A 109,822-nucleotide genomic window follows, 5' to 3' on the forward strand; every position below is an offset into this window, starting at 1 on the left:
GCGTCGTTTCCGCCGACCATCTTGCCCAGACCGAGGGCTGGCTGATCTATGACTTCCCCACCGACTTCGCCTCGTCGAAGAAGGCGCGCGGGTTCAAGGGTCAGAAGCAGGTGTGGTTCGCCTTCCGCTTCACGGGCGAGGAGTCGGAGATCGACTTGGAGGCCGACGCCCACGTCGAGTTCGACGCCTGGCGATGGGCCACGCTCGACGAAACGCCCGAATTGATCGTACCCTTCAAACGCGCGGTGTACGAACAGGTCGTCGCCGCCTTCGGTGGGTACGCGCGCGGCGGCTGACGCCAGGCCGCGCTAGAGGTAGGGCGGCATGAGCAAGACCATTCTGATGATCCACGGCTTCGGCGCCGCCGGCGAAAGCTGGGCCCCGGTGGCAGCGCGCTTCAAGGCCGCCGGCTATGGCGTCGAAACCCCCACCATCCATGCCACCCTGCGCACCGTGGGTCCGCCGCCGGCCGGCCTGATCGGCAAGACCCTCGCCAACTATGTCACCGAGATGAGCGACCTGGCCCAGTCGATCGCCAAGCGCGACGGCGAAAAGCCGTTGGTGTTCGGGCACTCGATGGGCGGGCTGATCGCCCAGAAGCTGGCCGAGGCGGGGCTGGTGTCGGGAATCGTGCTGTTCGCCCCGGCCTCGCCGGCCGACGCGCGCAGCGGCCCGAAACTCGCGCCGATGTTCACCTTCCTCAACATCGCCATGACCTCCAGTCCCGAGACCAAGGCAGTCAAGATCTGGAAGATGGGCTTCAACTGGGGTGTGCTGAACCGGACGCCGCCCGAGCGCCACGAGGCGATCTTCGCCACCACGGTGCATGACAGCGGCCGGGCTCTTTCGGACCTGGCCTATCCCGATCGTGATCCGAACAAGACCGTGTCGATCGACTCCGCCAAGATCACCGCGCCGGTGTTGATCCTGGCCGGCGCCCGCGACCGCACCACGCCGATCGGGGACCTTCGCCTGGTCGGCAAGAAGTATGGCGGCGCCACCTTCAAGGAATATCCCGACAACGCCCACTGGCTGATCGACGAGCCCGGCAGCGACAAGATCCTGGCCGATGTGGACGCCTGGCTCGACGCCCGGGGCCTGGGCGCCCAAGCCCCGGTGACCAAGGCCCCGGTGACCAAGGCCGCCCCCGCGGCGAAGCTGGCCAAGGCTGAACCCGCCGTGACCCCGGCGCCCGCCGCCAAGCCCCTCGAGCCCCTCGAGCCCGCCCCGAGAGCCAAGGCGGCGCCCCAGGCCAAGCCCGTTTCCGCGCCCGCGCCCGCGCCCGCGACCGCGCCAGCGCCAGCGCCGCCCGCCCCCGCGCCGGCGGCCAAGGCGAGCCTAAAGGCTCCGGCCAAAGCCAAGTCGGTCGCCAAGCCCGCTCCAGCCCCGGCGTCCCCACCCGTCGCCAAGACTCCGCCCCCCGCCAAGCCGGCGCCCAAGGCTCCCGCAAAGCTCGCCGCGTCGCCTGTCCCCACGCCCGATATGACGGCCAAGCCCACGCCCGCCGCCAAGCCCAAGGCCGGGGCCAAGCCCGCCGCCGCCCCCGCTGTGACCAAGGCTCCAGCCAGGGCCGGCGCGCCGAAACCAGTCGCCAAGCCGAAGGCCGCCGCCCTCGCCAAGGCGCCGGCTCCGGTCAAGGCCGCCGCCAAGCCCAAGGTTCCCGCGACAAAGGCGACCGCCAAATCTTCACCCGCGCCGAAGAAGAGCGTGTAGGCTGAGCGTTCGGCGCTTTGGCCGAACGAGTGGGCGAGGCGCGCGTGGCGACTCCGGTGATCATGGTGCACGGCGCCTTCTGCGGCGGCTGGACGTTTGACACGTTCCGTCAACCGTTCGAGGCGGCGGGCCACGTCGTCCAGACCCCCGACCTGATCGGCCATGGCGACGGCGCCTCGGTCGCCGGCCGCTCGATGGTCGACTACGCCAAGCAAATCGCCGCCCTGTGCGAGTCCTGCGATGAGCCGCCCATCCTGATCGGCCACTCGATGGGCGGGCTGGTCGCCCAAATGGCGGCGGCCCGCGCCCCGGTGTCGCGCCTGATCCTGCTGGCCCCCTCGCCGCCCTGGGGCGTGACGGGCTCGTCGCTGGAGGAGGCCGCCTCGGCCGTCAGCCTCTATGCCCTGGGTCCGTACTGGCTACAGGCCGTGGCGCCCGATTTCGGCGTGGTTGAAAGCTACACGCTGGACCGCCTGCCGCGTGACGAGCGCAAGGCGCTGTACGCCAAGATGACCGCCGAGAGCGGCCGGGCGCTGTGGGAAACCCTGAACTGGTTCATGGACCCGTTCATGACCACCGGCGCCAGCCCCGTGGGCGTGCCGACTCTGGCGATCGCCGGCGGCAAGGACGTGATCCATCCGCCCGCCACCGTTCGCCAGACCGCCGCGCGGCTGGGCGGGTCCTGCGAGGTCTTCCCGACGATGAGCCACTGGCTGCCGGGCGAACCGGGCTGGGAAGCCGTCGCCGAAGCCTGCCTGGACTTCATTGGGCATGAAGGTCGCGTCGCGGCCTGACCTTCGGGGGATGTGGGCTTCGGCCTCAGTGGGCCGGCGTGAACAGCTTCAGCCCCAGTATGCCCGAGACGATGAGCCCCAGGCAGACCAGCCGGGCCGCCGTGGCTGGCTCCTTGAACACCACGATGCCGACGATGGCCGTACCGACAGCGCCGACCCCGGTCCACACCGCGTAGGCCGTGCCCAGCGGCAGGGACTTCAGCGCCCAGCCCAGCAGGCCCAGGCTGGCGACGAAACATGCGGCTGTCAACGCCATCGGGACCGGCCGGGTGAAGCCCTCGGTATATTTTAGGCCCACGGCCCAGCCGATCTCGAACAGACCCGCGATGAAGAGAATGATCCAGGCCATGACCGGCTCCTGAGTTCAGAGCGGGGTCGTCCCCGGAGACGCGAAAAAGGCGCGGGGTCGTCCCCGCGCCTTTCCTAGATAGTCTTGTCGCACTGGAGGGCAAGCCTCCGATCGGCGAAGGTCCTAGGGCATTTTTCGAGCGAAGTGGTTGCGGTTCGCGTGAAGAAAAATGCCTCAAAACAAAAGATGAGAGCTCACGGCCTGACGCAGTCAGGTCGGGAAATGCTCTAGCGGCTGGTGGTGCTGTAGAGCACCTGGGCCTGCTCGTAGTTCTTGCCCACCGAGCTGTCGTCCAGCTTCTTCAGGCGCATATAGACCAGGCCCGCGTGGCCGTCGGCCCAGGCGTCGTCCCACGAGACGGTGAAGCGCTTGAAGTCCGTGCCGATCGTCTGGTCGTTGCGGATCAGGCGCAGCTGCGGCTTGTTCTCCCAGGTCGCCCAGTCGTGCAGGGCGGTGGCGAGGGACTGGGCCTGCTCGACGGTCTGGGCGTACTGGATGGTGACGGTGCAGACGTTCTTGTTGGAGCCTGGATTGTCGATGGCGATCTGGTAGGGCTTGCCGATGTCGAGGACGAACTTCTCTTTCTTCTTCTTCATGCCCGCGGCCTTGGCCAGGCTCGGGAAGTCGCCGCCAACCACGAGGGGCTTGCAGACCCGGTCCAGGATGCTCAGCAGTTGCAGCGACACCGGATCGGTCGAGGGCGGCGGACGCACCGGCTCGACATAGGCCGGCTCGGCGCCGGCGACCGGGGCGGCGACCGGCGGGATGGCTTGGTCGGCCGGAGCGGGCGCGGCGGGGCTGGTGGCGGCCGGGGCCATCGGCATGGGCATGGGCATGGGCATGGGCGCAGCGGCCGGAGCCGGAGCCGGAACCGGGGTGGTCGCCGGCGCGGCGGTCGGAGCGGGCTGCTGGGCGACGGCGGTGGAGACCGCGCCCCCAACCAGGAAAATGGGTGCGATCAGGCTGGCGAGCGCGAGGCGCATGGTCGAGATATCCCCAATAGGCAAGAGGTCGGCATTAAAGCCGACAGGCGTTCCCTCGCAACCCTTATGGTGACCGATTAAGGCCGAGATTGGGTCACAGGTGTAATTTACTCGCCCAAGAGTGCGGCGTGACGCCTCAGGCGTGCAAACCAGGCGTCATTCCGATCGGAGGTCCTGGCCCTTGAGCGTGACCACGACGATCTCCGGTGGTGCGCGGAAACGTACAGGTAGGATCGACACACCCACGCCGCCCGTCACGAACAGGTTGCGCCCCCGATCAACATAGGCCCCGCAACCCCACTGGCGCGACGCCTGAGAGGCGTGGACCAGCCGCCCCATCACCGGCAGGTTGACCTGTCCGCAATGGGTATGGCCCGCGACGGTCAGGGCCACCCGGTCGGGCGCCTGGGCGAAGGGGTCGGGCCAGTGGCTCATAACCACCACCGGCTCGGATGTCGGCACGTTGGCCATGGCCACGGGATAGGACGGCGTCGCCCGCTTCGAATCCAGGTCGGCCAGACCTGCCACCCAGAACGGACCCTTGGTCCTGGCAACTCGCAAGGCGCGGTTCTCCAGCACATGAGCACCGGCCCGGACTAAGGCCTGCTCGGTCGCGCCGCCATCATACCACCAGTCGTGATTGCCCAGCACGGCGTAGACCCCCAGGCGGGGGTTGAGGCCCTGGAACGCGGAAATCCCGCGCAGGATTTCCGAACGCTGTGGCGCGGCCCGAGTGGCTGCGGACTCGTGACTGCCCGCATAGTCGCCCAGAAGCAGGACGACGTCGGGATGCTGCGCGTTCATCCGCGCCACCACCCGCGCAACGCGGGCCGGATCGACGTGGGGCGCGGCGACATGGGTGTCACTGATCAAGCCCAGGCGCACCGGCGGGCCGGTCCAGGTGCGCGACTCGATCGTCACCCTCCGCACGACCAGCAGATTAGGCTCGACCAGGAAGGCCCAGACCCCCAGCCCGTAGGCGACCAGCAACAGGCCAGCCACCGCCCAAGCCAGACGCAAACGGCCTGAGCGCCGCATGAACGCCCAGGCCGTGAAAACAATAGGTAATCCCGTCACCGCGCCAATCCAGGCCAGCAACATGATGCTGTGCCCGGTCATGCGTGAAACGCCTAGGCCGCCTCGACCGCGTGTTCGGCCAGGATGGTGAAGCCGTCCGGGCCCACGTCGGCGAAACCGCCCTGGATGTCGAACACTCGCACGGTGGAGCCGTCGCGAACCGTGACCTTGCCTTCGCGCAGGGTGGTCATGAACGGGGCGTGGCCCGGCAGGACGCCGAAATCGCCTTCCGCGCCGGGCGCATCGACCTGATCGACTTCGGCGGAGAACAGTTCGCGCTCGGGCGCGACGAGGGAGAAGTGCAGCTTGGCCATTATTCCACGATCTCCACGGCGCCCAGGGCGGCTTCGATGTCTTCGTCGGTCTGGATCTCGGTCCCGCAGAACGGGCAGAAGCGGATGGTGGCCAGCACGACGCCGCTCTCACCTTCCTCTTCGCGATGACCCAGGTTGAGCAGGATCAAACCGCTGTCATGCTCGATCAGCGAGGCCTCGGGGTCGGAAGACACCGCCTCCTCAAGCTCTTCGCAGCAGAAGTTCACGGTTTCGAATTCGGTGTCGGTCATGGGGTGGTCCATAGCATGAAGTCGGGATGTTTTCTTCTCCCGCGAGGGGAGAAGGAAGATCAGGCCGCTTCGACCGTGTGCTCGGCCAGTATGGTCAGGCCGCCCTCACCGACATCGGCGAAACCGCCTTGGATGTCGAACAGCTTGGTGCCGGCGCCGTTCTTCACGGTGATGCGGCCTTCGCGCAGCGTGGTCATGAACGGGGCGTGGCCCGGCAGGACGCCGAAGTCGCCTTCGGCGCCCGGCGCATCGACCTGATCGACCTCGCCGGAGAACAGTTCGCGCTCGGGGGCGACGAGTGAGAAGTGGAGCTTGGCCATGACGCTCAGCCGTAAGACATTATGGCGATCGTCACGGGGGCAGCGTCGCCCTCCGTCAAATCGCGCTTGAAGATCCGAATATTGATGTCCGAACCTGGACCAACCGATCGAGAATACATCCAGACCTCATTGCCAGCGCTCGGGCGCATATCCAGTTTCCAGCCCGAAGCGCCATCGCCTAAATGATCCAACAGCTTTTGTTCGATCCCTGGCGCATCATAGGCAGTCACCCGGCAAAAAGCCCGAGCGCCGCCCTGCACCGTCAAGAAACTGCTGCCGTAGACCTTGGCTTCCGTCGCTTCAAAAGTCTGAGAAAGAACCGAGCCCGAAAGAGCACGGGCGATCTCGGGATTTTTCTTGCCTGCCTTGGACTTGCTGAAGCCAGCCTTCTCGAACTGATCGCGAGCCTGCTCCGTGAACGGCGTGGGGCGTAGACCATCTGGGAAGGCCGCGAACGTCGCCTCGCACGCCGCGGCGCCCGAGATGAACGCATCCGCGCCTGAAGCCAGGTCCGCCGCGGATGCCGAACCGCCAGCCGCGAGAACCGCGACGACAGTCAGTATCCGGGCGAGGGCTCTCATCAGGCTTCGCCGGCCAGCTTTTCAGCCTTGGCCACCGCTTCCTCGATGGCGCCGACCATGTAGAAGGCGGCTTCCGGCAGGTGGTCGTATTCGCCGTCCACGATGCCCTTGAACGAGCGGATGGTGTCCTTCAGCGCGACGAAGGCGCCGGGGGTGTTGGTGAACTGCTCGGCCACGTGGAATGGCTGGCTCAGGAAGCGCGAGATCTTGCGGGCCCGGGCGACGGTCAGCTTGTCCTCTTCCGACAGCTCGTCCATGCCCAGGATGGCGATGATGTCCTTCAGCGACTTGTACTGCTGAAGCACTTCCTGGACCGAACGGGCCACGTTGTAGTGCTCTTCGCCAATGACCAACGGGTCCATGATCCGCGAGGTCGAGTCCAGCGGATCGACGGCGGGGAAGATGGCCTGGGCGGCGATGTCGCGCGACAGAACGGTGGTGGCGTCCAGGTGGGCGAACGAGGCGGCGGGCGCCGGGTCGGTCAAGTCGTCGGCGGGCACGTAGATGGCCTGGACCGAGGTGATCGAACCCTTGTTGGTCGAGGTGATGCGCTCCTGCAGGTTGCCCATCTCGGTGGCCAGGGTGGGCTGATAGCCCACGGCCGAGGGGATGCGGCCCAGCAGAGCCGACACTTCGGCGCCGGCCTGGGTGAAGCGGAAGATGTTGTCGACGAACAGCAGCACGTCCTTGCCTTCTTCATCGCGGAAATATTCAGCGATGGAGAGGCCGGTCAGGGCCACGCGGGCGCGGGCGCCGGGGGGCTCGTTCATCTGGCCATAGACCAGGGCGCAGCGGCTGCCTTCGGTGGTGCCGTTGATCTTTGGGTCCACATTGACGTTGGACTCGATCATCTCGTGATAGAGGTCGTTGCCTTCGCGGGTGCGTTCGCCCACGCCGGCCAGGACCGAATAACCGCCGTAAGCCTTGGCGATGTTGTTGATCAATTCCTGCATGGTCACGGTCTTGCCGACGCCGGCCCCGCCGAACAAGCCGATCTTGCCGCCCTTGGTGTAGGGGCACATCAGGTCGATGACCTTGATGCCGGTGACCAGCACTTCAGCGGTGTTGGTCTGCTCGGCGAAGGACGGGGCCTCGCGGTGGATCGAGCGGTACATGTCCGACTTGATCGGGCCCTGCTCGTCGATCGGCTCGCCGATGACGTTCATGATCCGGCCCAGGGTGCCGGGGCCGACCGGGACGCGGATCGAGTCTCCGGTGTCGCGCACGGCCTGACCGCGGACCAGGCCCTCGGTGGCGTCCATGGCGATGGCGCGGACGGTGTTCTGGCCCAGGTGCTGGGCGACTTCGAACACCAGGCGCTGGCCCGAGGCGATGTTGATGGTTTCCAGGGCGTTGAGGATGGCCGGCAGTTCGCCGGTGAATTCCACATCGACGACGGCGCCGATGACCTGGACCAGCTTGCCGGTGGCCGCGCCGATCGTGGCGGGCGCCTCACGGGTGCCGGCGACGGCGGGGGCGGCGGCCGGAGCGACGGGCTTGGCGGCCTTGGGGGCGGCCGGCTTGCGGGCCGGCTTGACGGTGGCGGCGACGGGGGCGCCCACGGTCACCGGGGTTTCGGCGGCGGCGGGAGCCTTAGCGGGGATCTTGGCCATGGCGTTCAGGGTCTTTCGTGCGGGCTCGTGCGGGCGTTTTTATGGTTGGAAGTCAGGATTAGACGGCTTCGGCGCCGGAGATGATCTCGATCAGCTCCTTGGTGATCTGAGCCTGACGGGAGCGGTTATATTCCAGGGTGTAGCGCTTGATCATGTCGCCCGCATTGCGCGTGGCGTTGTCCATCGCCGTCATCTGGCTAGCGTAGAAGCCGGCCATGTTGTCGAGCAGGGCCGACAGGATCTGGACCGTCAGGTTGCGCGGCAGCAGGGTCTCGAGGATTTCCTCTTCCGAGGGTTCGTACTCGTAGACCGCGCTGGCGCCGGTTTGAGCGGCGGCCCCGCCCTCGACGACGGCGGGGATCAGCTGCAGGGCGGTCGGGGTCTGGATGACTACTGACTTGAAGCGGCTGTAGAACAGGGTGACCACGTCCACGTCGCCGGCTTCATACAGGCGGGTGACGTGGTCGGCGATCGGCTGGGCGACCGCCAGGGTGAACTGGCGATAGGCCGACAGGTCGAAGTTCTCGACGATGCGGTCGGCATAGACGCGGCGAAGCTGGCCGGTCGCCTTCTTGCCGACGCAGACGATCTTCACGTCCTTGCCCTGGCGGATCAGGGTGTCGATCCGCTCGCGCGCGGCGCGGACGATCGACGAGGTGAAGCCCCCGGCCAGGCCGCGGTCGGCGGCGGCGACGACGATCAGGTGACGATCGTCGCGACCCGTGCCAGCCAGCAGCGGCGGCGCGCCGTCACCGGTCACGCTCGCCGCCAGATTGGCGATGACGTTCGACAGCCGTCGCGCATAGGGGCGCGCGGCTTCCGCAGCATCCTGGCTGCGGCGGAGCTTGGCCGCCGCGACCATCTGCATCGCTTTCGTGATCTTTTGCGTCGCCTTGACGCTTGAGATCCGATTGCGCATCTCCTTTAGGCTTGCCATCCGCCTATCAGACCTTCCTAAACAACCACCAGGTGCTGTCGTCCATCACGGTCGTTCTTCTCCAGAAGAACCCGTAATCGACCAACTGCAGATCTGGGAACATATCCATGTAGAGCGAGCCAAAATCGTTCTTGAACAGAAGATCTTGTTCGCCGCGGTAGGGTATCGTCTCGGCCTTCGGCGCGAAATACTCCGAGCAGAAGACGTACTTGGCGGCCACGCGATGCACTTCGCGCATCGTCGCTTCCAACTGGCTGGGATCGACGTGGATCAGGACGCCGGCCGTGAAGGCCATGTCCACCGCGCCGTCGGCCAACGGGATGCTGTGCCCGAAACCCTCGAAGAGCCGCTCGGCCGGCAGAACGCCGTTCTCGACCAGTTCCTTGCGGGCCGAAGCATTGGGCTCGATCGCCCACTGCTCCATGTCCGACACCGCCGCAAGGCCCAGGAGGTTGAGACCCACATTGGGCCCCACTTCCAAGACGCTCTTCGGCGGCGCGCCGACGATGCGCCGCATCACTTCACCCCAGACCCGCGCACGGCCGCGAACGGCCTCGGCGTTGGCGGCGCTACGTTGCGTGTAGCGGTCGCCAAATTCGCCGGACCATGCGTCCATGGATTTGGGGTGAGCGGCCATCGATCGCCTTTAGGCGAAGGTCGCCGAGAAGGTGTCGAGCACGCTTTTCAGAGTGCCTTCCAGATCCTTGTCGAGGGCCTTCTTGGTGCGGATGCCGTCCAGCAGATCCTTGTGCTGGCTGTGCAGGCGGGCCAGCAGTTCGCTTTCGAAGCGACGAACGCTGCTTGTCGGGATGGCGTCCAGATAGCCGCGGGTGCCGGCATAGATCACGCAGACCTGCTCTTCGACGGCCTGCGGGGAATATTGCGGCTGCTTCAGCAGCTCGGTCAGACGCTCGCCACGGGCCAGCATCTTCTGGGTCGAGGCGTCGAGGTCCGAGCCGAACTTGGCGAAGGCGGCCATTTCGCGATACTGGGCCAGCTCGCCCTTGATCGCGCCGGCCACCTGCTTCATCGCCTTGATCTGGGCCGACGAGCCGACGCGCGACACCGAGATGCCGACGTTCACGGCCGGGCGGATGCCCTGGTAGAACAGGTCGGTTTCCAGGAAGATCTGGCCGTCGGTGATCGAGATCACGTTGGTCGGGATATAGGCCGAAACGTCGTTGGCCTGGGTTTCGATGATCGGCAGGGCCGTCAACGAGCCCGAACCATTATCTTCGTTCAGCTTGGCGGCGCGTTCCAGCAGGCGGGAATGCAGGTAGAACACATCCCCGGGATAGGCTTCGCGGCCCGGCGGACGGCGCAGCAGCAGGCTCATCTGGCGATAGGCGACGGCTTGCTTGGAAAGGTCATCATAGATGATCAGGGCGTGCAGGCCGTTGTCGCGGAACCACTCGCCCATGGCGCAGCCCGAGAACGGCGCCAGGTACTGCAAGGGCGCCGGCTCGGAGGCCGAGGCCACGACGACGATGGTGTAGTCCAGGGCGCCGCGCTCTTCGAGCGTCTTGACGATCTGGGCGACGGTCGAGCGCTTTTGGCCGATGGCGACATAGACGCAATAGAGCTTGGCGCTCTCGTCGGTGCCGGCGTTGGCGATCTTCTGGTTCAGGATGGTGTCGATGGCGACGGCGGTCTTGCCGGTCTGACGGTCACCGATGATCAGCTCGCGCTGGCCGCGGCCGACCGGGATCAGGGTGTCGATCGACTTCAGGCCGGTCTGCACGGGCTCGTGCACCGACTTGCGGGGTATGATGCCGGGCGCCTTGACGTCGACGCGGCGGCGTTCGGTGGAGACGATCGGGCCCTTGCCGTCGATCGGCTCGCCCAGCGGGTTGACGACGCGGCCCAGCAGGCCACGGCCGACCGGAACGTCGACGATCTCGCCGAGACGACGGACTTCGTCGCCTTCCTTGATGGCCTGGTCCTGGCCGAAGATCACGCAACCGACGTTGTCGCGCTCGAGGTTCAGGGCCATGCCCTTCACGCCGGCCTTCGGGAACTCGACCATCTCGCCGGCCTGGACGTTGTCCAGACCGTAGATGCGCGCGATGCCGTCACCGACGGACAAAACCTGGCCGACGTCCGAAACGGCGGCTTCTTCGCCGAAATTGGCGATCTGCGACTTGAGGATGGCCGAGATTTCGGCGGCGCGGATGTCCATGGCTGTCTTGGGCTCTCTGCGATTTTATATTTTGACGGCGCTTATAGAGGTTTAGGCGCGCTTCAGGGCGAATTTCAGGGAATCGAGCTTGCTGCGAAGCGAAGCGTCGAACAGGCGGGAGCCGACGCGCACCTTGATGCCGCCCAGGATGGACGGATCGACGAGCGTCGAGATTTCGGGAACCTTGCCCAGCGAGGCGCTGACGGCGGCCGAGACGCCCTGCAGCTGGGCGGGGGTCAGGGCCTTGGCGGTGACGACCTCGGCGGTGACGACGCCGCGATGCTTGGCCGACAGTTCGATGAAGGCGGTGACGGCGCCCATCAGGTCGCCAGCCCGGCCGTTGAGGGCCACCAGGCCCAGGAACTTGGCGGTGAGGATCTGGAAGCCAGCCTTGGCGGCGACGGCGCGGAAGCCCTTGGCCTTGTCCTCGGCGGTGAAGGCCGGGCTATCGATCAGACGGCGCAGGTCGGCGCTATCGGCCACCATCACGCGCAGCGATTTCAGGTCGGCCTCGACCTGGGTCAGCTGGTTGTTGTCGATCGTCAGTTCGAACAGGGACTGCGCATAGCGCTGACCCGCATCCGTCGCCTTGGTTTCGTCCGCCACTTGTTCCGCCCGGTGCGTTGCAAATCGCCGCGGACAAGAAGTTTAACCCTCATCCCGGCTTAAAGGCTTGAACGCGCTTTAGAAAAGCGCATTGAGGGCCGGCGCTGATGCACCACCCCGTCCGAAGCCGCGAGCCTGATAACACGCGTCCTTCGCACTCGCAACCAAGGCCGATGCGTAAGGTTTGCGCATCCCTGGCAAAAGCGGCGAGGCTAGGTCTGGATGACCCTGCGGAACACCGCCGAGGCCGCGGCGACCAGGGCGCCGTCGGCGGCGCGGACCTCGGCTTGGGCGAAAATCAGGCTGCGGGTCGAGCGCTCGATCCAGGCCTTGCTCGACGGCAGGCCCAACGCGTCCACTTGGGGCAGCCCGGCGTAGTCGATGGTGATCGAGGTGGGCAAGGTCGCGGGGCCAGCGATCTCCCGCAGGGCGTCTTCAAGCAAAGCAGCGGTTGATACTGTCATGTAGCGTCCATGGCCCCGCTCCCTTTTAACCAAAAGGGGCACGCGAAGAAAAAGGGCGGCGGAACAGGCCCGCCGCCCCATCAGGCGAATGTTCGAGGAAATAGCCAGACAGGGCGAGCAAGCGCCCGTACGCGTCCAGGTACTGGGAAAAGCTTACTTGGCCGCCAGGGCGGAGCCGCCCTTGGCCGCGACATTGCAGCGGGTCAGGTCGTCGGCGTCCAGCGACTTGGTCTCGCCACCGAAGGCGGCGACGCGGCCGACTTCCTTGGCCAAGACCTTGCACGACCCGGCGGTCAGGGCCCGCGACGGGGCGGCGGTCGAAACGCATTCAGCGCCTTCGCAGACGAAGACCGCGCCGCCGGCGACGACCTTGGTCTTGGCGGCCAACGGGTTTTCCAGGGCGACGGCGATGCGGCCATCGGCCAAGGCGGCGCCGGCGAACATGGAAACGGACAGGGCGGCGCAAGCCGCCAGGGTGCGGAGCTTCATGATGAGCCCTCCAGACATGCGGGGAGTAGGAATGATCGATGATCGGCGAAAAGCGAGTTACTGGTCGTTCGATCCGGGGATGGTCAGCATCGGTATCCCCACCGGTGCTTCGGATCAGAACTAAGCACTGCTTAGATATCAGTGTTCAGGGATTGCGCAAGCGTATTTGTTTCGCATGAGCATTTTTTAATGAAACGGGCGTTTCAGTCCGGCGCCACTCGGCCAGCTGCCGCCAAGCCGGATGTTCCGCCACGTCAGGGTTGGCGGGGGAGCGTCGCGGGCGCACGTTCCGAAAAACAGCTTCTAAGGGAGGCGCCGCCATGGACTTCAACCTGCCGCCGGAACTGACGGCCTATCTGGCGACGCTCGACGCTTTCATCGAAGCCGAGATCGCGCCGCTGCAAGCCGAGCACGACAATGAGCGCTTTTTCGACCACCGCCGCGAATGGGCCCGCACCGATTGGGACGGCGGCGGCCTGCCGCGCCGCGATTGGGAGGAGCTTCTCGCCAAGGCGCGAGGCCTCGCCGACGCCGCCGGCCACTACCGCTTCGCCCTGCCCCGCGAATACGGCGGCCAGGACGGCTCCAGCCTGTGGATGGCGGTGATCCGCGAGCACCTGGCGGCCAAAGGCCTGGGTTTGTTCAACGACCTGCAAAACGAGCACTCGATCGTCGGCAACAATCCGTTCGTGCTGATGATCCGCGACTTCGGCCGGCCCGACCAGCAGCACCTGATCCCCGACATGCTGGATCGCCACGCCTTCCGCCCGACTTTCGGCCTCACCGAGCCCAACCACGGCTCGGACGCCACCTTCATGGAGACCCGCGCCGTCCGCGAGGATCACAACGGCGTCGCTGGCTGGCGGATCGACGGCGAGAAGATGTGGACCACCGGCATGCACGCCGCCACCCACTGCGCCCTGTTCGCCCGCACCAGCGGCGAGGACGGCTCGGCGCGGGGCATCACATGCTTCCTGGTGCCGGCCCATGCGCCCGGCGTGAAGATCGAGGAATATCTCTGGACTTTCAACATGCCGACCGACCATCCCAGGGTCAGCTTCACCAGGGTCTGGGTTGCGGACGACGCGATGTTCGGCGCCGAGGGCGGCGGCCTGGCCCTGGCCCAGCACTTCGTGCACGAGAACCGCATCCGCCAGGCCGCCTCCAGCCTGGGCGCGGCCAGCTTCTGCATAGAAGAAAGCATCAAGTACGCCCGCGCCCGCAAGCCGTTCGGCAAGCCGTTGGCCGAGAACCAGGCGATCCAGTTCCCGCTGGTCGAGCTGTCCACCCAGGTCGAGATGCTGCGCCTGCTGATCCGCAAGACCGCCTGGGAAATGGACCAGATGTCCAAGCCCGAGGTGGAAAAGCGCCTCTCCGACAAGGTGTCGATGTGCAACTACTGGTCCAACCGCCTGGTCTGCGAGGCCGCTGACCAGGCCATGCAGGTTCACGGGGGCCTGGGCTATTCGCGTCACAAGCCGTTCGAGCACATCTATCGCCACCACCGCCGCTACCGGATCACCGAGGGGTCCGAGGAGATCCAGATGCGCAAGGTGGCCGCCTGGCTGTTCGGCTACATGGGACCGAGAAAAGCGGCGTTCGCGGACCTGTAGAGATGGGGACATGCCCTTGGGCGTGTCCCCATGCCGGGCGCGGAGCTTACGGGCGGGGACATGCCACAACGGCATGTCCCCGGCCGCAGGTCGTCATCCTGTTTGCATCCACGCGCGCCCCGTTCTTAAGTGCGCTTCGACAAAGCGGCGCAATCGCCGCATCCAAACAGGCCTCGAGGGACTTCCATGCGGATGCTGAAAACGATCGCCCGTCTCGCCCCCGTCATTGCAACCGTTTTCGTGGGGGCCGCCCTGCTGGCCGGCTGCGGCGTCAACAAGATCCCCACCCAGGACGAGGCGACCAAGACCGCCTGGGCCGAGGTGCAGAACCAGTACCAGCGCCGGGCGGACCTGATCCCCAATCTGGTCGCCACTGTGAAAGGCTACGCCGCCCAGGAAAAGAGCGTGCTGGTCGAGGTCACCGAGGCCCGCGCCAGCGCCACCCAGGTCAAGGTTGACGCCTCGACGATCACCGATCCGGCCAAGTTCCAGGAATATTCCGCCGCCCAGGACAAGCTGTCGGGCGTGCTGGGCCGGCTGATGATGATCCAGGAAAGCTATCCGGACCTGAAGTCCAACCAGAACTTCCTGGCCCTGCAGAGCCAGCTGGAAGGCACGGAGAACCGCATCGCCATCGCCCGCCGCGACTACAATCAGACCGCCCAGGTCTACAACACCACCCTGCGCACCTTCCCCAGCGTGCTGTGGGCCAAGACCCTCTATAGCGGCCAGAAGCCGGCCCAGCTGTTCCAGGCCACGGCCACGGCCCAGTCCGCGCCCAATGTCGACTTCAGCGCCCCGCCGGCCCCGACGGTGAACACCGGGCCCGCGCCGGCCCCGGCCCAGTAAATTGCTTTCTTATTTCCACTCATCCCGGCGAAGGCCGGGACCCAAGCCGAGTCTCCGATCGGAGCGCCGCGTCACAACTGCCCGCTCGGCTTGGGTCCCGGCCTTCGCCGGGATGAAGGGATTTATGGGCGCGCTTTTGGCGGCGCTCGCCCTGCTGGCCGGACCGGCGCTGGCCGCCCCTACCTTCCCGGCCCTGAGTGGCCGTGTCGTCGATGGCGCCAATGTCCTGTCGCCCCAGGTCGAGACCGAGCTGACCACCAAGCTGCAGGCCCTCGAACAGACAACCGGCCGCCAGTTGGTGGTGGTCACTCTGCCCAGCCTCCAGGGCTACGACATCGAGGACTATGGCTACCAGTTGGGCCGGACCTGGGGCATCGGCGAGAAGGGCAAGAACAGCGGCGTCATCCTTCTGGTCGCCCCCACCGAGCGCAAGGTGCGCATCGAGGTCGGCTACGGCCTGGAGCCAATCCTCACCGACGCCCTGTCCAGCGTCATCATCCAGAGCGCGGTCCTGCCGAAGTTCAAGGCCGGCGACATGCAGGGCGGGATCGTCGACGGGACCGACGCCGTCATCCAGCAACTGGCCCTGCCCGAGGACGAAGCCAAGGCGAAAGCCCAGCAGGCCTTCGACGTGCCGGCCACCGAGCGGTCGAGCGGCGGCGGGTCGATCTGGCCGCTGATCATCGGCCTGTTCCTCGTCGTCTTCATCGTTAGCCGCCTGTTCCGAGGCCAGCGCGGTGGCCGGTCGTCCGGCCTAGGCGGCGCCCTGCCGTGGATCATTCTCAACGGCCTGCTGAGCGGCGGCGGAGGCCGAGGCGGCGGCGGCGGCGGCGGCGGCGGCGGCTTCTCAGGCGGCGGCGGATCGTTCGGCGGCGGCGGATCGTCGGGGAACTGGTGATGAAGACCCTTTCAGAAGCCGACCAGGCCCGCATCGCCCAGGCCGTGGCCGAGGCCGAGAAGACCACGGCCGGCGAAATCTTTTGTGTGCTGGCTCCCGAGGTCGGCGACGACCGCCAGCCGCCGCTGATCTGGGCATTTGGAGCGGCCCTGCTGCTGCCGGCCATCGCCCTGGTGGCCGGCTTCCGGCCCGAAATGCTGACCCGGCTGTTCGGCGGCTGGACCGTGGGACACGCCGCCGCCCATGACGCGGCGATCCTGTCGGCCCTGCTGACCTATGCCGCCCTGCAGGCGGCGACCTTCGTCGTGGCGGCCCTGATCCTGGCCATACCGCCGGTTCGCCGCGCCTTGAGCCCCGCCTCGGCCAAGGCGGCCCGCGTGCGCCAGGCGGCCATGGACTATTTCCTGGCCAAGGACCTGCACCTGACCCGCGACCGCACCGGCGTGCTGATCTTCGCCGCCTTGGCCGAGCATCGCGTGGAAGTGATCGCCGACGAGGGCATCTATGCGCTCGCGCCGAACGCCGTCTGGGACGCGGTGGTCGCCGACCTGACAGCCGGCCTCAAGCGCGGGGCGATCGCCGATGGCTTCGTGGCCGCCGTGGCGCGCACTGGCGCGATCCTGGCCGCTCACGTCCCGCCGCGTCCTGGCGACAGTAATGAGCTGCCAGACAGCTTGACGGTTCTGCCGCGCTAAACGCCAAAGCACGCCTTCCCCAAGCGTCATCTTTCCCCCGCCCAAATCCGAGTCTAGGGTGGCCACAAATTCAAACTAACGTTTAAAGGGGAGTGCGCCCAATGCGCGAAGCGGTCATCGTCTCTTACGCTCGTACCGGTCTGGCCAAGTCGGCCCGCGGCGGCTTCAACAACACCCACGGCGCGGCCATGGCCGGCCACGCCATCCAGCACGCGGTGTCGCGCGCCGGCCTCGAAGGGGCCGAGGTCGAGGACGTGGCCCTGGGCTGCGGCGGTCCCGAGGGCGCCACCGGCATGAACGTCGCCCGCAACGCCGCCATCTGGGCCGGCCTGCCGGTCACCACCTCGGGCCAGACCATCAACCGCTTCTGCTCGTCGGGCCTGCAGGCCATCGCCACGGCCGCCAACTATGTCCGCAACGACGGGGCCAATGTCGCGATCGGCGGCGGCGTCGAGTCGATCTCGCTGGTGCAGGGCGGCGGTCACATGAACCGCTTCCACATCACCGAAGAAAAGCTGATGCGCGAGAAGCCGGCCCTGTGGATGGCGATGATCGACACCGCCGACATCGTCGCCAAGCGCTACAATATCAGCCGCGAGTACCAGGACGAATACGCCCTGCGCAGCCAGCAGCGGATCGCCGCCGCCCAGGCCAGCGGCCTGTTCGACAACGAGATCGTGCCGATGGCCACCAAGATGAAGGTGGTCGACAAGGTCACCAAGGAAGAGAGCCTCGTCGACTACGTGGTCACCAAGGACGAGTGCAATCGTCCCGAAACCACCCTGGAAGGCCTGGCCAGCCTGAAGCCGGTGATGGGCGATGGCAATTTCGTCACCGCCGGCAACGCGTCGCAACTGTCGGACGGCGCCGCCGCCGTGGTGATCATGGACGCCAAGGAAGCCGCCCGTCGCGGCCTGGAGCCGCTGGGCCTGTTCAAGGGCTTCGCCGTCGCCGGCTGCGAGCCTGACGAGATGGGCATCGGCCCGGTGTTCGCCGTGCCCCGTCTGCTGGAGCGCCATGGCCTGAAGGTCGACGACATCGACCTGTGGGAGTTGAACGAGGCCTTCGCATCGCAGTGCCTCTACAGTCGCGACCGCCTGGGCATCGATCCCGAGAAGTACAACGTCAATGGCGGCTCCATCGCCATCGGCCACCCCTTCGGCATGACCGGCGCCCGCTGCGCCGGCCACCTGCTGCTGGAGGGCAAGCGTCGCGGCGCCAAGCTGGGCGTGGTGACCATGTGCATCGGCGGCGGCATGGGCGCGGCGGGGCTGTTCGAGATCTTCTGAGGACAAGGATTGGGGGCATGTGCATGCGCATGTCCCCAGCCGCACCCCAGGTGCGCGCCCTTGAACGCCGGATATCCGCAACCATCTGTGTTGCCGATCACCGCTCATCGGAGCGGGATCCAGGACTCGCCGCCATGGCCGCCATCAAGTCGCTGTTCGCCCTGCTCGCCGTCGCCGCCGTGTCGATCGGCTTGCTGCTGCCGGTCCCCGGCGTCCACAAGGACGTCAACATGCAGGGCCGGCACGAGCTGATGGAGGTGGCGAACTAGGCTCGCCGGCGCCTAGGGCTGCTGGGCCGCCAGCGCCGCCGGCCGATCCGCGCAGCCTTTCAGCACCTCGCCATTCAGCGTCGCCTCGGCGCGATAGGCGTATTTTCGATCCGACATGCCGTCCGAACAGGCCTCGGGCGTCAGCTTGATGACCATGTGGCCCACGCCCCACGCGCCGACCTCGCCCTCGACCTTCACGCCGGTGTTGGCCGCGGTGACTTCCGACTGATCGGGACGCGACAGGCTCACGCCGTCGGCCCTGATCTTTCCGCCCCAGAACGGCTCGGTCCCCACCAGGTTGAAGTCGCCGGAGAAGTCCGGGCCGGGCGGGGCTGTGGCCGGCGCATCGGCCGGGGCCGAGGACGCGCCCTCGGACGCCCCCATCGGGGCCTCACCGCACGCCGCAAGCAACAGGATCGAGCAAACGGCGACGGTGGGACGAAGCATGGCGGCGCTATCCTCATTGGGCCAGCTCACGCTAGACTCCTCCGCGATGAATCGGAACGGCTCTCCTACCTTCTACGAATTCTTCGCCGGCGGCGGCATGGCGCGCCTGGGCCTGGGCGAGGCCTGGACCTGCGCCTTCGCCAACGATTTCGACCCCGTGAAGGCGAAGACGTATCGCGAGAATCACGCAGACGCCGGCTCTTCCAATGGCGAGGGGCACTTCCATGAAGGCGACGTCTGGAAGATTGCGCCGGACGACCTGCCCGGACAAGCCGACCTCGCCTGGGCCTCCAGCCCCTGCCAGGACTTCAGCCTGGCCGGGGCCCGCGCGGGCCTGCAGGGCGGCCGCTCCTCGGCCTTCTTCGGGTTCTGGAGGCTGATGGAGGCGCTGAGCGCTGAAGGTCGCTGCCCCGACACCGTGGTGGTCGAAAACGTGGTGGGCCTGCTGACCTCGCATGGCGGCGCCGACTTCACCGCCCTGTGCCGGGCGCTGTCCGAGCAAGGCTACCGCTTTGGTGCGCTGGAGATCGACGCGGCGCGGTTCACACCCCAGTCACGGCCCCGGGTGTTCGTGATCGCCACGCGGCTGCCGGTCGAGGGCCTGTCCGGCGAGAGCGCCTTCCACACCCGCGCCGTGCGCGAAGCCCATGCCCGCCTGCCCGCCGATTTGCAGGGCGCCTGGACCTGGTGGGGCCTGGCTGCGCCGCCGGCCCGCAATACCGACCTGGCCGCCGTGCTTGAGACCGACGACCACATGGCCTGGCGAACCGACGTGGCCACCCGGACCCTCCTCGACCTGATGGCCCCAGCCCATCGCGCGGCCGTCGAGGCTCGCAGGGCCTCGGGCGAACGCGCGGTCGGCGCGGTGTTCAAGCGCATGCGCGGCGGCGAGCAGCGGGCCGAGGTGCGGTTCGACGGCCTGGCCGGCTGCCTGCGCACCCCGCGCGGCGGCTCCTCGCGCCAGACCCTGCTGGTGATCGACCGGGGACAGGTCCGTTCGCGTCTTATCAGCCCCCGGGAGGGCGCCCGGCTGATGGGTCTGCCCGACAGCTATCGTCTGCCCAGGAGCCAGACCGCCGGCCTGCATGTGATCGGCGACGGGGTGGCGGCCCCGGTGGTGCGTTGGCTGGCGGAACAGCTTCTGACCCCGCTCGTCCTCAGGAAATCTGCGCGCCTCGCCGCCGAATGACCCGCTGACACGCCAAATCCCACGGCCTAAGGTGGGTTAAACCCAGGGCCGGCCCCAAACCTCCGACAGCGAGACTTCCCATGGACGACGCCTCCTCGACCTACGACGCAGCGCGGTTCAAGCGCAGCGGCCGCGGCAAGATCTACGACTCGATCCTCGACACGGTGGGCGACACGCCGCTGGTGCGCCTGCCCAACCTGACCGCCGAGCTGAAGCCCCAGGGCACGGTCGTGGCCAAGCTGGAATTCTTCAACCCGCTGGCCTCGGTCAAGGACCGGATCGGCGTGGCCATGGTCGAATATCTGGAGGCCAAGGGCCTGCTGCAGCCGGGCGGCGTCATCGTCGAGCCGACCAGCGGCAATACCGGCATCGCCCTGGCCTTCGTGGCCGCCGCCAAGGGCTATAAGCTGACCCTGGTCATGCCCGAGAGCATGTCGATCGAGCGCCGCAAGATGCTGCTGCTGCTGGGCGCCAAGCTGGAGCTGACCCCGGCCGAGAAGGGCATGCGCGGCGCCGTCGCTCGCGCCCAGGAGATCATCGACGCTACCCCAGGCGCGGTGATGCCCCAGCAGTTTGAAAACACCGCCAACCCGCTGATCCACCGCGTCTCGACGGCGGAAGAGATCTGGAACGACACCGCCGGCGCCGTGGACGCCGTGGTCTCGGGAGTGGGCACCGGCGGCACCATCAGCGGCATCGGCCAGGTGCTGAAGGCCCGCAAGCCGGGCCTGAAAATGGTGGCGGTCGAACCGGAAGCCTCGGCCGTGCTGTCGGGCGGCGCGCCCGGTCCGCACAAGATCCAAGGCATCGGCGCAGGCTTCGTGCCGGGCATCCTGGATCGCGGGGTGATCGACGAGATCATCCAGGTCAGCAACGACGACAGCTTCGCCATGGCCCGCCGCGCCGCCGCCACCGAGGGCCTGCCGGTCGGCATCAGCTCGGGCGCGGCCCTGACAGCGGCTTTCGACCTGGCGATGCGCGACGAGTACGCCGGCAAGCTGGTGGTGGCGATCATCCCGAGCTTCGCCGAGCGCTACCTCTCGACCGCGCTGTTCGAAGGACTCTGATCTGACCCCGGGGGCGACGGTCGTCTGTCGCCTCCGCGCGTTACGAGGCCATGACCGCCACGACCACCGACGTTTATGACGCCGCCAAGCGCTCGGCGGTGATGGCGCGGGTGAAGAGCACCGGCACCAAGCCCGAGCTGCTGATCCGCCGGATCCTCACCGACCTGGGCGCGCGGTACCGCCTGCACCGAAAGGACCTGCCGGGCTCGCCCGACGTGGTGATGCCAGGACGCCGGCTGGCGATCTTCGTGAATGGCTGTTTCTGGCACGGGCACGACTGCGCGCGCGGGTCGCGAGTCCCCAAGGCCAATCGCGACTACTGGGTCGCCAAGGTGGCGCGCAACGTGGCGCGCGACCAGCGGAACCTCACTGACCTGACGGCGGATGGCTGGCGGGTGGAGACGGTGTGGGAGTGTCAGATGAAGGATCGGGAGGCGTTGGAGGGCAGGCTAGCGGAGGTGCTCAAGAAATCCTCCTCCTGTGGGGGAGGATTTGATTAAGCCGCCGCCGCGCTTATCACCCCCGCCGACAGCACTTCACTGAGCGCCGTATAGAGCTGGCTGGGGTCGATCGGCTTGGCGACGTGGGCGTTCATGCCAGCGGCGTGGCAGGCTTCCCAGTCTTTCGGCGTGGCGGAGGCGGTGACGGCGATCACCGGGATGTCGCGGTTGGGACCTTCGCTCGCCCGCAGTTGCCGGGTGGCGTCGCGGCCGCCCATGCCGGGCATGTAGATGTCCATCAAGATGACGTCGAACATTTCGGACTGCAGCAGCTCCAGGGCCCGCTCGCCGGATTCGGCCAGGGTGGGCTGGATGTCGAAGGATTGCAAAACCAGCTCGATGGCCCGGCGGTTGACCACGTGGTCGTCGACCACCAGCACCCGGGCGCCAGCGATCGAAGCGCCGGCGACGCGGTCGTCCGCGCGCTCGGCCGCTTCGACGCGGATTTCCAGCCGGAACTTTGAACCCTTGCCGGGCTTGCTGGTCACCGTCAGGTCGCCGCCCATCAGGCGCGCCAGCTCGCGGCTGATCACTAGGCCAAGGCCCGAGCCGCCATGCTCGCGCACCACGGCCGAGGCCAGTTGGTCGAACGGCGTGAACAGCCGGTCCAGTTGCTCTTCGCTCAGGCCAGGCCCGGTGTCGGCGACCACGACCTCGAAGATCAGCGCCTCGCCGTCTTCGCGCGCGGCCAGGCGCACGGTGACCGCGCCGCGCGGCGTGAACTTGATGGCGTTGGACAGCAGGTTGTTGAGTACCTGGCGCAGGCGCATGGGATCGCCGGCCACCCAACGCGGCAGATGCGCCGCGCCCTCGACCCGCAGACGCAGGCCCTTCTTTTGGGCGTCGGGGCGCCAAAGGCGCAGGGTGTCGGCCATCGATTGGCGCAGGTCGAACGGGACCTTTTCGACACCCATCCGTCCCGCGTCGAGACGCGACAGGTCCAGCAGGTCATTGAGCAGGGTGCGCATCATGGCGCCGGCGTCACCGATCAACTGGGCGTGGGTCTTGGAGGCCGCGTCGGGCACGTCGCTGTGCAGGCGCGCGGCGCCGGCCAGGATGGCGCTGATCGGGGTGCGCAGCTCATGGCTGATCATCGCCACGAAGGCCGACTTGGCCGCCACGGCTTCCTCGGCCTCGTGCCGCCGACGCTCGGCCTCGTCCTTGGCGGCGGCCTCGGCATTCATGGCCTTCTCCAGGGTGCGGCCCGCCACCGCGACCGAGATGATCAGCAGGATGACGCCGAACCACAGGGCGTTGGCCAGGGGGGCGCCGGGATTGGCGGCCCTGGCCACGAACGGCACGATCATCAGATAGATCAGGTGGGGCGCGGCGGCCGAGATCGTCGCCGACCTCAGGCTGCTGTTGACGACGATGACATTGAGCAGGGCCCCGGCCAGCAGCAGGCCGCCCAGGGTGGGGGCGAAGCGCTCGTGCGAGGCGAACAGCGGCAAAGCGAGAAAACCGAAGATCGCCGAGGTGACGACCGGCATGATTCCCACCGCGATCCGCCGCCAGCCCTGGAAGCCGACCCCGGGATGCTTGATCGCCGCCTGGATCAGAAAAAGCTCCACCAGTTGGGCGCTCGCATAGACGCCGGCCCAGACCCAGGTCCAGGCGGCGCCGATGAAGACGTGCAACATCAGGGCGATCATCACGGTGGCGAGCACGCGCAGATAAACGTTGCCCCGCCGCGCGATCGCCGCCCGCACCTCACCCGACTGATGTTCGTTGATGCTCACGCCGCCCCCGGGTGATCCCGCGACCCCCGTCGCGCGATGGACCTAGCTCATAGCATAGAACGCTTTGACTAAGAGGGGATGAAAGCCGGCGTCTCATCGGCGCGACTCTTGGCGCGTGGCGACCGAAACCAACCTGCTACGTTGCCCAACAGGGGCTTTTTGACCGCGAGCGCGACATAAGGTGAGATTCGCGACCGTTCCTTGTCCCGCGGTTCCAGGCGGCGTGGCCGGGCGGACGCCGAACTTTCTCTGCAGCGACAACGGGTCGCAGCCTTAGATCTGCATCAGCTTAAGCCGCGCCCCGGCGCCGGAGACAAGGGTGAGGGCCGATCCGGGCAGGTCCAGGGTCTTGGCGAGGAAGACCAGCAGGCCAGCGTTAGCGGCGCCCTCGACGGGCGGGGCGGCGACCCGCACCTTCAGATAGGGTCGTCCGCCGGCCTCGACCACTCAGCTGTCGACGCCGCTCTATCGCCGCGCGGGGTATGTCCGCACGGCGATGTGTGGCTAGCCCAGGACGAGGAGCGGCGGGGCCAGATAGACGTTGAACAGGATGCGGATCACCGTCAGGGCCAACCAGGCGACGACCGGGCTGAAGTCGATGCCCCCGAGCGGCGGGACCACGCGCTGGATCGGACGCAGCACCGGGTCGGTGACTCGCTCCAACATGGTCAGCACCTGGAAGACAAAGTGGTTGCGGGTGTTGATGATGTCGAACTGCACTAGCCAGCCGACGATCGCCCTGGCGAAGATGAAGAAGATGGCCATGCCGATAACGGTGTTGACCAACCAGACGATAGCCGAGCCCATGGGCGTTCCCTACGTGACGTTATGGAGACGCATGTAGCCCTTCGGCCGTATCGCGCCAAGGACGCAACACCGTGCTTGACGCATAAGCCGCCCCGCCGTATTCCCCCGCTTCCTTGGGGCCGTAGCTCAGATGGTAGAGCGCCTCGTTCGCAATGAGGAGGTCAGGGGTTCGATTCCCCTCGGCTCCACCAAGGACTGCTCTTAAGATACGAATTCTACTCAGCAACTCCATGCCAGGCGCTGCGCGATCCCACAGACTTCCCCTCATTTTTATCGCGCTAGAGTGACACCTCATGCGGCGGTTTGGAGCGGATAGGGGCCGGCGCCGTTCATCCATTGAGCTTGGCCGCGCAGCTTGGATTTAGTACCTTATAGACGAGCAGACACCTTTTCCTGATGCGCGGTCCCTCCAGGTCCGGGACGCTATCTCTGGCGCGCGCGCCACCATGGGCGGAACGGCCGTCACGAATTGTCGCGGGCGTCGATGCCATGCAGCCATTGAAGCCAAGGCGCGAGGACAGGGGCCGGCACGGTGACCACCGATCTTCTCTGGACGTTCGTCGCCTTGGCGCTGGCCCCCTGCATCGGGAGCTTCGCCGGCTACGGCGCCCTGGCCGCGATCGCGGTCGCCTACGAGAAGCTGCGCGGCCGGCAGGCATGGGGGACCGCGATCCGCGCCTCCTGGGCGCGATCGGCGCGTGGGTCGGATGGGGCGGACTGCCCTCGGTCTTGGTCTGGGCCTGCGGCGCCGGACTGGGCTTGGCGGCGTCGACATGACGCATCGTGGACAGAGGAGGCCTCGAACGGCCGATCCGCACACCTGTGGATTTCCACAGGCGCGTTGCCACTTCCTTCGGATGGCAGTCGCCCTTACTCGACGCTGCGGCGCGCCTGTTACGCAGCGACAACCGAAACAAAGAGGCTGCGCTGCTCCATTTCAAGCCTGTTCTCCAATGAAGCTGTATTGGTAACGGATTCGACGGGTCTGGATCGCGCCGAGGATGCGCTCGATCTCGACGAAGGTTAGTTCGAACTCAGCGTGCCGTTGGCGACGCAAGTGTCCGCACAGGGGATCGTACTTGGCCATCCATTCAGCATGACGGAACGCGCCATGCTCCCTAAGAGCGCCACTCGGCCGCAATGGTGGGCGAACGTGACTGACTCCGACATGACCCATTTTCAGCGCAAGGCCTGGCGCGAGGCGGGCTACGACGCCTTCCCTCGTCGGCGGGGATCGCGTGAGGTTTAGGCGATCGGGTCAGCGAGGCCCGGCAGTTCAGCATTTGCCCTCCTAGCTTCTCGCCCGCCGGTCGGCCGAACGCATCGCTGTCTGTTCGGTCTGGACAAGGCCCGCGCGGCGCCCGACCGTCCCTCGCCGGGGGCAGGGCCCAGGCTTGAGGGGTCTGTCGTGCATATCCATAAATTCCTGCTGATGACGACCGCCTGCCTGGCCCTGGCTGGCTCGGCCCTGGCGGCGCCCGGGACCGACCTGGCCCGCCAGCGCGCCATCGCCGCCCGGGTCGAGATCGTCCGCGACGACTGGGGGATCGCCCATGTCCACGGCAAGAGCGACAGCGATGCGGTGTTCGGCATGGTCTATGCCCAGGCCGAGGACGACTTCAACCGCGTCGAGACCAACTACCTGACCGCCCTGGGCCGCACGGCCGAGGCGCCCGTGGCGTTGGGGGGCGGCGAGAAGGCGGTCTGGCAGGACCTGCGGATGAAGCTGTTCGTCGATCCGGCCGACCTTCAGGCCCGCTACGCCACCAGCCCGCCCTGGCTGAAGGCGCTGATGGACGCTTGGGCCGACGGGCTGAACTTCTACCTGGCCACCCATCCGGCCACCAAGCCCAAGGTCATCACCCATTTCGAGCCGTGGATGGCGCTGAGCTTTACCGAAGGCAGCATCGGCGGCGATGTCGAGCGGATCTCGCTGGGCGAGCTGGAGGCGTTCTATGGCAAGCCCGTCGCCTTGGCCGAGACGCGGGCCCGAGAGGTCGCAGACGCCATGGCCTTCAAGGAGCCGACCGGCTCCAATGGGATCGCCATCGCGCCGTCGATCACGCAGGACGGCCACGCCCTTCTGCTGATCAACCCGCACACCTCGTTCTTCTTCCGCTCCGAACTCCAGATGACCAGCGACGCGGGGCTGAACGCCTATGGCGCGGCGACCTGGGGGCAGTTCTTCATCTATCAGGGCTTCAACGCCCATGCCGGCTGGATGCACACCTCCAGCACCGTCGATGTGGTGGATGAGTTTGCCGAGACGATTCAGAAGAAGGACGGCAAGCTGGTCTACCGCTATGGGACCGAGGAACGCCCAGTGACGGCAGCGACCGTCGAGGTCCCCTACAGGACCGCCAATGGTTTGCTGGCCAAGAAGACCTTCACCACCTACCGCACCCATCACGGTCCGATCGTCCGCGCCCAGGACGGCAAGTGGATCGCCTTCGCCATGATGTACCGTCCGGTCGAGGCGCTGCAGCAGTCCTATCTGCGCACCAAGACCAGCGACTATGCCAGCTTTCTCAAGGTGGCCGAGCTCAAGGGCAATTCGTCGAACAACACCCTGTTCGCCGACGACAAGGGCGAGATCGCCTATCTGCACCCGCAGTTCATTCCTCAGCGCGACGACCGCTTCGATTACACCAAGCCGGTCGATGGCGCCGACCCGGCCACGGACTGGAACGGCCTGCACACGCTGTCCGAAGCGCCGCATATGAAGACCCCACCCAATGGCTGGCTGATGAACACCAATAACTGGCCCTATTCGATGGCCGGCCCCTACAGCCCCAAGCAAGCCGACTTCCCGCGCTACATGGACACCGTGGGCGAGACACCGCGGGGCGTCCACGCCACCCTGGTGCTGAGCGGCCGCAAGGACTTCACCCTGCCCGGCCTGATCGCCGCAGCCTATGACCCCTATCTGACCGCCTTCGCCGAACTGATCCCGACGCTGGCCAAGGCCTATGACGCCACGCCCGACGGCGATCCGACCAAGGCCCGCCTGGCCGCGCAGATGGCGGCGCTGAAGGGCTGGGATTACCGGTGGTCGGCCACCTCGACCGAGACCTCACTGGCGGTCTTCTGGGGCGAGGCCCTGTGGGCGAAGTCGGCGGCCGAGGCCAAAAAGCAGGGCATATCGGCCTACAAGGCCATGGCCGAGGCGATGCCCGCCCAGAAGCTGGCGGCCCTGGCGGAGGCCTCGGATAGCTTGACCGCCGACTTCGGCGACTGGCGCACGCCCTGGGGCCAGATCAACCGCTTCCAGCGCAACGATGGGGCCATCGTCCAGACCTTCGACGACGCCAAGCCCTCGATCCCTGTGCCCTTCGCCTCGGCCCAATGGGGCTCGCTGGCCTCGTTCGGGGCCAAGCGCTATCCGGGGACCAAAAGGTACTACGGGACCAGCGGCAACAGCTTCGTGGCGGCGGTGGAGTTCGGCCCCCGCGTCAAGGCCATGGCCGTTTCGGCGGGTGGCGAGAGCAGCGATCCGGCCTCGCCCCACTTCGCCGACCAGGTCCCGCGCTATGCCGGCGGCGACCTGCGGGAGGTCTATTTCTATCCCGACCAGCTGGCGGGTCACACTGAGCGCCGCTACCGGCCAGGCGAAACGCGTTGACAACTTAGACTTGAGTTTGCCGCCTTAACATCTCATGATGGCAACTTCACAGGGGTTGCTCATGCTCGGCGCTCATGGATTCCGGATGGCCCTGGTCGGCTGCGCGGCGTTGGTCCTGGCCAGTTGCGCCGTGTTCGCCCCGCCTTATGACGCCACGCTCGACCAGAAGACCACCACCGCCTACGAGGGCGTGGCCAGGCTGGCGGCCGAGGCCGAGATGGGCCTCTATCAGGACAAGGCCACCTATACCGGCAAGATCGGAACCTATGCCGACATCCAAGCCGCCCTGGCTGTGGCGGCTATCCGCGCCGGCTCCGCGCCGGTCGGCGGCAAGCCGGCGGGGGAGGCACGCGACCTGACGGTGAGCTTTCTGAAGGGCTGCAGCGGCCAGGTCTCGGGCCTGGCGACCCTTCACAAGACCTTCGGTATCGTCACCGGCACGGGGGCGACGACGGCGATGATGGTCAGCTGCGACCAGGCGGCCAAGGCCGTCGGCGCGATGAAGAACTAAGGCGGGCTCCGATGACCGACTTCGCGTCCCTCGACATCGACAGCGTCGATCAGCTGGTCTCCGTGCTCGAAGATGAGCTGGGCGGCGTCTCGACCCAGTGGTGGAACACCAACAAGGGCGTGGTCGCCGGCTATCTGCGCAGCCTGGCCGAGGCGACGATGCAGACCCGGACCGCCCTGTTCAATCAGCAGATCCCGCCCGAAGCGGCCGACATGATCATCCACAACCAGGAACTGGCCTTCAACCAGACCCTGCAGTTCACGAAGTTCACGACCCTGGTGTTGGCGCAGCAGCTCCTGAACGCGGCGTTCAAGGTGATCGGCTGGGTGATCTTCAACAAGACGGGGATTAACCTGGCGCCCAACCTGGTGCAGCCGACGGATGGCGCCAGCGGCTGAGGCGCGCATGCTCCCTCTCCCAGAGGGAGAGGGAGAGGGCCCAGACGTTCGATCTATGCCCGAACCCGGCCTAGCCTTCGCGCTGGTCGCGCTTGGCCAGCACCCGCAGGCGCAGGGCGTTGAGCTTGATGAAGCCGCCGGCGTCGCGGTGGTCGTAGGCGACCTTGCCCTCTTCGAAGGTGACCAGGTCCTGATCATAGAGACTGTAAGGGCTTGTCCGGCCGATGATCGAGACATTGCCCTTGTAGAGCTTGACCCGCACCTGGCCGGTGACCTTGGCCTGGCTGTAGTCGATGGCCGCCTGCAGCATCTCGCGTTCGGGGGCGAACCAGAAGCCGTTGTAGACGAGCGATGCGTACTTCGGCATCAGCTCGTCCTTCAGGTGCATCGAGCCGCGGTCGAGGGTGATGCTCTCGATGCCACGGTGAGCCGCCAGCAATATCGTGCCGCCTGGGGTCTCGTAGACGCCGCGCGACTTCATGCCGACGAAGCGGTTCTCGACCAGATCCAGCCGACCCACGCCGTTGTCGCGGCCCAGTTCATTGAGCTTGGTCAGCAGGCTGGCTGGTGAAAGCGCCACGCCGTCGATGGCGACCGGGTCGCCCTTCTCGAAATTGATGGTGAAGACGTGCGGCTTATCGGGCGCGTCTTCTGGCGCAATGGTGCGCATGTGCACGAATTCGGGAGCCTCGACGGCCGGATCTTCCAGCACCTTACCTTCCGACGAGGAGTGCAGCAGGTTGGCGTCGACGCTGAACGGCGCCTCGCCGCGCTTGTCCTTGGTGATCTGGATCTGGTGCTTCTCGGCGAAGTCCAGCAGGGCCTCGCGCGACTTGAAGTCCCACTCGCGCCACGGGGCGATCACGTGGATGTCGGGCTCGAGCGCGTAATAGCCGAGCTCGAAACGGACCTGGTCATTACCCTTGCCGGTGGCGCCATGGCTGACCGCGTCGGCGCCGACCTTGCGGGCGATCTCGATCTGCTTCTTGGCGATCAGCGGCCGGGCGATCGAGGTGCCCAGCAGATACTGGCCCTCATAGACCGTGTTGGCGCGGAACATCGGGAAGACGTAGTCGCGCACGAACTCCTCGCGCACGTCCTCGATGAAGATGTTCTCCGGCTTGACGCCTGCGGCCAGGGCCTTGGCCCGCGCCGGCTCGATTTCCTCGCCCTGGCCCAGGTCGGCGGTGAAGGTCACGACCTCCGCGCCATATTCGGTCTGCAGCCACTTGAGAATGATCGAGGTGTCGAGACCGCCCGAATAGGCAAGCACGACCTTCTTCACGGGCTTGGCGGCCATGGGCGGGAGTCCTTTTAGAAAAACACAAAAGTCGGAGAAACAAGGCTCGCGGGGGCGTTTAGCGCGGTTTCGCGACGATTGAAACGCTAGCGTTGGCGCCAGACGCTCAGAGCTTGATCTGGCCTTCCTCGGCCAGCTGGTTGAGCGCGCGGCGGACCTGGGTCAGGTGGACCACCGCGAAGATCGCCGCCAGGATCGCCCGCACGCACAGCAGGATGATCGCCACGTCCAGCCCCGCCGGCTTGCGGCTCTCGGCCATCAGCCACAGGCTGAGCAGGAAGGTCGCGGCCGGCAGGGCGATCAGCGCCGCCCCGCGCGAGGCCCGCCACACCGTGGCCCCCGCCGGCGACCACAGCACCGGAAGCTTGACGTCCTTGCCGATCTTGCCCCAGGCCATCCGCGAGGCCCCGGCCATGATCGACAGCGACAGGATCCAAAGCACGTCGCCGATGACGCCCAGGAGGTTCACGAGCGTGTCTCAGCACGACGGGCTCTTTGACGTTTGACCGCCGCAAGCCATCCCGCTTGCATGAAGACTGTCCCAAACAGCCAAAAAATCACAAAGCCTGACGCGAGATCGAACGCCCCATCCTCACGGACGAAAGCAGGGATCAGGCCTCCACCCAGAACAGCCATCGAGAGCGGCCCCCAGATGTGAAGCCGGGAATTCTTTCGCGTGCACGATCCCCACTGGCGTGTCTGAATTTCCTCGAAGGGCTTGGTCAGACGCCACGCCTTGCCCGCCAGCATGGCGCACACCGCAACGACCGCGACCCAAACGCCTAGCAGGATCGCGCCTGCGGTCATCTAGACCGTCACCTGCGCGCCCAGCTCGACCACCCGGCCCGGCGGGATCTTGAAGAAGTCGGTCGGATTAGCGGCGTTCTTCATCAGGAAGATGAAGATCCGGTCCTGCCAGAGCGGCATGCCGCTATTGGCCGACGGCACGATCGAGCGGCGGCCCAGGAAGAAGCTGGTGGCCATGATGTCGAACTTCAGCCCCTGCTGCTTGCGCAACAAGGCCAGGGCCTTGGGCACATTGGGGCTTTCCATGAAGCCGTAGAAGATCTCGACCTTCTTGAAATCGGCGTTGATCGCCTGGGTGCGGATGCGGTCGTCCTCGGCCACCCGGGGGGTCTCGGCGGTACGGACGGTCAGCACCACATTGCGCTCATGCAGCACCTTGTTGTGCTTGAGATTGTGCATCAGCGCGACCGGGGTCATGTCAGGATCTGAGGTCAGGAAGATCGCCGTGCCGGGGCAGCGGTGCGGCGCGCGGGCCCGCAGGATCTCCATCAGGTCGACCAGGGGGACGGAGTCCCGGCGGGTCTTGTCGGTGAGGATCTGGCTGCCGCGCACCCAGGTGGCCATGATCGTGAACAGCGCCGCGCCGATCAACACGGGCAGCCAGCCGCCGGTGAAGAACCGCAAGGCGTTGGCTGACAGGAAGGTCAGGTCCAGCAGCATGAAAGGGATCAGGAAGGCCAGGGCGGCGGGGGTCTTCCAGTTCCACAGCCGGCGCATGACGATATAGGCCATGCAGGTGGTGACCACCATGGTGCCGGTCACCGCCAGGCCATAGGCGTGAGCCAGGGCCGACGAGGTCTGGAAGGTGAACATGATCGCCAACACTCCCAACAGCAGCATGGTGTTTAGCTGCGGCACGAAGATCTGGCCTGACTGGGTCTCCGACGTGCGCTTGATATCCTGGCGCGGCATCAAGCCCAGCTGGATCGCCTGCTGGGTCAGGGAAAAGGCTCCGGTGATCACCGCCTGGCTGGCGATGACGGTGGCCGCGCCGGCCAGCAACACCAGCGGCAGCCGCAGGAACTCGGGAGCCATCTCGAAGAACCAGTTCAGCTCCGGCATCGGCCGGCCTGCCGCTTCGGCGACGTCGAGGGTGTGGAGGGCGAAGGCGCCTTGGCCCAGATAGTTCACCGCCAGGCAGGGCAGGACGAAGAATAGCCAGGCGGCCTGGATCGGCCAACGCCCGAAGTGGCCCATGTCGGCCGACAGGGCCTCGGCCCCGGTGACGGTCAGGAACACCGCGCCCAGCACGATGAAGCCGGCCATGCCATGGTCGAACAGGAAGGCGACGGCGTAGTAGGGGTTGATCGCGGCCACGATGCCGGGATTGTCGGCCAGGTGATAGGCGCCCAGGACCAGCATCACCGCAAACCACACGGCGCAGACCGGGCCAAACAGCTTGCCGACCGTGGCCGTGCCCCGGCTCTGGATGAAGAACAGGCCCAGAAGCATCACGGTGGCGATGACCAGCACCACCTGGGTGGTGACGTGGGCCTCAAGCGCCGGAATGGTCCTCAAGCCCTCGACCGCCGAAAGCACGGAAATGGCCGGGGTGATCACCGCGTCGCCATAGAACAGCGCCGCGCCGGTGACGCCCAGCACGAAGACCAGCGTCGTGCGCCGCCCGATGGCCCGTTGCGCCAGGGCCATCAGCGACAACACCCCGCCTTCGCCCTTGTTGTCGGCGCGCATGATGAACAGCACGTATTTGACGGTCACGACGAGGATCAGCGCCCACAGGGCCAGCGACACCACGCCGAGAATCTCGGATCGGGTGATGCCGTCCTTGGCGGCGGCGTGCAGCGCTTCCTTGAAGGCGTAAAGCGGACTCGTGCCGATGTCGCCGAACACGACACCGACAGAGCCGACGGCCAGGGCCAGGAAACTATGACCTTTTACGGCATGGCCTGCTTGCGGAGGGACGTCACATGGGGCGGCGCTATTGGGAGCGGGTGCGCCAGAGGCTTCGGAAGCCATTCAATCCCTCCGGGGTCGCCCTCGCAAAACGCGGTGCGGAGCCCCATATCGGTCAAGCGGGGCGCGATACACCCAATCCTGCTCCGGTTCAATCGCGACCTGATCCGGTATAACAACGATAGTTTTCGCCCTAGGCGGTTTTTCGCCGCCGATAATTTTTGATTGAACGCGCGAGCGACGCCCTTAGGGTCCTGCCACAGAAAAATGTCCGACAGTCAGAAATTCCCCGTGGCGGCCCACGCCCTCGCCTATCTGGCGCACAAGAACGCCTTTTCGGCGGATCGCGCCGTGGCGAGCGCCGAACTGGCCGCCTCCGTCCCGACCAACCCCGTGGTGGTTCGCCGGGTCACCGCCATGCTTGGCAAGGCGGGACTGATCGGCGCGCGGGCCGGGGCCAATGGCGGCGCCTGGCTGCTGAAGCCGCCGGAACAGATCACTCTGGACGTGGTGTTGCGAGCCGTGAACGGCTGCGCCCACCTCGGCGTCGCGCCCAAGGGCGTCAAGGGCTGCCCGGTCGGCGAGAAGATTCCCGACGCCGTGCGCGGCGCCATGGCCGCCGCCGACACTGCCGTAGCCGAACGTCTGGCCCAGATCTCGGTGGCCGACCTGCTGTCGGGCGCGGCGAACGCGTCGTCGGTTGCGGCCTAGTCTAGAAGACGTCGGCCGCATTGGCGGTCGGCTTCGCGCCGGGCAGCGCGCGACGCACCAGGATCCAGACGCCTGAGCCGATCGCCGATATGCCAGCGTTCATGAACAGGCCGATCACGAGAAGAAAGGCCAGAACGCCCAAGGCCTGAGCGGGGTTGGTGGCCGCCTGGCCGTTCATGTTGAACATCCCCGGCGCCGTCGCCACCATCAGCAGCCCGAGGCCGGAGAACGCCAACTGACAGGTCGCCGCAATGGTGAAGGTCACCACGAACAACGCCCCAAACGACGCCGATCTCAGGTAGGACATTCAGATTTTTCCCTGGGTCAGCGATCCACCTCGTCACCCTGGCGGGTCACATCGGAATTGTCGAGCTTGGCGCTGTCACGCCGCCTGAAGCGGCCCTCAGAATAACTGCACCATTAACTGTTACTGATCTCCTGCCGTCGCCGGGACCGTGATTATGTAATCGCTACCGTTTCAGTTTCGAAACGGCCACCGGTATCACGGGCATCCGCCATGAGCAAAGTCGCCATCGTTTATCGCTCGGGTTACGGCCACACCGCCGTCCTGGCCGAAAGGGTCGCCGAAGGCGTCCGTGACGCCGGCCAGACCCCGGTCCTGCTGAAGATCGAAAACGCCGCCCAGGACTTCGCGCCGCTGATCGACAAGATCAGCCAGGCCGACGCCGTCGTCTTCGGCGCCCCCACCTATATGGGCGACGTCTCCGGCGTGTTCAAAGTCTTCGCCGACGCCACCGCCGCCCGAGATCACCCCGCCGGCCGGCGACCGCGAGACCGCCCGCCTGCTGGGCGTCCGCGTCGCCGAAGCGGCCGTGCGCTGGACGCGCGGCGCCCAGCCGGCGCTGAGCGAAGCCGCCTAGCCGACACCACCGTCCATCCTTCCTGATCCCCCAGTCCGAAGGACGGGCCTGGGGCGCTGAGCCCGAGCGCCCACTCGCTTCTTTCGTGCGTCAGGGACGCGCTTGCACCAAATCGGCCGCCGTGCTTCGTCTTGGCGACCCTTGACCTCGCTTGGACATAACCCCGCATGGCCCGCCGTCTCGCCCTGATCACCGGCGCCTCCGCCGGCATCGGGGCCGCCTTCGCCCGCATCTATGCCAGCCACGGCTATGACGTGGCCCTGACCGCCCGGCGGCTGGACCGGCTGGAGGCCCTGGCCGCCGAGATCCGCCTGCGGTTCGGCGTCGAGGCCTATCCGATCGCAGCCGACCTGGCCGACCCCGCCGGCGTTGACACGGTGCTGGCCGGGATCGAGGCCCAGGGCCGGGTCGTAGACGCCCTGGTCAACAACGCCGGCTACGGCCTGCCCGGGACCTATGCCGCCACCCGCTGGGAGGACCAGGCCGCCTTCCTGCAGGTGCTGCTGGTCTCGGTCTGCGGCCTGACCCACAAGGTGCTGCCAGGCATGGTCGAGCGCGGCTACGGCCGGATCGTCAATGTCGCCTCGCTAGCCGGCCTAACCCCCGGCGCGGCCGGCCACACGCTCTACGCGGCGACCAAGAGCTTCCTGGTGAAGTTTTCCCAGAGCCTGCACCTGGAAAACCAGGCAACGGGCGTGCATGTCTCGGCCCTGTGCCCCGGCTTCACCTGGTCGGAATTCCACGACGTCAACGGCACCCGCGCCCAGGTCAGCCAGTCGCTGCCGACCTGGCTGTGGCTGGGCGCTGACGAAGTCGCCGCCACCGGCTACGAGGCCGCCGAGGCCAACCGTGTCGTCTGCGTGCCCGGCGCGCCGAACAAGGCCATCGCCGTGCTGGCCAAGTTGATCCCGGACGACTGGGCCCTGGCGCTGATGGCCAGCCAGGGCGGGCGGTTTCGGAAGCTTTAGAGCATTTCCCGACCTGACTGCGTCAGGCCGTGAGCTCTAATCTTCTGTTTTGACGCATTTTTCTTCACGCGAACCGGAACCACTTCGCCCGAAAAATGCTCTAGGTTTGCGTTCTGCTCCCCTTTTCGGCCCCACAAGGGGAGGCGATCGCGCAACGATCGGTGCGGAGATTTGGGATTGTCGATCCGGGTTGTGGCGCCTGCGGACCAGACCTCACCCAAAACCTAGCCACCACCGACACTTCCCCCTATACCGCCCGCATGTTTGAAGGCTTCTCCCCCCTCGCCCGCGACGCTCGCGCCTGGCCGTTCGAGCAGGCGCGCGCCCTGCTGGCCCGCGTGCTGCGCCTGCGGCTGTCCGACGCCGAGCGCGATCTCGCCTCGGTCTTGATCAACAGCGGCAAGGCCAACGAAGCCGTCAAAATCTTCCCGGCCCTGGGCCGGGCGGTGATCCTGGAGACTGGTTATGGGCCCTCGGGCCTGCCGCATCTGGGCACCTTTGGCGAGGTGTCGCGCACGACCATGGTGCGCATGGCCTTCCGCGCCCTGACCGACGACGCCATCCCCACGCGCCTGATCGCCTTCAGCGACGACATGGACGGCCTGCGCAAGGTGCCGGACAATATCGAGAACAAGCAGCCGCTGATCGAGGACCTGGGCAAGCCGCTGACGGTTGTCCGCGACCCGTTCGGCACGCACGAGAGCTTCGGCGCCCACAACAACGCCCGCCTAAGCGCCTTCCTCGACGGCTTCGGCTTCGAGTACGAGTTCGTCTCCTCGACCGAGTGCTACAAGGGCGGCAGGTTCGACGAGACCCTGCTGACCGCCCTGGCTCGCTTCGACGCCATCCAGAAGGTCATGCTGCCAACCTTGGGCGAGGAGCGCCGCGCCAGCTATTCGCCGTTCCTGCCCATCAGCCCCTCGACCGGCCGCGTGCTGCAGGTCCCGACGCTCGAGCGCGACGTCGAGAAGGGCACGATCGTCTTCGAGGACGAGGACGGTTCCAAGGTCGAGGTCCCCGTCACCGGCGGCCACGTCAAGATGCAGTGGAAGCCCGATTGGGCCATGCGCTGGACGGCGCTGGACATCGACTACGAGATGAGCGGCAAGGACCTGATCGACTCGGTCAAGGCCTCAGCTCAGATCTGCAAGGCCCTGGGCGGCGTGCCGCCGGAGGGCTTCAATTACGAGCTGTTCCTCGACGAGAACTCGCAGAAGATCAGCAAGTCCAAGGGCAACGGCCTGTCGATGGAAGACTGGCTGCGCTACGGCGCGCCGGAAAGCCTGTCCTACTACATGTTCCAGAGCCCGAAATCGGCCAAGAAGCTGTTCTTCGACGTCATCCCCAAGGCGACGGACGAATATCTCCAGCAGCTCGACGCCTACCAAAAGCAGGAGCCGGCCAAGCAGTTGGATAACCCCGTGTGGCACGTCCATTCGGGCCGGCCGCCGCAATATGGCTCGCCGGTGTCGTTCAGCCTGATGCTGAACCTGGTGTCGGCCGCCAACGCCTCGGACAAGGCGATCCTCTGGGGCTTCCTGTCGCGCTATATTCCTGGCGCGACGCCGGAGGGCCAACCGCTGCTGGACCGCCTGGCCGACTACGCGATCAACTATTACGAGGACTTCGTGAAGCCCACGAAGGCCTTCCGCGCGCCGAGCGATCAGGAACGCGCCGCGATCCTCGACCTGGCGACGCGGCTGAAGGCCCTGCCTATCGGCTGCCAGGACGCCGAGCTGATCCAGAACGAAGTGTTCGCTGTCGGCAAGGACCACGCCTTCGACCCGCTGCGCGGCTGGTTCCAGGCGCTGTACGAAGTGCTGCTTGGCCAGAGCCAGGGCCCGCGCTTTGGCTCCTTCGCCGCGATCTTCGGCCTGGACCGCACCGTGGCGCTGATCGAAGAAAAGCTGGCCTAGGCAGGCACGGTGTTCGCGACTGCGACACCGTGCCTCAACAGATGAACGAAGTCTGAACCCGCGGTTAAGGGTCTGTCCGCAATTGTGTGTCTAGTCTGTGGTTATCAGAACCAAGGTTAGACCGATGGCTTCCTTTACCCTTCGCCCTTCAGATCGTACCGAATTCGACTCGTTGCTCGGCGAACTGGCGTCTCAGTTTCCAGCGGCGCATGTCGAGGCGGCGCATAACGACAACTTCGCGTCCTACCGGGTCGATGTCTCTTGTGACGCGCCGTGGGAAGGCGACCTGACCGCCTGGTTGCAGACCAAGCACGGCGACTGCCCCCGTACTTAACGGTCGCGCCGCGATCCTACTGGCTTGCCCAGAGGATGCGGGCGATCCACACCACCTCGGCCAGGTCCAGCGTGAGATCCTGGCCCTCTCGCGTCAGCGAAGCCAATTCCACGCTGCGGGCCGTGACCCGCGCCAGCTCCTTGACCAGCAGTTCGCCGCTCGCGGTCTTGACCACCACCCGGTCGCCACGGCGGGGCTCGACCGATGGCGAAACCAGAATGCGGTCGCCGTCGCGAAATAGCGGGGCAAGGGCGTCGCCGGTGATCTCCAGGGCATAGACCCCGTCCTCACCTAGTCCCGGAAAATCGATCTGGTCCCAGCGGGTCCCGACCGGCGCGCCCGCTTCGTCGAACACGCCGTCGGACCCCGCCTGGGCGAAACCGATCAAGGGCACAGCGCGCGGATTAGGCGGCCGGACCCGCTCTGTCAGGGCCGCGAATTCGGAAAATCCGACACCGGTGGCTTCCAGAACCTTGGCCAAGCTTTCGGTCGAAGGCCAGCGCGGCCGGGTGTCGCCCTCGCCGCGCTTGGAGCGGTTGAAGCTGGTGGGGTCGAGGCCCGCCATCTTGGCCATGGCCGAGGGGCTCATGTCGAAGCGCCTAGCCAAGGCGTCGATCGCGGTCCAGATTTCGGTGTGCGACAGCGACGACATAGGGCGTTCCTGAGCCTGGAAAGGCGTCCTGAAAATATGCCTACGCCCTAGGAATGTAAACCTAACCTCGGCGGGGTTAGTTGACGTTTACGTAAACGTTGACGTTGGATTGTCGCGGGCATATGGTGATCGTCGATAACCAACCGGCCCGTCCCCAGAAGTCGGGCCTGCCCAGGGAGGGTTTTGATGTTGGCCGACCTTCGACGTCCAGAACGCACTTTCACCATCCGACAGCTCTGCAACGAGTTCAAAGCCACGCCGCGGGCGCTGCGCTTCTATGAAGACAAGGGTCTGCTGACCCCGGCCCGCGAGGGCCTCAACCGCGTCTATTCCCACAAGGACCGCGTCCGCCTGCAGCTGATCCTGCGTGGCAAGCGCGTCGGCCTGTCGCTGTCGGAAATCCGCGAACTGCTCGACCTCTATGACGAGAACGATGACGGCGCGGCCCAGATGGCCCGCTCGCTGAAGAAGTTCCGGGAGCGCGCCAATGCGCTGGAACAGCAGCGCGAGGACATCGACGGCGCCCTGATCGAACTGCGCGAAGCTTGCGCCCGCCTTGAGCGGCGGCTTTCCGAAATTCGGCCCGACCTGCTGCCCCGCGCCGCCGACTATGACCAGGTGCTCCGCGCCCGGCTCGACGGTCACGGCGACGTCGCCCTCGGCAAATAGACTGCGTTTCCGCTCGCTTTGCACACGACCGCGATCGCGAGCGGATCCACATCCCTTGTCTTCGACCCGCCCTCTCCCGACCTGCCTGACCAGGACTGATTCATGACCTACCAGCCGCCCGTTCGCGAATACGCCTTCCTTCTGCGCGACGTGCTCAACATTGATCAGCATGGCGACCTGCCCAGTTTCGCCGACGCGTCGTTCGAGACGGTCGAGCAAATCCTCGAAGCCGCCGGCCAGTTCACCGGCGAGGTCCTGGCCCCGCTGAACCACATCGGCGACCAGCAGGGCTGCGTCTGGAACAGCGACTTCACGGTCAAGACCCCCGACGGCTTCGCCGCCGCCTACAAGCAACTGTGCGAAGGCGGCTGGACGGGCCTGGGGTCAGACCCGGCCTATGGCGGTCAAGGCCTGCCCCATGTCGTCAACCTGGCCTTCAGTGAGATGTCGAGCTCGGCCAACATGGCGTTCTCGATGTATCCTGGCCTGGCCCACGGCGCCTATTCGGCCATCCACACCGGCGGCAGCGACGTTCAGAAAGACCTCTACCTGCCCAAGATGGTCTCGGGCGAGTGGACCGGCACCATGAACCTGACCGAGCCGCACTGCGGCACGGACCTGGGTTTGCTGCGCACGAAGGCGGTTCCGGAAGCCGACGGCGCCTACCGCATCACCGGCCAGAAGATCTGGATCTCGGCCGGCGAGCACGACATGGCCGACAACATCGTCCACCTGGTGCTGGCCCGCATCGAAGGCGCCCCGGCCGGCGTCAAGGGCATCAGCCTGTTCATCGTGCCAAAATTCCTGCCGAAGGAAGACGGCTCGGTTGGCGAGCGCAACGACGGCGTCAAGTGCGTCGGCCTCGAAGAGAAGATGGGCATCCACGGCAACGCCACCTGCGTCATGCAGTACGAGGACGCCAAGGGCTGGCTGATTGGCGAGGAGAACAGCGGCCTGAAGCTGATGTTCGTGATGATGAACGAGGCCCGGCTCGGCGTCGGCCTGCAGGGCATCGCCCAGGCCGAGGCGGCCTATCAGGCCGCCGCCGCCTTCGCCAAGGACCGCCTGCAAGGCCGCTCGCTGACCGGCCCGAAGAACCCCGATGGCCCGGCCGACCCGATCATCGTCCACCCGGACGTGCGTCGCATGCTGTTGGAGAGCAAGGCCCTGATCGAAGGCGGCCGCGCCTTCCTGTTCTGGACGGCCCTGCACGGCGACCTGGCCCACCAGCACCCCGACGAGACCGTCCGCACCAAGGCCGAGGACTATATGGGCCTGATGACACCGGTGCTGAAAGGCTACCTGACCGACAAGGGCTTCAAGATCTGTTCGGACGCCATGCAGGTTCACGGCGGCAGCGGCTTTACCGAGCACTTCCCGGCCAGCCAATATCTGCGCGATGTGCGCATTTCGCTGATCTATGAGGGCACCAATGGCATCCAGGCCCTGGACCTGGTGGGACGCAAGCTGGCCTCCAAGGGCGGCCGCGCCGTGATGACCTTCTTCCAGGAAGTCGACCAGTTCATTGGCGAAAACGACACCGACGAGGCCCTGAAACCGTTCGTGACCGCCCTGGCCGGCGTGAAGGCCCAGCTGCAGGACGGCACGATGTGGCTGATGCAAAACGGACTGCAGAACCCCGACAACGCCGGCGCCGCCTCCACCGACTACATGCACCTCTTTGGCCTGACCGGGCTGGCCTACATGTGGACGTTGATGGTCAAGGCCGCCAACGCCAAGATCGCCGCCGGCTCGACCGACCCGTTCTTCACCACCAAGATCGTCACGGCCAAATATTTCATCGAGCGCGTCTTGCCTGACGCTGGGGCGCATCTGGCCAAGCTGAAGACCGGCTCGGCCACCCTGATGGCCCTGCCTGCGGAGGCTTTCTGATCATGGGCGTGCTCCAAGTCGAAAAGCCGGCCTTCATGGCTGAAGAAGACATCTCGATCTTCGAGGACGCGGTCGGCAAGTTCTTCGACGAACACGCCCCAGAGGCCGTGGTGGCGACCTGGCGCAAGAACCACGTCGTCGACCGCGAGATGTGGAACAAGGCCGGCCGAGCCGGACTGCTGGGCCTGACCGTTCCGGAAGCCTACGGCGGGGCTGGCGGCGACTATCGCCATGAGGCCGTGCTGATGGAACAGCTGGGCCTGAAGGGCGTCGATGGCTTCGGCATCAGCCTGCACAACGCTATCGTCGCTCCGTACATTCTCGTTTACGGCACCGAGGAGCAAAAGCAGCGCTGGCTGCCGCGCCTGTGCACCGGCGAACTGGTCGGCGCCATCGCCATGACCGAGCCCGGCGCGGGCTCGGACCTGCAGGGGATCACGACCACCGCCAAGCAGGTCGGCAACCAGTATGTGATCAATGGGTCCAAGACCTTCATCACCAACGGCCAGACCGCCAACCTGATCATCGTCGTCGCCAAGACCGACGCCGCGGCCGGGGCGCGCGGCACCAGCTTGCTGATCGTCGAGACCGACGGCGCTGAGGGCTTCGAGCGCGGCCGCAATCTCGACAAACTGGGCCACGATGCCCAGGACACCTCCGAGCTGTTCTTCAACGACGTCAAGATCCCGACCGAGAACCTGTTGGGCAGCGACGAGGGCCAGGGCTTCTTCCAGCTGATGGGCCAGCTGCCCCAAGAGCGGCTGAACATCGCCGTCCAGGGCATGGCCACGATCGAGCGGGCGCTGGAGCTGACGATCGACTACGTCAAGCAGCGCAAGGCGTTCGGCAAGGTGATCCTCGACTTCCAGAACACCCAGTTCGTGCTGGCCGAATGTAAGACCGAGGCGACCGTCGCCAAGGTGTTCGTCAACCACTGCACCGAGCGCCACCTGAAAGGCGAGCTCGACGCCGCCACCGCCTCGATGGCCAAGTACTGGGTCAGCGACCTGGAGAACAAGATCGTCGATCGATGCCTGCAGCTGTTCGGCGGCTATGGCTTCATGAACGAATATCCGATTGCCCGGATGTACCGCGACAGCCGCGTGCAGCGCATCTACGGCGGCACCAACGAGATCATGAAGCTGCTGATTGCTAGGACGCTGTGATGCTGTTCGCCGCCGCTCCCCCTGCCCCCGCCGTCGCGCCAGACGCTCGCTCGGCCATGGTCTGTGTGATCGCGGCCGGCCGCCGGCCGCTGAACTTCTCAGGCCAGCTGGTCGCGACCAAGCCCGGCTACAAGCCGCCGGCCGGCACGGCCTTCGATCTGCCGCTGACGGCGGGCAAGCCGCAGTGCAACCACCTGCTGCGTTCCAAGGTGGCGCAGTGGTCGCTGAGCGTGAACACGCCCGGCTTCACGGCCTGCAAGCTGCCGGTCCCGGAATTTGGCTACACCGTGACCTATTCGGCCCAGGCCGGCGCCCGGGGCTTGGCCTGCGCGCCGAAGTCTCGCGCCCCGATCGGGACGTGGAAATAGTGACCCGCGCCTCAGGCCTCGTTGACGCTGTTGGCCTTGATCTTGGCGGCCCCGCGGGCGTCCAGGTCCTGGCGCGTGGCCTCGAGGCTGAGCGGACCCAAGAGCGTGGCGTTCACCGCGTCCATGCCGGGCGCCGCCACGCCCGGCCTTCGGGCGATCAGGTAGCGCAGGCTCAGCCGCTCGTTGTCGGCGGCGTCGGGTTGGGTGCCGTGCAGGGTGCAGGCGTGCCACATGGCGGCATAGCCGGTCGTGCCGGTCAGCAGGTGCTGGCGGGTCTGGACCTCGTGGCCGCGACCGTCGCGATAGAGCCAGCCGTCACCCTTCTTCGTCAGGGCGTGCGGAAACAGCGTCCCGCCCAGCCTGTGGCTGTCCTCCAGCAGGAACAGCGGGGCGTCGTGCGTCCCGACGTCGTGCAGATAGATGTACAGGGTGATGAAGTCGGCTTCCCGGTCCTTGTAGTCGATCAAGTCCTGGTGGAAGTCGATGCCGTAGAAATAGGTGATGTCCCGGAACGGAGCCTTCACATAGGCGCCCAGGTTGTTGACCGGGTTGCCAGCGATGCGGGCCTTCAGCCAGTCGGGCACGACGCTGGACGGCACGCCGCAGATCAGCTTTTTGAGCAGGATTTCGTAGCCCTCGCCGAGCAGGGCTTCGAGCGCCGCGACGATCGCCGGGTCGTTCTCGACGAACGCCAGGTCGGCCTCGAACCGCTCCAGCAGGTTCCTGCCGGGCGCGGGATTGACCCCTATATATTGCGGATCGGCGTCGAACTGCGCTTCCGACAGGAAGAGGTCCGCATCGAAGGTCCGAAGGTCGCGAATCTTGGCCAGCAGTTCGCCGGCGCCCGCCGGGTCCACCCCGGCCTCGAACACATGATAACCGCGCGCGATGAAGTCGCTCACCACCGGGTGGGCTTCGTTCGTCGAACGCTCCGCTACCGTCATCGTCCTGGTCTCCAGATCACCGGAATCAGACGCTTTTTTGGTTAACGAACCATCCAAGACTACGCAGGAAGGAGCCATCAAATGGCCGACGCTTACATCTTTGACGCCGTGCGCACGCCGCGCGGCAAGGGTAAGAAGGACGGATCTCTGCACGAGATCACCGCCCTCTCCCTGGCCACCCAGGTTCTCGAGAACCTCCGCGATCGAAACGGCCTCGACACGTCCTATGTCGACGACGTCGTGCTGGGCTGCGTCGCTCCGGTCGGCGAACAGGGCAGCGACATCGCCCGCACCGCAGTGCTGACCGCCGACTATGCCGAGAGCGTGGCCGGCGTGCAGATCAACCGGTTCTGCGCCTCGGGCCTGGAAGCGGTGAACATGGCCGCGGCCAAGGTCGCCTCGGGCGAGGCCCAACTGACCATCGGCGGCGGCGTCGAAAGCATGAGCCGCGTGCCCATGGGCAGCGACGGCGGCGCCTGGCCCACCGACCCGTCCTCGGCCTTCAAGACCTATTTCGCCCCCCAAGGCGTCAGCGCCGACCTGATCGCCACCCTCTACGGCTTTAGCCGCGACGACGTCGACGCCTATGCGGTGGAAAGCCAGAAGCGCGCGGCGGCCTCCTGGGCCGACGGCCGCTTCAGGAAATCAGTGATCTCGGTCAAGGACCAGCTGGGCCTGACCATCCTGGATCACGACGAAACCGTGCGCGGCAATACGACCATGCAGACTCTGGCCGCGCTGAACGCCTCGTTCCAGGGCATGGGCGACATGGCCTTCGACGCGGTGGTGCAGCAGCGCTACCCGCAGGTCGAAAAGGTAAATCACGTCCACCACGCCGGCAACAGCTCTGGCATCGTCGACGGCGCCGCTGGCGTGCTGATCGGCACCAAGGAAATGGGTGAGGCCTTGGGCCTCAAGGCACGCGCCCGCATCAAGGGCGCGGCCTCAATCGGCAGCGAGCCCTCGATCATGCTGACCGGCCCTTCGCTGGTCACCGAGAAGTTGCTGAAGAGGCTGAAGATGGAGGTCAGCGACATCGACCTCTATGAACTGAACGAAGCCTTCGCCGCCGTCGTTCTGCGCATGATGCAGGCGCTGAACATCCCGCACGACAAGATGAACGTGAACGGCGGCGCCATTGCCATGGGTCACCCCCTGGGCGCCACCGGCGCGATGATCCTGGGCACCATGCTCGACGAGTTGGAGCGCTCCGACAAGGAAACCGCCCTGATCACCCTGTGCGTCGGCGCCGGCATGGGCACCGCCACCGTCATCGAACGCGTCTAGGATCTAGGATTTAGCATCATGGAAAACTTCAAGATCGAGGTCGACAGCGACGGGATCGCCCTCGTCACCTTCGACGTGCCCGGCCGGACGATGAACACCCTGACCGCCTCGGTGATCCGCGAGATCGGCGAAGTGGTCGAGGCCATCAAGACCGACGACGCCATCAAGGGCGCCGTGCTGACCTCGGGCAAGACCACCGGCTTCTGCGCCGGGGCCGACCTGGGCGAACTCGGCGGCGCCGAGGGCGGCATCGGTGGGGGTGATTTGAAGGCGGCCTTTGACGCCGGCTTCGCGCTGAACAAGGCCTTCCGCGCCCTGGAGACCGGCGGCAAGCCGATCGCGGCGGCGATCAATGGCCTGGCCCTGGGCGGCGGCCTGGAAATGACCCTGGCCTGCCACTATCGGGTGGTGGCCGACAATCCCAAGATCCAGCTGGGTCTGCCGGAAGCCAAGGTCGGCCTGCTGCCTGGCGGCGGCGGCACCCAACGGCTGGTGCGCCTGATGGGCGTGATGGCCGCGGCGCCGTATCTGCTGGAAGGCAAGTCGATGAAGCCGGACGAGGCCCTGGCCCTGAAGGTCGTCCACGAAGTGGTCCCCGCCGACCAGGTGATCGAGGCGGCCAAGACCTGGATCAAGACCAAGGGCGACGCCGTCGCCCCGTGGGACAAGAAGGACTTCAAGCTGCCCGGCGGCGGTCCCTACACCCCCACCGGAAGCCAGGTGTTCGTGATGGGCAACGCCATGCTGCGCAAGCAATCCTATGGCAACTATCCCGCCCAACTGAACATCATGAAGGCCGTCTATGAGGGCACCCAGGTGCCGTTCGACGCGGCCATCCGCATCGAGACCCGCTACTTCCTCAAGACCCTGATGTCGCCCCAGGCCAAGGGCATGATCCGCACCCTGTTCCTCTCGCTTCAAGAGCTGGGCAAGGGCTCGGGCCGCCCGGCCGGCGTGCCGCACTACGACGTCAAGAAGGTGGCCGTGCTCGGCGCCGGCATGATGGGCGCGGGCATCGCCTATGTGCAGGCCATGGCCGGCATCGAGACCGTGCTGATCGACCAGACGCAAGAAGCCGCCGACAAGGGCAAGGGCTATGCGCAGGCCCTGGTCACCAAGGCCGTGTCGCGCGGCAAGATGACCAAGGAGAAGGGCGAGGGCATTCTCGCCTTGATCCACCCGACCTCGGACTACGCCCACGTCAAGGGTTCGGACCTGGTGGTGGAAGCGGTTTTCGAGAACCGCGACGTCAAGGCCTCGGTGACCAAGCTGGCCGAAGTCCAGCTGGCCGACACCGCGATCTTTGGCTCCAACACCTCGACCCTGCCGATCACCGGCCTGGCCAAGGCGTCGGTGCGACCTGCCTCGTTCATCGGCATCCACTTCTTCTCGCCGGTCGACAAGATGGGCTTGGTCGAGCTGATCATGGGCGAGGAAACCTCGCAGGAGGCCCTGGCCAAGTCGATCGACTATGTCCTGAAGATCAAGAAGACCCCGATCGTCGTCAATGACAGCCGCGGCTTCTACACCTCGCGATGCTTCGGCACCTTCGTGCAGGAGGGCATGGAGCTGCTGTCCGACGGCTACGCCCCGGCCATCATCGACAATGTCGGTCGGGCCACCGGCATGCCGCGCGGTCCGCTGGAGATGCACGACGACGTCGCGCTGGACCTCTCCTACAAGATCGCCCAACAGACCAAGAAGGACCTCGGCGACAAGTACGAGGAGCGTCCCTTCACAGCGATCATCGAGAAGATGGTCGATGGCGAGGGCCGCTATGGCCGCAAGAATGGCAAGGGCTTCTACGACTATCCAGAGAACGGCCCCAAGACCCTGTGGAAAGGCCTGGCCGATCTCGCCCCGGTGAAGATCGCCGAGGTCGATAAGGCCGGCATCGAGGAAATCCGCACCCGTCTGCTCTACCGCCAGGCCGTCGAAGCCGCTCGCTGCTTCGAGGAGGGCGTCATCACCGACCCGCGTGAAGCCGATGTCGGGGCCATTCTGGGCTGGGGCTTCGCGCCCTGGACCGGCGGTCCGATCAGCCTGATCGACGGGCTTGGCGTCGCCAAGTTCGTCGAGGCCTGCGACGCCCTGGCCCAGAAGTACGGCGCGCGGTTCGCCCCGCCCCAGCTGCTGCGCGACATGGCCGCCAAGGGCGAGACCTTCTACAGCCGCTTCGGCGTCAAGGAGAAGGCCGCCGCCTAAACCCGGTAGGTTGCTGAAACACGGAAAGGCCCGGCGGCGACGCCGGGCCTTTTTCGTTGGAGCCGGGCGTCCATGTCAGGGTGGTCTCACGGCGGACATTGTCTCGCCGCACGGTGACGCTAGCTGGAACGACGACGCGGGGGCGTGAAGGAGCTGCCGATGCGCCCATGCGAGCGCCGTTTTGAGCGCTCATGCGCGTGAAACCCAGGACGCGTCGATGGCTGGGCGTCGGGGCCGCATCCCTGGCGCTGCACGGCCTGTTGGGCTGGGCTCTGTTGGCGGCGATCCCGCCCGGTCCCGTGCCGATCGAACCCCGCAGCGTCGTCGTCGAGCTGACCGCCGCCGCGCCCGCCAAACCACCCGAACCTCGCCACGAGCAATCCAAAAGCGACGACGCACCAGCCGTGGCGCCCGTCGCGGTTCCGGGCCTCGCCGCCCTACCCCCGCCCGTTGCTGCGTCGCCGTCCCCGCCGGCCCCACCCGCCCGCCAGATCGTCGCCCCGCCCGGCTTTACCGCGCGCGGGACCTTGACTGGCGGTGGTGAAGCCCTGCGCCAGGCGGCGCGTAGAAGCAGCTGCACTGAAGCCGATATCGTCAAGCTGACCACGGCCGAGCGCCAAGCCTGCGCCGAGGCCTTGGGCGCCCGGAACAAGAACGGCCCCGCCCTCTACGCCGCCATCGACCCGGAAAAGAAGGCGGGCTTCGACGGCGGTTGCAGGAAGGACGACGACTGGTGCCTCTACCGCGCCGGTAAAGGTCCCTATCCGGGCCTGTTTGCCGTTGGGAAGAAGAAGAAACGCCCTGGTTGGGACGACTGAACGAAAAAGGCCCCGTCTCTCGACGGGGCCCTTCTGCGCTTCGGAAGGTTGAGCTTACCAGCTCTTGCTGAGCGACAGGAAAATCCGGCGCTCGACTTCCAGGCCGGACGTCTGGCGCTGATGGCCTTCGGTCAGGTTCTGACCGCTGAGCGCAAGAGTCAGGCCTTGGTCGAAGGAACGGGCCACGCGGCCGCCCAGGGTGACATAGCCGTCGATCGGAACCAGCGCGCCTGCCGAAGCATAGCCGTCGTGGTCGCCGGTGTAGTGGGCGAAGGCGTCGGCCGACCATTGGGCGTTGGCCCAACCGAAGGCGACATTCCCGCGCACTTCCGGCGTGGTCGCTGAATAGGCGACCAAGCGGACCTGCGGCGTGAAGCCGGCGGCCGGCTGGTCGTCGACATCAGTGAAGGTCCAGTCACCGCTCCAGTGGTAGCCGCCGGCGATCTTGCCCGAGGCGGTCAGCTCGACACCCCACATCTTGCTGGCGCCGACATTGCGATAGCTGAGCAGCGGCATCACGCCCGGCACGGTCGGCATGACATCGATCTGGCCGGAGCTGGGCTGGCCCTTCACGTCCTCGGTCTTCTGGGTGAAGACGCTGACGCCGGCCCTGGCGTCCAGCAGACCCGGCAGGGTGCGCTCGTAGCCAATCTCGTAATTGGTGACGATCGACGGCTTCAGGGTCGGATTGCCGACGACGCCGATGGTGTAGGGACCGACCTTGACCCGCAATTGCACCGCGCCCAGGTCGACAAGGGTCGGAACCTGCACGCCGCGCGCAGCGGTCAGCTTGATGCTGTCGGCGTCGGTCGGACGATAGACGAGGCCGGCATTGTAGCTGGCTTCTTTGATCGAGCGGTCCCAATAGGCGTTGGTCACGGGCGGATAGCCGGCCGGGAACGTGCCTTCCCGCGACAGGTCCAGGCTGTCGTAGCGACCGGCCAGGGTCAGGGCCAGCTTGTCGCTGACGGCCCAGTTCCACATGCCCGAAACCGCCGCGACCTTGTAGCTGACCTTGCCGCCCGCCAGCGGGGCGGTGTTGACCTCGTTCTCGCGATATTCACCACCAATGCGGAAGGTGTGCTGAGCGCCGATCTTAAACAGGTCCTGGACGCTAGCCACGGTGATCTTGTTCTCGAAGCGGGCCTTTTGGCCGGCGACGGTCTGCTTGGCGGTCAGGTTGGTCTGATAGACCGAGCCCTGCAGCAAGCCGAGCTTGGTGTCCGAGGCCAGGGTCGCCTTGGCCGAGGTCGTGACGTACTTGCTGGGCGAATAGGCGTTGTTCGAGACCGCCTCGCTGATCTGGACGTTCGACCACGAGCCTTCGATGCGTAGTTCGGTCTTTTCGGTCAGCTGGGTGATGGTGTCGATGTTGGCCGAAACGCGGGCCGGGTTGGTCAGCAGGTTGGACGCCGTGGCGATGGTGTTCTTGTACTCGTCCATCTGGGCCGCGCCGGCCGACAGACGGGCGAAGAAGCGCTCGCCCAGCTTGACCGACTTGACCACCGACAGTTCGCCATAGCCGTTCGTGCCGCCGGTGATCGAGACCGAGCCGTCGTTGTCGAACTTCGGGTTCTGGGTAATGATGTTGACCACGCCGCCCACGGCGTTGAACCCGAACAGGGCGCTGTTGGGGCCTTTGACGACTTCGATCTGGCGGATCTCCGACAGCTGCACCGGCAGGGTCGCCCAGGCGGTGTAGCCATAGTGGTCCAGATAGACTTGGCGGCCGTTGATCAGCACCAGCAGGCGCGGCGACATCGCCTGGTCATAGCCGCGGACGCTGACGTCCGAGGCGCCAGCGCCCCAGTTCAGCACGTCCAGGCCGGCGACGCGGCTGAGGATGGTCGGCAGGTCGACGGCGCCCGAGCGCTTGATGTCGGCGGCGGTAATGATCTCCATGGCCACCGGAACCTCGGTCGAACGCTGCGGCGAGCCGGTGGCGCTGGTCGTCACCGGTTCGTTGAACAGCTGCTCCATCGCGCCGTAGTCGATCGACTGGGCATGAGCGGCCGTGGCGGCCATGGATAGGGCGAAGGTGGCCGAAACGCCGGCCAGAAGAGTCTTTTTCATGATTTTATCTCTGGGCTCGAGCTGGATCAGACTTCGCGGATCATCATGCGGAAGGCGGCCTTGAAGACCGCGCCCACGGCGGCGGCGGCCGCGCGGTTGACGACGATCTCGACCTTGGGGTCGGCCGAGACGCTCATCACGCAGTTGCCGCTGGTGGCGCACGAGGTGTCCGAGCCGATGGTGATCAGCTTCTTGGCCTTGGCGGCCGCGCCGACATTGACGCCGGTGGTCACATAGAGGGCGGCGACGCCGGACACGCCGGAGACGGCGCTGGCTTCAACCGGCTTGGCGGTCAGGGTCACGGCCCCGGCGCTCATGCCGCCGCCGATGGCGGCCATTACGGCGTTCTTTTCGGCGACCGAGGCAGGCTTGGACGGATCGAAGACAATACCCAGCACGGCCTTGCCGGTAGGACCGTTCTCCAGGAAGGTCAGGGCGCGACCGGCGACCTGGATGTCCTTGGTGGCGTCGGCGTGGGCGCTCAACGGCGCGACGCTCAGCGCCAAGGCACAGAGCGTGACAACGCTCCGAGTGTTTCTTTTCGACATTTCTTGCATCCCCTGCCCGAGCTTCTTCCGGGCTTCAAGGAGCGTCTAATGCCGCCAGACTTGTAAACAAGGCCGTAACAGTCTTCACATAACGCTGGTATCTTCTACGTCCTTCCGGGCCAATCCGGATATTTGCTACTAACCAATAGAAGTATATCGTCAGATCTATTCTCAATTTTTACAAGCAATACGTCGTGTATGGGCCGTTTTTGCGATGCAGCACGGTTTGTCTGGCTCAACAAAGGAAGATCCGGCTCCCCAACAACTTGCTATTCCTGGCCAAGGCCACGCTTGAACAGGGTCAGAACTTCCAGATGCGGAGATTCTAGTTGGGCAATGTCCGTCGACGGACATTTTGTCGCAACGTGCCGAAACTGCCTCGCTGCGGCTTCGGGACGCAGGTCGGACGCCGAAAATCCACCTGATCCGCGGCGCGGCCCAAGACAAATCCACAGGGAGCAAGAGAAGGTGGTGCCGCTTACAGGACTCGAACCTGTGACCCCCTCATTACGAATGAGGTGCTCTACCAGCTGAGCTAAAGCGGCGCGCTTCGTTCCAGGACGGGCCTGGGACCTGGTGTTCCCACCGCCCAAATCACTGGGCGGCGCGAAGAGGGGCCTATTTAGCGGCGCGCGGGCCACTTGCCAAGCGTCGGCGTGAACCAGCGTTGCGACGGGGCGCCGGACCGTCGGGTCCGCCGTCCGATCCGCCATCCAAAGAGACCCTGGTGTCGAAGACTCCGGGGTCGTCGGGGATCGGCATCAGGGCGCCACCAGTCTCGGCGGCGCGAACGAAAGGCGTGGATTCGGCATAGGCCGAGGGCAGCTGGGGCCGTTCGCTCATCGTGCGCTCGCGGCGCTCGAACCGCGGGTGGATCAGCTCGCCGGTCTCGGCGTAGCTGACGGTCAGCCGAGCCCAGTCCTCGCGGGCATAGGCGAAGGCCCGGCCCTCGGGGTCGAGGTCCGACCAGTCGGCTTCCTGCGGAGCGGCCGCGCCGCGGACGATCCAGGCGCGAGCCTCGTCGGCCTCGCCGTTGGCGTAGGCGACGCGCGACATCAGGCCGGCGATCCGCGCCGTCAGCGCTTCTTGCGGCAGCAGGCGCGCGGCGGCGCGGGCCGCCACCGGATCGCCGCCGACCAGGGCGCTCTCCACCTTCAGCAACTGGCTCTCTCGCGCCTCGGGCTTGAGGTTGGCCAGGGTCGCCAGGCGGGCGGACCGGACCTTGGGCGTCTCATTGGTCTTCAGGTCGCGATAGGCCAACCACAGGGCCGGATGGGGTGACAGCTTCCAGGCCGCTTCCAGCAGGCTGCAGGCCTTTGCGGCCTTGCCGTCGTCAGCCAGCAGGCGGGCGGCCATGACCACGCCGGGGGCGAAGTCGGGCTTCAGCCGGGCCGACTGAACGGCGAAGTCGAGCGCCTGGGTCAGACCCCTGGGATCGTCGGACTCTTCCAGGGCGGCGGCCGAGGCGGCCAGCAAGGCGGCGCGAGCCCGCTCGGCGACCAAGGGCGGCACGATCTTGCGCTCCAGCGCGCCTTGGACGAGATCAAGAGCGGCCTTCCAGTCTCCGACCTCCAGCCGCGCCTCCAGCAGGGCCCGCCAGGCCCAACGGGCGGTCTTGGCCAGACCATAGGCGGTCTCGGCATGGCGCAGGGCCAGGGTCTTGTCGCCTTCGGCCAAGGCGGTCTGCATCAGGCCGCGCAGGCCGGCCAGCCGCATCTCGGGAAAGCCGAGCATGGCGTTGTAGGCTTGGCGGGCGGCGACATGATCGCCCGCGGCCTCGGCGGCCTGGGCGGCCAGCACCCGGATCAGCGCGGGGGCGTCTTCGGCCAGTTCGGCGGCCTTTTGAGCTAGGCGGCGAGCCTCGGAGCCGTCGCCGGCGGCCACGGCCAGAAAGCCACGCGACAGGGCCTCGATCCCCTGCTTGCGCCTGGACTCGGCCTGGGCGCGGGCGGCGCGCCGCGGCGCCTCGACCACCCATAGCAGGCCGCGCCACAGGATGGTCGCGAGCAGGGCGGTGAACAGGGTCAGCAGGGCGGCGGCCACGGCGGTCATCTCGACCCGCCAGCCCATCCAGTCCAGGCTGGCCGCGCCCGGTTCGCCGGTCAGGGCGACCACCGCCACGGCGATGGCCGCGACGACGAAGAAGACGAACGCCGCGCGGATCATGGCGTCCCCACCGGGGCGGCCGCTGGGGACCGGGTCACCTGAACCAGGCCGGCCAGGGCGTCGGCGCGGAGGGCGGCGATGTGGCGATCGATCTCGACCCGGCGCTCCGCAGTGGCGCGCCAAGGCGCCAGGATGGTCTGAGCGCCTGCGGGCAGCGGCTCGATCGCCGCCAGCGCGCCTTCGATGTCGCCCTCGTTCAGCAGCTTCTGGGCCCGGCCGAGCAGGGCGTCCGGGGTCGAGCCCTGGGTCGCGCCGACCTGGCGGATCGAGACGATCCTCGACAAGGCGTGGCGCAGCTTGGCGAGGAAATCGCCCGCGCGTCCCGGATCGCGGGCGGCGACGTCCGCACGGCCGGCCAGGGCCTCGAACTCGGCGGCGAGGCCCGAGCGGGTGGGGGCGCCGGTCTGGGCCAGGCGGTTCAGGGCGCGCAGGTCGGACGACAGAGGCAACATGCGCTCCAGCCCGGCCAGTTTCTGGCTGAAGGGCCGCGCCGTGCCGGCGGTGTCGGCCAGAGTGGCGGCGGCCAGGGCGGCGGCGGCGGCGTCGATCGCGCGCTGCTGGCCGTTTTCCAGGACGGCGAGACGCGCCTCCAGGCGCCCGATCTCGATATCGGGCGCGGGCGCGGCGGCTGCGACAGACGGAGGCAGGACGGGGTAGGTTGGGGGGGCCGATGCGATATCCGACACGGGGGCCGCCGGGGCCGGCGGCTTGGCATGGGGGAACGCCGTCGGGCCGAATCGCGACAGCCCCGCGCCCAGCGCCAGGCAGACCAGGCCGAAGACGACGACCGCCCAGACGCCCAGGCCCAGCCGGCGCCGGGGCGCATAGAGCGCCGGGTCGCGCGGCGCGACGATTTCAGCGGGGTCGGAAGCAGTGGTCATGAGTCCATTCGTGCCCCACGCCGCCGCGCCGCGCAATCGCTCAGCTACAGCGTGAGTAAGCTCAACAGCGCGGTTTCGGTCGGGCGCGGCGCGCACGTCACAGACCTTAGGCCTCCCGTAAGGCCCAACGCTCCAAGCGGCGCGGCGACCGCGGGCGACAGGCACAGGATCCTCAGACGCGGAGCGGGACAGTGAGCGAGCAGAGCCGCCAAGGTCCGCGCGGCTCGGGGCGAATACACCAGCGCCGCCGCGAGGGTGTCGATCGCCGCCAAGGTGGTCGGGGCGGGATCGCGCGCGACGGTCTCGTAAAGCGCCAGGCGGATCGCGGTGACTCCCGCCTCGGCGAGCGGCGCCACCAGATCTCCGGCCGGTTCCAGGGCGCCGGGATGGAGCACGACGCCGTCCAACTCGGCGGCCTCGCCCGCGATCAGCCACGCCAAGGCCTCGACGTCGCCTTCAGCGGACTCCACCCGGGCAAAGCCCGCCTCGCGGGCGGCGGCGGCGGTGCGGTCACCAACCGCGAACGCACGACGCGAGCGGTCAGGGCTGGCGCGGGCGAAAGCCGAGACGCCGTTGACGCTGGTGAAGGCCAGAGCCGCCACGCCCGTCAGGTCGATCACCGGCGACAGGTCGCGCACGGTCAGCAACGGATCGACCAGCGGTGTGAAGCCCATGGCCTCAAGACGAGCGGCGGTGGCCTCCGCGCCCGGCGAGGCCCGGGTGACCCAAATCCGCCGCGACTCGCCGGTCATGGCCCTACTCGGTGAGGATCAGGGCCGGACCGCCCTCGACCCGCACGGCGCCGCCCAGCTCCAACCCCAGGGCTCGGGCCTGGTCGGTGGCGTCGAGGCTGGACAGGGTGACCGAGCCCTCGCGGCGGAAACGGTGGGCGCCGTCCGGAGTCAGGGCCTCGACGATCATCGTCAGGGTCAGGCCCTCCAGCCGGGCATAGGCGCCGACCGCCGTGCGGCACGAGCCTTCCAGGGCGTAGAGCGCTCCGCGCTCGGCGGCCACGGCGAGGGTGGTGGCCTGGCAACGCACGGCCTGCAGCCAGGGAAGGTCGACATCCTCGGCGCGGGTCTCGATGACCAGGGCGCCCTGGCCCGGGGCCGGCGGGGCGGCGATCGGATCAAGCCAACTGCGCGGCAGATGGCCCAGGCCCAGGCGGTTCAGGCCAGACTGGGCCAGCAGGATGGCGTCGGCCTCGCCACGCTCCAGCTTGGCCAGGCGGGTGTCGACATTGCCGCGCAGCATGACGATCTCGAGGTCCGGCCGCACGTGCAGGGCCTGGGCTTGCCTGCGTAGCGAGGCGGTGCCCAGGCGCGCGCCCTTGGGCAGGTCTTCCAGCCGCTCGGCGAAGTGGCTGATGAAGGCGTCACGCGGGTCCTCGCGCTCGGGCACGGCCGCCAGCACCAGGCCTGGCGGCAGCTCGGCGGGCATGTCCTTCAGCGAATGGATGGCGCAGTCGATGCGACCCTCGATCAGGGCCTCCTCGATCTCCTTGGTGAACAGCCCCTTGCCGCCGATCTCCATCAGCCGGCGGTCCTGGATGCGGTCGCCGCTGGTGACGATCGGGATCAGCTGGGCGAACGACTCGATGTCGTCGGGTCCCGCGCCGAGGGCGGCCGCGATGCGGGCCTGCATCAAGCCAGACTGGGCCAGCGACAGCTTGGAGCCGCGCGCGCCGATGCGGATGGGTTGCCGGGACACGGTGGGGGCGTTACCTGCAGAGCGATAAGAAGCCTTCGCTGCTACAGGAGCGGCGGGAACCCCGCAACCGAATGACCACCCTTAAGCAACCTGGCCCCACGCAATCGACCCTGACCGTCCTCGGGCTGGAGACCAGCTGCGACGAGACAGCCGCGTCCGTGGTGCGGCGCAGCGCGGACGGCCGCGTCGAGGTGCTGTCGTCGATCGTAGGCACTCAGTTCGAGCAGCATGCCCCGTTCGGCGGCGTGGTGCCCGAGATCGCCGCGCGCGCCCATGTCGAGGCCATCGACGGCGTGGTGGCCCAGGCGATGCGCGCGGCGGGGCTCGGTTTCGCGGACCTGGACGGCGTCGCCGCCACCGCCGGGCCGGGCCTGGTGGGCGGGGTGATGGTCGGGTTGGCGTTCGGCAAGGCCGTCGCCCTGGCCCGCGACCTGCCGCTGGTGGCGGTCAACCACCTGGAGGGCCACGCGGTCTCGGCGCGACTGGGGGCGGAGATCGCCTATCCGTTCCTGCTGCTGCTGGTCTCCGGCGGCCATTGCCAACTGCTGGAAGTGGCCGGCGTCGGGGCCTGCACGCGCCTGGGCACCACCATCGACGACGCGGCCGGCGAGGCCTTCGACAAGATCGCCAAGAGCCTGGGCCTGCCCTATCCCGGCGGCCCGGCCCTGGAAAAGCTGGCGACGAGCGGCGACCCCACCCAGTTCGACCTGCCGCGCGCCCTGCTGGGTCGCAAGGACTGCGACTTCTCGTTCTCCGGCCTGAAGACCGCCGCCGCGCGGCTGGCCGAGAAGGTCACCAACGACACCGAGCGCGCAGACCTGGCCGCCGCCGTGCAGTTCGCCATCGCCCGCCAGCTGTCGGAACGCACCGACCGGGCCATGAAGCTCTATGCCGGCAGCCATCCGGGCCAGGCCTTGCGCTTCGTGGTGGCCGGCGGCGTCGCGGCCAATGGCGCCGTGAAAGCCGCGCTGCGCAAGGCCTGCGACGACAACGGCTTTTCCTTCGACGCGCCCCCCCTGGCCTATTGCACCGACAACGCCGCGATGATCGCCCTGGCCGGGGCCGAGCGGCTGGCGGCCGGGATTTCAGACGACCTGGACGCCGTGGCGCGTCCGCGTTGGCCGCTGGACGAGGCCGCAGCGTTATCCCATCCGAGCAACAACTTCGGCCGCAAGGGAGCCAAGGCATGACCTTCACGCACGCGGGCGTCATCGGCGCCGGAGCCTGGGGCACGGCCCTGGCCCAGGTCTGCGCCCGGGCCGGGCTGAAGGTCACCCTGCAGGCCCGCGAGGCTGAGGTGGTCGCCTCGATCGCCGTCCGCCACGAGAACACCATGTTCCTGCCCGGCGTGCTGTTGGACGACACGGTCATCGCCTCGGCCGACATGGCGGCTCTGGCGGCCTGCGACCTGATCCTGGCCGTGCCGCCGGCCCAGCACCTGCGCTCGGCGCTCACGGCCTTGAAGCCGCACCTGCAGCCCCGCGTCCCGGTGGTGCTGTGTTCCAAGGGCGTTGAGCAGGGCTCGCTCAAACTCATGAGCGAGGTCGCCGCCGAGGTGCTGCCGGACAATCCGATCGCCGTGCTGTCGGGTCCCAGCTTCGCCGGCGAGGTGGCGCGCGGCCTGCCCACAGCCGTCACCCTGGCCTGCGAGGACGAAGCCCTGGGCATGGCCATCGTCGAGGCCATCGCCATCCCGGCCTTCCGCCCCTATCTCGCCGCCGACGTCATCGGGGCCGAGGCCGGCGGGGCGGTCAAGAACGTGCTGGCCATCGCCTGCGGCATCGTCGAGGGCAAGGACCTGGGCCGCAGCGCCCACGCCGCCCTGATCACCCGCGGCTTCGCCGAACTGACCCGTCTGGCCGTGGCCCTCGGCGGCAAGGCCGAGACGGTGGCCGGCCTGTGCGGCCTGGGCGACCTGGTGCTCACCTGCTCCAGCCCGCAGTCGCGCAACATGAGCGTCGGCCTGGCGCTTGGGGCCGGCCAGACCCTGGAACAGGCCCTGGCCGGCAAGGTCTCGGTGGCCGAGGGCGTGGCCTCCGCCCCCGCCGTTCGCGCCCTGGCCCGCTCCCTGGGTGTCGAGACCCCGATCTGCGAAGCCGTCGCCGCCATCCTGGCCGGCGAGGTCGATGTCAACAGCGCGATCCTCGGCCTACTGTCGCGACCGCTAAAGGCTGAAGCCTAAACCACGATTGGGGACAGGCGCATGCGCCTGTCCCCAATCGGCATTCCAAAAGGACCCGCCCCATGCCGCTCTACGCCATCATCTGCAAGGACAAGCCCGGCGCGCTCGAGACCCGCCTGGCCACCCGCCCGACCCACCTGGACTATCTGAACAACAGCCCCAACCTGAAGCTGGCCGGCGCCCTGCTCGACGACGCTGGCGGTCCGATCGGTTCGCTCATCGTGGTCGAGGCGGACGACCTGGCCGGCGCCCAGGCTCAGGCCGATGGCGACCCCTTCACCGCCGCTGGCGTTTTCGAGAGCGTCGAGGTCCATCCCTGGCGGCTGGCGATCGGCAGCCTCTAAGCCGTCATGCCGCTCTTCGCCTTGCACTGCCTGGACCGCCCCCACGCCACGACGTTGCGCGCCGAAACGCGGCCCGCTCATCTGGACTATGTCCGCGCCCAGGCGGCCGAGTACCGGTTCGGGGCCTATCTGTTGGACGAGGGCGGGGCGATGTGCGGCTCGCTGATGGCGGTGGAGTGCGCGGACCTCGCCGCCGCCCGGCGCTTCTCGGCCAACGACCCCTATACGTTGGCCAAGCTGTTCGCGCGGATCGACATCCACGAGTGGCCGGTGGGGATCGACGCGCCGTGAACCCCGCCCGCCCCACGTCTGGCGCCGTGCTTTGCCTGCTGGACGAGATCGCCTCGCCGGGCGCGCGGGGGTTTCGCTTTTGCGAGGGCGACGCGGTGTTCGCCGGCTTCGTGGTGCGGCGGGGCGAAGCGGTGGTCGGCTATGTCGACAGCTGCCCGCATGCCGGCTGGCCATTGGCCGGTCCGAGCGGCCGATTTCTGACTCGCGACAATGACCTGATCCTGTGCGGCGGCCACGCGGCCCTGTTTCGCATCGACGATGGCGCCATGGTGGCGGGACCGTGTCAGAACGTGGCGCTGACGCCGTGGCCGGTAGACGTGCAGGATGGCCAGATCGTCACGCTCTGACTCCGCTCATCGCGGCGAATGCCGGGACTTAGATCCCATAGCGGTGTGGCTGATGGAGGGGCTCAGCGCTCTTGGCGTCAGGCCCAGCGCTACTCCAGCTGGGTCCCGGCATTCGCCGGAATGAGCGGTATTTGTTGAGAAAGAACCCGCCCTTAACCCGTTCCGCCTAGGCTTCTCGCCGACTGAAACCGGGAAACCGCGCCATGGCCGACGGGTCCAATCCGAATTTCGACGCCGAGCTGACCGACGCCCACGACGCGCGCGGCCTGGGCGACAAGCTGCGCTCGTTCGCCAAGGTCAATCCGCGCTTCGCTCCAGATTTGGCCCGCACCCTGCTGGCCAAGCGCGACCACACGGTGGTCGAGGCCTTCGACGCCCACAGCGAACAGGTTGGCTACGAGTTCACCTCGGGCTGGGCGTCCAATAACATTCCGTTCGTCACGCCCCTGCTGCGCGACTTCGCGGCCAAACGCGGCGACGCGCCGATCCGATACCTGGAGATCGGCGCCTATGAGGGCCGCAACCTGGCCTTCATGGACTGGCTGATCCCCAATCGCCTGGATGTCACGGTGATCGACCCCTGGTTCGACGAGGCCCTGAACCCGGAAGAGAAATACCACGCCGTCGAGCCGCGCTTTCACCGCAACATGGCCAAGACCTCGTTCCGGTCGATGACCGCCCGCAAGGGGTTCTCGACCTATGAGCTGCCGCGCATGCTGCAGGTCGGTGAAGGCTTCGACCTGATCTATGTCGATGGCAGCCACACCGCCTTGGCCGTTCTGATCGACCTGTGCTTCTGCGCCAGCCTGCTCAGCGTCGGCGGCCTGATGGTGCTCGACGACTACTGGCACGACATCAGCGAAATCGGCGGCCCCGGCGTCAAGCAGGCCGTGGACCAGTTCCACGGCGCGTTCGGGCGCTATTTCGAGATCACGGCGGTGTACCGCCAGGTGGCCCTGACCAAGATCAGCGAGATCCCGCGGTAGATGCGATTGGGGACATGCGCATGCGCACGTCCCCATCAGCGCCCACGATCCTTACACCCGCCCCTCCGCCGAGAACGCCGCGAGGTCGTCGATCAGCGACTTGGCCGCCTGGGCTACCAGCGCGCCGCCCTTTTCGGGCGTGGCCTGGGCCGGGTCGGAGCCCATGCGGCCGTCAGCGTAGCGGGCGCGGAAGTCCAGAGCCTCGCGGATCGGGCCGGTCGGGGCGATCCTGGGCTCATAGTCCGCCGACTTGATGCTGCCCGGATAGGCCCACTGGGTCACGGCGATCTCGGACGGGGTCGCGTGGCTGCCGTGGCCGACCGGGAACTGCTGATTGGCCAGACTGAGCACGCCGCTCAGATCCCACCAATTCTTGAGCTTCAGCGCGAACGGCGCGCGTTCGCGCCGAAAGCTGTACTCGGCGTAGACCTCGGAAAACGCCGCTTCGATCGAGGCGACATTGCCGCCATGGCCGTTGAGGAAATAGATCTTCTCGAAGCCGTGGGCGCCGAGCGAGCGCACCCAGTCGCCGATCGCGGCAATGAAGGTCGTGGGCCGCAGGAAGATGGTGCCCGGAAAGGCCAGGTGATGCTGGGCCATGCCGACATTGAAGGTCGGGGCCACCAGCACGCTCGAAGAGAGTTTGCTGGCCTCGTGCGAGATGATCTCCGGGCACAACCAGTCGGTCCCCAGCAAACCCGTGGGCCCATGCTGCTCGTTGGAGCCGATCGGCACCACTACGGTCTTCGACGTCGCGAGATAGGCCTCGATCTCGGGCCAGGTCGAAAGGGCGAGCAGCATGGCTGGAACTCCGCGAGAGACTATCGATGCCTTAACGCCGATGCGGCGGCGATACAGAGAAATGGGGCGCGCCGCCAGAATCCCCAATGGTCTTCTTGCGTCGCTCCGCTCGCCGCGCATAACTCCGCCGCAACGAGATCAAGGGAGTGCAGGGCGTGAGCAACGGACAGGTTTTTCCGGTTTCCGACGACTGGGCGGGCAAGGCTCATATCGACGCCGCCGGCTATGACGCCGCCCTGGCGCGGGTCGAGGCCGATCCCGAGGCCTATTGGCGCGACCTGGCCGCCCGGCTGGACTGGATCACGCCACCGACCCAGATCAAGGACGTCTCGTTCGCCAAGGACGACTTCCGCATCCACTGGTACGCCGACGGCGTGCTCAACGCCTCGGTCAATTGCCTGGACCGCCACCTGCCGCATCGCCAGGACGAGGTAGCCCTGATCTTCGAGGGCGACGATCCGGGCGTGTCGTCGAAGATGAGTTATGGCGAGCTGCACGTCCAGGTTTGCAAGATGGCCAATGTCCTCAAGGACCAGGGTGTCCGGAAGGGCGACCGGGTGACCATCTACCTGCCGATGATCCCGATCGCCGCGGTGGCCATGCTGGCCTGCGCGCGGATCGGGGCGGTTCATTCGGTGGTGTTCGGCGGCTTCTCGCCCGACGCCATCGCCGGGCGGATCCAGGACTGCGCCTCGCACTTCGTGATCACCGCCGACGAGGGCAGGCGCGGCGGCAAGCGGGTGCCGCTGAAGGCCAATATCGACAAGGCGCTGGAGAGTTGCCCCTGGGTGGGCAAGGTGCTTATGGTCCGCTGGACCGGCGCCGACGTGCCGTTGGTGCACGCCCGCGACATCGTCTGGGACGACGTCCAAGAGGCCGCCTCGGCGGACTGCCCGCCCGAGCCGATGAACGCCGAGGATCCGCTGTTCATCCTCTATACCTCCGGCTCGACGGGCAAGCCCAAGGGCGTGCTGCACACCACCGGCGGCTACCTGGCCTGGGCCAGCTGGACCCATGAGGTCGTGTTCGACTACCGACCCTCTGCTCCAGGCAAGAACGGTGAAGTGTTCTGGTGCACCGCCGATGTCGGCTGGGTGACGGGCCACAGCTATGTGGTCTACGGCCCTCTGGCCAATGGCGGGACCAGCCTGATCTTCGAGGGCGTGCCCAACTACCCCACCCCGGCGCGGTTCTGGGAGGTGGTCGACAAGCACCAGGTCGAGATCTTCTACACCGCCCCAACGGCTCTGCGGGCCCTGATGCGCGAGGGCGACGACTGGGTGACGAAGAACGACCTGTCGTCCCTGCGCCTGCTGGGCAGCGTCGGCGAGCCGATCAATCCCGAGGCCTGGCTCTGGTACCACCGCGTGGTCGGCAAGGACCGCCTGCCAATCGTCGACACCTGGTGGCAGACCGAGACTGGCGGCATCCTCGTCTCGCCGCTGCCCGGCGCCACCGCCCTTAAGCCCGGCTCGGCCACCAAGCCCCTGCCCGGCGTCAAGCTGCAACTGGTCGACGCCGAGGGCCAGGTGCTGGAGGGCGCCACCGAGGGCAATCTGGTGATCACCGACAGCTGGCCGGGGCAGATGCGCACCGTCTACGGCGACCACGGCCGGTTCTTCGAGACCTATTTCAGCGCCTATCCGGGCAAGTATTTCACCGGCGACGGCTGCCGGCGCGACGCCGACGGCTATTATTGGATCACCGGTCGCGTGGACGACGTGATCAACGTCTCGGGCCACCGCCTGGGCACCGCCGAGATCGAGAGCGCCCTGGTGGCTCATGACACGGTCGCCGAGGCCGCGGTAGTCGGCTATCCGCACGACATCAAGGGCCAGGGCGTCTATGCCTATGTGACGCTGAAGTCGGGCGTCGAGGCGACCGACGAGCTGCGCAAGACGCTGATCCTCTGGGTGCGCCAGGAGATCGGACCGTTCGCCGCGCCGGACATCCTGCAATGGGCGCCGGGCCTGCCCAAGACCCGCTCGGGCAAGATCATGCGCCGCATCCTGCGCAAGATCGCCGAAAACGAACTGGGCAGCCTGGGCGACACCTCGACCCTGGCCGATCCGTCGGTGGTCGAGGATCTGGTGAAAAATAGAGCCAACGCCTGATGCGCGCCGGGGCGGAAACCGGCCGTAGCGTTTTCGAGCGAAGTGGATTCCGGTTCGCGTGAAGAAAATGCGCTAAGTCAAAATCTAGAGCTTTCGATCTGATGTAATCAGATCGGAATGCTCTAGGCTTCCGCCCATGCCCAGACTTGGTTTCGTCGTTGCCGTGATGATGCTGGCCTGTCCGGAGCTCGCCATGGCCGCGAACGCGACCAACGCCGATTGGGTGCGCCAGGTCGAACGCGGCGACATCGCCCTGGACGCCCATCCCGATGCGGGCGGCCGCGGCGGATCGGTGCGGGCGATGATCGACATAGACGCGCCGCCGGACGCTGTCTGGCGCACCATCCTCGACTGCCAGCGCGCCGCGCGCATGACCCCCAGCGTTCGGCGCTGCACGGTATTGTCGCGCGACCCCTCCGGGCGGACCGAGACCCGCGAGCACGTGATCAAGTGGAGCTTCCTGCTGCCGGCCTTCCATTCGGTCTCGCGCCTGGAACTGGATCCGCCCCGCAAGATCGTCTTCCGCTGCGTGGATGGCGACATCAAGGATTGCGAGGGCGCGTGGCTGCTGGAGTCGCGCAACGGCGGCAAGGCCACGCGCGTCACCTATCAGAACCGGGCCCGCGCCCCCTACGGCATGCCGTCCGGCCTGGCGGCCATGGCCATGCGCCGCGACGTGCCCGCCGCCCTCCGCGCCCTGCGCCGCGAGAGCGTGGCGGCGGCGCGGTGAATCGGCCGGCTTTCATGACAAGACGGTAAGCTTGGCGCCTCCGACACCGGTGATAGGGTCGCGCCTTCAGATTTCCGGAGCGTCGACCTCATGATCCGTCCCGCCGCCAAGGCCGCCCTCGTGGCGCTGGCTCTCTCCACGACCGCTCTTTCGCCGATCGCCCACGCCCAGACCAAGCCCACGGCCCCCGCCGCCGGCGTGACCGTGCCGCCGATCGTCTACGAGGAACGGACCCTGGCCAACGGCCTGAAGGTCTATACCGCCCGCGACGCCACCACGCCTAACGTGACGGTGCAGGTCTGGTACGGCGTCGGCAGCAAGGACGATCCCGAAGGCCGCTCGGGCTTCGCGCACCTGTTCGAACACCTGATGTTCAAATCGACGCGTAACATGCCCACCGAATATTTCGACCGGCTGACCGAGGACGTCGGCGGCTTCAACAACGCCTCCACCTATGACGACTTCACCAACTATTATGAGGTGGTGCCGGCCAACCACTTGCAGCGCCTGTTGTGGGCCGAAGCCGAGCGCCTGAGCTCGCTGGTCATCGACGACGCGGTGTTCAAGTCCGAGCGCGACGTGGTCAAGGAGGAGCTGCGCCAGCGGGTGCTGGCCAATCCCTATGGCCGGTTCTTCTCGCTGAACATCACCCAGGCCTCGTTCGCCCAGCACCCCTACAAGCGCCCGGGCATCGGCTCGATCGAGGAGCTGGACGCCGCCACCGTCGATGATGTCCGCGCCTTCCACGCCGCCTATTATCGCCCCGACAACGCCGCCCTGATCGTGGTCGGCAACTATGACGAGGCCCAGCTCAACGCCTGGATCGACCAGTATTTCGCGCCGCTGAAGACCCCGGCGTCGGCGATCAAGCCGGTCACCGTGGTCGAGCCGCCGCGCACGGGGGCGAAAATCGTCACCACCTATGGTCCCAACGTGCCGCTGCCGGCCGTGGCCATGACCTGGCTGGCCCCGGCCGCCGCCGATCCGGACGCTCCGGCCCTGTCGGTGCTCGACGCCATCCTGTCGGCTGGCAAGTCGTCGCGACTGTATGACGCCTTGGTTTATGACCAGAAGATCGCCCAATCGATCTTCTCCTCGACCAGCACCAACGCCCAGCCAGGGATCTTCTATGTCGGCGCGATCATGGCCGGCGGCAAGACGGTGGAGCAGGGCGGGGCCTCGCTGACCGCCCAGGTCGCCAAGCTGCGCGCCGCGCCGCCGACGGCCGCCGAACTGGCCGAGGCCAAGGCTGGGCTGCTGGCCGACGCCGTCCGCAGTCGCGAGACCATCGATGGCCGCGCCTTCGCCATCGGCTACGCCCTGCGCACCGAGGGTGACGCCGCTCGCGCCAACACCGACCTGGCCGCCCTGCAGGCCGTCACCGCCGTCGACGTCCAGCGGGTGGCCAAGACGTACTTGGCCGACGATCGCAAAGTGACCGTCCGCTACCTGCCGGAGTCAGCCGGTCCGGCCGGGGCCAGGGACCCGTTCGACGCGCCCAAGCCGACGCCGTCGGTGACCTTCAACGGGGCCGTCACCAGCCTGGCGCCCGAGGCCGAACGCCTGGCCCCGCCCGTCGCCGGCGCGCCCGTCGCCCCGGTCCTGCCCTCGCCGGTCGAGAAGACTCTGGCCAACGGCCTGCGGGTGATCGTCGCCAAGTCCAGCGACCTGCCGCTGATCACCGCCGATCTGACCGTTCGCGGCGGTTCGGGCGCCGATCCAGCCGGCCTGGCGGGCGTCTCCAGCCTGACCGCCGAGCTGCTCACCGAAGGCACCAAGACCCGCACCGCCACCCAGGTGGCCGCCGCCACCGAGGCCCTGGGCGCCAATCTGGAAGCGGGTTCAGGCTGGGAAGCCTCGTCCCTGACCCTCAGTATCATCGCCGACAAGGCCCCTCAGGGCCTGGCGATCATGGCCGACGTGGCCGAGAACCCGACCTTCAAGGCCGACGAACTGGAGCGGGTGAAGGCCGAGGCCCTGGACGGCCTGTCGGTCAGCCTGCAGCGTCCCGGGGCGGTGGCCGGCTTCGCGGCGCCGACCGTGATCTATGCCGGATCGGGCTACGGCCATGTGGCCAGCGGCACACCGGGGTCTCTACCGAAGATCACCCGCGACTCTCTGGTCAAGACCCACGCCGCCTATTGGCGGCCCGACAACGCCATCCTGGTCCTGACCGGCGACCTGACCCCCGAGCAGGGTTTCGCCCTGGCCGAGACCGCGTTCGGCGGCTGGGTCAGGCCGGCCGGCGCCGCGCCCGCCCCGATCAAGGGTCCGACCGGCTATGCGCCGCGCAACTTGATCATCGACCTGCCGGGGGCCGGTCAGGCCGCCGTGGTGGTGGTCAAGCCGGCCATCCTGCGCAGCGACCCGCGCTACTATGCCGGCCTGGTCGCCAATGGCGTGCTGGGCGGCGGCTATTCCTCGCGCCTGAACCAGGAGATCCGCATCAAGCGCGGCCTCTCCTACGGGGCAGGGTCCAGCCTGTCGCCCCGCGCCGCGACCGGCGGCTTCTCGGCCAATGTCCAGACCAAGAACGAGTCGGCCGCCCAGGTGGTGACCCTGATCAAGGAAGAGCTGGCCCGGCTGGGCGACACCCCGGCCTCGACCGGCGAACTGGCGGCCCGCAAGTCGGTGCTGGTCGGCGACTTTGGCCGTGACCTGGGCACCTCGGAGGGCCTGGGGGGCATACTGGGCAATCTGGCGATCTATGGCGTGCCGCTGGACGAGATCCAGGTGTTCACGAGCAAGATCGAGGCGGTCTCAGCCGCCGATGTCCAGGCCTTCTCCAAGACCATGCTCGACCCGGCCCAGACCAGCGTCATCGTGGTGGGCGACGCCAAGACCTTCGGCGGCACGGTCAAGGCCGTGCTGCCGGGCGCCGTGGAAATCCCTGTCAGCCAGCTGGATCTCGACAGCCCGACCCTGGTGAAGGGGAAGTAGTGAAAGTCCTCCCCCTGTGGGGGGAGGACTTGGAAGGTCAGCCCTTGGCGGCGAGCAGGTCCCGGATCTCGGTGAGCAGCTTCTCTTCCGGTGTCGGGGCCGCCGGCGCCTCGGGCGCGGGGTCCTCGGCGTCGGCGCGGCGGATCTTGTTGACCAACTTGACCAGCAGGAACACTACCGTCGCCACGATCACGAACTGGATCACGGTGTTGATGAAGGCGCCGTACTGGATAGCCACCTTCTCGACGACCGTGGTGGCGGGATTCTCGGGCTTCAGCACCCATTCCAGCTTGGAAAAGTCGAGTCCACCCATCAGCAGGCCGATCGGCGGCATGATCACCTGATCGACCAGGCTCTTGACGATGCCGTTGAACGCCGCGCCGATGATGACGCCGACCGCCAGGTCGATGACGTTGCCGCGAGAGATGAACTCGCGGAAGTCCTTCACCACGCTCATGCTGGACCTATTCGTCGGCGTTGAGGCGGCCGCGCAATTCCTTTCCGCTCTTGAAGAACGGCACGTGCTTGGCGCGCACGTCAACGGTCTCGCCGGTACGCGGATTACGCCCAGCGCGGGCCGGACGCGAACGCACCGACAAGGCGCCGAAACCGCGAAGTTCCACTCGGCCACCTTCCTCGAGCGCACCGATCATGCGCTCGAGAATGACGCCGACAACGCGTTCGACGTCTTTCTGGGTCAGGTGTGGATTCTCGTTCGCGAGCCTGGCGATGAGTTCGGACTTGATCATCGATATCCCCGACGCCCTAAGCGGCCCTGGGGAGAAGGGTCTGGCGCGGGTCCGACCTTTGCCCAAGGAACCCTGAGTCTTCAAGGAAAAGCTTCGGTTAACGGCGCCATTCGGTCGGCTGGACGACTGACTTGATCGAGGGTCGATAAAAGAAAACGGCGGCCGGATCGCTCCGGCCGCCGTTGCTTCAGCTCAAAAAGAGCAGAAGACTATTCCTTCGGGGTCGCCCGCTCGCGCAGGGCGGCGCCCAGGATGTCGCCCAGCGAGGCGCCGGAGTCCGACGAGCCGAACTGCTCGATGGCTTCCTTTTCCTCGGCCATTTCCAGCGACTTGATCGACATCGAAACGCGGCGAGCCGCCTTGTCGATATTCACGATCTGAGCGTCGACGCGGTCACCCACGGCGAAGCGCTCGGGGCGCTGTTCCTGGCGATCGCGCGACAGGTCCGACTTGCGGATGAAGGCGGTCATCAGGGCGTCGTCTTCACCGAAGCGAACTTCGATGCCGCCGGTGGTGACTTCCGTCACCGTGACGGTCACGGTCTGGTTCTTGCGATAGGTGTCGCCCGACATCGGATCGCCACCCAGCTGCTTGATGCCCAGCGAGATGCGTTCCTTCTCGACGTCGACGTCGAGAACCTTCGCCTTGACCATGTCGCCCTTCTTGTAGCGCGACATCGCCTCTTCGCCCGACGCGCTCCAGTCGATATCCGACAGGTGCACCATGCCGTCGATGTCGTTGTCGAGGCCGATGAACAGACCAAACTCGGTCGCGTTCTTGACTTCGCCTTCGACGGTCGAGCCGATCGGATGGGTTTCGACGAAGGAATCCCAGGGATTGGCCAGGGCTTGCTTCAGGCCCAGCGACACGCGGCGCTTGGACGGATCGACGTCCAGCACGACCACGTCGACTTCCTGCGAGGTCGAGACGATCTTGCCGGGGTGGACGTTCTTCTTGGTCCAGGACATTTCGCTGACGTGGACCAGGCCTTCAACGCCGGCTTCCAGCTCAACAAACGCGCCGTAGTCGGTGATGTTGGTGATCCGGCCCGTGAACTTGGCGCCGACCGGGTACTTGGCTTCAACACCATCCCACGGATCCGACTGCAGCTGCTTCATGCCGAGGCTGATGCGCTGGGTGTCGGGGTTGATCTTGACGATCTGCACCTTGACGGTGTCGCCGACGGCCAGGACTTGCGACGGGTGGTTGACGCGCTTCCAGCTCATGTCGGTGACGTGGAGCAGGCCATCGATGCCGCCGAGGTCCACGAACGCACCGTAGTCGGTGATGTTCTTGACCACGCCTTCGCGGATTTCACCCTCTTGCAGCTGCGACACCAGTTCGGTGCGCTGCTCGGCGCGGGCTTCTTCCAGGATGGCGCGGCGCGAGACGACGATATTGCCGCGCGGACGGTCCATCTTGAGGATGGCGAAGGGCTGTTCCTTGCCCATCAGCGGGCCGACGTCGCGCACCGGGCGGATATCGACCTGCGAGCCGGGCAGGAACGCCGAGGCGCCGCCCAGGTCGACGGTGAAGCCACCCTTGACGCGGCCAACGATGGCGCCGAGCACGGGTTCGTTCTTGGCGTAGACGCCTTCCAGACGGGTCCAGGCTTCTTCGCGCTTGGCCTTTTCGCGGCTGATCACCGCTTCGCCGAGGGCGTTTTCCAGGCGTTCCAGGAAGACTTCGACCGAGTCGCCGACCTTGATGGTCGCCTTGCCGTTCTCGTCGACACCGAATTCCTTTTGCGGCACGCGACCTTCGGTCTTCAGACCGACGTCAATGATCGCGAAGTCCTTTTCAATCCCGACAACGATGCCCTTAACGACGGTGCCTTCCGCGAAGTCGCGGCCGCCCATGGAATCGTTCAGCAGCGCTTCGAAATCGTCGCGCGTCGGGTTGAAGCTCATATCGTCAGCCATGCTGATGTTTAGTCTCGTGTTGAGGGAAGCCCTGCGGTGAGCAGCCGTCGAATGACGGTTCTCGGGATTCCGGGTGTGGGGTTTTTTGAGGCGGGTCCGGCGCTTCCAAAGCGGCGGCGAGGCGGGCGGTGGATTAGCCCGGGAAGTTCCCCGACCGGGCGCGCGCCGTCTCGACAATGCGGCGGGCCGCATCGAAGGCTTGGTCTATAGTCATTTCCGACGTATCAAGCAAGACGGCGTCGGCGGCCTGGGTCATCGGCGAATCGGCGCGGCCGCCGTCGCGTTCGTCGCGCTTCCTGATGTCGGCCAGGATTTCGTCATAGGCGACGGCCTCGCCCTGGCCGACAAGCTGCCTCCAGCGACGATCGGCGCGGATTTCGGCGGAAGCGGTGACATAGAGCTTGGCCGGCGCGGCGGGCGCGATGACCGTGCCGATATCGCGGCCGTCGATGACGCTGCCCGGCTCCTGGGCGGCGAACCGCTGTTGAAACTCGCGGAGCGCCTGCCGGACCGGGGTATGGACCGCCACTCGGCTGGCCAATTCGCCGGCGGCGCGGGTGCGCAGTTCGGGCTGTTCGAGTTCGGAAGGCCGCAGCGCCAGGGCCGCCGCCGTCGCGACGCTCACGTCGTCGAGATCACCGCCGTCTTGCGCCACCTTCAGGCCGACGCCGCGGTACAGCAACCCCGAGTCCAGCAGCGGATAGCCGTAGAGCTTGGCCAGGCGCGAGGCGATCGTGCCCTTGCCCGAGGCGGCGGGACCATCGACGGCGATGATGAAGGCCATGAATAGGCTCCGCTTTCGCTCCCGACGTACGGACGGAAGGGATTTAATCCGTCTCCCCGGCGAAGGCCGGGGCTCAGGTGAAACCCACGAGCCGCTCAGGATGAATCTGGGTCCCGGCCTTCGCTGGGAAAACGGTAGTGGGATGGCGTATCTAGCGCTTCAGGCGTCCTCGAGCGTTGCTCCCAGCCCGCGCATCATCTCCGCGAAGCCGGGGAAGCTGGTGGCGATCATGCCGGGCTCGTCGATCTCGACCGGCTGCTGGGCGGCCATGCCGAGGATCAGGTGGCTCATGGCGATGCGGTGATCGCCGTGGGTGTGGACGAGGCCGCCGCCGCGCACAGGATGATTGGCGCGCGCCGTACCGATCACCGTCATGCCCTCGGGCTCTTCCTCGACGGTGACGCCGCAGGCCTTCAAGCCCGCCGCCGTCAGGGCGATGCGGTCGCTTTCCTTGACCCGCATCTCGCCGATGCCGCGCATCACCGTGGAGCCCTCGGCGAAGGCCGCGGCCACCGCCAGGATCGGATATTCGTCGATCATCGCCGGGGCCCGCTCGGGCGGCACAACCACGCCCTTCATGTCGGGGGAGTAGCGGGCGGTGATGTCGCCGACCTGCTCGCCGCTGGCCTCGCGGATATTGGCGATCACCAAGTCCGCGCCCATCTCCTGAAGCGTCGTGAACAGGCCGGTGCGCAGGTCGTTGAGCATCACGCCTTCGACCGTCACTTGCGAGCCTGGGACGATCAGGCCAGCCACCAGCGGGAAGGCCGCCGACGACGGGTCGCCGGGCACCGCCACATGGGTTCCGGTCAGCTTCTGGCCGGCCGGCAGGCGGATGTGGCGGACATTGTCGCGGTCCTCCACGGTCACCTCGGCCCCGAAGGCGCGCAGCATGCGCTCGGTGTGGTCGCGGGTGGCTTCGGGCTCGATCACCTCGACCCCGCCCTCGGCGTGAAGGCCCGCCAGCAGCACGGCCGACTTCACCTGGGCCGAGGCCATCGGCAGGGTGTATTGCAGGCCGCGCAGGTTGCCGCCCTTCAGGGTCAGCGGCAGGCGGCCCTTGTCGCGGCCCAGCCAAGTCGCGCCCATCCGGGCGAGGGGATCCAGCACCCGGCTCATCGGCCGGCCGCGCAGCGACTGGTCGCCGGTGAAGGTGGCGCAGAGCGGAAAGCCCGCCGCCGCGCCCATGACCAGCCGCACGCCGGTGCCGGCATTGCCGCAGTCGACGACGTCCGACGGCTCGACGAAGCCGCCCTTGCCCTCGATCCGCCAGCGGCCGCCGCCCTCCTGTTCGACCCGCGCGCCGAACGATCGCATGGCCTGGGCGGTCGCCAGGACATCGGCGCCCTCCAGCAAACCCTCGACCGTGGTGGTCCCCGAAGCCAGGGCGCCCAGGATCAGCGAGCGGTGCGAAATCGACTTGTCGCCGGGCGCGCGGACCGTTCCGCGCAGGGGCCCGCCAGGGGTGCTCTTCAATCCAGCCGCCGTCATGCCGCCACCGGCCTCCCTATCATGAGCTTTTCGCGAGGGGATTGCTTTTGACAGCGGCTCCCTAGCATGGCAAGTGACCCGCCGCTTTCCCCATCTGGATCAAAGGGTCGCCAACTTGGCCAATCCCGAACTGGGCGCAAAACAAATTTGCCCCAACTGCCAATCGAAATTCTACGACCTGGGCCGCCGCCCGGCCCTATGTCCCAAGTGCGGCGAGTCGTTCGATCCTGAAGAGGCGCTGAAGTCGCGTCGGGTTCGCGCGCGCGCCATCACGCCGGACTATGACGCCGAGGACGAAAAACCCGTCGCTCCCGCCAAGGAGCCGGACGGCTACGAGGACGAGGTCGATGAGACCCCGGAAATCGACCAGGCGGTGGAAGCCGATGTGGTCGACGCCGAGGACGACACCGACCCGGTCGCGACCCCGGCCGCCGGCGCCGACGAGCTGGGCGTTGATTTCGCCGAGGACGAAGACCTGGCCGAGGACGAAGCCGACGACGTTCCGTTCCTTGAGGACGAAGACGAGGAAGACGTCCTCGACGACGAAATCGAAGGCCTGCCGGGCGCCGACGACGACGATCGCTAGGCCCTTTCATTGAAGATATTTTTCGGGAACGACGATCTCGAAAAATATCCGAAAAAATGTGCCGGGAGGGTTGATCCAAAAATCCTCCCGGCATAGGTTCCGCGCCTCTTCGGGGGCCACCCAATCGGGGCCGCCGCAGACACCGAGACATTCCGGGTTTTTCCACTTGGAAATCCTTGAACTCTTGGGGCTTTAGCTCAGCTGGTAGAGCGCTTGCATGGCATGCAAGAGGTCAGCGGTTCGACTCCGCTAAGCTCCACCAAAACGGCCGCTTCCCTAAAGGGAGCGGCCGTTTCCATGTCTGCGGTCCAGCTCCTCCTCCAGTGGGGGAGGTCTCGGCGAAGCCGACGGAGGGGGGAGTGGTCGGCAGGTGATCTCCTGCAGGATCTATGGCCCTAAACTCCCCCCACCGATCGCTTCGCGATCGCCTCCCCCACAAGGGCAGGACTTGACCCTAAGCCCCCCGCGCCACGAACCAGCCGTTGCGGAAGCCCTTGTCGGCCTTGCCATAGACAAACGGCCCGCCGTCCGGCGCGGTGAAGCGACCTCCGGCTGCGAGCAGGATGGCGTGGCCGGCGGCGGTGTCCCATTCCATGGTCGGGCCGTGGCGCGGATAGAGGTCGGCCGCGCCCTCGGCGATGCGGACCAATTTGATCGAACTGTCCATCGGCGCGCGCAGATCAAAGCCGTATTCGGCCGCAAGTTCGGTCGCGCGCTCTTCGCTCATGGTGTGGCTGACCAGGGCCAGGGCCTGGCCTTTCAGCCAAGGGCGGGCGCGCACGGCGACCTCGGCAGCGCCCGGTCCGTCGCGCTTGATCACGCCGTCGGCGGTCGTGAACCAAATCTCGCCCGTGGCGGGCGCGCAGATCGCGCCGGCCACGGGAACCCCGTTGTCGATCAGGCCGATATTGACCGTGAAATTGGGATCGCCGCGCACGAAGGCCTTGGTGCCGTCCACCGGATCGACCAGGAAGAAGCGCGGGCCAATGACGTCGGGCGCGCCGAACTCGCTGGCGTGCTCCTCGGAGATCGCCGGGATATCGGGAAAGCGTTCGGCCAGCAGGGTCAGGATCAGCCGCTCGCCAGCCCGGTCCGCCTCGGTGACCGGGCTTTCATCGGCCTTGCGGACCACGTCCAGATCGGTGCGCCAGAACGGCAGGATGACCTCGGCGGCCGCCTCGACGATGGTCGCCAGATATCGGCCCATGTCGGCCAAATCTTGAGTGCTCATTAGGTCCCTCTGGGGTCGTCGCCGACGAAGACCAGGCTGACGCGCGTCGCGTCCACCGTCTGCTTGCCGGCGTCCTCGAAATTGACGGTCACGCGATGGCCGATCACCGATTGCACCTGGCCCAGCCCCCAGTCGGGCTGGTCGGGATGGCGCACGAGGACGCCGGGCTCGAGAAACGGATCCATCACCCGCCCCTGATAGGCGACCGGTCCCGTTTGCCAAAGCCACAAATCACGCCAAAGATCGCGTCATGACCGAAGCCGACGCCCCCTCGCCCGCCCTGACCGACGCTCCCGCTCCGGAATTGAACGTCCCCAAGCTCGACATAGGGGGCCCCGACTTCGCCGCGATGGTCGCCGCGCGGCTCTGTCACGACTTCATCAGTCCGGCCAGCGCCATCGTCTCGGGCCTGGACCTGCTGGAGGACCCGTCGGCCCAGGACATGCGCGAGGACGCCATGAGCCTGATCGCCTCCAGCGCCCGCAAGCTGGCCGACCTGCTCCAGTTCACGCGCGTCGCGTTCGGCGCGTCTGCCTCGGCGGAGAACTTCGACTCCCGTGAGCTGGAAAAGTTGTCGCAGGGTGTGTTCGCTCATGTCCGCCCGACCATGGTGTGGGACATACCGGCCACTGTGCTGAACAAGGCCAGTGCGCGGGCCATTCTCAACATCGCCCAACTCGCGGCTAGCGCCCTGCCCGCTGGCGGGGTGGCGACGCTAAAGGCCGTGGTCCTGGACGGCCGTGTGGCCATCACCGCCGACGCGCTGGGCCCCCGCGCCCGGCTTCGCCCGGAGGTCTTGGCCGGACTGAAGGGCGAGGCCCTCGCCGAGGGGCTGGGCGGCCCCTGGGTGCAGGCGGCTTATCTTCACGCCTTGGTGCGCGCCGCCGGCGGCCAGGTCGGGGTCGAATTGGCTGAAGACCGGGTCAGCCTGGCCGCGTGGGTTCCCGCTTAGGCCCCTTCGCGACGATTAAGACCGGACATCGTCCGCAACGTCACTGCTCCTTAACCCCCGCCGCGCCAATCTGGGGGTCTTGAATTGGAGCATGCCGTGAAGACCTGCCTCGTCGTCGATGACAGTCGGGTGATCCGAAAAGTCGCCCGGCGCGTCTTGGAGGACATCGGCTTCGAGATCGCCGAGGCCGCCGATGGCGTGGAGGCCCTGGCCTGGTGCCGGGCGGCCATGCCTGACGCTGTTCTGTTGGACTGGAACATGCCGGTGATGAACGGGATCGAATTCCTGCGCCATCTGCGCCAGGAGCCGGGCGGCGACGCTCCGGTCGTGGTGTTCTGCACCGTCGAGAACAGCATCGAGCGCATCCGCCAGGCGTTGGACTGCGGCGCCAATGAATACATCATGAAGCCGTTCGACGGCGACATCATCACGGCGAAATTCGCCGAGGCGGGCCTGCTGTGATTCCCGAGGACATGGAGCTTCTGGCCGCCCTGGCCCGCCAGCGCGCCGGTCTGCGGATCGAGAGTGACAAAACCTACCTCGTTGAAAGCCGTCTCGGGCCGCTGGCCCGGCGTGAAGGCTTCGAGTCGATTGAAGCGATGATCGCCGCCCTGCGCGCCCATCGCGAGGACCGGTTGATCTGGGCCGTGGTCGAGGCCCTGACCCTCAACGAAACCGCCTTCTTCCGCGACCGCGAGACCTTCGCCCATCTGCGCGATACGCTGTTGCCGGCCCTATCGCGCCAGACTCGCGATCGCCCAATCCGAATCTGGAGCGCCGCCTGCTCGACCGGCCAGGAAGTCTATTCCCTGGCCATGACCGCAGCGGACGCGCGCGGCGTCGAGCCGGGCGCGCGCTTTGAATTCTTCGGGTCGGACCTTTCCGACCGCTGCCTGGAGAAGGCCCAGAGCGGGCTCTACACCCAGTTCGAGGTGCAGCGCGGCCTGCCGATCCGGCTGCTGGTCAAGCATTTCGAGAACGCCGATGAAATGTGGGCGATCAGCCCGCGTATCCGCCAGGCGGTGCGCTGGCGGCGGATCAATCTGATGGCCGACCTATCGCCTCTGGGCAAGTTCGACGCCATCCTGCTGCGCAATGTGCTGCCGGGGCTCGATCCCGGCGTCCACGCCCGGGTTATCGAGAGCCTGGCCGCGCGCCTCGAGGACGACGGCGTGCTGCTGATGGGCGAGGGTGAGAGCCTCACCGAGGTCACCGGGGCCGTACTGCCGGTCGCCGATCATCCCGGCCTGTTCACCCGCGACCCCAACTTCCGCGCAGCCGCCTAGGCGCCTCAGGCCCCGGCCCACCCGCGAAAAAGCCCGCCGGTCGACTGACCGGCGGGCTCAATCTTTAGTCCGCAGCTAGATGCTTACTTGGCGTCCTTGGCGGTGTCGCTGACGGCGTGGCCGGCCGACGAGACATCCTTGCCGGCGCCTTCGACGGTGTTGCAGGCGGCGACGGACAGGCTGGCGGCGATGGCGGCCAGGATGATGAGCTTGCGCATGGAAGTTCTCCGATGGTCGCCCGACGGGCGTCTGAAAGTGTTGCCCCTGCAGAACGTCTGCGGCGCCGCTAGGTTCCGCCTACGCTCTCGACCGGCGGCGCTTGCGGCGTCGGGAAAATCAGTCGCACCAGCAGGCCGCCAGCTGGCGAGGCCTCGAACAGAAGTTTCCCGCGCAGCTGCCGAGCGAAGGCGGTCATCAGGGTCCGCCCAACGCCTTCGACCGGACCCTTGGGCGCGCCGGGACCGTCGTCGCCGATCGCCAGTTCAGCCTCTTCGCCGCGCACGAAGAAATCGACGGTCAGCGTCCCGCCCCGCTCGCCCAGGGCGTGCTTCTGGGCGTTGGTGATGGCCTCGACCGCGAACAGGGCCAGGGGCGCAAGCCGGTCTGGATCGATGACCAGCGGGTCGGCATGCACCTCGGTGCGGATCGGCCCGCTACCCATCGAGTCGCCGGCCAGCAGCAAGGCGGTCAATTCCTCGAGGAACGGTCGCAGGTCCACCCGCTTGAGGTCGGGGCCCTGGTAGAGCGCGCGGTAGATCTGGGCCAGGGCGGTGATCCGCTGGCGGGTGTCGTTGAGGGCGGTGCGGGCGGCTGGGTCGGTCAGCGCCCGCTGCTGCATGTTGAGCAGCGAGGAGATGATCTGCAGGTTGTTCTTCACCCGGTGATGGATCTCGCGCATCAGGGCGTCCTTCTCGCCCAGGCTGTCGCGGAGGGACGCGTCGCGAGCGACGATGGCGGCGGCCATGTCGTCGAGCGTGGCGGCCAGTTCGCGGATCTCCGGCGGCGCCCGCTCGGCCTGCAGCGGCCGGACGGTGAAGCGACCCCGGGCATAGATGGCCGCCACCCGGCGCAGATAGACGATCCAGCGGATCACCGCCTGCTCGGTGGCGTAGAGCACCGCCGCCAGGGCGAGGACGAAAGCCAGCAGCGGGGCCAGCAGGCGCAACGCTGGATTCAGCCAGGCCCAGGAAGCCAAGCCGGGGGCCTTGGCCGACAGGATGACGAACACCTGCTCGCCGACTAGGGGCGCGGCGGAGAAGTCGCGATGGCCATGATCCGCGTCGAAGCCCGACCATAGGGCCGAGCCGGTTTTGGCGGCGCGGTCGCGCCAGGCCTGGGGCGGCGCGCTGAACGCCCGAGGATCGGTGGCGGCGAACACGTGGCCCTCGGAATCGGCCAGGGCCACCTCGGCGCCGCCAGGCAGATAGCGATTGGCGGTCTCCGGCTTCAGACTGGACAGGGTGAGGATGGCGGCCATGGCGCCGCCGAACTTTCCATTGGCGTCCTCGGCCCGCACAGCGGTCAGCACCGAAGGCTCGTCTGCATAGGACACCCCCGGCACGCTGGCCACGACCATGTGCGAGCCGGCCGCCAGGTTCTGAAACCAGGACCGACCCGAACGCGCGGCGTCGGGGGGGGTGGTCGCGGCGGCGCAAGACACCCGGCCATAGGCGTCGAAGCGGATCAGATTGGCATAGCCCGGAAGGTGGCTCTTCACCGTGTCGAGGCGCTGGGCGCAGGATAGCCCAACCGAACCCGGACCAAGCGTCTGCAGCAGAACGCCGGCCGCCTCAATGCGAGCGCGGGCGATCGCCGCGCTGCGCCCTGCCGCCAGTTCGAGACTTTGACGTCGAGAATCTGCCTCCGCCTTGAAGGCGAAGACCGACTGAAGAACACCCAGAACGAGGACGGGGAGGAGCGCGATGAACAGCGCGCCGGCCAACCGGACCCGAATGGAGCCGACGACGTCGGAACCGCGCCCGAGAGAAGACTTCACCGCAGGGTGCTCAGTCTCTCCGCGTCGGCCAGGATGGCGTACATGGCGTCGCCGGCGGCGCCACCGTCGCGGTCATAGGCGCCCGCTTCCAGAATGGCCTGCAGGGCGCGCCGGGCCCGGCTGACGCGGCTCTTCACCGTACCGACCGCGCAGCCGCAGATCTCGGCCGCTTCCTCGTAGGCGAACCCGCCCGCGCCCACCAGGATCAGCGCTTCGCGCTGTTCTGGCGGCAGCATGGCCAGGCTGAGCCGCAGCTCGTCCAACGCAACCGGGGCCTCGGGATCATCAACCGCCACGAGGGTGCGCTCGGCGGCCTCTTGATCAAGCTGGCTCTGGCGCCAGGAGCGACGCTTCTCAGAATAGAACTGGTTGCGCAGGATCATAAAGGTCCAGGCCTTCATGTTGGTGCCCAGCTGGAAGCTGGCCCGAGCGTCCCACGCCTTCATCATGGCGTCTTGCGCCAGATCATCGGCCGCGGTGGGGTCGCCGGTCAAAGTACGAGCGAAGGCGCGAAGATGCGGGATGAGCGTGACAAGTTCCTTCTTGAAGGCCACGTCACGGACCGGGTCGAAGGGCGACCGGCCGACTTGCGCTTCCGTCATGGTTCAACGCTCTCCCGAAGGCTTTTCTGCCTTGCGAAGGATGTCGAGGAATTCGTCGGGTACAGGCTCGTTCACGACCTCGTCGAACATCTGACGAAGCTTGACGCCGATAGCCTGCTGACGGAGCCGGGCTTCATCGAGGGCGGCGGCCCCCTTGCGATGATCTTCCATGGGTACGTGTTCAATCATGTCCTCGACGCCGATAAAACGCGACGCCCGCCCCCTGGCCGAATGAGTGTCCGCAGGATGACAACGTCGAATTCCGTATGAGGTTCCGCAAGCTTGAGCATATGGTGGCAAAACTAGTCCGCTCGAGGAACCCCGACGCGCCGCGAAATGGAACCGCGCAGGGCGCGCCGCGTTTAGTGCTCGATGGCGAACGGCGCAGCTTTGCCGCGACGGTCGTTTTTTTGTTCCCAAGACACTCAAACGGGAGGGGTCATGAGTCTTCTTGCCCGGCTAGCGCCGCACTTGCCTTATGTTCGTCGCTACGCTCGCGCGCTGACTGGCGACCAGACCACTGGCGATCATTATGTGCGCGTTGCGCTCGAGGCTCTGGCGGCCGGTGAAAGGTCGTTGGACGCCAATCTGTCGCCGCGCGTCGCCTTGTATCGCGTGTTCCATGCCATTTGGCTGTCCTCCGGCGCGCAGCTCGAAGCGCGGCGCGACGACGTCGTTGGTCATGGTGACGACGCCTCGCAGCGGCTGATGCGGATCGCTCCGCGTTCGCGGCAGGCGTTTCTGCTGACGGCGCTGGAGGGCTTCACCCCGACCGAGGCCTCGCAGATCCTCGACTGCGATTTCGCCGAGGTCGAGCGCCTGATTTCTGAAGCGCAGCAAGAGATCGACGCCGAACTGGCCACTGACGTCCTCATCATCGAGGACGAACCGGTGATCGCGGCCGATATCGAGGCCTTGGTGCGTGAGCTTGGCCACGACGTCATCGACATCGCCGCCACCCGCGGTGAAGCGGTCGAGGCCGTCAACCGCCGCACCCCGGGCCTGGTGCTGGCCGACATTCAGTTGGCCGATGGTTCGTCGGGCATCGATGCGGTCAAGGATATTCTGGCGCGTCTCGACGTGCCGGTGATCTTCATCACCGCCTTCCCCGAGCGCCTGCTGACCGGTGAGCGTCCGGAGCCGACCTTCCTGATCACCAAGCCCTTCCAGCCGGAAACGGTGAAGGCGGCGATCGGCCAAGCGCTGTTCTTCCATCCGCGCCGGACCCAGAAGGCGGCCTGATCTTTCAGGCCTGAAAACGAGGAAAGCCCCGGTTCGTCGCCGGGGCCTTTTTCGTATGCGTGTCGCTCGTGACGCAAATGCAAAGCGCTTAGCCAGCCGGCGTTTGCTTCACCGGTGTCTGGGGGGTGGAATAACGTCCGGCTTCCTGCGTGGTCTTGGCGCCGTTGTTGTGCTCGACGCTGGCCAGGTCGCCAGAGCGCATGGCCCAGGCCCCGAACAAGCCAATAGCAGCCAAGACGGTCGAGATGATCAGCACCCAGAACACGTGCTTGCCGCGGCGACCTTGACGGGCGCGGGTTTCGTTAAGGACGGGACCGGAACGGTCGAGATCGGCGGGCATGGCAGGCTTCCTTATCGCGCGGCGGAATATCCGCCCGAGCTGAGCTCGGCCGAACCGCCGTGTGCGGGGTTGTTGAAATGCTGGAGCACGCCGGCCGACGCCGCGATAACGACGATCACCGTCAAGGCGGTCATGCGGTTGCGGACGGTCTTTTGCCGACGCGTCGGCGCCTGGTCGAAAACCAGTCCGCCATGCTCGGCTTGGTAGGTGCGGATCACGACGTAACTCCCCAGCTTCGAGGCCGTATCGCCTTCGGGAAATCAACGTCTGGCTTTCGCCGCTGTTCCCTGCGGCAGTGGCCGAGTGATGGCCTCAAGAAAAATCGCGGAATAGGCGAGAAAATATTCATCGGGCGGGAACCGCCCCTTCTCGTTCACGTTTTCAATCTGCGGAGGCGGCGACGCCCCCCCGACTTGAGGCTAGCGCAAGTTAGCCTGTCGCCTCCGCACCCCACACTTCCAAGGCCTTAAGGCGGACCCTTGCGGATCCGCCCTTTGCTTTGGCGTAAGCGCGGCGAGGCGTGATCAGCCCCGCGGTCCGTTCAAATCGATCTTGACGTCGGCGCGGCGACGCAGAGGACGGGACTCGCCCGAGCCTGTCAGGGAGCCGCTATCGCCAGCAGCGGCGACGTCGATCTCCACATTGCGGAACCCGACCTTCGCCAAGGCGCCGGTGACCACGCTCGCCCGCGTCTTGGAGAGCGCCAGGTTGGCGTCTGCGGCCCCCACGGCGTCAGCCAGCCCCAGCACGCGGACGGAGTTCACCTGGCAGCCCTTGGCCATCGCGCCAGCGTTCTTGAGCACGGAGCGCGCTTCGCTAGTCAGGGCGCTGGACTGGCTCTCAAAATAGATCTCCACCGCGAAGTCTTCGCAGGCCGGCGGCGTCATCACGATATCGGATCGCGACTTGGGTCCGGAATTGCTGGCGCAACCCGCGGCTAGCCCGGCGGCGACGACAACACCAATCGCCGTCAGTTCGACTCTTCTCATCGCTTGCCCTCTCGTGCTGCGGCCACGCAAAAGGCGGCCGGCGCATGCCGACCGCCCTTTCCAGGTCTTTCAGGCGACCCCGACTTAACGGGGGCTGCCGTCTTCCCAGTAGTAACGACCGCTACGCGAGTCGTAGTAGTAGTACCGTCCGGCCCGCTCGTCATAGTACTGACGGCGATTGGCGTTGGTCGAACCGCAGCCGCCGTCCTCGCGACAGCCCTTGACGGCGCCTGCGGTGCCGCCGATGGCGGCGCCGATGGCGGCGCCGGTGCTGGCGCTGCCGCCGCCGACATTGTTGCCGATGACCGCGCCGGCGAGAGCGCCCAGAGCGGCGCCCCCGGCGGCGTTGCGTTCGGTGTTGCCGGTCGCGGTGCAGCCGCTGGCCAGCACACCGACGCCCAGCAAGGCGATCAAGGTCTTCTTCATTGTGGCTCTCCCGTTCGAGCTTGTCCCGAGAGGCAAACGGCGGGGCGAGGCCAACGGTTCCGGGAACCCTCGCAAAGCTGCGCCGTTTGCCAAGTCAATGTTTCCGCGCGTTGGCGCTTTTGGATGTTTCGCATGCGCGTTGAAGTGATCGTCAATACCGCCTCGGGCTCGGTGGGCAAGGACGCGCCGGCCCAGGCGGAAGCCATCCTCGCCGAACATGGCGTGGAGGGTCAGGTGCATGCGCCGACCGAACGGGAGCTAACCGCCTGCATCCGCGCGGCCATCGAGCGTCGCCCCGACGCTATCCTGATCGTGGCCGGCGATGGCACGGCCCGCGCGGCGGCCGAGATGTCGGGTCCCGACGGCCCGATGATCGCGCCCTTGCCGGGCGGCACGATGAACATGCTGCCCCACGCGCTATACGGCGCGATTTCCTGGCCCGAGGCCATGGCCGCCTGCTTGAAGAACGGCGAGGCCAAGATGATTTCCGGCGGCGAAGTCAGTGGCCGACTGTTCTTCGTCGCCGCCATATTGGGTAGTCCGGCCCTGTGGGCCACCGCCCGCGAGGCCGCCCGGGCCGGGCGCGCCGACCTGGCGCTGATGCGGGCCCGGCGGGCGCTGCGACAGGCCTTCTCCACCCGCCTGCGCTACGTCCTCGACGGCCGCCCCAAGGGCAAGACCGAGGCGCTGAGCCTGATGTGCCCCCTGGTCTCGGCCGACCTGCACGCCGACGAGCAGGCGCTTGAGGCTGCGGCCGTCGATCCGTCGAACGCCCTGGACATCTTCCGGCTCGGCGTCAGCACCGTGACCGGCAACTGGCGCAACGATCCGTCGGTGATCGTCGGCCGCTGCCGGGTCGGCAAGGTCTGGGCCGGCGGGCGGATTCCCGCTATCCTGGACGGCGAGCCGGTCCGGCTGGACGATACGGTCAGCATTCGCTTCCGCCCAAAAGCCTTCCGCGCCCTGGTGCCCGCCGCATGAGCCAAAGGCTGAAACTGGTCCAAGTCTCCGACATCCATTTCGGCGGCGAACACAAGGACGCCGTCGAGGCGGCGGTCGAACGCATCCATGCCGAGCGGCCCGACCTGGTGATCGCCGCCGGCGACCTGACCAAGGATGGGAAGACCACTGAGTTCGACGCCGCCAAGGCCTGGCTGGACCGGCTGCCTCGCCCGCAGCTGGTGACGCCAGGCAATCACGACACCCCGTTCGTCGGCCCCCGCGAGATTCTCAACCGCATCTTCGCGCCGTGGCGACGCTATGAGCAGCGGTTCGGCGAGCGGATGAACGGAGACTGGGACGACCCGCGCGTCACGGTGGTCAGCCTCAATTCCGCTCGCGCCTTCCAGCTCCGGCTGAACTGGTCGAAGGGCGCGGTGTCGCGCCGACAGATCCGCGAGGTTTGCGCGGCTTTGAAAGACGCCGCGCCGGACGCGTTGAAGATCGTGGTCTGCCATCATCCGCTGATCGAGATGCTGGGCGGGCCGATGACCGCCAAGGTGCGGGGCGGTACGGCGGCCGCCCTGGCCTTCGCCGGCGCTGGGGTGGATCTGGTGCTGACGGGCCACATCCACGCGCCTTTCGTGCACCCCTACCCGTTCTCGGACGGCTGCACCCAGGCGGTAGGCTCGGGCACCCTGTCGGTGCGCGAACGTGGCGTGCCGCCTAGCTTCAATGTCATCGAGGTCGACGACGGCGACATCAAGATCACGGCCCTGGCCTGGGAGCGCACTCAGTTCACGGTCTGGCGAACCTGGTCGGTCCCGCGCCGCTGCGTCCCATGTTCAAACGAAAACGGCGCGACCGAGGTCGCGCCGTTGAACGTTTAGTCGAGAGGCTGAGGTCAAGCCGGTTCGGGATAGGTCCAGGCCGCGCCGTCGCCCTTGGCCGCCGCGAACTGCGCATCGGCGAACGCCCAGTTGGGCAGGACGTCGAACCAGGCTTCCAGGAAGCCTTTACGGTTGTTCTGGTGGTCCAGATAGTAGGCGTGTTCCCAGACGTCGCAGACCAGCAGCGGGGTGACCCCGTTCTTGGTCAGGGTGTCGTCGGCGTCGTGGGTCGAGAGGATCACCAGCTTGCCGGCCTGGACGGCCAGCCAAACCCAGCCCGAACCGAAGTGACCGACGCCCTCGGCGACGAACTTCTCCTTCAGGCCGGACAGATCGCCAAACGCCTCGGCGATCGCGGCCGAAAGCTCGGCCGACGGGGCCGCCTGGTCGGCGCTCATGCAGTCCCAGAAGAACGCGTGGTTCCAGGCCTGGGCGGCGTTGTTGAACACCTTGCCGGGACCGGCCTCGCGGATGACCGCTTCCAGAGGACGCTTGTCGCCCTCCAGCAGCAGCCCGTTCAAGGCGTTCACATAGGCCGCATGGTGCTTGTCGTGATGGAAATGAAGCGTGTTTGCCGAGATCGTCGGTTCCAGGGCTTCATAGGCATAGGGCAGGTCGGGGAGTTTGAACATGATCGCTCCAGAGCAAGACGCCCCCGGGAGATGAGAGGAGGGGCGCGGAAAACCAAGGGGGGGCAGCCGTGGGCGACTAGCGCGGCAGCGGCTTCTGGGAGTCGAACAGCGCCTTGGCGACGATCGCCGCCAGGGCGGGGTTGCGGAAAGCAATCAAGCCCGCAGCCAAGCCGGCGCCGATCGTGAGGATCGGCCGCGCCTTGACCATCTCCAGCGCCTTCTCGGCGAAGAACAGCGCGTCCGGGGCCGGGGCCGACGACAGCCCAACCCCGACCTCCGCCTTGCGCGCCGCCAGCAGCCCGGCGATCCCGACGACCAGCGCGGCGACTGCGGCGACGATCGCGGCCCCGCCCGCCGCGCCCAGGTGAGGCTGGATCACGGCGTACAGGGCGAAGGCGGCGGCCACGACGCTCACAGCAGCGGCTGCGGCGATCGCCGCAGCCGCTGCCAGGGTGGTCAGGGTCTTTTCGAAGATCACTTGTTGTGGCCGCTACGATTTCCGGCCAGCAGAAGGCCCAGCAAGACGCCGACGCCGAGGCCGGCCAGGGTAGCGGTGATCGGACGCTCGCGAACCCGCTCGCTGACATAGCGACCGGCTTCATCGACCTGTTGGCCGGCGGTGTCGGTATAGGTGCGGGTCTGGGCGCGCAGGGTCTCGAGGCCCTGGGTCAGCGAATGCTCGATGCGCTTGGCGGCGTCGGTCAGGTTGGCCTTGGTGTCGGTGAAGTGGCTCTTGGCCGCAGCGGCGGCTTCGCCGAAGCTGCGTTCGGCGTGGTCGAGAGCGGCGCCGGCGCTCGACGAGGCCTTGTTGGCCTCCTTGATCGCGGGGTTCAGGCTGTTGTCGGACATGGGAGGTCTCCGGTTTCGCGGCTCGGGCTTCGGGGCGGACAGCGGCAAAGCTGCGCCCGCAAAACGCAAAGCCAGGGCGACAAGTTCCATTCTAGCGCCAAGGCTGAAGCTTCACCACATACGATCAGCGAGGCACGAGATTTATCGATCTCGCGCATCACGCGAACCCGGTCTATGGTCGATTCATGGACGATGCGGGCGGATCGCTGGCAGATGATCAAGAGGCGCAGCGACTGCGCGCCCTCGACGCCCTTCGCGCCATCGACGGCGATCCCTTCGACCCCCGGTTCGACCGGATCGTCCGCCTGGCCTTACGCCTGTTCAACGCCCCCAAGGCGGCGATCCGCCTGATCGGAAAGGACCGCGTCTGGCTGAAGGCCAGGATCGGCTTCCAGGATGGAGAAGAGGCCCGCCCCGCCACCCTCACCGAACGCCTGCGCGACTGCGGTGTCATCGCGCATGGCGACATCGCCGCAGTTCCCGACCAGACGATCCGTCCCTTCGCCGCCGACAGCCGGTTTTTTGCCTGCGCTCCGCTCACCGATCCCTCGGGCCAAGTGGTTGGCCTGCTGACCGTCGAGGATCCCCAACCTCGCGACGCGATCGACAATGGCCTGGTCGAGGCCCTGGCCGAGCTGGCGGCCCTGGCCATGGAAGAGCTGCTGCACGACGCTGAGACCGCCCGCAATATCGCCGAGCGCGCGCTCGACAGCGAGCGGATCGCCCTGGCTCTGGGCGCGGCCAATCTCGGCGAGTTCGAATGGGATATGAACGCCCATGTCATGCAGATCAGCCCCCGCATGGCGCGAATCATGGACACCCCGGTCGGCGATCGGGCCGCCCTGACCAGCCAGACGCTTTACGACTTCATCCATCCGGACGACCGCACTGCGGCGCGCGCCAGAGTCGAAGAGCAGTTGAGGGCTGGCGGCCGCTACGAGGTGGAATTCCGGCGGTTCGTGTCGCCCGCCGACCGCACGGTGTGGATCCGCGCCGCCGGGGTGCGGGTTCTTGACGGCGAGGACACCCCCATCCGCCATATCGGGGTGGTGCAGGATATCACCGCCCGCCGCGACGCAGACGATCAGCGCGAGAACCTGCTGACCGAGTTGGACCACCGCATCAAGAACCTGCTGGCGGCCGTGCAATCGGTGGCCGGCCAGTCGGCGCGCAAGGCCTCGTCGCTGGACGGGTTCCTCAAGGCCTTCACCGGCCGGCTAAAGGCGATGAGCTCGGCCCACGACCTGCTCAGCGCCGCCCGCTGGCGCGGCGCCACTCTGGCGCGGATCGCCGCCGCCGAGCTGGGAGGCCTCGCCCCCAACCAGACCCGCTGGGACGGTCCGGAGATGTTTCTGACCCCTCGCGCCGCGGCGGCCCTGTCGCTGACCCTGCATGAACTGGCGGTCAACGCCGTCAAGTTCGGTTCGCTGTCGACCGAGGCCGGCCGGGTCGAGGTGGTCTGGCGCGCCGCGCCGGGCGGCGGTTTCAATCTGGAATGGCTGGAGACGGGCGGCCCCCTGACCTCGCCGCCCGCCACCCGGGGCTTCGGCGCGACCCTGATCGAGGACGTCGTCGGCCGCGAGCTGAAGGGCCGCGCGACCATCGAATACCGCCGCAGCGGCGTCACGGCCATGATACACGCCGCCGCCGACGCCTTGGTCGATACCCCCGAGCCCGAGCCCGTCGCGCCGCAAGCCGAGCGAATCGTCGAGACCTTCCGCAGCGGCGAGGACACCTTCAAGGCCGGCGACATCGCGGGGCTCAAGGTGCTGATCGTCGAGGATTCGCTGCTGCTGGCCATGGAGCTGGAGGCGGGGCTGGAGGATTCCGGGGTCGAGGTGGTGGGCTGCGCGTCCGAGCTGTCGGAGGCCCTGCAGATGCTGGAGCTGACCTTCGACGCCGCCGTGCTCGACGCCGACCTGAACGGCAAGTCCGTGGCGCCTGTCGCCGAGGTTCTGCGCCGCGAGGGCCGGCCCTTCGTGTTCGCCACCGGTTATGCCGACAAGGCCGCGCCCATGGGCTTCGACGCCCCGATCGTTCGCAAGCCCTACAATGTCCACCAGATCGCGCGGGCCCTGGCTTCGGTGACGGGACGGGGGTGAAAGCCCAATTCCTGCCCCTGCGGGGGAGGACTTCAGATCACTCCCCGCGCCCGCAGCCCCGCGATCGCTTCCACCGACAGCCCCGCCACTTCGGCCAGCACCGCGTCCGTATGCTCGCCCAAGCCTGGCCCCGGCCAACGCACGCCGCCCGGCGTTTCCGACAGCTTCGGGAAGGCGTTCTGCATCTTGACGGTCCCGAACACCGGGTGGGCCACCTCGACGATCGACTCGCGGGCGATGAACTGCGGATCCTTCAGCATGTCGGGCGCGCGATAGACCCGGCCAACCGCCAGTCCGGCCTCCTCCAGCAGCGGCAACAAGGTCTCGATGTCGTGCTCGACCGTCCAGCCGGCGATGGTGGCGTCGAGCTGGACCTGGTTCGCGCCGCGCGCCGCGTGGTCGCGATAGCGCGCGTCGATCGCCAGCTCCGGCCGGCCCATGGCGTCGCACAGGCGCTTGAACAGGCTGTCCTGGTTGGCGCCGATCAGGATCAGTTCGCCGCTGCGCGTGGGATAGACGTTGGACGGGGCGATGCCGGGCAGGATGGCGCCGGACCGCTCGCGGACATAGCCTGACAGGTCATATTCGGTGATCAGGTTCTCCATCACCGTCAGCACGCTTTCATAGATCGCCGCATCCACCACCTGGCCTCGGCCCGTGGCGTGACGCGCGTGTATGGCTAGCATCACGCCCAGCGCCGCGTTGAGGCCCGCCAGGCTGTCGCCGATCGAGATGCCCGCCCGGGCCGGCGGGCGGTCGGGCTCGCCGGTGATGTGGCGCAGGCCGCCCATGGCCTCGCCGATCAGCGCGTAGCCCGCGCGGTGCGCATAGGGGCCGGTCTGGCCGAACCCCGAGACCCGAGCCATCACCAGGCCAGGATTGGTCTTGGCCAGGACGTCATAGCCCATGCCCCACTTCTCCAGCGTGCCGGGGCGGAAGTTCTCGACAACGACGTCGGCCGTATTGATCAGGGCGCGAGCCACGTCGCGGCCTTCGGGCGTGCGCAGATCCAGCGTCACGGACTTTTTGTTGCGGCCGATCACCGGCCACCAAGGCGAATGACCCTTGGGCTTGGTTCGGCCCCACTGGCGCATCGGATCGCCGACGCCCGGGTCTTCCAGCTTGATGACCTCGGCGCCGAAGTCGCCCAGCACCTGGCCGCAGAACGGCCCAGCGATCAGCGAACCCATCTCGATCACCCGAAGCTCGTCCAGAGGCGCCTTGGCCATGTTCTTCGTTCCCTCGACCATCACGGAACCATCACGGCCACGTGAAGTTGTATTGCCACGACGGCGCGGCGCGGCGCCTGAGCGATCAACGTTCTAGAAAAACGCGCAGGGAAAGAAAGCCATGACTCGCAAGCTTCTCATCGTTGGCGCCGCCTTCGCCGCCCTCAGCCTCGCCGCGTGCGGCCCCAAGGCCGACGAGACCAAGGGCGCCGCGACGCCGGCCGAACAGGCCGCGACTCCGGACGCCAACCCGGCGGCCACTGTTCCGACCCCGTCGGACGAGACCAAGGCCGCCACCTTCGTCGCCAAGGCCGCCGCCACCGACATGTACGAAGTCGAAGCGTCCAAGGTCGTCGCCAAACGCTCGACCAACGCCGAGGTGAAGAAATTCGCCATGATGATGGAAAAGGCTCACACCAAGACTACGGCTGATCTGAAGGCCGCCATCGCCGCCTCCGGCGCGATGATCACCCCGCCGACCGCCTTGCCCGCCGATCTGCAGGACAAGCTGGACGACTTGAACAAGTCCAGCGACGGCGACTTTGACAAGACCTATGCCGACGATCAGGTCGATGTGCATCAAGCAGCCCTGAACCTAATGCAACGCTACGCCCAAGACGGCGACACCGCGGCCATCAAGGCCTTCGCCGCCGCCACGGCCCCTGCCGTTCAGGAACATCTGAACATGGCCGAAGGCCTGAAGAACGGCTTCGACAAGGCCAAATAGAACGGTTCAAGGAATCGCGTAGGCGACCGTCGCCTTGGCGCAGGCTCGCTCGCGCGATTCCGACCAGATCAGGACATCGGCCGTCGCGATGCGGCGGCCGAGCTTGAGCAGGGCTCCTTCCGCGTAGAGATCCCCCGGCTTGGCGCCGCGCAGGAAGTGGATGGTGAGAGACGTGGTCACCGCCATCGCCACCTCGCCGATATGGGCCAGCACCAGGGCGTAGCCCGCCGTGTCGGCCATGGCCATCTGGGTCGGCCCCGAAATCAGGCCGCCCGGCCGCAGCGCCCGGGTGGCGAACGCCTGACGCATCAGCACCCGCCCCGGCTCCGCCTCGACCACCTCCGGCAGATGCGCCCCGGCCTCGGGAAAAGCCTTGGCCAGGAAGGCGTTCAGAGCCGCCGCATCGAGCTTCAGCGCCGCCTCGCTCATTTCATATCGACCTTGATGACATTGTCATCACCGTTGCGGTCGATGACCACGTTGTAGGGATCCACCCCCGCCACCTTGGGGGCGACCTTGGTGACGAAGGTCAGGGTCTGGGTTCCTGAACGGATGGTCCGCCGCTCCATGGCGATCACCTTGTCGGGACCAAAGCCCTTCTTGCCCGGCTCCAGCGAGAACAGGCCGATGTCCATGGGCTCGCTCATTGGCGCCGCCTGTTCCCGACCGTGGCCCTCGGCATAGAGCTTTTTCGCGTCGATCATCAGAGTGACGTCGAACTGGCCGTCGGCACGCTTGCGGGCGCTGGCCGAGGTGGTCTTCAGGTCATACAGCGTGATCTTCTCGAACAGGTCGGTGATCAGAGCCTGCTTGTCGGCGGGGGCGTGGCGACGCAGGGCGGCCACCAGTTCTAGGGTGGTTGGGTAAGGCGGGCCCTTGAAGGCATAGCCGGTCAGCATCTCGCGCAGAGCGGCGTTGACGTTGTCCTCGCCGATCTCGTTGGCCAGCCGGTACATGACCAGCGAGCCCTTGTTGTAATAGATGTAGGGCTGCTCCTCGACGCGCTCGAGCGGCAGTTCCTCGATCACCTCGCCGCCCCGCGCCCGCAAATAGCGGTCCAGTTCATACTTCAGGAACTTGCGGATCATCGGCTCGCCGTAGGTCTTCTTCATGACCATCAGGGCCGAGTACTGGGCCAGGGTCTCGGCCAGAGCCGGCCCGCCCTGCTGGTCGGCGCCGATCAGCTGGTGGGCCCACCATTGGTGGGCGATCTCGTGCGCCCCGACATAGGTGACCATGTCGATCTTGGTCTGGTCCTGATACTTGGAGACAAAGCCGAGATTCTCCGACCACGGGATGGTGTTGGCGAACGACTGGGCGAAATTGCCATAGGCCGGGAACTCCAGATAACGCAGCTGGCGGAACTGGTAGGGGCTGAAATTAGCCTGGTCATAATCCAGCGACCGCTTCATCGAGTCCAGCATCCGCTCAACGTTCCAGGCATGGGCTGGGTCGTAATAGATCGACAGCTGCACACCCTTGTAGGGCTCGGTGCGCACCGCGTAGCGCGCCGACTGGATCGAGAAGAAGTGCAGGATCGGAGCCTCGGTCACGAACCGGGCTGTCCGCCGGTCGCCGGCTTTGGTCACCGGACCCGTCAGCTTGGCGCTTTCATGCCAGATACTCTCTGAGACCTTGTAGCCCGGCGCGATCGGCGTCTGATCGGCGTCGGTGGTGACGGTGATGTCGGCGGTCACCCAATCGCTATCACGACGCAGGCCGTTGAAGGCGCGCGAGGGACCATCGCCCAGCTTGGCCATGCGAAGCTCGGCCGGCAGACCGTATTTGCGGCGCTTGGTGCGATCCTTCAAAAGGCCTGCGCGGTCCATGCCCAGGGTCGGGGCCAGGCCCTGATCGTTGATGAAGGTCCCGTTGTCGACCATGCCTGTGTCGGCCCCGCTATTGGGGAAACCCAGCTGGACGCGTGCGGTGCTGAACGACATCGAGCGACGCTCGCCCGGCTGCATCGGCGTGTCGAAGGCGAAAATCCGGTAGTTAAAGCGTTCGAAGGTCTTTTTCGGCCGAGCCCCCTCGATCGACAGGGCCAGCACCTTCAGGTCGCGATCGAAGCGGATGTGGATTTCGCGCAGCGGCTTGTCGGTGCGGTTCTCGATCTCGTAGACACCCTTGGTGTCGATGCGCGGCATGCCAGGCCGAATGCTGACATCGAGAGTCACCGCGATGATCTTCGGCTGCGGCGTGTTCTCGAACGGCAGCAGGGCCTTTTCGTAGTCGGCCTGCCAGCGCTCGTTGCCGAGGCTGGTGCGGTACGGATTCCAGATATTGGTGTTCAGGTAGATGAACCCGCCCAGGCCTACGAACACCAGCAGGGCGCCGCCGGCGATCAGGCCGGGCCGCCCCATCAGCCGACGCGGCAAGGCCGCCAGGCGAGGCCGCAACCGGGTCTCGGTCCCTCGCCGCCAAAGGACATGGCTCAGCACCAGCAGTAGCACCGCGCAGGCCGCCCAGTAGAGCCGGAACCACCAGGCCCCCACCCAGAACCGGCTCAGTCCATTGAAGTCCGAGATCGGGACCATGGGCGCGCTGGCATAGAGATAAAGGTTGTGTTCCAGACCCCAGCTGGACGCCACGATCGTGCCGATGATGTAGAGCACCATCAGGCCCCAGCCGACGAACTTGTGCGGCGAGATGACTTGCAGGAACACCGCCAGCACGGCCACCAGCAAACAGTCGACAGTCTGCGGCAGCACCCACCAGACCAGGTAGTTTCCCAGTTCCAGATGGGTGTAGCCCTTGGCCAGCTGCATGCCGATCGACACCGCGACGCTGATCAGGAAGGTCGAGGTCAGGACCAAGGCGATGGCCAGGGTCTTGGGGGCCACGAAGGCCCAATCGGGGATCGGCGTGGCGTCGATCAGTTCGTGCGTCTTGCGATCCTGCTCGCGCCAGACCAGTTCGCCGGCATAGAAGGCGGCGATGATCATGGTCATGAATGGGAAGATGCCGTTCATGGCGCCGATCATGATCCGGGTGACCGGATAGACCGCCCCGCCATAGAGGCTGTCGTCCGTCGCGTACCAGAGATTGACCAGGGCCAGCACGGCGGCCAGGCCGACCAGGACCAGATAGGCGGGGCTCAGGAAAACCTGCTGGGCGTCCAGGCGGGCGCGAACCCACAGCTGCGTCCAGCGTGAGATCGCGTCGAAACGCGGCGGGGCATGGACCGTGGTTGTTGTGGGCGGTTGGACCTCCGCTTGGCTCTTGTCGCGCCGCCCTGTCGCGCCCTCGGTCTTGCGCGTGTCGAACAGCCAGTAGCCGGCCGCGAGAATGGCCAGGGCGAGCGCTGTCCACAGCAGGCGGTTGGCCAGCAGATAGCCCGTGAGCGGCGGGGTCAGGGTGTTGCGCTCGGCCGCCGTCCAGTAGAGCGTCGCCAGTCGGAAGGCGCCGCCGCCGAACGGGTCGAACAGGGCGGCGATCCGTTCCAGGCCGGGCTGGCGAAGGAATACGCCGCCCATGAACTGCAGGGCCATGAAGGCGATGACGCCGACATAGGTCCACATCATCGATCGCGTCACCGTGGTCAGGGCGAAGAAGATCGCCGAGGTCAGGAAGATCGCCGGCAAAGCCAGGGCCAGGTAGGCGAAGGCGTAGTGGCCGATCACGAAGGAGCCGAGGGTCTCCGGATCGACCCATGGCATCAGCGTGCCCAGAAGCATGCCGGCTGGAACCGCCAGGAAGGACAGGGCGGCGGCCGCGAAGGCGCCGGTAAACCGGCCATAGAGGTAGTCGAACTTCGACAGGCGCGTGGATCGAAGGATACCCGCAAAGCCGGTGTCGTCGTCGCGCACCACGATATTGGCCACGAAGGCCGTCGTGACGAACATGAAGACGAGGGCGAAGAACAGGTTACCGCCGGCGATCGCCGTCGCGGCGTTCTTGTGGACGTTGCCCGAGGATCCGATGTTGATATTGCTGGACGCCACCGTTCCAAACGCCATCAGGAAGAAGATGAATGTTCCCACCCAGAATACCGGCTGGCGCGCCTGGTAGCGGAACTCGAAGGCGGCGACTTTTCCGAACATGCCCACGCCCTTAGGCTGCTCGCCGGGTATTGGAGAGGGTGGAGAAGTAAACGTCTTCCAGACCGCCCTCCACCTGGGCGAAGCCCGCGCCGGGGTCTTGGTCGGCCAGGACGTGGATCACGGTGCGGCCGCCCAGCAGGCGGGTGGAAATGACCTGATACCGATCCTTGGCGGCTTCGAGGTCGGCCTTGTCGATGGTCTTGCGCCAGATCCGGCCGGCCAGTTGGGCCATCAACTCGGAGGGCGCGCCCTCGCGCACGATGCGGCCTTCGCAGATGATCGCCATGGCCGGGCAGAGGTCCGACACGTCCTCGACGATGTGGGTCGACAGGATCACCACCACGTTCTCGCCGATCTCGGACAGCAGGTTGAGGAAGCGGTTGCGCTCCTCCGGGTCGAGGCCGGCGGTCGGCTCGTCGACGATGATCAGGCGCGGATCGCCGATCAGGGCCTGGGCGATGCCGAAGCGCTGGCGCATGCCCCCGGAGAAGCCGGCGATGGCCTTCTTGCGCACGGTCCACAGATTGACCTGGTTCAGCAGGCTCTCGACGACGTCCTTGCGCTCCTTGGCGCCGGAAATGCCCTTGAGCACCGCCATGTGGTCGAGCATGTCGTAGGCGGAAACCCGGGGATAGACGCCAAAATCCTGAGGCAGATAGCCCAGTGTCCGCCGCAGCAGGTCAGGCGACTTGAGCACGTCGATGTCGCCGAAGCGGATGTGGCCGGAGGTCGGGGCCTGCAGGGTGGCGACGGTGCGCATCAGGGTCGACTTGCCCGCACCGTTCGGGCCAAGCAGGCCGTACATGCCGCGCGGGATCGTCAGGCTGACCTCGTCGAGGGCTTTCACGCCATTGGCGTAGACGTGGGTCAGGTTCTCGATGATCAGCATCGTTGGTCCAAGGTCCCTGCGATTCCGGGTCTGTCGGGTTTTCGCCACAATTGTCTCACCCGTCATGACTCGTCGTCGCCTGTCGGGGCAAGTGAAAGAACGTCTAGACGCGGGACTTGGGTAGGATGTTTCAGGAACATGTCCTGCGGAAGGCTTTTCACGGCGGCGGTCTTTTGGCGACGCGGGTTTGAGGTTAATCAGACGGCATGACCCACTTCGCCTTTCCCCCGCCCGCCCCGCCCACGGTCCCGGTCGAAGGGAGCGACGCGGTCTTTCCCGTAAGGCGCATTCTCTGCGTCGGCCGCAACTATGCCGCCCACCGGCGCGAGATGGGCGGCGACGACCGCGACCCGCCGTTCTTCTTCGCCAAACCCGCCGACGCGGTCGTGGTGCTGACAGCGCCAGGCAAGGTTCCCTACCCGCCAGCAACCCACGACCTGCACCACGAGATCGAACTGGTGGTGGCCCTGAAGTCGGGCGGCGCCAACATTGCTGTCGAGGCGGCGATGGACCATGTGTTCGGCTACGCGGTCGGCGTCGACCTGACCCGCCGCGACCTGCAGGCCGCCGCCAAGGCCAAGGGCCAGCCGTGGGACGCCGCCAAGGGCTTCGACGCCAGCGCCCCGATCACCGCCATCCGCCCGATCGACCAGGCCAGCGTCGACGGCGCCATCCGCCTGTCGGTCAACGGCCAGGAGCGCCAGCTCGGCCAGATCGCCGACATGATCTGGACCATCCCGGAAGTGATCGCCGAGGCCTCCAAACTTTGGACCCTGATGGCCGGCGACCTGATCTTCACCGGCACCCCCGAGGGCGTCGCCGCCATCGGGCGGGGCGACACGGTGACGGGCGAGGTCGAGGGCGTGGGCCAGCTTATCTTCACGGTAGTCTGAGGCGGCGCATGAAACTCACCCTGCACAGCGCCTGGCGGGCCAGCGCGCCCTATCGCGTTCGGATTGGCTTGAACCTCAAGGGGCTCGCCTATGAGGTCGCCCCCGTCGATTTGGTCCACAGCCAGCACCACGAAGCCGCCTATGTCGCGCTCAACGCCCAGCGGCTTTTGCCGACGCTCGAAGTGGACGGCAGGGCTCTGACCCAAAGCCTGGCGATCCTGGAATGGCTGGACGAGACGGTTCCCGAGCCTCGCCTGCTGCCTGCCGACCCGTTCGACCGCGCCGTGGTCCGCGCCATGGCCGAGATCGTCGCTTGCGACATCCATCCATTGAACAACCTGCGCATCCTGCGGGCCCTGACCGGACTGGGCGTCGAGGAGCCGGCGCGTAACGCCTGGGCCACGCGCTGGATCACCGACGGCTTCACCGCGCTGGAGCCCATGGTGGCCAAACATGGCCGAGGCTTCGCCTTTGGCGATGCGCCCGGCCTGGCCGATTGCTGCCTGGTTCCGCAGATCTATAACGCCGAACGCTTCAAGGTGGACCTGACGCCGTTTCCAGCGATCCGCGCCGTCGCCGCGCGGGCCGCCGAGCATCCGACCATCGCCGCCGCCCATCCCAACCTCCAGCCGGACGCCCTCCATGCTTGAAGACCTCAAGAACAACAATCTGGTCTGGTCGCTGCGCAAGACCGAGGCCGACCCGCAGTTCTTCAAGCGACTGGAAGGCCAGCAGAGCCCGGAATATCTGTGGATCGGCTGCAGCGACAGCCGCGTGCCGGCCAACGACATCGTCGGGCTGGACCCGGGCGAGCTGTTCGTCCACCGCAACGTCGCCAACCTAGCCCCGCCGCAGGATGCGAACTATCTCAGCGTGCTTCAGTTCGCGGTCGATGTGCTCAAGGTCAAGCACGTGATGGTCGTGGGCCACTATGGCTGCGGCGGCGTGGCGGCGGCGATCGACGGCCAGCGGCGTGGCCTGGTCGATCACTGGCTGCACCCGATCCGCGAGGTTCACGCCGAGCACAAGCACGAGCTCGCCGCCCTGCCGACGCAGAAGGACAAGCTCAACCGCCTGTGCGAGCTGAACGTCATCCGCCAGGTCCGCAACGTCGCCTCCGACGTCTTCGTCCACGACGCCTGGGCGCGCGGCCAACCCGTGTCGGTGCACGGCTGGGTCTATTCCCTGGCCAACGGCCTGGTGAACGACCTCGATGTCGGGATTTCCAGCCTGGAGGATTACGAGCGGGTGGCCAGCGGGCCGTGTTGATCGCCTCGTTAGATCAGGCGTGCAGGAACACGTAGGCATATAGCGGCACACAGAGGACCAGCAGCGTCCGCCCGGTCATCACCAGGCGCGACAACTTGCGATCGTTGAAGCTGTTGTGCCGTCCGCTGAACAGGAAGGGCATCGTTTTCCACGGGAAGTTTGACGAGACGCCGGCCCACAGGGATCTAGCCAGCGAGCCGGGATTCTCCAGGCGCTCAAGCCTGGACATCACCAGCACCAGCGTGATCCCGTAGACCATCCCGACCAGCCAGGCGACGAAGAAGATCGGCAACATCGTGTGGCCGACGTCGCCCTGATGCAAATCGAAGCGGAACGGCGTGGTCCCCGCCGTGCGGGTGAACATCAACGGCGGCTGGTCGCCCGGGTGGCCACGCTTGGCGCATTCGGACCCGAGGTGTTCATTGCGCGTCGGGCCAGGCCAGATGGCCGACATCGGCATCATGTCGCAAAGGTTCAGCGACGAGACGAGGGGCCGGCGCAGATCGGCGTAGGCCTGGCCGGGCAGGCTGCCGATCCAGGCCTCGACGGCGTTGACGTCCTCGACCTTGCAGACGAAGCCGACCCGGTTGATGGCGCTTTCGACCTCGCGAACCCGGTCGGCCAGCCGGTCGGGGTCGGTGTCCATTAAGGTCACCGTCGGCGTGAAATAGCCGATCGAGGCGTAGTCGCCACCGAGGATGACCAACGCCGCATCGGCGTCCATCGACTTGGCCGCCGCGTCGGGATCCTCCAGGACCGAGGGCTCCCGGGTGATGGCCTCCTTCAGCAGCGCCATGACGCCCTTGCGCTTGGCGAACCAGCGCTTGCGGACTGTGGTCACCGCCTTGAGGGCGTCTTCTCTTGTCGAGGGGCAGGAAGCGGCACACCCAGCGGTCGTTTTGCCCAGCTCGTTCAGGCGGTCCAGCAAGCCCGGCGAGGAGGTCGCCGGATAGGCGCGCACCGAGGTGGTTCGCACATAGCCGCCGCCCAGGCGCGGCACGAGGTCCCCCTGGAAATCGTCGTCCGTCAGGAAGGCGTCAAGATTAGGCCGGGGTCTCCGGCGCCTTAACGTAGTGGCGCTTGGTGGAGATGCGCTGGATAGGGTTCGGTCGCGCGCCGACGAAGGGCGCGCCCGTCGTCAGGCGTCCAGGTAGGGCCGTTGGCGGATGTGCCGCCCGAGGGCGTCGAAGAAGTAGGGGTCGCGCTTGTTGAGCCAGTGGCAGGCTCCGTGGATGGCCAGGCCGATCGGGATGCTGATCAGGGGAACCTGGAGGCCCAGCGCCAGGACGGCCGTCAGAGTGCCGTTCAGCACAGCGATCATTTGCGGAACGCCCGCGATCGTCACCGGCTCCGAAAGGGAGCTGTGGAAGGCGATCTCCAAACCCTCGATTTCCGACTGCGCCACCTCAGAACGCCGCTCCGGCGGTGGGGTTGAAGAAGGTGCTGACGAAGGTCGTGGCGGTGAAGGCGATGGCGATGATGCCGACAGCCTTGGCGACGGGACCGCAGAGCGACTGCATCACCGTGGTGAGCGGGCCCTCCAATGGCATGGCGGTGCCGCCACCAGCCGCTCCAGCTGGGGTGGCCAGAAACAGGCCGACACTGGCGGCGAGCATCACGGCATGGGCGGCTCGACCGAAACGAAGCGGCGCGGACGAGACATTTCGGATCGGATTCATGGGTGGGGTCTCCCGATGCCGACGCCCGCGAATGCCGGGCTACCCACGACTGAAACCCAAGGAAGTCTAGCTCAAACACTCTTTTTATCTAAAAAGTGCGTTCAGTGCGTTTTGCACAGTCCTGCCCGCTCCTGGCCCTCGAGCGTCACGGCGCGAGGGGAGGGACCATAGCGTTCACGTAGTAGGATGGCCTAACGGTGGCGAACCTCCGGCTTCCCCGGGCTGAGCGCCCAGTCTTTCTTGGGAATCGACAAGGTGCAGGCGTGACCGACCGAAGCCATAAGCGGACCAGCGACCGCCCGTCGCGGGGGCGCTCGTTCCGTGAAGTCGACTCTCATTGTCCTGCTCAGCGCCCTGTCTCTATCAGCCTGCGTGAGCTACGCGCCCGCGCCGGTGGAGCCGTCGGCCTTGGCAGTGGAGGCTCGGACCCGAACTCTGAATCTGGGGCAGGTTCGCGACAAGGTGGCGTCAATCGCTCCCGACGCGACCTGGAGCGGCCCCCGCCTGGATCGTCTGGCGCTCTTCGCGAGCGCGCTGCTCAATAACCCTGACATCGCCGCTTCGAGCGCGGGCGTCGACAGCGCCCTGGCAGCGGCCAAGGCGTCTCGCGTCGGCCCGGCCGCGACGTTCACGCTGAGCGCCGAGTACGCCCGCAGCGCGGCCGAAAGTTCCCCCTGGCTGCTCGGTGGGGCGCTCGACGTCCCCCTCGACCTGGGCGCCCGCCGCCAGGCCCGGCTAACCAGCTTCGATCTCGCCGTCGATATCGCGCGTTACGACCAGGCCGACAGAATCTGGTCGGTCCGCATGGCCGTCCGACGGGCGTTAGCCGATTACTTCATCGCGGAACGCCAGGCCGTCGCCTACGAGCGCGTAGCCCAGGTGCGGGCGCGCCAGCTGGCGGCGATGGAGAATCGGGTCAACGCGGGGGAAGCGTCGCGCGCCGAACTGGAGCGCGTCCGCGCTGATGGGGCCGACGCCGTTCGTCGCGCCGCCGACGCCAACAGCAATGCTCGCGCCGCCATCAAGTCACTTGCCGCCGCTTTGGGCGTACCATTCGAGGCCCTGAACGGGCTCGCCCTAACCTGGGCGGGTTTCGATGAGCCAACTGATGATCCCGGCGCGCGGGTGACGGACGATTCTCGCGTCGGGGCCATCCTGTCCCGGGCTGACGTGCTCAAGGCGGTAGCCGCCTATGATCAGGCCGAAGCCGACCTTCGCGCGGAGGTCGCACGCCAATACCCGGCGATCAGTATTGCGCCCGGCTACACCTGGGAGCGCGGTCTGGTGAAAATCCCAGTGTCCGTTGGTCTGGTATTGCCGCCCCTCGACCTCAATCGCGGCGCCATCGCGACCGCGCAGGCCAAGCGGACAGAAGCCGGACGGAAGCTGGAGGCCGTTGTGTCCACATCGCAGGCGGCCATCGACGCGGGATTGGCCGAGACCCACGCCGCGCGCGAGGCGCTCACTCGCGTGAGGCGGGTCGAACTCGTCGCTGCGGCCCGCCTTGCCGCCCAGGCAGATCGCGAATTGGCGCAGGGGGCCATCGACCGCACGGATTGGGCCGCCGCTCAGGCCGGCGCCCTTCTCGCCCGCATCTCCGAACTTGACGCTCTGGCCCGTGTGCACGCCGCCGACGCCAGTCTTGAAGACGCTCTTCGCGGACCCTTGGAAGGACCCGAGACGATGATCGTGAACACCGCCTCGAGGAGCCGCCCATGAGCCGTTACACCGCCGCCGGCTGGGCTGCCGTAGGCGCCGCGACGGCAGCGCTGGCGATTTTCGGCGCATCGGCGCATCGCACGGCGCCAAGCGCCTCGGTGGAGGAAGGAGTTGGGGGGACCGCGTCCCTGGCCACCCTCGTCGATGGCGAGGTTCGGCTCAGCGCCGCGCAACAGGAGCGGGCGGGCTTGCGCGTGGCGCCCTTAGCGGCCGGAGGCGCGCCACAGATCAAGCAGGGTTTCGCGCGAGGACTGGATGTCAGCACCCTCGCCGCGATCAATGCTGAAATTGCCACAGCGCGCGCGGCCGCCGTTGCCTCCAAGGCCGAGGCGCGCCGCGTTGTCGCTCTGGCCGCACAGGATCAGAGCGCGTCGGCGCGGGCGGTAGAAGCCGCCCGCGCCCAGGCCGCCGCCGATGCGGCGCGGACAGATCTCGCCGAACGCCGCGTCGGACTCGAATTCGGCGCGGGGCTGGCGCGACTGGATCTGGCCGCCCGTCAAAGGCTGCTGGGCGAGATCTCGGCCGGAAAGGCTGCCCTGGTGCGGATCGATGTCCCCGGCGCATCGTCGAGGGACGGCTCGCGGGTGATCGTCGCCGACGGCGGCATCACCGCTTCCGTCAGTGTGCTCGGTCCGGCGGCGGCGGCGGACCCCCGGCTGCAAAGCGCCGGCCTGCTGGCCATCGTCCGCGGTCCGATGGCACGGTCCGCCACAGTCGGGCGCGTGCTGGCCGCGAGCCTGGAACAGTCTTCCACAGAGTCCGGGGTCATCGTTCCTCGGGAAGCCCTGGTGCGATGGCGCGATGCCGTATGGGCCTACCGTCGCACGGCCCCGGGTGTGTTTGTCCGACGTGAGCTGGTGGACGCCCGTCCGATCGCGAGCGGCTGGTTCGTCACAACGGGCTTTTCCCCCGGCGACGTGGTCGCGGTGGGCGGCGGCGCGGGAACACTGCTCGCCATCGAACGCGGCGGCGAGCAGCCCGGCGAGAAAGACTAGCCAATGCTTTCGCTCATTGTCAGGGTCTGCCTGCGCCATCCCGGCATCGTGCTGCTGTGCGCCTTGCTGTTGCTCGGGTTCGGTGGCGCGACCGTCGTCTCGGCGCGCTATGATGTCTTTCCGGAGTTCGTCCCGCCCCAGGCGAGCGTCCAGACCGAGGCGACCGGCCTCACCCCCGAACAGGTCGAGGCCCTGGTCACCCGGCCGCTGGAGACCGTCATCAACGGCGCAAACGGCGTCGCTGCGGTCCGCTCGGAATCCATCCAGGGCCTGTCCGTGATCACCGTCATCTTCGTCGAGGGCAGCGATCCGTTTCGCGCACGCCAGGTCGTTGCGGAAGCCTTGAGCGAGGCGGCGGGTCGCCTGCCGGCCGGCGTCTCCGCCCCCAAGCTCAGCCCGCTTACCTCCTCGACCATGGATCTCCTGAAGATCGGCTTCACCAGCGACCGGTTGAGCCCGATGGCCTTGCGAGACCTCGTCCAGTGGACCGTGCGGCCACGGATGCTAGCCACACCTGGGGTCGCCCGAGCCACGATCTTCGGCGGCGACCAACGTCGGTTGGAGGTCCGCGTGCGGCCGACCGATCTGATCGCCCGAAACATCGCGCTCTCCGAAGTCGCGACCGCCGTCCAGGCCAGCACCCTGGTCCGCGGCGGCGGGTTCGCCGAAACACCCAGCCAGCGCATCCTGGTCGAACCCACCAACGGGGCGGTCACGGCCAAGTCCCTTTCAGGCGCACTTCTGCCCGCCGCCTCGGGCCTGCCGGTGAGATTGGGCGATGTCGCTGATGTCGTGGAAGCCCCGGCGCCGAAGTTTGGCGACGCCTTGATCATGGGGCGGGGCGGCGTGCTGATCGCGCTTTCGAGCCAGTATGGGGCCAACACGCTCGACGCGACGCGCGCTGCGGAGGCGACGCTGGCCGAGCTGCGACCCGCCCTGGAGGCGCAGGGCGTCAAGATCTACCCGAGCCTCCACAGGCCAGCGAACTTCATCGACTCTGCGCTGCGCGGCATCCGCACCGACTTGCTGATCGGGGCGGGCATGATCGGCCTGATCCTGTTGGTCTTCCTGCGAGATCTGAGGGTCGCATTCATCGCGTTTGTCTCCATCCCCCTTTCACTTCTCGCCGCGCTGATCGTGCTCGACCGGATGGGTCAGACCATCAACACCATGACCTTGGGCGGTCTGGCCGTGGCGCTCGGCGTGGTCATCGACGACGCCATCGTCGGGGTTGAGAACATCGTGCGCCGCCTTCGCGAGGACCGTTCGGAGTCCGACAGGTTAGGGATTATCGAGGCGGCATCGGTCGAGGTGCGAGCTCCGGTCGTCTATGCGACCTATGTCCTGGCGCTGACCATCGCACCCATCCTCTTCCTGACCGGCCTGCAGGGCGCGTTTTTCGGGCCACTTGCCTTCGCGTTCCTGTTGGCGACCCTGGCCTCCCTGGCGGTGGCCATCACCGTGACGCCCGCGCTGTCGCTGCTGCTCCTGCGTCGCGTCCGGCTGCATGGCGAACCGGGTTACCTAAGAAAACTGAAGAGCCTTCACGCTCGGGTCCTGGAGCCGATCTGCGCACGACCCCGCCTGGTCGTGGCCGGCGCCGCGCTAGTCGGGGTTCTGGCGTTAGGAGCCTTTTTGGTCTTTGGCTCTGAACTGCTGCCCACGTTTCGCGAGCGGCACTACGTGCTGCAGGTCAACGGGCCCGCCGGCGCGTCGATGGGATGGATGCGCGACCTTGGCGGTCGCATCACCAAGGACTTGTTGGCGATCCCCGAGGTGGCGACGGTCGAACAGCAGATCGGCCGCGCCGAGGCTGGAGAGGACACCTTTCCCCCGCACCGCAGCGAGTTCCATGTTGAGCTACGTCCCCTCGGCGGAGCCGGCGAGGACCGGGTTCTGGCGCGCATCCGAGAGGTTCTGGCGCAATATCCCGGTGTCCAGAGCGAGGCCCTGACCTTCCTGGGCGACCGCATCAGCGAATCCCTGTCCGGGGAGACGGCGAAGGTTGCGGTCAATGTCTATGGACCCGACCTCGACGTTCTCGATCGGGTCGCCGCCGATGTGGCTCGCGCCCTGCAATCGGTTCCCGGCGCGGCAGACGTCCAGGTGAAGGCCCAGCCCGGCGCCCCGACCCTGAAGATCGTTCTCGACCCGGATCGCATGGCGCTTCGCGGCGTGGCTCCGACCGATGCCTATGACGCCATCGAAACGGCCTTCCAGGGCCGCACCGTGGCGCAAGTCACCGGCGCCGATCGCATCACCGAGGTGGCCATCGTCCTCCCACCGGAGTTGCAGCGTGATCCGGAAGGCGTCGGAGCCTTGCTGGTGCGCACGGCGGACGGTGCGACGACCCCGTTGTCGGATGTCGCCACCATTCGCCTGGGCGAAGGACGCACCGTCATCAATCACGACGGCGGTCAACGCCGGCAGGTGGTTACCGCCAACCCGACCCAGGCCGATGTCTCCGGCTTTGTGCGCGACGCGCGCGCCCAGGTCGCGCGCACCGTCACCCTGCCGCCGGGTGTCTTCCTCGAATACACCGGTGTGGCCCAAGGCCAGGCTGCGGCGGCCCGCCAGATCCTGGTCAATGTCGCCGCAGCGTCGATCGGCATCACCGCGCTCCTCGTGCTGGCCTTCGGCGGCGGTCGGCCCGCCGGATTGATCCTTGCGGGGACACCGTTTGCTCTGGCTGGCGGCGTCGCCGCCGTGGCCTTGACCGGCGGCGTGCTCTCGCTGGGTGCTTTGGTCGGTTTCGTCACGCTGTTCGGAATCGCCGCCCGCAATGCCATTCTCCTTATCTCCCACGTCGATCACCTGGTGAGCGAAGAGGGCCAGCTCTGGGGATTGGCGACGGTTCTGCGCGCGACCCAGGAACGCGTGACACCAATCCTGATGACCGCCTTGGTCACTGGACTTGGCCTGGCGCCCCTAGCGCTCGAGGCGGGCCAATCCGGACGCGAGGTGCAGGGTCCCATGGCTGCGGTGATCCTCGGCGGATTAATCACTTCGACCCTGATGAGCCTGCTGCTGCTCCCGGCGCTCGTTCTCGCCTATCGTTATCCGCGGGGACCAACCCACGAGAGATCACGCAATGCGCCTGCTGCTGATCGAGGATGATGCTGAGACGGCCGCCTTCGTCTTCGAGGGCCTCAGCCTGCGTGGCCACGCCGTCGAGACGGTAATGGACGGCCAGGCCGGGCTGGCCACGGCGATGGCCGGTGGCTTCGACGTGATGATCATCGATCGGATGCTTCCCAGCCTGGACGGGCTGTCGGTCGCCAGGGCCCTGCGCGACGCCGGGATTGAAAAGCCCATTTTGATCCTGACGGCGCTGGGCTCGGTCGAGGATCGGGTCGCTGGCCTGGAAGGGGGGGGCGACGATTATCTGGTCAAGCCGTTCTCGATGCCGGAACTGATCGCGCGCGTTGACGCCCTTGGCCGCAGAAGCGCATCCGGTTCGCCCACCCGGTTGTCCATCGCCGATTTGACGCTCGACCGTCTGACGCGGGAGGTCCGGCGGGCCGGTGAGATGATTGACCTGCAGCATCGTGAGTTCCAACTGCTCGAAGCCTTGATGCTGCAGACGCCCAATGTGGTGACCCGCATCATGCTGCTGGAAGGCGTTTGGAAAATTCGCTTCGATCCGGGCACCAGCCTGGTGGAAAGCCACGTCAGCCGCCTTCGGGCCAAGATCGATCGCGCGGGAAGCCCGATGCTGATCCACACCGTGCGAGGAGAAGGCTATGCCGCTCGCGCGCCTTAGCCAGCTCTGGCGCTCGACCAGCTTTCGGATTTCCCTCATCCACGCCGCACTACTGGCCGCTGCAATCATCGGTGCGGTAAGCGGAGGCTGGATCGCGACCCGAGGCGCGGCCGAGCGCGAAGCCCATGATCGCATAGCCCTGGAGGTCCACGCCGTCACGCTTGAGATCCAGGCAGAGGGTCTGAAGGCCGCCGGCGACGCAGTGATGGCGCGTGCAGAACGACCCGGCGCGCTGGAATACCGTCTGGTTGATTCCGCCGGCCGTCATGTCGCGGGCGACTTGAGCGACCTGGGACCCAAGGAGGGTTGGAGGCGCCTCGACTTTGATGGATCCGCGCCCGGACTTGAGGGCAAGGACCGCCTTCTTATCCTGACCCAGCGCCTGCCAGATGGCGCGCGGCTCACGGTCGGAGAGGGCCTTGGGAGAGCCGAAGCGCTTCGCGATACGCTCTTTCGGACCCTGCTGTTGTGGGGCGGTTTGGCATTGGCCCTGGGGCTGGCGGCAGGGCTCTATCTGACACACCGAGCGCTTGAACGCATGAACGCCCTGGTTCGCACTGTGCGCGCTGTCGCCGACGGCAACCTGGCGGCCCGTGCATCCGACGCGAGACCTGAAGGCGATGACATTGGTCAGCTAGCCACGGGCGTCAATCAGATGCTCGATCGCATCGACGTCCTGGTGGCCGCCGTGCGCCGGGTTTCTGCCGATGTCGCCCATGATCTTCGAACCCCCTTGTCGCATGTCCGCCAGCGGCTCGACACGGCCACGACTGCCGCGACGCCAGAACTCCGAAACGCCGCCCTTCAGTCGGCCAAAGACGGCATCGACAGGGCCATGCGGATGTTCGACGCGATGCTTCGCCTGGCGGAGATTGACGCCGGCGCGGCGCGGGCGCGTTTCGCGACCGTCGACCTGGCGGATCTGACCGATCGTGTGGCCGACGCGTACCGAGCCGAGTTGGAGGCGTCGGGACGGACTCTGCTCGTCCAAGTCGCGGGGTCCTTGGTCGTCGAGGGTGACGCCGACCTCCTCACTCAGGCGTTGGCCAATCTGCTGGAGAACGTCTTGAAGCATTCCCGCGCGGGCGCCGCAGTGCAGGTGCGCCTCGTTGAGAAGCGGGAAGGGATCCAACTCAGCGTCGAGGATGACGGACCCGGTATCCCACCCGAGATGTTCGAGGTGGCGGTCCGCCCGTTCTCCCGGCTAGATCCTGCCCGCGCAGCGCCGGGCACAGGTCTTGGCTTGGCGATCGCCGCCGGCGTGGCTCGTCTGCACGGCGGGCGGCTGCTGCTTGAAGACGCACGGCCGGGATTGCGCGTAACCATGCTGCTGGCCAAGGGCCTCATGCTTTCGCAAGACGCCGCCTTTCGAGCCGCCGATGGAAACTGACAAGACCAAGGCATCCTGGCGCTCCGGCATCTCGGCTGTTCCAAGAGGGGTCTGGGCGCTCGGCCTGGTATCGATGTTCATGGATATCTCTTCAGAGATGATCCACAGCCTGCTGCCGGTGTTCCTCGTCGGAACCCTGGGCGCCAGCGTTGCTCTGGTCGGTGTCATTGAAGGCGTCGCCGAGGCCACGGCTTCGATCACCAAAATCTTCTCCGGTTGGCTGAGCGACCGGCTCGGTAAGCGCAAGCTTCTGGCCGTCATAGGCTACGGCCTCGGAGCACTGAGCAAGCCCATCTTTCCCTTGGCAGCGACCCTGCTGGAGGTGTTCGGCGCCCGTTTCGCAGACCGGATCGGCAAGGGCGTACGGGGCGCGCCCCGCGATGCGCTCGTCGCCGATCTGTCGCCTCCTTCCGTTCGCGGCGCCGCCTTTGGCGTTCGCCAGTCGCTCGACACCATCGGCGCGTTTACGGGCCCGCTGGTGGCGATGGCGCTGATGCTGGTGCTCGCCGGGAATATTCGCGCAGTCTTTGCGTGGGCAGTCGTCCCGGCCATCGTTGCGGTTCTGTTGCTGGTGTTCGGCGTTAAAGAGCTGAGAGCTTCCGCTGGCGCACACGGCGCAGCGCGGCCGCCCATTCAGTGGGCCGAGGTGAGGGTTATTGGGCCGGCGTTCTGGGGCGTGGTCGCCTTGGGCGTCGTGTTCACAATGTCCCGGTTCAGTGAAGCCTTCCTGGTTCTTCGAGCACAGGATGCCGGTTTGCCGATCGCACTTGTCCCCGTCGTTATGGTGGTCATGAATGTCGTCTACTCGCTCGCAGCCGCGCCGGCGGGAAGCCTGTCCGACCGGATCGACCGGCGACGGGTCCTCGCTGCCGGCCTGGTCTGTCTGGTCCTCGCAGATCTATTCCTGGCGCTGGGCGACGATGTCGCCAGTGTGCTAGTTGGGGTGGCCCTGTGGGGCCTGCATATGGGCCTCACCCAAGGCCTGTTGGCGGCGCTCGTCGTCGACACGGCGCCGACCCATCTGAGGGGAACGGCGTTCGGTCTCTTCAACCTTGCGGGCGGCGTGACCATGCTCGCGGCGAACACATTGGCCGGGGCACTTTGGTCGGCCTATGGGTATCAAGCGACGTTTCTGAGCGGCGGACTATTTGCCGGCCTCACGCTCGTCGGCTTGGTGGTGATAATCCGCCGCCAGCGGAATAGGTATTCGCCGCACGGCTGACGTGCTGCCATCATCATGCTGTTAAATCAGAACATTTAGACGCAGGGAACGCTGCGCTACGTTCAGCCTCGAGTGAGGTTACGGGTTTGGTCGCCAGAGGAACTATGACCTTGCAAGACCGAGAAATCGCCAGGGGAGCGTCTCGCCGGCATGAAACGGGATGAAGTCTTCGGAGGCTTCCACAAGCTTGGCGGGCACATTCACCGGCCAACGTTCGAGAATGATTTTATCGCTGTTTGGAGCAAGGCCATAGAAGGCCGGTCCGTGCTCCGATGCAAACCCCTCAAGGCGATGCAGAACCCCTTCCTCCTCGAAAGTCATGGCGTAACTCTCGATCGCGAACGGGGCGTTGAAGATGCCGGCGCATCCGCACGCTGATTCCTTTTGCGTGATGGAGTGCGGCGCGGAGTCTGTGCCCAGGAAGAACTTCGGCGATCCTGATGTTGCCGCCCGCCGCAGCGCGAGGCGGTGCGACTCTCGCTTCGCCACAGGGAGGCAATAGTGATGGGGGCGGATGCCGCCCTCAAACATCGCGTTGCGGTTAATACGCAGGTGATGGGGTGTGATGGTCGCCGCAAGGTTTGGGCCACAGGCTTCCACGAACGTCACGGCGTCGGCCGTCGTGATGTGTTCGAAAACCACCTTGAGTGCGGGAAAATCCGTGATCAGCTTCGCTAGGATGCGGTCGATGAAGACAGCCTCACGGTCAAAAATGTCGACATGGCGATCTGTCACCTCGCCATGGATCAGCAACGGCATGCCGATCCGCTGCATGACATCAAGCACGCGGTGGATCTTTTGGATGTCCGTGACGCCGTGATCCGAATTGGTGGTGGCGTGCGCAGGGTAGAGCTTGCAGGCGGTGAATACGCCATCTGCAAAGCCGCGTTCGATTTCGCCAGCGTCGATGGTGTCGGTGAGGTAGCAGGTCATCAACGGCTCGAAGGCCAGGCCCGGCTCAACAGCGGCGAGGATGCGGTCTCGATAGCCCTTCGCGGCCGCGACAGTCGTGACCGGCGGATTGAGATTGGGCATGACAATGGCCCGCGCAAACTGCCTGGCCGTGTAGTTCACGACGGAGGCGAGTATCGCGCCGTCGCGAAGATGGACATGCCAGTCATCGGGGCGCCGAAGCGTCAGGCGCGCAGGGGGAGCCGGATTTTCTTCGTTCATTGGCTTGTCCGAGATCGTCATTCGCATGTCCTTGATAGGCGTGGCCGAGGATCAGAAGGCAACTGAGGCTCAGTGCCGCCGTATTTTGTCAGCAACTGCGCGAGGAGCTCATTGGGGAACCGGCGGTTCCGAATAATGGCGTAGAAGCTCTCGGTGAGTTGCGGGATCCGGCAATGCTCGACCAGCACCCCGGATGCCAACTCGTCGCGCACAACGATAGGCGGCACGAGCGTCACGCCTTCGCGCTCGCGGGCGAGCAGCCGCAGCATCGCCATGTCATCGACTTCGGCCAGGATGATGGGGCGAACGCCCGCCAGATCCAGCAGGCGATCGAAGCCGACCCTGATGTCGCTGTCCAGGCTCGGAAGAAGGATGGGCTCGCTGCGTAGATCCTCCGGAAAGCGGAATGCCGGCTTCCCCGATCTCGGCCGGCCGACCAGACTGACCGGCTGCTCATTGAGAAGGTGATTTCGAAACGGCGCCCGGGCGTCGCGTTGCGCGGCGCTGTTGGAGAGGACCACATCGATGGCATGGGCTTCGAGTTGGGCGAGTAGGTCGCGCGTTGTGCCGGAGCGCACGATCAGTTCCACGTCGGCGCGGCCGACCAGAGGACGCAGAAACTCCAGCTGGAAGTTGCGCGACAGGGTCGTGAGCGCGCCCACCCGCAGAACATGTCGATTGGCCAGAGGCCTACCCTCGAGGGTGCTCATCAGCTCGTCTCCCGCCTGGAAGACGGTGTTGGCATAGTCGAGCGCGATCTGGCCGGCCTCGGTCAGGACGAGCCGCTTGCCCACGCGGTCGAATAGTGTGTGGCCCATCTGGCGTTCGAGCTTCTGGATCTGAACCGAAAGCGCCGACTGCGACAGATTCAGCCGTTCGGCCGCCCGGGTCAGGCTGCCTTCATGCGCGACGGCCCAGAAATAGCGCAAATGGTTGAAGTTCAGGTTGGCCATATCGTTCTATAAAACAGAACGAAAACACCGGCACAATGAATTTTCCGGGCCGCACCGAACCGGCTAACTCCCGCTTGCGATCCGCACAACGCGCAAAGGGAAGTCCATTGCCAATCGATCTCTTGCCCTTGCTGGCGCCCGCAGCGCTGCTTCTGATCGCCGTCGTCGGCCTTATCAGCTGCGGGCGCCGGCCCCGCGTCCTGTCTCGGATCGCCGAAGCCTCGGCGCTCCTTGCTCTGGCCGTCGGCGTGATCTCGGCTGTCGTGCTGATCATACATGGGCCTGCGGATAGCCGCCTCATCGGGCTCTATGGTGTTGGTCTGTCCATCCGGCTTGATGCCGTCAGCGCCGTGATGTTCCTTCTGGTTTCGTTCATCGGCTGGGTCGTGGTGCGTTACGCTGCGACCTATCTGGACGGGGAGGCGCGGCAAGGCGCGTTCACCGGCTGGCTCTGTATGACGCTGGCTTCGGTGCTCCTGCTGGTGCTGTCGGGCAACCTCGTCCAGCTCGTCCTGGCCTGGGTCGCGACGAGCTTCTTTCTGCACCGGCTACTGCTGTTCTATCCGGACCGGATCGCGGCGCGGCGTGCGGCCGCCAAGAAATTTGTGACAGCGCGGCTGGGCGACGCGGCGCTGATCAGCGGCGCTGTGATGTTGGTGCTCGCCTATGGCACGACCGATATCGCGGCCATCTTGAGCGCAGCCCGCAGCGGAAGTGGCGGCGGTCTCGCGATCGGAGCCGCAGCCTTCTTGGCGGCGGCGGCACTATTGAAGTCCGCGCAGTTTCCGACGCATGGCTGGCTGACCGAGGTGATGGAAACCCCGACTCCCGTCTCGGCCCTCCTGCACGCGGGCGTCATTAACGCGGGCGGGTTTCTGCTGATCCGCTTCGCAGATGTGATGTTGCTGGCCCCCGCCGTCTTGGCGTTCCTTGTCCTGATCGGCGGCTTCACCGCGCTATTCGCGGGACTGGTGATGCTGACCCAGCCGGCCGTGAAAACCTCGCTGGCCTGGTCGACGGTCGCCCAGATGGGCTTCATGATTCTGGAGTGCGGGCTTGGACTCTTTCCGCTGGCCTTGCTGCACATCGTGGCCCATTCGCTTTACAAGGCCCATTCCTTCCTGGCCTCCGGCGGCGCGGTGGACTTGATCGCCGCCAATCGCAGGCCCGGTCCCGTGGCTATTCCTAAGGCCGGCGCGGTAGGCCGCGCATTTCTGCTGGCGCTGGCGATCTATGCTGTCGTCGGGTTCTGTTTCGGCTTCCAGCACAAGTCCCCTCAGGCTATCGCGCTTGGCGCCATTCTGATCTTCGGCGTCGCCTACATGCTGGCCCAAGGTTTGGCGGACGCCGCGCCCAGAGCGTTGACCCAGCGCACCATCGGCTACGCCATCGCCACCTCCGTCAGCTATTTCGCGCTTCAAGTCTTCGCCGTCTGGCTGACCTCCGGCGTGTTGCCTGCCGCGCCGCCGCCAGGTCCGCTGCAATGGGCGCTGATCGTGCTGGCGGTTGTCAGCTTTGGCTTGGTGGCGATCGTCCAGGCGATGTTCCCGCTCTGGGCCTATCACCCAGCCGCTGCGGGCCTGCGCGTGCATCTTTCCAACGGTTTCTACGCCAATGCGGTGTTCGACCGGCTGCTGCGCGGCTGGCGGCTACGCAATGCAATTTGATCAGCTCGGAGGACGAAAAATGACAAATGCAGAGACTTCGAGCTGTCGTGATGGCCTGGAGTTGGACGCCGCCGCCGATCGCGCCGCCCGGGCGATCCCACCGCTCTGGCCACTAGCGTCAAGCGTTGCGGTCAATCCGTTCCTCGGCCAGATCGGCGAAAGCCTCGCCACAGTTGGCGCCAGACTGGAACGGGTCGCCGGAGCCCCCGTCACCATGCCGAGAAGCTGGTATCAGGAGCGGATCGCCAGCGGAGCCATCACCGACGCCGATCTGTTGGATGCTCTGGCAAGCGGCCCATCAGCGCTGCTTGCTTCAGACCTCGCGGCTCTGAAATCCATTGCGAAGGTCCCGAAGCCGAAGATCAGCGCGGCGCCGACCGTCGCGGACCTCGCGGCTGAGGTATCCGGGATTGACTGGCCGGGGCTGATTTCCGAGCGCTTCGGCGCCTGGGCGGCAGGATATTTCGACGAAGGACAGGCGCTCTGGGCCGCCCCGCGTGGGAAAGGCGCCTATGCCGCCTGGCGCGCCGTCGCGACCCACGATCTGACGCCCGAAATTGTCGGGCTTGCAGGCTTTGCGACCCGCGTCTCGGAGGCTCCGGAACGTGGGCCAGACGCAGTTGCAGGCGTGGTTTGCCGTCTCGCGCTCCTGCCCGAGGCCACGGAAACCTACTTCCACCAGATGCTCGTGACG

Annotated in this window: 115 protein-coding genes, 3 tRNA genes and 1 pseudogene (2 of these 119 cut by a window edge); 59 read left to right on the forward strand and 60 right to left on the reverse strand. The window is 66.8% G+C overall.

Annotation, left to right across the window (positions count from 1 at the left end; all coding sequences use genetic code 11):
* The 3 genes in view from ACP696_RS07340 to ACP696_RS07350 are tightly spaced (at most 44 nt apart) and all read left to right on the forward strand, a layout consistent with a single transcriptional unit that may run on beyond the window.
* Positions 1-296, forward strand: the 3' portion of a protein-coding gene (locus tag ACP696_RS07340) for an RNA pyrophosphohydrolase (protein ID WP_426010850.1). 205 nt of this gene lie to the left of the window's left edge; only the last 296 of its 501 coding nucleotides appear in the window; its start codon lies off the left edge, out of view; its stop codon occupies positions 294-296.
* Between the two features lie 28 nt (positions 297-324).
* Entirely contained in the window at positions 325-1,713 is a 1,389-nt protein-coding gene (locus ACP696_RS07345; RefSeq protein ID WP_426010849.1) for an alpha/beta hydrolase, read from the forward strand.
* Between the two features lie 44 nt (positions 1,714-1,757).
* The gene (locus ACP696_RS07350; protein ID WP_426011295.1) at positions 1,758-2,507 is read left to right on the forward strand and encodes an alpha/beta fold hydrolase; all 750 of its coding nucleotides are present in this window, start codon (positions 1,758-1,760) and stop codon (positions 2,505-2,507) included.
* Between the two features lie 25 nt (positions 2,508-2,532).
* On the opposite strand, the gene sugE is transcribed toward ACP696_RS07350, so the two are convergent.
* The 14 genes from sugE to ACP696_RS07420 all read right to left on the reverse strand — a co-directional run bounded on the left by sugE (position 2,533) and on the right by ACP696_RS07420 (position 12,670).
* Entirely contained in the window at positions 2,533-2,856 is a 324-nt protein-coding gene (gene sugE / locus ACP696_RS07355; protein ID WP_426010848.1) for a quaternary ammonium compound efflux SMR transporter SugE, read from the reverse strand.
* A gap of 227 nt (positions 2,857-3,083) precedes the next feature.
* Entirely contained in the window at positions 3,084-3,839 is a 756-nt protein-coding gene (locus ACP696_RS07360) for a hypothetical protein (protein ID WP_426010846.1), read from the reverse strand.
* 156 nt (positions 3,840-3,995) lie between these two features.
* Positions 3,996-4,958, reverse strand: a complete 963-nt coding sequence (locus ACP696_RS07365; RefSeq protein WP_426010845.1) for a metallophosphoesterase — start codon at positions 4,956-4,958, stop codon at positions 3,996-3,998.
* Between the two features lie 11 nt (positions 4,959-4,969).
* Complete coding sequence (locus tag ACP696_RS07370; protein WP_426010843.1) at positions 4,970-5,230, reverse strand: ATP synthase F1 subunit epsilon; 261 nt, start codon at positions 5,228-5,230, stop codon at positions 4,970-4,972.
* Complete coding sequence (locus ACP696_RS07375) at positions 5,230-5,481, reverse strand: hypothetical protein (protein WP_426010841.1); 252 nt, start codon at positions 5,479-5,481, stop codon at positions 5,230-5,232. Before ACP696_RS07375 ends, ACP696_RS07370 begins: the two co-directional genes overlap by 1 nt.
* A 59-nt stretch (positions 5,482-5,540) precedes the next feature.
* On the reverse strand, positions 5,541-5,801 hold the full coding sequence (locus ACP696_RS07380) for an ATP synthase F1 subunit epsilon (RefSeq protein WP_426010840.1): 261 nt from the start codon (positions 5,799-5,801) through the stop codon (positions 5,541-5,543).
* A gap of 5 nt (positions 5,802-5,806) precedes the next feature.
* The gene (locus tag ACP696_RS07385) at positions 5,807-6,382 is read right to left on the reverse strand and encodes a hypothetical protein (RefSeq protein WP_426010838.1); all 576 of its coding nucleotides are present in this window, start codon (positions 6,380-6,382) and stop codon (positions 5,807-5,809) included.
* Positions 6,382-7,995: a F0F1 ATP synthase subunit beta gene (gene atpD, locus ACP696_RS07390; RefSeq protein ID WP_426043623.1), complete on the reverse strand. Its 1,614-nt coding sequence runs from the start codon at positions 7,993-7,995 to the stop codon at positions 6,382-6,384. Before atpD ends, ACP696_RS07385 begins: the two co-directional genes overlap by 1 nt.
* A 58-nt stretch (positions 7,996-8,053) precedes the next feature.
* Positions 8,054-8,932 carry a F0F1 ATP synthase subunit gamma gene (locus ACP696_RS07395; protein ID WP_426010835.1) on the reverse strand — a complete coding sequence of 293 codons (879 nt, stop codon included), beginning with the start codon at positions 8,930-8,932 and terminating at the stop codon, positions 8,054-8,056.
* A 7-nt stretch (positions 8,933-8,939) separates the two neighbouring features.
* The gene (locus tag ACP696_RS07400; RefSeq protein WP_426043624.1) at positions 8,940-9,569 is read right to left on the reverse strand and encodes a pseudaminic acid biosynthesis-associated methylase; all 630 of its coding nucleotides are present in this window, start codon (positions 9,567-9,569) and stop codon (positions 8,940-8,942) included.
* A gap of 9 nt (positions 9,570-9,578) precedes the next feature.
* On the reverse strand, positions 9,579-11,111 hold the full coding sequence (gene atpA / locus ACP696_RS07405) for a F0F1 ATP synthase subunit alpha (RefSeq protein WP_426010832.1): 1,533 nt from the start codon (positions 11,109-11,111) through the stop codon (positions 9,579-9,581).
* A 51-nt stretch (positions 11,112-11,162) separates the two neighbouring features.
* Positions 11,163-11,717, reverse strand: coding sequence for a F0F1 ATP synthase subunit delta (locus ACP696_RS07410; protein ID WP_426010830.1), 555 nt, complete (start codon positions 11,715-11,717; stop codon positions 11,163-11,165).
* Between the two features lie 212 nt (positions 11,718-11,929).
* The gene (locus tag ACP696_RS07415; RefSeq protein ID WP_426043625.1) at positions 11,930-12,181 is read right to left on the reverse strand and encodes a hypothetical protein; all 252 of its coding nucleotides are present in this window, start codon (positions 12,179-12,181) and stop codon (positions 11,930-11,932) included.
* Positions 12,182-12,334: 153 nt separating this feature from the next.
* A complete protein-coding gene (locus tag ACP696_RS07420) occupies positions 12,335-12,670 on the reverse strand; it encodes a CC_3452 family protein (RefSeq protein WP_426010826.1) in 336 nt (111 codons plus the stop codon).
* Positions 12,671-12,990: 320 nt separating this feature from the next.
* Between ACP696_RS07420 and ACP696_RS07425 the strand changes: the two genes are divergently transcribed.
* The 6 genes from ACP696_RS07425 (at position 12,991) to ACP696_RS07450 (ending at position 18,283) form a co-directional block, all read left to right on the forward strand.
* Entirely contained in the window at positions 12,991-14,283 is a 1,293-nt protein-coding gene (locus ACP696_RS07425) for an acyl-CoA dehydrogenase family protein (RefSeq protein ID WP_426029983.1), read from the forward strand.
* 186 nt (positions 14,284-14,469) lie between these two features.
* Positions 14,470-15,132, forward strand: coding sequence for a LemA family protein (locus ACP696_RS07430; protein ID WP_426010822.1), 663 nt, complete (start codon positions 14,470-14,472; stop codon positions 15,130-15,132).
* A 124-nt stretch (positions 15,133-15,256) separates the two neighbouring features.
* Positions 15,257-16,030, forward strand: coding sequence for a TPM domain-containing protein (locus ACP696_RS07435; RefSeq protein WP_426043626.1), 774 nt, complete (start codon positions 15,257-15,259; stop codon positions 16,028-16,030).
* Entirely contained in the window at positions 16,030-16,725 is a 696-nt protein-coding gene (locus ACP696_RS07440; RefSeq protein WP_426043627.1) for a TPM domain-containing protein, read from the forward strand. The genes ACP696_RS07435 and ACP696_RS07440 overlap by 1 nt, the downstream gene beginning before the upstream one ends.
* A 101-nt stretch (positions 16,726-16,826) precedes the next feature.
* Positions 16,827-18,014 (forward strand): acetyl-CoA C-acyltransferase, encoded by a 1,188-nt coding sequence (locus tag ACP696_RS07445; RefSeq protein WP_426010817.1) that lies wholly within the window; start codon positions 16,827-16,829, stop codon positions 18,012-18,014.
* Positions 18,015-18,148: 134 nt separating this feature from the next.
* On the forward strand, positions 18,149-18,283 hold the full coding sequence (locus ACP696_RS07450; protein ID WP_426043628.1) for a hypothetical protein: 135 nt from the start codon (positions 18,149-18,151) through the stop codon (positions 18,281-18,283).
* Positions 18,284-18,295: 12 nt separating this feature from the next.
* On the opposite strand, the gene ACP696_RS07455 is transcribed toward ACP696_RS07450, so the two are convergent.
* On the reverse strand, positions 18,296-18,760 hold the full coding sequence (locus ACP696_RS07455; RefSeq protein ID WP_426043629.1) for a hypothetical protein: 465 nt from the start codon (positions 18,758-18,760) through the stop codon (positions 18,296-18,298).
* A gap of 16 nt (positions 18,761-18,776) precedes the next feature.
* On the opposite strand from ACP696_RS07455, the gene ACP696_RS07460 reads away from it, so the two are divergent.
* The 3 genes from ACP696_RS07460 (at position 18,777) to ACP696_RS07470 (ending at position 21,486) form a co-directional block, all read left to right on the forward strand.
* A complete protein-coding gene (locus ACP696_RS07460) occupies positions 18,777-19,919 on the forward strand; it encodes a DNA cytosine methyltransferase (protein ID WP_426043630.1) in 1,143 nt (380 codons plus the stop codon).
* Positions 19,920-19,999: 80 nt separating this feature from the next.
* Positions 20,000-20,986, forward strand: coding sequence for a cysteine synthase A (gene cysK, locus ACP696_RS07465; RefSeq protein WP_426043631.1), 987 nt, complete (start codon positions 20,000-20,002; stop codon positions 20,984-20,986).
* Between the two features lie 50 nt (positions 20,987-21,036).
* Complete coding sequence (locus ACP696_RS07470) at positions 21,037-21,486, forward strand: very short patch repair endonuclease (RefSeq protein WP_426010811.1); 450 nt, start codon at positions 21,037-21,039, stop codon at positions 21,484-21,486.
* On the opposite strand, the gene ACP696_RS07475 is transcribed toward ACP696_RS07470, so the two are convergent.
* The 3 genes and pseudogenes from ACP696_RS07475 to ACP696_RS07485 form a co-directional block, all read right to left on the reverse strand.
* Positions 21,483-23,138, reverse strand: coding sequence for an ATP-binding protein (locus ACP696_RS07475; protein ID WP_426011294.1), 1,656 nt, complete (start codon positions 23,136-23,138; stop codon positions 21,483-21,485). The two genes, ACP696_RS07470 and ACP696_RS07475, sit on opposite strands and share 4 nt — an antisense overlap.
* 360 nt (positions 23,139-23,498) lie before the next feature.
* A pseudogene (locus tag ACP696_RS07480) lies at positions 23,499-23,761 on the reverse strand (DUF167 domain-containing protein).
* The gene (locus ACP696_RS07485; RefSeq protein ID WP_426010809.1) at positions 23,730-24,032 is read right to left on the reverse strand and encodes a YggT family protein; all 303 of its coding nucleotides are present in this window, start codon (positions 24,030-24,032) and stop codon (positions 23,730-23,732) included. Before ACP696_RS07485 ends, ACP696_RS07480 begins: the two are co-directional and overlap by 32 nt.
* 115 nt (positions 24,033-24,147) lie before the next feature.
* Between ACP696_RS07485 and ACP696_RS07490 the strand changes: the two genes are divergently transcribed.
* The 5 genes from ACP696_RS07490 (at position 24,148) to ACP696_RS07510 (ending at position 28,563) form a co-directional block, all read left to right on the forward strand.
* Positions 24,148-24,223: transfer RNA gene (locus ACP696_RS07490), tRNA-Ala, on the forward strand.
* A 341-nt stretch (positions 24,224-24,564) separates the two neighbouring features.
* Positions 24,565-25,059 (forward strand): hypothetical protein, encoded by a 495-nt coding sequence (locus tag ACP696_RS07495; RefSeq protein WP_426010807.1) that lies wholly within the window; start codon positions 24,565-24,567, stop codon positions 25,057-25,059.
* Between the two features lie 381 nt (positions 25,060-25,440).
* Positions 25,441-27,654, forward strand: a complete 2,214-nt coding sequence (locus tag ACP696_RS07500) for a penicillin acylase family protein (RefSeq protein WP_426043632.1) — start codon at positions 25,441-25,443, stop codon at positions 27,652-27,654.
* Between the two features lie 61 nt (positions 27,655-27,715).
* Positions 27,716-28,165 (forward strand): hypothetical protein, encoded by a 450-nt coding sequence (locus tag ACP696_RS07505; RefSeq protein ID WP_426010803.1) that lies wholly within the window; start codon positions 27,716-27,718, stop codon positions 28,163-28,165.
* Positions 28,166-28,176: 11 nt separating this feature from the next.
* Entirely contained in the window at positions 28,177-28,563 is a 387-nt protein-coding gene (locus ACP696_RS07510; RefSeq protein WP_426010801.1) for a hypothetical protein, read from the forward strand.
* A gap of 70 nt (positions 28,564-28,633) precedes the next feature.
* Here the strand turns inward: ACP696_RS07510 and ACP696_RS07515 are convergent, their stop codons facing one another.
* The 4 genes from ACP696_RS07515 to ACP696_RS07530 all read right to left on the reverse strand — a co-directional run bounded on the left by ACP696_RS07515 (position 28,634) and on the right by ACP696_RS07530 (position 32,647).
* Entirely contained in the window at positions 28,634-29,863 is a 1,230-nt protein-coding gene (locus ACP696_RS07515) for an argininosuccinate synthase (RefSeq protein ID WP_426010799.1), read from the reverse strand.
* A gap of 106 nt (positions 29,864-29,969) precedes the next feature.
* Positions 29,970-30,332 carry a hypothetical protein gene (locus tag ACP696_RS07520; RefSeq protein WP_426010797.1) on the reverse strand — a complete coding sequence of 121 codons (363 nt, stop codon included), beginning with the start codon at positions 30,330-30,332 and terminating at the stop codon, positions 29,970-29,972.
* Complete coding sequence (locus tag ACP696_RS07525; protein ID WP_426010796.1) at positions 30,329-30,670, reverse strand: hypothetical protein; 342 nt, start codon at positions 30,668-30,670, stop codon at positions 30,329-30,331. Before ACP696_RS07525 ends, ACP696_RS07520 begins: the two co-directional genes overlap by 4 nt.
* Positions 30,671-32,647, reverse strand: coding sequence for a potassium transporter Kup (locus ACP696_RS07530; protein WP_426043633.1), 1,977 nt, complete (start codon positions 32,645-32,647; stop codon positions 30,671-30,673).
* 204 nt (positions 32,648-32,851) lie between these two features.
* On the opposite strand from ACP696_RS07530, the gene ACP696_RS07535 reads away from it, so the two are divergent.
* The gene (locus ACP696_RS07535) at positions 32,852-33,295 is read left to right on the forward strand and encodes an Rrf2 family transcriptional regulator (RefSeq protein WP_426010792.1); all 444 of its coding nucleotides are present in this window, start codon (positions 32,852-32,854) and stop codon (positions 33,293-33,295) included.
* A 1-nt stretch (position 33,296) separates the two neighbouring features.
* Here ACP696_RS07535 and ACP696_RS07540 read toward each other — a convergent pair whose 3' ends face one another.
* Entirely contained in the window at positions 33,297-33,602 is a 306-nt protein-coding gene (locus ACP696_RS07540) for a hypothetical protein (protein WP_426010791.1), read from the reverse strand.
* 210 nt (positions 33,603-33,812) lie between these two features.
* Here ACP696_RS07540 and ACP696_RS07545 point away from each other — a divergent pair, with 210 nt between their 5' ends.
* From ACP696_RS07545 to ACP696_RS07560, 4 genes are all read left to right on the forward strand, one after another.
* Complete coding sequence (locus ACP696_RS07545) at positions 33,813-34,202, forward strand: flavodoxin family protein (RefSeq protein WP_426010789.1); 390 nt, start codon at positions 33,813-33,815, stop codon at positions 34,200-34,202.
* A gap of 141 nt (positions 34,203-34,343) precedes the next feature.
* Positions 34,344-35,144 (forward strand): SDR family NAD(P)-dependent oxidoreductase, encoded by an 801-nt coding sequence (locus ACP696_RS07550; protein WP_426010787.1) that lies wholly within the window; start codon positions 34,344-34,346, stop codon positions 35,142-35,144.
* A 260-nt stretch (positions 35,145-35,404) separates the two neighbouring features.
* A complete protein-coding gene (locus ACP696_RS07555) occupies positions 35,405-37,060 on the forward strand; it encodes a lysine--tRNA ligase (protein WP_426043634.1) in 1,656 nt (551 codons plus the stop codon).
* A gap of 124 nt (positions 37,061-37,184) precedes the next feature.
* Complete coding sequence (locus tag ACP696_RS07560) at positions 37,185-37,394, forward strand: hypothetical protein (RefSeq protein ID WP_426029501.1); 210 nt, start codon at positions 37,185-37,187, stop codon at positions 37,392-37,394.
* Between the two features lie 16 nt (positions 37,395-37,410).
* Here the strand turns inward: ACP696_RS07560 and ACP696_RS07565 are convergent, their stop codons facing one another.
* Complete coding sequence (locus ACP696_RS07565) at positions 37,411-38,046, reverse strand: S24 family peptidase (RefSeq protein WP_426010783.1); 636 nt, start codon at positions 38,044-38,046, stop codon at positions 37,411-37,413.
* A 189-nt stretch (positions 38,047-38,235) separates the two neighbouring features.
* Between ACP696_RS07565 and ACP696_RS07570 the strand changes: the two genes are divergently transcribed.
* From ACP696_RS07570 to ACP696_RS07585, 4 genes are all read left to right on the forward strand, one after another.
* The gene (locus ACP696_RS07570; protein WP_426011293.1) at positions 38,236-38,715 is read left to right on the forward strand and encodes a MerR family transcriptional regulator; all 480 of its coding nucleotides are present in this window, start codon (positions 38,236-38,238) and stop codon (positions 38,713-38,715) included.
* A gap of 102 nt (positions 38,716-38,817) precedes the next feature.
* Positions 38,818-40,608 carry an acyl-CoA dehydrogenase C-terminal domain-containing protein gene (locus ACP696_RS07575; protein ID WP_426010782.1) on the forward strand — a complete coding sequence of 597 codons (1,791 nt, stop codon included), beginning with the start codon at positions 38,818-38,820 and terminating at the stop codon, positions 40,606-40,608.
* A gap of 2 nt (positions 40,609-40,610) precedes the next feature.
* On the forward strand, positions 40,611-41,774 hold the full coding sequence (locus ACP696_RS07580) for an acyl-CoA dehydrogenase family protein (RefSeq protein ID WP_426029498.1): 1,164 nt from the start codon (positions 40,611-40,613) through the stop codon (positions 41,772-41,774).
* Positions 41,774-42,142, forward strand: a complete 369-nt coding sequence (locus ACP696_RS07585; RefSeq protein WP_426010778.1) for a hypothetical protein — start codon at positions 41,774-41,776, stop codon at positions 42,140-42,142. The genes ACP696_RS07580 and ACP696_RS07585 overlap by 1 nt, the downstream gene beginning before the upstream one ends.
* Before the next feature lie 11 nt (positions 42,143-42,153).
* Here the strand turns inward: ACP696_RS07585 and ACP696_RS07590 are convergent, their stop codons facing one another.
* The gene (locus ACP696_RS07590) at positions 42,154-43,086 is read right to left on the reverse strand and encodes a hypothetical protein (protein ID WP_426010777.1); all 933 of its coding nucleotides are present in this window, start codon (positions 43,084-43,086) and stop codon (positions 42,154-42,156) included.
* A gap of 81 nt (positions 43,087-43,167) precedes the next feature.
* Here ACP696_RS07590 and ACP696_RS07595 point away from each other — a divergent pair, with 81 nt between their 5' ends.
* From ACP696_RS07595 to ACP696_RS07605, 3 genes are all read left to right on the forward strand, one after another.
* Positions 43,168-44,373, forward strand: coding sequence for an acetyl-CoA C-acetyltransferase (locus ACP696_RS07595; protein ID WP_426010775.1), 1,206 nt, complete (start codon positions 43,168-43,170; stop codon positions 44,371-44,373).
* 18 nt (positions 44,374-44,391) lie between these two features.
* A complete protein-coding gene (locus ACP696_RS07600; protein ID WP_426010774.1) occupies positions 44,392-46,578 on the forward strand; it encodes a 3-hydroxyacyl-CoA dehydrogenase NAD-binding domain-containing protein in 2,187 nt (728 codons plus the stop codon).
* A 191-nt stretch (positions 46,579-46,769) separates the two neighbouring features.
* A complete protein-coding gene (locus ACP696_RS07605; protein ID WP_426010773.1) occupies positions 46,770-47,396 on the forward strand; it encodes a hypothetical protein in 627 nt (208 codons plus the stop codon).
* A 54-nt stretch (positions 47,397-47,450) separates the two neighbouring features.
* Here the strand turns inward: ACP696_RS07605 and ACP696_RS07610 are convergent, their stop codons facing one another.
* The 7 genes from ACP696_RS07610 to hemC form a co-directional block, all read right to left on the reverse strand.
* A complete protein-coding gene (locus ACP696_RS07610) occupies positions 47,451-49,469 on the reverse strand; it encodes a TonB-dependent receptor plug domain-containing protein (protein WP_426010771.1) in 2,019 nt (672 codons plus the stop codon).
* Between the two features lie 26 nt (positions 49,470-49,495).
* Positions 49,496-49,975 (reverse strand): hypothetical protein, encoded by a 480-nt coding sequence (locus ACP696_RS07615; RefSeq protein WP_426010770.1) that lies wholly within the window; start codon positions 49,973-49,975, stop codon positions 49,496-49,498.
* A 511-nt stretch (positions 49,976-50,486) separates the two neighbouring features.
* Positions 50,487-50,562, reverse strand: a tRNA-Thr gene (locus ACP696_RS07620).
* A 73-nt stretch (positions 50,563-50,635) separates the two neighbouring features.
* A complete protein-coding gene (locus tag ACP696_RS07625; protein ID WP_426010768.1) occupies positions 50,636-52,183 on the reverse strand; it encodes a heme biosynthesis protein HemY in 1,548 nt (515 codons plus the stop codon).
* The gene (locus ACP696_RS07630; RefSeq protein ID WP_426043635.1) at positions 52,180-53,064 is read right to left on the reverse strand and encodes a COG4223 family protein; all 885 of its coding nucleotides are present in this window, start codon (positions 53,062-53,064) and stop codon (positions 52,180-52,182) included. Before ACP696_RS07630 ends, ACP696_RS07625 begins: the two co-directional genes overlap by 4 nt.
* A gap of 44 nt (positions 53,065-53,108) precedes the next feature.
* The gene (locus ACP696_RS07635; protein WP_426010765.1) at positions 53,109-53,816 is read right to left on the reverse strand and encodes a uroporphyrinogen-III synthase; all 708 of its coding nucleotides are present in this window, start codon (positions 53,814-53,816) and stop codon (positions 53,109-53,111) included.
* Between the two features lie 4 nt (positions 53,817-53,820).
* A complete protein-coding gene (gene hemC, locus ACP696_RS07640) occupies positions 53,821-54,774 on the reverse strand; it encodes a hydroxymethylbilane synthase (protein WP_426010763.1) in 954 nt (317 codons plus the stop codon).
* A 71-nt stretch (positions 54,775-54,845) separates the two neighbouring features.
* On the opposite strand from hemC, the gene tsaD reads away from it, so the two are divergent.
* The 6 genes from tsaD (at position 54,846) to ACP696_RS07670 (ending at position 58,924) form a co-directional block, all read left to right on the forward strand.
* On the forward strand, positions 54,846-55,964 hold the full coding sequence (tsaD, locus tag ACP696_RS07645) for a tRNA (adenosine(37)-N6)-threonylcarbamoyltransferase complex transferase subunit TsaD (RefSeq protein ID WP_426043636.1): 1,119 nt from the start codon (positions 54,846-54,848) through the stop codon (positions 55,962-55,964).
* The gene (locus tag ACP696_RS07650) at positions 55,961-56,956 is read left to right on the forward strand and encodes an NAD(P)H-dependent glycerol-3-phosphate dehydrogenase (protein ID WP_426043637.1); all 996 of its coding nucleotides are present in this window, start codon (positions 55,961-55,963) and stop codon (positions 56,954-56,956) included. The genes tsaD and ACP696_RS07650 overlap by 4 nt, the downstream gene beginning before the upstream one ends.
* A gap of 62 nt (positions 56,957-57,018) precedes the next feature.
* The gene (locus ACP696_RS07655) at positions 57,019-57,300 is read left to right on the forward strand and encodes a YciI family protein (protein WP_426010758.1); all 282 of its coding nucleotides are present in this window, start codon (positions 57,019-57,021) and stop codon (positions 57,298-57,300) included.
* A 6-nt stretch (positions 57,301-57,306) separates the two neighbouring features.
* Positions 57,307-57,591, forward strand: coding sequence for a YciI family protein (locus ACP696_RS07660; protein WP_426010757.1), 285 nt, complete (start codon positions 57,307-57,309; stop codon positions 57,589-57,591).
* The gene (locus tag ACP696_RS07665; protein WP_426043638.1) at positions 57,588-57,938 is read left to right on the forward strand and encodes a Rieske (2Fe-2S) protein; all 351 of its coding nucleotides are present in this window, start codon (positions 57,588-57,590) and stop codon (positions 57,936-57,938) included. The genes ACP696_RS07660 and ACP696_RS07665 overlap by 4 nt, the downstream gene beginning before the upstream one ends.
* Before the next feature lie 203 nt (positions 57,939-58,141).
* Entirely contained in the window at positions 58,142-58,924 is a 783-nt protein-coding gene (locus tag ACP696_RS07670; protein ID WP_426010755.1) for a class I SAM-dependent methyltransferase, read from the forward strand.
* Positions 58,925-58,975: 51 nt separating this feature from the next.
* Here the strand turns inward: ACP696_RS07670 and ACP696_RS07675 are convergent, their stop codons facing one another.
* Entirely contained in the window at positions 58,976-59,725 is a 750-nt protein-coding gene (locus ACP696_RS07675) for a creatininase family protein (RefSeq protein ID WP_426010754.1), read from the reverse strand.
* Between the two features lie 155 nt (positions 59,726-59,880).
* Here ACP696_RS07675 and acs point away from each other — a divergent pair, with 155 nt between their 5' ends.
* The 3 genes from acs (at position 59,881) to ACP696_RS07690 (ending at position 65,509) form a co-directional block, all read left to right on the forward strand.
* The gene (acs, locus tag ACP696_RS07680) at positions 59,881-61,839 is read left to right on the forward strand and encodes an acetate--CoA ligase (RefSeq protein WP_426029472.1); all 1,959 of its coding nucleotides are present in this window, start codon (positions 59,881-59,883) and stop codon (positions 61,837-61,839) included.
* A 136-nt stretch (positions 61,840-61,975) separates the two neighbouring features.
* On the forward strand, positions 61,976-62,569 hold the full coding sequence (locus ACP696_RS07685; RefSeq protein WP_426010751.1) for an SRPBCC family protein: 594 nt from the start codon (positions 61,976-61,978) through the stop codon (positions 62,567-62,569).
* Positions 62,570-62,659: 90 nt separating this feature from the next.
* On the forward strand, positions 62,660-65,509 hold the full coding sequence (locus ACP696_RS07690) for a M16 family metallopeptidase (RefSeq protein WP_426043639.1): 2,850 nt from the start codon (positions 62,660-62,662) through the stop codon (positions 65,507-65,509).
* A gap of 37 nt (positions 65,510-65,546) precedes the next feature.
* Here the strand turns inward: ACP696_RS07690 and mscL are convergent, their stop codons facing one another.
* The 5 genes from mscL to aroA all read right to left on the reverse strand — a co-directional run bounded on the left by mscL (position 65,547) and on the right by aroA (position 70,455).
* Entirely contained in the window at positions 65,547-65,966 is a 420-nt protein-coding gene (mscL, locus tag ACP696_RS07695) for a large-conductance mechanosensitive channel protein MscL (RefSeq protein ID WP_426043640.1), read from the reverse strand.
* Between the two features lie 7 nt (positions 65,967-65,973).
* Positions 65,974-66,258 carry an integration host factor subunit beta gene (locus ACP696_RS07700; RefSeq protein WP_007676040.1) on the reverse strand — a complete coding sequence of 95 codons (285 nt, stop codon included), beginning with the start codon at positions 66,256-66,258 and terminating at the stop codon, positions 65,974-65,976.
* 209 nt (positions 66,259-66,467) lie between these two features.
* Positions 66,468-68,180, reverse strand: a complete 1,713-nt coding sequence (rpsA, locus tag ACP696_RS07705; RefSeq protein ID WP_426010744.1) for a 30S ribosomal protein S1 — start codon at positions 68,178-68,180, stop codon at positions 66,468-66,470.
* Between the two features lie 133 nt (positions 68,181-68,313).
* The gene (gene cmk, locus ACP696_RS07710; RefSeq protein WP_426010742.1) at positions 68,314-68,964 is read right to left on the reverse strand and encodes a (d)CMP kinase; all 651 of its coding nucleotides are present in this window, start codon (positions 68,962-68,964) and stop codon (positions 68,314-68,316) included.
* Between the two features lie 159 nt (positions 68,965-69,123).
* A complete protein-coding gene (aroA, locus tag ACP696_RS07715) occupies positions 69,124-70,455 on the reverse strand; it encodes a 3-phosphoshikimate 1-carboxyvinyltransferase (RefSeq protein WP_426010740.1) in 1,332 nt (443 codons plus the stop codon).
* Positions 70,456-70,570: 115 nt separating this feature from the next.
* Between aroA and ACP696_RS07720 the strand changes: the two genes are divergently transcribed.
* Both ACP696_RS07720 and ACP696_RS07725 read left to right on the forward strand, forming a co-directional pair.
* The gene (locus ACP696_RS07720; protein WP_426010738.1) at positions 70,571-71,041 is read left to right on the forward strand and encodes a TIGR02300 family protein; all 471 of its coding nucleotides are present in this window, start codon (positions 70,571-70,573) and stop codon (positions 71,039-71,041) included.
* A gap of 186 nt (positions 71,042-71,227) precedes the next feature.
* Positions 71,228-71,303, forward strand: a tRNA-Ala gene (locus tag ACP696_RS07725).
* A gap of 192 nt (positions 71,304-71,495) precedes the next feature.
* Here ACP696_RS07725 and cysQ read toward each other — a convergent pair.
* On the reverse strand, positions 71,496-72,272 hold the full coding sequence (gene cysQ / locus ACP696_RS07730; protein WP_426010736.1) for a 3'(2'),5'-bisphosphate nucleotidase CysQ: 777 nt from the start codon (positions 72,270-72,272) through the stop codon (positions 71,496-71,498).
* Positions 72,272-72,460, reverse strand: a complete 189-nt coding sequence (locus ACP696_RS07735; RefSeq protein ID WP_426011292.1) for a DUF3553 domain-containing protein — start codon at positions 72,458-72,460, stop codon at positions 72,272-72,274. The genes cysQ and ACP696_RS07735 overlap by 1 nt, the downstream gene beginning before the upstream one ends.
* A 62-nt stretch (positions 72,461-72,522) precedes the next feature.
* Between ACP696_RS07735 and chpT the strand changes: the two genes are divergently transcribed.
* The 3 genes from chpT (at position 72,523) to ACP696_RS07750 (ending at position 74,510) form a co-directional block, all read left to right on the forward strand.
* Entirely contained in the window at positions 72,523-73,224 is a 702-nt protein-coding gene (chpT, locus tag ACP696_RS07740) for a histidine phosphotransferase ChpT (protein WP_426010734.1), read from the forward strand.
* 84 nt (positions 73,225-73,308) lie between these two features.
* Complete coding sequence (locus ACP696_RS07745) at positions 73,309-73,686, forward strand: response regulator (protein ID WP_426010732.1); 378 nt, start codon at positions 73,309-73,311, stop codon at positions 73,684-73,686.
* The gene (locus ACP696_RS07750) at positions 73,683-74,510 is read left to right on the forward strand and encodes a CheR family methyltransferase (protein WP_426010730.1); all 828 of its coding nucleotides are present in this window, start codon (positions 73,683-73,685) and stop codon (positions 74,508-74,510) included. The genes ACP696_RS07745 and ACP696_RS07750 overlap by 4 nt, the downstream gene beginning before the upstream one ends.
* A gap of 83 nt (positions 74,511-74,593) precedes the next feature.
* On the opposite strand, the gene ACP696_RS07755 is transcribed toward ACP696_RS07750, so the two are convergent.
* The 4 genes from ACP696_RS07755 to ACP696_RS07770 form a co-directional block, all read right to left on the reverse strand.
* Complete coding sequence (locus ACP696_RS07755; RefSeq protein ID WP_426010729.1) at positions 74,594-74,728, reverse strand: entericidin A/B family lipoprotein; 135 nt, start codon at positions 74,726-74,728, stop codon at positions 74,594-74,596.
* A 68-nt stretch (positions 74,729-74,796) separates the two neighbouring features.
* Positions 74,797-76,506 (reverse strand): sensor histidine kinase, encoded by a 1,710-nt coding sequence (locus ACP696_RS07760; RefSeq protein ID WP_426010728.1) that lies wholly within the window; start codon positions 76,504-76,506, stop codon positions 74,797-74,799.
* Positions 76,503-77,108 carry a sigma-70 family RNA polymerase sigma factor gene (locus tag ACP696_RS07765; protein ID WP_426010726.1) on the reverse strand — a complete coding sequence of 202 codons (606 nt, stop codon included), beginning with the start codon at positions 77,106-77,108 and terminating at the stop codon, positions 76,503-76,505. Before ACP696_RS07765 ends, ACP696_RS07760 begins: the two co-directional genes overlap by 4 nt.
* Positions 77,109-77,111: 3 nt before the next feature.
* Positions 77,112-77,297 carry a NepR family anti-sigma factor gene (locus ACP696_RS07770; protein ID WP_012284186.1) on the reverse strand — a complete coding sequence of 62 codons (186 nt, stop codon included), beginning with the start codon at positions 77,295-77,297 and terminating at the stop codon, positions 77,112-77,114.
* 252 nt (positions 77,298-77,549) lie between these two features.
* Here ACP696_RS07770 and ACP696_RS07775 point away from each other — a divergent pair, with 252 nt between their 5' ends.
* Complete coding sequence (locus ACP696_RS07775) at positions 77,550-78,350, forward strand: response regulator (protein ID WP_426010724.1); 801 nt, start codon at positions 77,550-77,552, stop codon at positions 78,348-78,350.
* Positions 78,351-78,438: 88 nt separating this feature from the next.
* On the opposite strand, the gene ACP696_RS07780 is transcribed toward ACP696_RS07775, so the two are convergent.
* The 4 genes from ACP696_RS07780 to ACP696_RS07795 form a co-directional block, all read right to left on the reverse strand.
* Positions 78,439-78,690, reverse strand: coding sequence for a hypothetical protein (locus tag ACP696_RS07780; RefSeq protein WP_426010723.1), 252 nt, complete (start codon positions 78,688-78,690; stop codon positions 78,439-78,441).
* A gap of 11 nt (positions 78,691-78,701) precedes the next feature.
* Complete coding sequence (locus ACP696_RS07785) at positions 78,702-78,908, reverse strand: hypothetical protein (RefSeq protein ID WP_426010722.1); 207 nt, start codon at positions 78,906-78,908, stop codon at positions 78,702-78,704.
* A gap of 306 nt (positions 78,909-79,214) precedes the next feature.
* Positions 79,215-79,679, reverse strand: coding sequence for an OmpA family protein (locus ACP696_RS07790; RefSeq protein WP_426010720.1), 465 nt, complete (start codon positions 79,677-79,679; stop codon positions 79,215-79,217).
* A gap of 84 nt (positions 79,680-79,763) precedes the next feature.
* Positions 79,764-80,105 carry a YMGG-like glycine zipper-containing protein gene (locus tag ACP696_RS07795; RefSeq protein WP_426010719.1) on the reverse strand — a complete coding sequence of 114 codons (342 nt, stop codon included), beginning with the start codon at positions 80,103-80,105 and terminating at the stop codon, positions 79,764-79,766.
* A 132-nt stretch (positions 80,106-80,237) separates the two neighbouring features.
* Between ACP696_RS07795 and ACP696_RS07800 the strand changes: the two genes are divergently transcribed.
* A complete protein-coding gene (locus ACP696_RS07800) occupies positions 80,238-81,086 on the forward strand; it encodes a diacylglycerol/lipid kinase family protein (protein ID WP_426010717.1) in 849 nt (282 codons plus the stop codon).
* Positions 81,083-81,934, forward strand: coding sequence for a metallophosphoesterase family protein (locus ACP696_RS07805; RefSeq protein ID WP_426010716.1), 852 nt, complete (start codon positions 81,083-81,085; stop codon positions 81,932-81,934). The genes ACP696_RS07800 and ACP696_RS07805 overlap by 4 nt, the downstream gene beginning before the upstream one ends.
* A gap of 14 nt (positions 81,935-81,948) precedes the next feature.
* Here ACP696_RS07805 and ACP696_RS07810 read toward each other — a convergent pair whose 3' ends face one another.
* From ACP696_RS07810 to ACP696_RS07820, 3 genes are all read right to left on the reverse strand, one after another.
* The gene (locus tag ACP696_RS07810) at positions 81,949-82,566 is read right to left on the reverse strand and encodes a superoxide dismutase (protein WP_426010714.1); all 618 of its coding nucleotides are present in this window, start codon (positions 82,564-82,566) and stop codon (positions 81,949-81,951) included.
* A 76-nt stretch (positions 82,567-82,642) separates the two neighbouring features.
* Positions 82,643-83,044, reverse strand: coding sequence for a hypothetical protein (locus ACP696_RS07815; RefSeq protein WP_426010713.1), 402 nt, complete (start codon positions 83,042-83,044; stop codon positions 82,643-82,645).
* Positions 83,041-83,415 (reverse strand): hypothetical protein, encoded by a 375-nt coding sequence (locus tag ACP696_RS07820; protein WP_426010711.1) that lies wholly within the window; start codon positions 83,413-83,415, stop codon positions 83,041-83,043. The genes ACP696_RS07815 and ACP696_RS07820 overlap by 4 nt, the downstream gene beginning before the upstream one ends.
* 185 nt (positions 83,416-83,600) lie before the next feature.
* On the opposite strand from ACP696_RS07820, the gene ACP696_RS07825 reads away from it, so the two are divergent.
* Positions 83,601-85,517 carry an HWE histidine kinase domain-containing protein gene (locus tag ACP696_RS07825; protein WP_426010710.1) on the forward strand — a complete coding sequence of 639 codons (1,917 nt, stop codon included), beginning with the start codon at positions 83,601-83,603 and terminating at the stop codon, positions 85,515-85,517.
* Positions 85,518-85,549: 32 nt separating this feature from the next.
* On the opposite strand, the gene ACP696_RS07830 is transcribed toward ACP696_RS07825, so the two are convergent.
* Positions 85,550-86,746: a CaiB/BaiF CoA transferase family protein gene (locus ACP696_RS07830; RefSeq protein WP_426010708.1), complete on the reverse strand. Its 1,197-nt coding sequence runs from the start codon at positions 86,744-86,746 to the stop codon at positions 85,550-85,552.
* A gap of 121 nt (positions 86,747-86,867) precedes the next feature.
* Between ACP696_RS07830 and ACP696_RS07835 the strand changes: the two genes are divergently transcribed.
* Entirely contained in the window at positions 86,868-87,473 is a 606-nt protein-coding gene (locus tag ACP696_RS07835; RefSeq protein ID WP_426029459.1) for a DUF4142 domain-containing protein, read from the forward strand.
* A gap of 6 nt (positions 87,474-87,479) precedes the next feature.
* Here the strand turns inward: ACP696_RS07835 and ACP696_RS07840 are convergent, their stop codons facing one another.
* From ACP696_RS07840 to ACP696_RS07850, 3 genes are read right to left on the reverse strand one after another with little or no spacing between them, the layout of a single operon-like run.
* Entirely contained in the window at positions 87,480-87,902 is a 423-nt protein-coding gene (locus ACP696_RS07840) for a PaaI family thioesterase (protein WP_426010705.1), read from the reverse strand.
* Positions 87,899-91,516 carry a M1 family aminopeptidase gene (locus ACP696_RS07845; protein WP_426010704.1) on the reverse strand — a complete coding sequence of 1,206 codons (3,618 nt, stop codon included), beginning with the start codon at positions 91,514-91,516 and terminating at the stop codon, positions 87,899-87,901. The genes ACP696_RS07840 and ACP696_RS07845 overlap by 4 nt, the downstream gene beginning before the upstream one ends.
* A gap of 10 nt (positions 91,517-91,526) precedes the next feature.
* Entirely contained in the window at positions 91,527-92,405 is an 879-nt protein-coding gene (locus tag ACP696_RS07850; protein WP_426010702.1) for an ABC transporter ATP-binding protein, read from the reverse strand.
* Between the two features lie 206 nt (positions 92,406-92,611).
* On the opposite strand from ACP696_RS07850, the gene ACP696_RS07855 reads away from it, so the two are divergent.
* From ACP696_RS07855 to ACP696_RS07865, 3 genes are read left to right on the forward strand one after another with little or no spacing between them, the layout of a single operon-like run.
* Positions 92,612-93,298, forward strand: a complete 687-nt coding sequence (locus ACP696_RS07855; RefSeq protein ID WP_426010701.1) for a fumarylacetoacetate hydrolase family protein — start codon at positions 92,612-92,614, stop codon at positions 93,296-93,298.
* An 8-nt stretch (positions 93,299-93,306) separates the two neighbouring features.
* Positions 93,307-93,948 carry a maleylacetoacetate isomerase gene (gene maiA / locus ACP696_RS07860; protein WP_426010699.1) on the forward strand — a complete coding sequence of 214 codons (642 nt, stop codon included), beginning with the start codon at positions 93,307-93,309 and terminating at the stop codon, positions 93,946-93,948.
* Positions 93,941-94,567 carry a carbonic anhydrase gene (locus ACP696_RS07865; protein WP_426010698.1) on the forward strand — a complete coding sequence of 209 codons (627 nt, stop codon included), beginning with the start codon at positions 93,941-93,943 and terminating at the stop codon, positions 94,565-94,567. The genes maiA and ACP696_RS07865 overlap by 8 nt, the downstream gene beginning before the upstream one ends.
* 13 nt (positions 94,568-94,580) lie before the next feature.
* On the opposite strand, the gene ACP696_RS07870 is transcribed toward ACP696_RS07865, so the two are convergent.
* From ACP696_RS07870 to ACP696_RS07880, 3 genes are all read right to left on the reverse strand, one after another.
* On the reverse strand, positions 94,581-95,567 hold the full coding sequence (locus ACP696_RS07870) for a hypothetical protein (RefSeq protein ID WP_426010696.1): 987 nt from the start codon (positions 95,565-95,567) through the stop codon (positions 94,581-94,583).
* A gap of 138 nt (positions 95,568-95,705) precedes the next feature.
* A complete protein-coding gene (locus ACP696_RS07875; RefSeq protein ID WP_426010694.1) occupies positions 95,706-95,972 on the reverse strand; it encodes a VirB3 family type IV secretion system protein in 267 nt (88 codons plus the stop codon).
* A 1-nt stretch (position 95,973) separates the two neighbouring features.
* Positions 95,974-96,246, reverse strand: coding sequence for a TrbC/VirB2 family protein (locus tag ACP696_RS07880; protein WP_426010692.1), 273 nt, complete (start codon positions 96,244-96,246; stop codon positions 95,974-95,976).
* Positions 96,247-96,618: 372 nt separating this feature from the next.
* Here ACP696_RS07880 and ACP696_RS07885 point away from each other — a divergent pair, with 372 nt between their 5' ends.
* From ACP696_RS07885 to ACP696_RS07910, 6 genes are read left to right on the forward strand one after another with little or no spacing between them, the layout of a single operon-like run.
* Positions 96,619-97,965 carry a TolC family protein gene (locus tag ACP696_RS07885; RefSeq protein WP_426010690.1) on the forward strand — a complete coding sequence of 449 codons (1,347 nt, stop codon included), beginning with the start codon at positions 96,619-96,621 and terminating at the stop codon, positions 97,963-97,965.
* Positions 97,962-98,960, forward strand: a complete 999-nt coding sequence (locus ACP696_RS07890; protein WP_426010689.1) for a hypothetical protein — start codon at positions 97,962-97,964, stop codon at positions 98,958-98,960. Before ACP696_RS07885 ends, ACP696_RS07890 begins: the two co-directional genes overlap by 4 nt.
* A gap of 3 nt (positions 98,961-98,963) precedes the next feature.
* Positions 98,964-102,077: an efflux RND transporter permease subunit gene (locus tag ACP696_RS07895; protein WP_426010687.1), complete on the forward strand. Its 3,114-nt coding sequence runs from the start codon at positions 98,964-98,966 to the stop codon at positions 102,075-102,077.
* Entirely contained in the window at positions 102,052-102,723 is a 672-nt protein-coding gene (locus ACP696_RS07900; protein WP_426010685.1) for a winged helix-turn-helix domain-containing protein, read from the forward strand. The genes ACP696_RS07895 and ACP696_RS07900 overlap by 26 nt, the downstream gene beginning before the upstream one ends.
* Positions 102,704-104,113 carry a sensor histidine kinase gene (locus ACP696_RS07905; RefSeq protein WP_426010683.1) on the forward strand — a complete coding sequence of 470 codons (1,410 nt, stop codon included), beginning with the start codon at positions 102,704-102,706 and terminating at the stop codon, positions 104,111-104,113. Before ACP696_RS07900 ends, ACP696_RS07905 begins: the two co-directional genes overlap by 20 nt.
* Positions 104,103-105,335 (forward strand): MFS transporter, encoded by a 1,233-nt coding sequence (locus ACP696_RS07910; protein WP_426010682.1) that lies wholly within the window; start codon positions 104,103-104,105, stop codon positions 105,333-105,335. Before ACP696_RS07905 ends, ACP696_RS07910 begins: the two co-directional genes overlap by 11 nt.
* A 102-nt stretch (positions 105,336-105,437) precedes the next feature.
* On the opposite strand, the gene pyrC is transcribed toward ACP696_RS07910, so the two are convergent.
* Entirely contained in the window at positions 105,438-106,529 is a 1,092-nt protein-coding gene (gene pyrC / locus ACP696_RS07915) for a dihydroorotase (protein ID WP_426043641.1), read from the reverse strand.
* Positions 106,526-107,461, reverse strand: a complete 936-nt coding sequence (locus ACP696_RS07920; RefSeq protein ID WP_426010679.1) for a LysR family transcriptional regulator — start codon at positions 107,459-107,461, stop codon at positions 106,526-106,528. Before ACP696_RS07920 ends, pyrC begins: the two co-directional genes overlap by 4 nt.
* Positions 107,462-107,568: 107 nt before the next feature.
* Here ACP696_RS07920 and ACP696_RS07925 point away from each other — a divergent pair, with 107 nt between their 5' ends.
* Positions 107,569-109,128 (forward strand): NADH-quinone oxidoreductase subunit L, encoded by a 1,560-nt coding sequence (locus tag ACP696_RS07925; protein ID WP_426010677.1) that lies wholly within the window; start codon positions 107,569-107,571, stop codon positions 109,126-109,128.
* Positions 109,129-109,189: 61 nt separating this feature from the next.
* Positions 109,190-109,822, forward strand: the 5' end (the start) of a protein-coding gene (locus ACP696_RS07930; protein WP_426043642.1) for a YbcC family protein. The gene runs 1,746 nt beyond the window's last position; the window shows 633 of its 2,379 coding nt (coding positions 1-633); its start codon is at positions 109,190-109,192; the stop codon falls past the right edge of the window.

The organism is Caulobacter sp. DWR3-1-2 (genome assembly GCF_049896225.1).
GTDB lineage: Bacteria > Pseudomonadota > Alphaproteobacteria > Caulobacterales > Caulobacteraceae > Caulobacter.

Excerpts from the sequence above, each read along its gene's own strand:
- ACP696_RS07880 (WP_426010692.1), bottom strand. The coding sequence starts at position 96,246 with ATGAATCCGATCCGAAATGTCTCGTCCGCGCCGCTTCGTTTCGGTCGA.
- rpsA (WP_426010744.1), bottom strand. The coding sequence starts at position 68,180 with ATGGCTGACGATATGAGCTTCAACCCGACGCGCGACGATTTCGAAGCG.
- ACP696_RS07600 (WP_426010774.1), top strand. The coding sequence starts at position 44,392 with ATGGAAAACTTCAAGATCGAGGTCGACAGCGACGGGATCGCCCTCGTC.
- ACP696_RS07890 (WP_426010689.1), top strand. The coding sequence starts at position 97,962 with ATGAGCCGTTACACCGCCGCCGGCTGGGCTGCCGTAGGCGCCGCGACG.
- ACP696_RS07530 (WP_426043633.1), bottom strand. The coding sequence starts at position 32,647 with ATGGCTTCCGAAGCCTCTGGCGCACCCGCTCCCAATAGCGCCGCCCCA.
- sugE (WP_426010848.1), bottom strand. The coding sequence starts at position 2,856 with ATGGCCTGGATCATTCTCTTCATCGCGGGTCTGTTCGAGATCGGCTGG.
- maiA (WP_426010699.1), top strand. The coding sequence starts at position 93,307 with ATGAAACTCACCCTGCACAGCGCCTGGCGGGCCAGCGCGCCCTATCGC.
- ACP696_RS07820 (WP_426010711.1), bottom strand. The coding sequence starts at position 83,415 with ATGTCCGACAACAGCCTGAACCCCGCGATCAAGGAGGCCAACAAGGCC.
- ACP696_RS07450 (WP_426043628.1), top strand. The coding sequence starts at position 18,149 with ATGGCCGCCATCAAGTCGCTGTTCGCCCTGCTCGCCGTCGCCGCCGTG.
- ACP696_RS07470 (WP_426010811.1), top strand. The coding sequence starts at position 21,037 with ATGACCGCCACGACCACCGACGTTTATGACGCCGCCAAGCGCTCGGCG.
- ACP696_RS07540 (WP_426010791.1), bottom strand. The coding sequence starts at position 33,602 with ATGTCCTACCTGAGATCGGCGTCGTTTGGGGCGTTGTTCGTGGTGACC.
- ACP696_RS07595 (WP_426010775.1), top strand. The coding sequence starts at position 43,168 with ATGGCCGACGCTTACATCTTTGACGCCGTGCGCACGCCGCGCGGCAAG.
- ACP696_RS07835 (WP_426029459.1), top strand. The coding sequence starts at position 86,868 with ATGACTCGCAAGCTTCTCATCGTTGGCGCCGCCTTCGCCGCCCTCAGC.
- ACP696_RS07545 (WP_426010789.1), top strand. The coding sequence starts at position 33,813 with ATGAGCAAAGTCGCCATCGTTTATCGCTCGGGTTACGGCCACACCGCC.
- ACP696_RS07385 (WP_426010838.1), bottom strand. The coding sequence starts at position 6,382 with ATGAGAGCCCTCGCCCGGATACTGACTGTCGTCGCGGTTCTCGCGGCT.
- ACP696_RS07685 (WP_426010751.1), top strand. The coding sequence starts at position 61,976 with ATGCCCAGACTTGGTTTCGTCGTTGCCGTGATGATGCTGGCCTGTCCG.
- cmk (WP_426010742.1), bottom strand. The coding sequence starts at position 68,964 with ATGGCCTTCATCATCGCCGTCGATGGTCCCGCCGCCTCGGGCAAGGGC.
- ACP696_RS07630 (WP_426043635.1), bottom strand. The coding sequence starts at position 53,064 with ATGACCACTGCTTCCGACCCCGCTGAAATCGTCGCGCCGCGCGACCCG.
- ACP696_RS07910 (WP_426010682.1), top strand. The coding sequence starts at position 104,103 with ATGGAAACTGACAAGACCAAGGCATCCTGGCGCTCCGGCATCTCGGCT.
- ACP696_RS07590 (WP_426010777.1), bottom strand. The coding sequence starts at position 43,086 with ATGACGGTAGCGGAGCGTTCGACGAACGAAGCCCACCCGGTGGTGAGC.
- ACP696_RS07460 (WP_426043630.1), top strand. The coding sequence starts at position 18,777 with ATGAATCGGAACGGCTCTCCTACCTTCTACGAATTCTTCGCCGGCGGC.
- ACP696_RS07795 (WP_426010719.1), bottom strand. The coding sequence starts at position 80,105 with ATGAAGAAGACCTTGATCGCCTTGCTGGGCGTCGGTGTGCTGGCCAGC.
- ACP696_RS07375 (WP_426010841.1), bottom strand. The coding sequence starts at position 5,481 with ATGACCGACACCGAATTCGAAACCGTGAACTTCTGCTGCGAAGAGCTT.
- ACP696_RS07345 (WP_426010849.1), top strand. The coding sequence starts at position 325 with ATGAGCAAGACCATTCTGATGATCCACGGCTTCGGCGCCGCCGGCGAA.
- ACP696_RS07505 (WP_426010803.1), top strand. The coding sequence starts at position 27,716 with ATGCTCGGCGCTCATGGATTCCGGATGGCCCTGGTCGGCTGCGCGGCG.
- ACP696_RS07825 (WP_426010710.1), top strand. The coding sequence starts at position 83,601 with ATGGACGATGCGGGCGGATCGCTGGCAGATGATCAAGAGGCGCAGCGA.
- ACP696_RS07365 (WP_426010845.1), bottom strand. The coding sequence starts at position 4,958 with ATGACCGGGCACAGCATCATGTTGCTGGCCTGGATTGGCGCGGTGACG.
- ACP696_RS07440 (WP_426043627.1), top strand. The coding sequence starts at position 16,030 with ATGAAGACCCTTTCAGAAGCCGACCAGGCCCGCATCGCCCAGGCCGTG.
- ACP696_RS07905 (WP_426010683.1), top strand. The coding sequence starts at position 102,704 with ATGCCGCTCGCGCGCCTTAGCCAGCTCTGGCGCTCGACCAGCTTTCGG.
- ACP696_RS07380 (WP_426010840.1), bottom strand. The coding sequence starts at position 5,801 with ATGGCCAAGCTCCACTTCTCACTCGTCGCCCCCGAGCGCGAACTGTTC.
- ACP696_RS07535 (WP_426010792.1), top strand. The coding sequence starts at position 32,852 with ATGTCCGACAGTCAGAAATTCCCCGTGGCGGCCCACGCCCTCGCCTAT.
- tsaD (WP_426043636.1), top strand. The coding sequence starts at position 54,846 with ATGACCACCCTTAAGCAACCTGGCCCCACGCAATCGACCCTGACCGTC.
- ACP696_RS07805 (WP_426010716.1), top strand. The coding sequence starts at position 81,083 with ATGAGCCAAAGGCTGAAACTGGTCCAAGTCTCCGACATCCATTTCGGC.
- ACP696_RS07700 (WP_007676040.1), bottom strand. The coding sequence starts at position 66,258 with ATGATCAAGTCCGAACTCATCGCCAGGCTCGCGAACGAGAATCCACAC.
- ACP696_RS07585 (WP_426010778.1), top strand. The coding sequence starts at position 41,774 with ATGCTGTTCGCCGCCGCTCCCCCTGCCCCCGCCGTCGCGCCAGACGCT.
- ACP696_RS07765 (WP_426010726.1), bottom strand. The coding sequence starts at position 77,108 with ATGACGGAAGCGCAAGTCGGCCGGTCGCCCTTCGACCCGGTCCGTGAC.
- ACP696_RS07445 (WP_426010817.1), top strand. The coding sequence starts at position 16,827 with ATGCGCGAAGCGGTCATCGTCTCTTACGCTCGTACCGGTCTGGCCAAG.
- ACP696_RS07830 (WP_426010708.1), bottom strand. The coding sequence starts at position 86,746 with ATGGCCAAGGCGCCTCTGGACGAGCTTCGGGTGATCGAGATGGGTTCG.
- ACP696_RS07420 (WP_426010826.1), bottom strand. The coding sequence starts at position 12,670 with ATGAAGCTCCGCACCCTGGCGGCTTGCGCCGCCCTGTCCGTTTCCATG.
- ACP696_RS07920 (WP_426010679.1), bottom strand. The coding sequence starts at position 107,461 with ATGGCCAACCTGAACTTCAACCATTTGCGCTATTTCTGGGCCGTCGCG.
- aroA (WP_426010740.1), bottom strand. The coding sequence starts at position 70,455 with ATGACGGCGGCTGGATTGAAGAGCACCCCTGGCGGGCCCCTGCGCGGA.
- ACP696_RS07610 (WP_426010771.1), bottom strand. The coding sequence starts at position 49,469 with ATGAAAAAGACTCTTCTGGCCGGCGTTTCGGCCACCTTCGCCCTATCC.
- ACP696_RS07395 (WP_426010835.1), bottom strand. The coding sequence starts at position 8,932 with ATGGCAAGCCTAAAGGAGATGCGCAATCGGATCTCAAGCGTCAAGGCG.
- ACP696_RS07775 (WP_426010724.1), top strand. The coding sequence starts at position 77,550 with ATGAGTCTTCTTGCCCGGCTAGCGCCGCACTTGCCTTATGTTCGTCGC.
- ACP696_RS07690 (WP_426043639.1), top strand. The coding sequence starts at position 62,660 with ATGATCCGTCCCGCCGCCAAGGCCGCCCTCGTGGCGCTGGCTCTCTCC.
- cysK (WP_426043631.1), top strand. The coding sequence starts at position 20,000 with ATGGACGACGCCTCCTCGACCTACGACGCAGCGCGGTTCAAGCGCAGC.
- ACP696_RS07845 (WP_426010704.1), bottom strand. The coding sequence starts at position 91,516 with ATGTTCGGAAAAGTCGCCGCCTTCGAGTTCCGCTACCAGGCGCGCCAG.
- ACP696_RS07810 (WP_426010714.1), bottom strand. The coding sequence starts at position 82,566 with ATGTTCAAACTCCCCGACCTGCCCTATGCCTATGAAGCCCTGGAACCG.
- cysQ (WP_426010736.1), bottom strand. The coding sequence starts at position 72,272 with ATGAGCACTCAAGATTTGGCCGACATGGGCCGATATCTGGCGACCATC.
- ACP696_RS07550 (WP_426010787.1), top strand. The coding sequence starts at position 34,344 with ATGGCCCGCCGTCTCGCCCTGATCACCGGCGCCTCCGCCGGCATCGGG.
- ACP696_RS07435 (WP_426043626.1), top strand. The coding sequence starts at position 15,257 with ATGGGCGCGCTTTTGGCGGCGCTCGCCCTGCTGGCCGGACCGGCGCTG.
- ACP696_RS07770 (WP_012284186.1), bottom strand. The coding sequence starts at position 77,297 with ATGATTGAACACGTACCCATGGAAGATCATCGCAAGGGGGCCGCCGCC.
- ACP696_RS07800 (WP_426010717.1), top strand. The coding sequence starts at position 80,238 with ATGCGCGTTGAAGTGATCGTCAATACCGCCTCGGGCTCGGTGGGCAAG.
- pyrC (WP_426043641.1), bottom strand. The coding sequence starts at position 106,529 with ATGACGATCTCGGACAAGCCAATGAACGAAGAAAATCCGGCTCCCCCT.
- ACP696_RS07755 (WP_426010729.1), bottom strand. The coding sequence starts at position 74,728 with ATGCGCAAGCTCATCATCCTGGCCGCCATCGCCGCCAGCCTGTCCGTC.
- ACP696_RS07895 (WP_426010687.1), top strand. The coding sequence starts at position 98,964 with ATGCTTTCGCTCATTGTCAGGGTCTGCCTGCGCCATCCCGGCATCGTG.
- ACP696_RS07850 (WP_426010702.1), bottom strand. The coding sequence starts at position 92,405 with ATGCTGATCATCGAGAACCTGACCCACGTCTACGCCAATGGCGTGAAA.
- ACP696_RS07580 (WP_426029498.1), top strand. The coding sequence starts at position 40,611 with ATGGGCGTGCTCCAAGTCGAAAAGCCGGCCTTCATGGCTGAAGAAGAC.
- ACP696_RS07625 (WP_426010768.1), bottom strand. The coding sequence starts at position 52,183 with ATGATCCGCGCGGCGTTCGTCTTCTTCGTCGTCGCGGCCATCGCCGTG.
- ACP696_RS07515 (WP_426010799.1), bottom strand. The coding sequence starts at position 29,863 with ATGGCCGCCAAGCCCGTGAAGAAGGTCGTGCTTGCCTATTCGGGCGGT.
- ACP696_RS07425 (WP_426029983.1), top strand. The coding sequence starts at position 12,991 with ATGGACTTCAACCTGCCGCCGGAACTGACGGCCTATCTGGCGACGCTC.
- atpA (WP_426010832.1), bottom strand. The coding sequence starts at position 11,111 with ATGGACATCCGCGCCGCCGAAATCTCGGCCATCCTCAAGTCGCAGATC.
- ACP696_RS07855 (WP_426010701.1), top strand. The coding sequence starts at position 92,612 with ATGACCCACTTCGCCTTTCCCCCGCCCGCCCCGCCCACGGTCCCGGTC.
- ACP696_RS07575 (WP_426010782.1), top strand. The coding sequence starts at position 38,818 with ATGACCTACCAGCCGCCCGTTCGCGAATACGCCTTCCTTCTGCGCGAC.
- ACP696_RS07660 (WP_426010757.1), top strand. The coding sequence starts at position 57,307 with ATGCCGCTCTTCGCCTTGCACTGCCTGGACCGCCCCCACGCCACGACG.
- ACP696_RS07655 (WP_426010758.1), top strand. The coding sequence starts at position 57,019 with ATGCCGCTCTACGCCATCATCTGCAAGGACAAGCCCGGCGCGCTCGAG.
- ACP696_RS07370 (WP_426010843.1), bottom strand. The coding sequence starts at position 5,230 with ATGGCCAAGCTGCACTTCTCCCTCGTCGCGCCCGAGCGCGAACTGTTC.
- chpT (WP_426010734.1), top strand. The coding sequence starts at position 72,523 with ATGACCGAAGCCGACGCCCCCTCGCCCGCCCTGACCGACGCTCCCGCT.
- ACP696_RS07555 (WP_426043634.1), top strand. The coding sequence starts at position 35,405 with ATGTTTGAAGGCTTCTCCCCCCTCGCCCGCGACGCTCGCGCCTGGCCG.
- ACP696_RS07565 (WP_426010783.1), bottom strand. The coding sequence starts at position 38,046 with ATGTCGTCGCTGTCGCACACCGAAATCTGGACCGCGATCGACGCCTTG.
- ACP696_RS07840 (WP_426010705.1), bottom strand. The coding sequence starts at position 87,902 with ATGAGCGAGGCGGCGCTGAAGCTCGATGCGGCGGCTCTGAACGCCTTC.
- ACP696_RS07605 (WP_426010773.1), top strand. The coding sequence starts at position 46,770 with ATGCGCGTGAAACCCAGGACGCGTCGATGGCTGGGCGTCGGGGCCGCA.
- ACP696_RS07650 (WP_426043637.1), top strand. The coding sequence starts at position 55,961 with ATGACCTTCACGCACGCGGGCGTCATCGGCGCCGGAGCCTGGGGCACG.
- ACP696_RS07635 (WP_426010765.1), bottom strand. The coding sequence starts at position 53,816 with ATGACCGGCGAGTCGCGGCGGATTTGGGTCACCCGGGCCTCGCCGGGC.
- mscL (WP_426043640.1), bottom strand. The coding sequence starts at position 65,966 with ATGAGCGTGGTGAAGGACTTCCGCGAGTTCATCTCTCGCGGCAACGTC.
- ACP696_RS07780 (WP_426010723.1), bottom strand. The coding sequence starts at position 78,690 with ATGCCCGCCGATCTCGACCGTTCCGGTCCCGTCCTTAACGAAACCCGC.
- ACP696_RS07360 (WP_426010846.1), bottom strand. The coding sequence starts at position 3,839 with ATGCGCCTCGCGCTCGCCAGCCTGATCGCACCCATTTTCCTGGTTGGG.
- ACP696_RS07560 (WP_426029501.1), top strand. The coding sequence starts at position 37,185 with ATGGCTTCCTTTACCCTTCGCCCTTCAGATCGTACCGAATTCGACTCG.
- atpD (WP_426043623.1), bottom strand. The coding sequence starts at position 7,995 with ATGGCCAAGATCCCCGCTAAGGCTCCCGCCGCCGCCGAAACCCCGGTG.
- ACP696_RS07525 (WP_426010796.1), bottom strand. The coding sequence starts at position 30,670 with ATGACCGCAGGCGCGATCCTGCTAGGCGTTTGGGTCGCGGTCGTTGCG.
- ACP696_RS07675 (WP_426010754.1), bottom strand. The coding sequence starts at position 59,725 with ATGCTGCTCGCCCTTTCGACCTGGCCCGAGATCGAGGCCTATCTCGCG.
- ACP696_RS07510 (WP_426010801.1), top strand. The coding sequence starts at position 28,177 with ATGACCGACTTCGCGTCCCTCGACATCGACAGCGTCGATCAGCTGGTC.
- ACP696_RS07475 (WP_426011294.1), bottom strand. The coding sequence starts at position 23,138 with ATGATCGCCCTGATGTTGCACGTCTTCATCGGCGCCGCCTGGACCTGG.
- ACP696_RS07430 (WP_426010822.1), top strand. The coding sequence starts at position 14,470 with ATGCGGATGCTGAAAACGATCGCCCGTCTCGCCCCCGTCATTGCAACC.
- ACP696_RS07400 (WP_426043624.1), bottom strand. The coding sequence starts at position 9,569 with ATGGCCGCTCACCCCAAATCCATGGACGCATGGTCCGGCGAATTTGGC.
- ACP696_RS07485 (WP_426010809.1), bottom strand. The coding sequence starts at position 24,032 with ATGGGCTCGGCTATCGTCTGGTTGGTCAACACCGTTATCGGCATGGCC.
- ACP696_RS07900 (WP_426010685.1), top strand. The coding sequence starts at position 102,052 with ATGCGCCTGCTGCTGATCGAGGATGATGCTGAGACGGCCGCCTTCGTC.
- ACP696_RS07670 (WP_426010755.1), top strand. The coding sequence starts at position 58,142 with ATGGCCGACGGGTCCAATCCGAATTTCGACGCCGAGCTGACCGACGCC.
- ACP696_RS07790 (WP_426010720.1), bottom strand. The coding sequence starts at position 79,679 with ATGAGAAGAGTCGAACTGACGGCGATTGGTGTTGTCGTCGCCGCCGGG.
- ACP696_RS07865 (WP_426010698.1), top strand. The coding sequence starts at position 93,941 with ATGCTTGAAGACCTCAAGAACAACAATCTGGTCTGGTCGCTGCGCAAG.
- ACP696_RS07415 (WP_426043625.1), bottom strand. The coding sequence starts at position 12,181 with ATGACAGTATCAACCGCTGCTTTGCTTGAAGACGCCCTGCGGGAGATC.